Source organism: Streptomyces cinnamoneus (genome assembly GCF_002939475.1).
Classification (GTDB): Bacteria; Actinomycetota; Actinomycetes; order Streptomycetales; family Streptomycetaceae; genus Streptomyces; species Streptomyces cinnamoneus_A.
This window is the reverse complement of the sequence record NZ_PKFQ01000001.1, coordinates 5,902,808-6,018,150: the sequence shown is the minus strand read 5'-3', so window position 1 is coordinate 6,018,150 and position 115,343 is coordinate 5,902,808. Positions and strand designations below refer to the sequence as shown.

At 71.0% G+C, this 115,343-nt stretch carries 76 protein-coding genes, 1 tRNA gene and 2 pseudogenes (2 of these 79 running past the window's edge); 40 read left to right on the top strand and 39 right to left on the bottom strand.

The window, feature by feature from the left end:
* Nucleotides 1-3,937 carry the 5' portion of a type I polyketide synthase gene (locus tag CYQ11_RS26615; protein ID WP_099202843.1) on the bottom strand. The gene continues 2,699 nt to the left of window position 1, outside the view, so the window shows 3,937 of its 6,636 coding nt (coding positions 1-3,937); it begins with the start codon at nucleotides 3,935-3,937; its stop codon lies off the left edge, out of view.
* 62 nt (nucleotides 3,938-3,999) lie between these two features.
* Nucleotides 4,000-16,599, bottom strand: a pseudogene (locus tag CYQ11_RS30510) (type I polyketide synthase); the annotation flags it as partial.
* A gap of 843 nt (nucleotides 16,600-17,442) precedes the next feature.
* Between CYQ11_RS30510 and CYQ11_RS26595 the strand changes: the two are divergent.
* On the top strand, nucleotides 17,443-18,441 hold the full coding sequence (locus CYQ11_RS26595; protein ID WP_099202841.1) for an FkbO/Hyg5 family chorismatase: 999 nt from the start codon (nucleotides 17,443-17,445) through the stop codon (nucleotides 18,439-18,441).
* A gap of 66 nt (nucleotides 18,442-18,507) precedes the next feature.
* On the opposite strand, the gene CYQ11_RS26590 is transcribed toward CYQ11_RS26595, so the two are convergent.
* Complete coding sequence (locus CYQ11_RS26590; RefSeq protein ID WP_099202840.1) at nucleotides 18,508-19,689, bottom strand: 3-deoxy-7-phosphoheptulonate synthase; 1,182 nt, start codon at nucleotides 19,687-19,689, stop codon at nucleotides 18,508-18,510.
* A gap of 451 nt (nucleotides 19,690-20,140) precedes the next feature.
* Entirely contained in the window at nucleotides 20,141-21,562 is a 1,422-nt protein-coding gene (locus CYQ11_RS26585; RefSeq protein ID WP_099202839.1) for an MFS transporter, read from the bottom strand.
* A 692-nt stretch (nucleotides 21,563-22,254) separates the two neighbouring features.
* Here CYQ11_RS26585 and CYQ11_RS26580 point away from each other — a divergent pair.
* Genes CYQ11_RS26580 through CYQ11_RS26550 form a run of 7 tightly spaced genes read left to right on the top strand, consistent with a single transcriptional unit; the run spans nucleotide 22,255 to nucleotide 29,105 of the window.
* Nucleotides 22,255-22,980: a tRNA-dependent cyclodipeptide synthase gene (locus tag CYQ11_RS26580; RefSeq protein WP_099202916.1), complete on the top strand. Its 726-nt coding sequence runs from the start codon at nucleotides 22,255-22,257 to the stop codon at nucleotides 22,978-22,980.
* 2 nt (nucleotides 22,981-22,982) lie between these two features.
* Nucleotides 22,983-23,960 carry a 2OG-Fe(II) oxygenase family protein gene (locus tag CYQ11_RS26575; protein ID WP_099202838.1) on the top strand — a complete coding sequence of 326 codons (978 nt, stop codon included), beginning with the start codon at nucleotides 22,983-22,985 and terminating at the stop codon, nucleotides 23,958-23,960.
* Complete coding sequence (locus CYQ11_RS26570) at nucleotides 23,950-24,867, top strand: 2OG-Fe(II) oxygenase family protein (protein ID WP_099202837.1); 918 nt, start codon at nucleotides 23,950-23,952, stop codon at nucleotides 24,865-24,867. Before CYQ11_RS26575 ends, CYQ11_RS26570 begins: the two co-directional genes overlap by 11 nt.
* The gene (locus tag CYQ11_RS26565) at nucleotides 24,864-26,330 is read left to right on the top strand and encodes a cytochrome P450 (RefSeq protein WP_099202836.1); all 1,467 of its coding nucleotides are present in this window, start codon (nucleotides 24,864-24,866) and stop codon (nucleotides 26,328-26,330) included. Before CYQ11_RS26570 ends, CYQ11_RS26565 begins: the two co-directional genes overlap by 4 nt.
* Nucleotides 26,330-27,274, top strand: coding sequence for a 2OG-Fe(II) oxygenase family protein (locus CYQ11_RS26560; RefSeq protein WP_205041830.1), 945 nt, complete (start codon nucleotides 26,330-26,332; stop codon nucleotides 27,272-27,274). Before CYQ11_RS26565 ends, CYQ11_RS26560 begins: the two co-directional genes overlap by 1 nt.
* 41 nt (nucleotides 27,275-27,315) lie before the next feature.
* On the top strand, nucleotides 27,316-28,206 hold the full coding sequence (locus tag CYQ11_RS26555; RefSeq protein WP_099202835.1) for a 2OG-Fe(II) oxygenase family protein: 891 nt from the start codon (nucleotides 27,316-27,318) through the stop codon (nucleotides 28,204-28,206).
* Complete coding sequence (locus CYQ11_RS26550) at nucleotides 28,203-29,105, top strand: 2OG-Fe(II) oxygenase family protein (RefSeq protein WP_099202834.1); 903 nt, start codon at nucleotides 28,203-28,205, stop codon at nucleotides 29,103-29,105. The genes CYQ11_RS26555 and CYQ11_RS26550 overlap by 4 nt, the downstream gene beginning before the upstream one ends.
* 97 nt (nucleotides 29,106-29,202) lie before the next feature.
* Here the strand turns inward: CYQ11_RS26550 and CYQ11_RS26545 are convergent, their stop codons facing one another.
* From CYQ11_RS26545 to CYQ11_RS26530, 4 genes are all read right to left on the bottom strand, one after another.
* Nucleotides 29,203-30,204: a lytic polysaccharide monooxygenase auxiliary activity family 9 protein gene (locus CYQ11_RS26545; RefSeq protein WP_099202833.1), complete on the bottom strand. Its 1,002-nt coding sequence runs from the start codon at nucleotides 30,202-30,204 to the stop codon at nucleotides 29,203-29,205.
* A gap of 99 nt (nucleotides 30,205-30,303) precedes the next feature.
* Nucleotides 30,304-31,725, bottom strand: a complete 1,422-nt coding sequence (locus tag CYQ11_RS26540) for a glycoside hydrolase family 18 protein (protein ID WP_099202832.1) — start codon at nucleotides 31,723-31,725, stop codon at nucleotides 30,304-30,306.
* Nucleotides 31,726-31,924: 199 nt separating this feature from the next.
* Nucleotides 31,925-33,322 carry a sensor histidine kinase gene (locus CYQ11_RS26535; protein ID WP_099202831.1) on the bottom strand — a complete coding sequence of 466 codons (1,398 nt, stop codon included), beginning with the start codon at nucleotides 33,320-33,322 and terminating at the stop codon, nucleotides 31,925-31,927.
* On the bottom strand, nucleotides 33,319-34,029 hold the full coding sequence (locus CYQ11_RS26530; protein ID WP_181143800.1) for a response regulator transcription factor: 711 nt from the start codon (nucleotides 34,027-34,029) through the stop codon (nucleotides 33,319-33,321). The genes CYQ11_RS26535 and CYQ11_RS26530 overlap by 4 nt, the downstream gene beginning before the upstream one ends.
* A gap of 42 nt (nucleotides 34,030-34,071) precedes the next feature.
* Here CYQ11_RS26530 and CYQ11_RS26525 point away from each other — a divergent pair, with 42 nt between their 5' ends.
* On the top strand, nucleotides 34,072-34,575 hold the full coding sequence (locus tag CYQ11_RS26525; protein ID WP_099202829.1) for a hypothetical protein: 504 nt from the start codon (nucleotides 34,072-34,074) through the stop codon (nucleotides 34,573-34,575).
* 94 nt (nucleotides 34,576-34,669) lie between these two features.
* Here CYQ11_RS26525 and CYQ11_RS26520 read toward each other — a convergent pair whose 3' ends face one another.
* Nucleotides 34,670-38,845: a hypothetical protein gene (locus CYQ11_RS26520; protein WP_099202828.1), complete on the bottom strand. Its 4,176-nt coding sequence runs from the start codon at nucleotides 38,843-38,845 to the stop codon at nucleotides 34,670-34,672.
* A 3-nt stretch (nucleotides 38,846-38,848) separates the two neighbouring features.
* A complete protein-coding gene (locus CYQ11_RS26515) occupies nucleotides 38,849-42,427 on the bottom strand; it encodes a hypothetical protein (protein ID WP_099202827.1) in 3,579 nt (1,192 codons plus the stop codon).
* A 170-nt stretch (nucleotides 42,428-42,597) separates the two neighbouring features.
* Here CYQ11_RS26515 and CYQ11_RS26510 point away from each other — a divergent pair, with 170 nt between their 5' ends.
* Entirely contained in the window at nucleotides 42,598-43,545 is a 948-nt protein-coding gene (locus tag CYQ11_RS26510) for an NAD-dependent epimerase/dehydratase family protein (protein ID WP_099202826.1), read from the top strand.
* A 175-nt stretch (nucleotides 43,546-43,720) separates the two neighbouring features.
* Here CYQ11_RS26510 and CYQ11_RS26505 read toward each other — a convergent pair whose 3' ends face one another.
* Nucleotides 43,721-46,102: an ATP-binding cassette domain-containing protein gene (locus tag CYQ11_RS26505; RefSeq protein ID WP_099202825.1), complete on the bottom strand. Its 2,382-nt coding sequence runs from the start codon at nucleotides 46,100-46,102 to the stop codon at nucleotides 43,721-43,723.
* Nucleotides 46,103-46,318: 216 nt separating this feature from the next.
* Here CYQ11_RS26505 and CYQ11_RS26500 point away from each other — a divergent pair, with 216 nt between their 5' ends.
* From CYQ11_RS26500 to CYQ11_RS29290, 4 genes are all read left to right on the top strand, one after another.
* Nucleotides 46,319-46,774, top strand: a complete 456-nt coding sequence (locus CYQ11_RS26500) for a helix-turn-helix transcriptional regulator (protein WP_240003712.1) — start codon at nucleotides 46,319-46,321, stop codon at nucleotides 46,772-46,774.
* Between the two features lie 10 nt (nucleotides 46,775-46,784).
* Complete coding sequence (locus CYQ11_RS26495) at nucleotides 46,785-47,201, top strand: VOC family protein (RefSeq protein ID WP_099202823.1); 417 nt, start codon at nucleotides 46,785-46,787, stop codon at nucleotides 47,199-47,201.
* 519 nt (nucleotides 47,202-47,720) lie between these two features.
* On the top strand, nucleotides 47,721-48,083 hold the full coding sequence (locus CYQ11_RS26490) for a hypothetical protein (protein ID WP_099202822.1): 363 nt from the start codon (nucleotides 47,721-47,723) through the stop codon (nucleotides 48,081-48,083).
* A gap of 240 nt (nucleotides 48,084-48,323) precedes the next feature.
* Nucleotides 48,324-48,707: a hypothetical protein gene (locus tag CYQ11_RS29290; RefSeq protein WP_146104746.1), complete on the top strand. Its 384-nt coding sequence runs from the start codon at nucleotides 48,324-48,326 to the stop codon at nucleotides 48,705-48,707.
* A gap of 41 nt (nucleotides 48,708-48,748) precedes the next feature.
* Here the strand turns inward: CYQ11_RS29290 and CYQ11_RS26485 are convergent, their stop codons facing one another.
* From CYQ11_RS26485 to CYQ11_RS26470, 4 genes are all read right to left on the bottom strand, one after another.
* The gene (locus tag CYQ11_RS26485; RefSeq protein WP_099202821.1) at nucleotides 48,749-49,264 is read right to left on the bottom strand and encodes an MmcQ/YjbR family DNA-binding protein; all 516 of its coding nucleotides are present in this window, start codon (nucleotides 49,262-49,264) and stop codon (nucleotides 48,749-48,751) included.
* Nucleotides 49,265-49,506: 242 nt separating this feature from the next.
* Entirely contained in the window at nucleotides 49,507-49,881 is a 375-nt protein-coding gene (locus tag CYQ11_RS26480) for an ester cyclase (protein WP_099202820.1), read from the bottom strand.
* Nucleotides 49,882-49,913: 32 nt separating this feature from the next.
* Nucleotides 49,914-50,321 carry a VOC family protein gene (locus tag CYQ11_RS26475; RefSeq protein WP_099202819.1) on the bottom strand — a complete coding sequence of 136 codons (408 nt, stop codon included), beginning with the start codon at nucleotides 50,319-50,321 and terminating at the stop codon, nucleotides 49,914-49,916.
* 160 nt (nucleotides 50,322-50,481) lie between these two features.
* Nucleotides 50,482-50,883, bottom strand: a complete 402-nt coding sequence (locus CYQ11_RS26470) for a VOC family protein (RefSeq protein ID WP_099202818.1) — start codon at nucleotides 50,881-50,883, stop codon at nucleotides 50,482-50,484.
* A gap of 144 nt (nucleotides 50,884-51,027) precedes the next feature.
* On the opposite strand from CYQ11_RS26470, the gene CYQ11_RS26465 reads away from it, so the two are divergent.
* From CYQ11_RS26465 to CYQ11_RS26450, 4 genes are all read left to right on the top strand, one after another.
* Nucleotides 51,028-51,354, top strand: a complete 327-nt coding sequence (locus tag CYQ11_RS26465) for a TfoX/Sxy family protein (RefSeq protein ID WP_099202817.1) — start codon at nucleotides 51,028-51,030, stop codon at nucleotides 51,352-51,354.
* Complete coding sequence (locus CYQ11_RS26460) at nucleotides 51,351-51,581, top strand: hypothetical protein (RefSeq protein ID WP_099202816.1); 231 nt, start codon at nucleotides 51,351-51,353, stop codon at nucleotides 51,579-51,581. Before CYQ11_RS26465 ends, CYQ11_RS26460 begins: the two co-directional genes overlap by 4 nt.
* A 492-nt stretch (nucleotides 51,582-52,073) precedes the next feature.
* Nucleotides 52,074-53,231 (top strand): right-handed parallel beta-helix repeat-containing protein, encoded by a 1,158-nt coding sequence (locus CYQ11_RS26455; RefSeq protein WP_099202815.1) that lies wholly within the window; start codon nucleotides 52,074-52,076, stop codon nucleotides 53,229-53,231.
* A complete protein-coding gene (locus tag CYQ11_RS26450) occupies nucleotides 53,228-54,256 on the top strand; it encodes a methyltransferase (RefSeq protein ID WP_099202814.1) in 1,029 nt (342 codons plus the stop codon). The genes CYQ11_RS26455 and CYQ11_RS26450 overlap by 4 nt, the downstream gene beginning before the upstream one ends.
* A gap of 79 nt (nucleotides 54,257-54,335) precedes the next feature.
* Here the strand turns inward: CYQ11_RS26450 and CYQ11_RS26445 are convergent, their stop codons facing one another.
* From CYQ11_RS26445 to CYQ11_RS26415, 7 genes are all read right to left on the bottom strand, one after another.
* Entirely contained in the window at nucleotides 54,336-54,668 is a 333-nt protein-coding gene (locus tag CYQ11_RS26445) for a TcmI family type II polyketide cyclase (protein ID WP_099202813.1), read from the bottom strand.
* A gap of 24 nt (nucleotides 54,669-54,692) precedes the next feature.
* Complete coding sequence (locus CYQ11_RS26440; RefSeq protein WP_099202812.1) at nucleotides 54,693-55,172, bottom strand: SRPBCC family protein; 480 nt, start codon at nucleotides 55,170-55,172, stop codon at nucleotides 54,693-54,695.
* 1 nt (nucleotide 55,173) lies between these two features.
* Nucleotides 55,174-55,434, bottom strand: a complete 261-nt coding sequence (locus tag CYQ11_RS26435) for an acyl carrier protein (protein WP_099202811.1) — start codon at nucleotides 55,432-55,434, stop codon at nucleotides 55,174-55,176.
* Nucleotides 55,435-55,458: 24 nt separating this feature from the next.
* Nucleotides 55,459-56,706 carry a beta-ketoacyl synthase N-terminal-like domain-containing protein gene (locus CYQ11_RS26430; protein WP_099202810.1) on the bottom strand — a complete coding sequence of 416 codons (1,248 nt, stop codon included), beginning with the start codon at nucleotides 56,704-56,706 and terminating at the stop codon, nucleotides 55,459-55,461.
* Entirely contained in the window at nucleotides 56,703-57,971 is a 1,269-nt protein-coding gene (locus CYQ11_RS26425) for a beta-ketoacyl-[acyl-carrier-protein] synthase family protein (RefSeq protein WP_099202809.1), read from the bottom strand. The genes CYQ11_RS26430 and CYQ11_RS26425 overlap by 4 nt, the downstream gene beginning before the upstream one ends.
* Nucleotides 57,968-58,450 (bottom strand): cupin domain-containing protein, encoded by a 483-nt coding sequence (locus tag CYQ11_RS26420; RefSeq protein ID WP_099202808.1) that lies wholly within the window; start codon nucleotides 58,448-58,450, stop codon nucleotides 57,968-57,970. The genes CYQ11_RS26425 and CYQ11_RS26420 overlap by 4 nt, the downstream gene beginning before the upstream one ends.
* 64 nt (nucleotides 58,451-58,514) lie before the next feature.
* Nucleotides 58,515-59,636 carry a SchA/CurD-like domain-containing protein gene (locus CYQ11_RS26415; RefSeq protein WP_099202807.1) on the bottom strand — a complete coding sequence of 374 codons (1,122 nt, stop codon included), beginning with the start codon at nucleotides 59,634-59,636 and terminating at the stop codon, nucleotides 58,515-58,517.
* Nucleotides 59,637-59,862: 226 nt separating this feature from the next.
* On the opposite strand from CYQ11_RS26415, the gene CYQ11_RS26410 reads away from it, so the two are divergent.
* Nucleotides 59,863-61,539, top strand: a complete 1,677-nt coding sequence (locus tag CYQ11_RS26410; RefSeq protein ID WP_099202806.1) for an FAD-dependent oxidoreductase — start codon at nucleotides 59,863-59,865, stop codon at nucleotides 61,537-61,539.
* 159 nt (nucleotides 61,540-61,698) lie between these two features.
* On the opposite strand, the pseudogene CYQ11_RS30505 reads toward CYQ11_RS26410, so the two are convergent.
* From CYQ11_RS30505 to CYQ11_RS30010, 7 genes and pseudogenes are all read right to left on the bottom strand, one after another.
* A pseudogene (locus CYQ11_RS30505) lies at nucleotides 61,699-62,403 on the bottom strand (IS5/IS1182 family transposase); the annotation flags it as partial.
* 301 nt (nucleotides 62,404-62,704) lie between these two features.
* Nucleotides 62,705-62,866, bottom strand: a complete 162-nt coding sequence (locus CYQ11_RS29875) for a hypothetical protein (RefSeq protein WP_181143797.1) — start codon at nucleotides 62,864-62,866, stop codon at nucleotides 62,705-62,707.
* 26 nt (nucleotides 62,867-62,892) lie between these two features.
* Nucleotides 62,893-63,240, bottom strand: a complete 348-nt coding sequence (locus CYQ11_RS26400; RefSeq protein WP_243469290.1) for a CBS domain-containing protein — start codon at nucleotides 63,238-63,240, stop codon at nucleotides 62,893-62,895.
* A gap of 128 nt (nucleotides 63,241-63,368) precedes the next feature.
* Nucleotides 63,369-64,247 carry a universal stress protein gene (locus tag CYQ11_RS26395; RefSeq protein WP_099202912.1) on the bottom strand — a complete coding sequence of 293 codons (879 nt, stop codon included), beginning with the start codon at nucleotides 64,245-64,247 and terminating at the stop codon, nucleotides 63,369-63,371.
* Nucleotides 64,248-64,361: 114 nt separating this feature from the next.
* Nucleotides 64,362-64,571, bottom strand: coding sequence for a hypothetical protein (locus CYQ11_RS30940; protein WP_398781034.1), 210 nt, complete (start codon nucleotides 64,569-64,571; stop codon nucleotides 64,362-64,364).
* Between the two features lie 1,180 nt (nucleotides 64,572-65,751).
* On the bottom strand, nucleotides 65,752-67,746 hold the full coding sequence (locus CYQ11_RS26385) for a hypothetical protein (protein ID WP_099202805.1): 1,995 nt from the start codon (nucleotides 67,744-67,746) through the stop codon (nucleotides 65,752-65,754).
* A gap of 487 nt (nucleotides 67,747-68,233) precedes the next feature.
* Nucleotides 68,234-70,030, bottom strand: coding sequence for an eCIS core domain-containing protein (locus tag CYQ11_RS30010; RefSeq protein ID WP_420894543.1), 1,797 nt, complete (start codon nucleotides 70,028-70,030; stop codon nucleotides 68,234-68,236).
* A 595-nt stretch (nucleotides 70,031-70,625) separates the two neighbouring features.
* Here CYQ11_RS30010 and CYQ11_RS26375 point away from each other — a divergent pair.
* The 14 genes from CYQ11_RS26375 (at nucleotide 70,626) to CYQ11_RS26300 (ending at nucleotide 91,725) form a co-directional block, all read left to right on the top strand.
* Entirely contained in the window at nucleotides 70,626-71,942 is a 1,317-nt protein-coding gene (locus CYQ11_RS26375) for an NHL repeat-containing protein (protein WP_099202803.1), read from the top strand.
* Between the two features lie 54 nt (nucleotides 71,943-71,996).
* Nucleotides 71,997-73,553, top strand: coding sequence for a hypothetical protein (locus CYQ11_RS26370; protein WP_099202802.1), 1,557 nt, complete (start codon nucleotides 71,997-71,999; stop codon nucleotides 73,551-73,553).
* A 108-nt stretch (nucleotides 73,554-73,661) separates the two neighbouring features.
* Nucleotides 73,662-74,057: a hypothetical protein gene (locus tag CYQ11_RS26365; protein ID WP_099202801.1), complete on the top strand. Its 396-nt coding sequence runs from the start codon at nucleotides 73,662-73,664 to the stop codon at nucleotides 74,055-74,057.
* Complete coding sequence (locus tag CYQ11_RS29870; protein ID WP_181143796.1) at nucleotides 74,054-74,212, top strand: DUF6760 family protein; 159 nt, start codon at nucleotides 74,054-74,056, stop codon at nucleotides 74,210-74,212. The genes CYQ11_RS26365 and CYQ11_RS29870 overlap by 4 nt, the downstream gene beginning before the upstream one ends.
* A 2,312-nt stretch (nucleotides 74,213-76,524) precedes the next feature.
* Nucleotides 76,525-76,956 (top strand): phage tail protein, encoded by a 432-nt coding sequence (locus CYQ11_RS26345; RefSeq protein WP_099202797.1) that lies wholly within the window; start codon nucleotides 76,525-76,527, stop codon nucleotides 76,954-76,956.
* 45 nt (nucleotides 76,957-77,001) lie between these two features.
* Entirely contained in the window at nucleotides 77,002-77,724 is a 723-nt protein-coding gene (locus CYQ11_RS26340; RefSeq protein WP_099202796.1) for a CIS tube protein, read from the top strand.
* Complete coding sequence (locus tag CYQ11_RS26335) at nucleotides 77,721-79,517, top strand: VgrG-related protein (RefSeq protein WP_099202795.1); 1,797 nt, start codon at nucleotides 77,721-77,723, stop codon at nucleotides 79,515-79,517. Before CYQ11_RS26340 ends, CYQ11_RS26335 begins: the two co-directional genes overlap by 4 nt.
* 23 nt (nucleotides 79,518-79,540) lie before the next feature.
* Entirely contained in the window at nucleotides 79,541-79,942 is a 402-nt protein-coding gene (locus CYQ11_RS26330) for a GPW/gp25 family protein (protein ID WP_240003711.1), read from the top strand.
* Complete coding sequence (locus CYQ11_RS26325; protein WP_146104745.1) at nucleotides 79,935-82,109, top strand: baseplate J/gp47 family protein; 2,175 nt, start codon at nucleotides 79,935-79,937, stop codon at nucleotides 82,107-82,109. Before CYQ11_RS26330 ends, CYQ11_RS26325 begins: the two co-directional genes overlap by 8 nt.
* A gap of 16 nt (nucleotides 82,110-82,125) precedes the next feature.
* The gene (locus tag CYQ11_RS26320) at nucleotides 82,126-82,686 is read left to right on the top strand and encodes a phage tail protein (protein ID WP_099202793.1); all 561 of its coding nucleotides are present in this window, start codon (nucleotides 82,126-82,128) and stop codon (nucleotides 82,684-82,686) included.
* Entirely contained in the window at nucleotides 82,683-85,976 is a 3,294-nt protein-coding gene (locus tag CYQ11_RS26315) for a putative baseplate assembly protein (protein ID WP_099202792.1), read from the top strand. Before CYQ11_RS26320 ends, CYQ11_RS26315 begins: the two co-directional genes overlap by 4 nt.
* Complete coding sequence (locus tag CYQ11_RS26310; RefSeq protein ID WP_099202791.1) at nucleotides 85,973-88,933, top strand: beta-propeller fold lactonase family protein; 2,961 nt, start codon at nucleotides 85,973-85,975, stop codon at nucleotides 88,931-88,933. The genes CYQ11_RS26315 and CYQ11_RS26310 overlap by 4 nt, the downstream gene beginning before the upstream one ends.
* 48 nt (nucleotides 88,934-88,981) lie before the next feature.
* Nucleotides 88,982-89,605, top strand: coding sequence for a Pvc16 family protein (locus tag CYQ11_RS26305; RefSeq protein WP_099202790.1), 624 nt, complete (start codon nucleotides 88,982-88,984; stop codon nucleotides 89,603-89,605).
* On the top strand, nucleotides 89,602-91,725 hold the full coding sequence (locus CYQ11_RS26300) for an ATP-binding protein (RefSeq protein ID WP_240003710.1): 2,124 nt from the start codon (nucleotides 89,602-89,604) through the stop codon (nucleotides 91,723-91,725). Before CYQ11_RS26305 ends, CYQ11_RS26300 begins: the two co-directional genes overlap by 4 nt.
* A gap of 48 nt (nucleotides 91,726-91,773) precedes the next feature.
* On the opposite strand, the gene CYQ11_RS26295 is transcribed toward CYQ11_RS26300, so the two are convergent.
* The 5 genes from CYQ11_RS26295 to CYQ11_RS26270 all read right to left on the bottom strand — a co-directional run bounded on the left by CYQ11_RS26295 (nucleotide 91,774) and on the right by CYQ11_RS26270 (nucleotide 97,548).
* The gene (locus CYQ11_RS26295) at nucleotides 91,774-92,193 is read right to left on the bottom strand and encodes a contractile injection system spike tip protein (protein WP_279382116.1); all 420 of its coding nucleotides are present in this window, start codon (nucleotides 92,191-92,193) and stop codon (nucleotides 91,774-91,776) included.
* A gap of 21 nt (nucleotides 92,194-92,214) precedes the next feature.
* Nucleotides 92,215-93,537 (bottom strand): phage tail sheath family protein, encoded by a 1,323-nt coding sequence (locus CYQ11_RS26290; protein WP_099202788.1) that lies wholly within the window; start codon nucleotides 93,535-93,537, stop codon nucleotides 92,215-92,217.
* 35 nt (nucleotides 93,538-93,572) lie between these two features.
* Complete coding sequence (locus CYQ11_RS26285; protein ID WP_099202787.1) at nucleotides 93,573-94,013, bottom strand: phage tail protein; 441 nt, start codon at nucleotides 94,011-94,013, stop codon at nucleotides 93,573-93,575.
* A gap of 26 nt (nucleotides 94,014-94,039) precedes the next feature.
* A complete protein-coding gene (locus CYQ11_RS26280) occupies nucleotides 94,040-95,503 on the bottom strand; it encodes a phage tail sheath family protein (RefSeq protein ID WP_181143795.1) in 1,464 nt (487 codons plus the stop codon).
* An 875-nt stretch (nucleotides 95,504-96,378) separates the two neighbouring features.
* Entirely contained in the window at nucleotides 96,379-97,548 is a 1,170-nt protein-coding gene (locus tag CYQ11_RS26270) for a DUF475 domain-containing protein (RefSeq protein WP_240003709.1), read from the bottom strand.
* Between CYQ11_RS26270 and CYQ11_RS30935 the strand changes: the two genes are divergently transcribed.
* The gene (locus tag CYQ11_RS30935; RefSeq protein WP_107489265.1) at nucleotides 97,537-97,968 is read left to right on the top strand and encodes a lantibiotic dehydratase; all 432 of its coding nucleotides are present in this window, start codon (nucleotides 97,537-97,539) and stop codon (nucleotides 97,966-97,968) included. The genes CYQ11_RS26270 and CYQ11_RS30935 overlap by 12 nt on opposite strands.
* A 624-nt stretch (nucleotides 97,969-98,592) precedes the next feature.
* Here the strand turns inward: CYQ11_RS30935 and CYQ11_RS29865 are convergent.
* On the bottom strand, nucleotides 98,593-99,027 hold the full coding sequence (locus tag CYQ11_RS29865; protein ID WP_099202783.1) for an MFS transporter: 435 nt from the start codon (nucleotides 99,025-99,027) through the stop codon (nucleotides 98,593-98,595).
* A gap of 373 nt (nucleotides 99,028-99,400) precedes the next feature.
* Entirely contained in the window at nucleotides 99,401-99,565 is a 165-nt protein-coding gene (locus CYQ11_RS29860; RefSeq protein WP_181143794.1) for a hypothetical protein, read from the bottom strand.
* A 157-nt stretch (nucleotides 99,566-99,722) separates the two neighbouring features.
* On the opposite strand from CYQ11_RS29860, the gene CYQ11_RS26260 reads away from it, so the two are divergent.
* The 5 genes from CYQ11_RS26260 (at nucleotide 99,723) to CYQ11_RS29280 (ending at nucleotide 108,813) form a co-directional block, all read left to right on the top strand.
* Nucleotides 99,723-100,646: a hypothetical protein gene (locus tag CYQ11_RS26260; RefSeq protein WP_099202782.1), complete on the top strand. Its 924-nt coding sequence runs from the start codon at nucleotides 99,723-99,725 to the stop codon at nucleotides 100,644-100,646.
* A gap of 227 nt (nucleotides 100,647-100,873) precedes the next feature.
* Entirely contained in the window at nucleotides 100,874-101,593 is a 720-nt protein-coding gene (locus tag CYQ11_RS26250) for an alpha/beta hydrolase-fold protein (protein ID WP_341533607.1), read from the top strand.
* Nucleotides 101,594-101,793: 200 nt separating this feature from the next.
* Complete coding sequence (locus CYQ11_RS30710) at nucleotides 101,794-107,970, top strand: ricin-type beta-trefoil lectin domain protein (RefSeq protein ID WP_146104743.1); 6,177 nt, start codon at nucleotides 101,794-101,796, stop codon at nucleotides 107,968-107,970.
* A gap of 1 nt (nucleotide 107,971) precedes the next feature.
* Complete coding sequence (locus tag CYQ11_RS26240; RefSeq protein ID WP_099202780.1) at nucleotides 107,972-108,250, top strand: hypothetical protein; 279 nt, start codon at nucleotides 107,972-107,974, stop codon at nucleotides 108,248-108,250.
* Between the two features lie 152 nt (nucleotides 108,251-108,402).
* Nucleotides 108,403-108,813 carry a restriction system modified-DNA reader domain-containing protein gene (locus CYQ11_RS29280; RefSeq protein WP_146104742.1) on the top strand — a complete coding sequence of 137 codons (411 nt, stop codon included), beginning with the start codon at nucleotides 108,403-108,405 and terminating at the stop codon, nucleotides 108,811-108,813.
* A 399-nt stretch (nucleotides 108,814-109,212) separates the two neighbouring features.
* Here the strand turns inward: CYQ11_RS29280 and CYQ11_RS26230 are convergent.
* Nucleotides 109,213-109,286, bottom strand: a tRNA-Pro gene (locus CYQ11_RS26230).
* A 369-nt stretch (nucleotides 109,287-109,655) separates the two neighbouring features.
* Here CYQ11_RS26230 and CYQ11_RS26225 point away from each other — a divergent pair.
* Nucleotides 109,656-112,991: an amidohydrolase family protein gene (locus CYQ11_RS26225; RefSeq protein ID WP_099202778.1), complete on the top strand. Its 3,336-nt coding sequence runs from the start codon at nucleotides 109,656-109,658 to the stop codon at nucleotides 112,989-112,991.
* Between the two features lie 183 nt (nucleotides 112,992-113,174).
* Here the strand turns inward: CYQ11_RS26225 and CYQ11_RS26220 are convergent, their stop codons facing one another.
* Nucleotides 113,175-114,068 (bottom strand): chitosanase, encoded by an 894-nt coding sequence (locus CYQ11_RS26220; protein WP_099202777.1) that lies wholly within the window; start codon nucleotides 114,066-114,068, stop codon nucleotides 113,175-113,177.
* 166 nt (nucleotides 114,069-114,234) lie between these two features.
* On the bottom strand, nucleotides 114,235-115,343 hold the 3' portion of the coding sequence (locus CYQ11_RS26215) for an MBL fold metallo-hydrolase (protein ID WP_099202776.1). Its footprint extends 97 nt past the window's final position; the window shows 1,109 of its 1,206 coding nt (coding positions 98-1,206); the start codon falls outside the window, past its right edge; its stop codon occupies nucleotides 114,235-114,237.

The window sequence follows — 115,343 nt, the reverse complement described above, 5'->3', positions numbered from 1 at the left end:
TCCGCACGGCCTCGGCGAGCGGAACTCCGGCGTCCGTGGCGGGCGGCGGCGCGAAGACCAGGACCGTCTCGGGGACGGGGACGCCCGCGGCGACGGCGTCGCCCAGGGCGGCCAGGTCGGCGTAGGCCCCGGTGTCCGCGAAGACCTCGGCGGCCTCCTCCGGGACGGCACCCACGATCGCGCGGGACACCGGCCCGCCCTCGGGGGTGCGGAGCGTGGTCCAGTCGACGCGGAACAGGGCGTCGTGGTGGGCGCTCGCGGGGGTGAGCTGGTCGAGGGACACGGTGCGGAGCGTCAGCGCGCCCACGCTGGCGACCGGCTGCCCGTGCTGGTCGGACACCGAGAGGGCGATCCCGTCGCCGTCGGCCGGCGAGAGCCGTACGCGCAGCGCCGAGGCGCCGGCGGCGTGCAGGGTGACCCCGTTCCAGGAGAACGGCAGGCGGGCCTGGCCGCTGTCGGCCTCCGCGCTGAGACCGGCGCCGAAGCCGATCGCGTGCAACGCGGCGTCGAGCAGCGCCGGGTGCAGGCCGTACGCACGGGCGTCAGCCGCCGCCTGTTCCGGCAGAGCCACCTCGGCGAAGACCTCGCTGCCGCGCCGCCACGCACGGCGCAGGCCCTGGAACACCGGGCCGTAACCGTAGCCGCGGTCGCGGAGGTCGTCGTAGCAGCCGTCGACCTCCACGGCCTCGGCGTCCGCCGGGGGCCACGCTTCGGTCTCCGCGACGGGGGCGGGGACGGCGGAGGACAGCAGACCGCTGGCGTGCCGGGTCCACGGCTGGTCGGCCGGGGCGTCGTCGGGACGCGAGTAGAGGTACAGGGCTCGGGACGCCTCGGGGCCGTCCGGGTCCTGGGACTCGTCGGGGCCGTCGACCACCAGCTGCACCTGGACGGCGCCCCGCTCCGGCAGTACGAGCGGCGCCTCCAGGGTCAGCTCCTCGACGGTCGGGAAGCCGATCTGGTCACCCGCGTGGACCGCCAGTTCCAGCAGTCCGGTTCCCGGCAGCAGGACGGCGTCCGCCACGGCGTGGTCCGCGACCCAGGCGTGCGACTGGAGCGAGAGACGGCCGGTGAACAGGTGGCCCCCCGTGTCGGCCAGCCGGACCCCGGCGCCGAGCAGCGGATGCCCGGCAGAACGCATACCGATCGATGCCACGTCGTGCAGCGCGGTGGCGGAGGGACGCGGCCAGTAGCGCTGGCGTTGGAAGGGATACGTCGGCAGATCGACACGACGTGCGCCGGTGCCGGTGAAGACCGTTGCCCAGTCGACATCCACACCACGGACATAGGCCTCTGCGAGTGAGGCAAGCATGCGCTCCTGGCCGCCCTCGCCACGACGCAACGTCCCGATCGTCGTGACAGACCGCTCGGCAGCGTCAGCGGTCTCTTCCACACCCATCAACAGGACCGGGTGAGCGCTGGTCTCGATGAACACATCATGGCCATCAGCCAGAAGCTGCTCGGTGGCCTTGGCGAACTCCACCGTCTGACGAAGATTGCGATACCAATACCCCGCGTCCAACATCGCGGTATCGACCTGCGTTCCCGTGACCGCGGAGTAGAACGGCACCTGACCACTACGCGGCTCAAGCGGCGCCAAAACCTCCAGCAAACGCTCCTCGATCACCTCGACCTGAGCCGAATGCGAGGCATAATCCACCGGCACCATACGCGCCCGCACACCATCAACCTCACACTGCGCGCGCACCGCCTCCAACGCCGCAGGCTCACCCGAGACCACGACCGAGCCCGGACCGTTGACCGCCGCAACCGACACCGCCGAACCATGCGGCTCAAGCCGCTGCACGGCCTCCTCCAACGGCAACGCCAGCGACAACATCCCACCGGCACCCGCCAGATCCAGCAGCAAACGACTGCGCAACGCCACCACACGCGCCGCATCACCCAGCGACAAACCACCCGCCACACACGCCGCAGCGATCTCACCCTGCGAATGACCCACCACCGCAGCAGGCTCCACACCATAAGAGCGCCACACCGCAGCCAGCGACACCATCACCGCAAACAGAACCGGCTGGACCACATCCACCCGCTCCAACAGCGACGCATCACCACTACGCACCACATCCAGCAACGACCAGTCCACAAACGGCTCCAACGCCGCCGCACACTCGCCCATCCGCCCAGCGAACACCGGCGAAGCATCCAACAACCCCGCCGCCATACCCACCCACTGCGAACCCTGACCCGGGAACACAAACACCACACCACCAGGCGAGCCGGCCACACCACGCACGACCTCAACCGTCGAACGGTCAGCGGCAAGCGCGTCGAGCGCGTTGACCAGTTCCTGGCGCCCAGCGCCCAGAACAACCGCACGGTGCTCCAGACCCGCACGGCCGGACACCAGCGAATGACCCGCATCCACCAACCGCAACCCAGGCCGGGAACCCACAAACGAAGCCAACTGCCCCGCCTGCGCCCGCAACGCCTCAGCACTCCGTGCCGAAACCACCCACGGCACCACAGCACCGGAACCGGCGTCAGCGTCAGCGTCGGACTCAGCAGCAGGCTGTGCAGGAGCAACAACGCCTTCGAGGATGACGTGCGCGTTCGTACCGCTCACACCGAATGCCGACACGCCGGCCCGGCGGGGCTCGCCCGTCTCCGGCCACTGCACCGCATCCGTCAGCAACTCGACCGCGCCGGCCGTCCAGTCCACCTTCGACGACGGCTCGTCCACGTGCAGCGTCCGCGGCAAGACTCCATGGCGCATCGCCATGACCATCTTCATCACGCCCGCGACACCGGCAGCGGCCTGCGTGTGACCCAGGTTCGACTTCACCGAACCCAGCCACAGCGGCCGGCCCTCCGCACGACCCTGGCCGTACGTCGCCAGCAGCGCCTGCGCCTCGATCGGGTCGCCCAGCGTCGTACCCGTACCGTGCGCCTCCACCGCATCAACCTGCTCCGGCGCAAGACCAGCACTCTCCAGCGCCTGCCGGATCACCCGCTGCTGCGACGGACCATTCGGCGCCGTCAGACCACTGCTCGCACCGTCCTGGTTCACCGCCGAACCACGCATGACAGCGAGCACCTTGTGCCCGTTGCGCTCGGCGTCCGCCAGCCGCTCCAGGACGAGCATGCCGACGCCCTCGGCCCAGCCCGTGCCGTCTGCGGAGTCGGAGAACGCCTTGCAGCGACCGTCCGCCGCAAGTCCCCGCTGACGGCTGAACTCGACGAACGCGCCCGGCGTGGACATCACGGTGATGCCACCGGCCAGGGCGAGCGTGCACTCTCCGTGCCGCAGCGCCTCGCCCGCCAGGTGCAAGGCCACCAGGGACGACGAGCACGCCGTGTCCACGGTGACCGCAGGACCCTCCAGGCCCAGCGTGTACGAGATGCGGCCGGACAGGGCGCTGGCCGCGTTCCCGGTGCCCAGGTAGCCCTCGGTGTCGTCCTCCGCGTCGGCGAGGAGCCTCATGTAGTCCTGGCCGTTGGTGCCGGCGAAGACACCGGTACGGCTGCCGCGGAGCGACAGGGGCGGGACACCGGCGTGCTCGAGCGCCTCCCACGAGGTCTCCAGCAGCAGACGCTGCTGCGGGTCCATGGCCACGGCCTCACGCGGCGAGATGCCGAAGAAGTCGGCGTCGAACTCCGTGACGCCCTGCAGGAAGCCGCCCTCGCGCACGTAGCTCGTTCCGGAGTTGTCCGGGTCCTCGTCGAAGAGACGGTCGAGGTCCCAGCCGCGGTCGGCCGGGAACTCCGCGATGCCGTCCCCACCCGTGGCCAGGAGCTGCCACAGCTCCTCCGGCGAGGTCACCCCGCCGGGGAAGCGGCAGCTCATGCCGACGATGGCGATCGGCTCGTGCCCACCGTCCTCCAGCTCGGCCAGACGCCGGCGCGTACGGCGCAGGTCGGCCGTCACGCGCTTGAGGTAGTCACGGAGCTTCTCTTCGTTGGGTACCTCGTGGGACACAGCACATCACCTCAGCTGGGAGTTCAGGACGGGGTCGGGTCGGTCGGGTCGGATTCGTCGGTTCAGAAGTCGCCGAGCTCTTCGTCGATGAGCTTGAAGATCTCCTCATCCGTGGCCGATTCGATCCGGCCGTCGTCGTCCTCGTCCGTTGCGCGTACGGTGCCGCGCCATGTCGTCAGGATGTCGTTCAACTTGCCGATGACGGCCGTGCGTTCCTCGTCCGACGCCATGGCGGCAAGGGCCGTCTCGATCTTTCCGAGCCCTGTCAGTGCGGATTCGACCGACACCTCGTCGGTGTTGTCGTCCTCCGGCACGAACTGTGTCCGCAGGTATGCGGCGAGCGCGGCCGGTGTCGGGTAGTCGAAGAGCAGGGTGGCCGGGAAGGCGAGGCCGGTCAGGCGCTGGAGGCCGTTCCGCAGCTCGACCGCGGTCAGCGAGTCGAAGCCCATGTCCATGAAGCCGCGTTCGGGCGTGACGGACTGTGCCGAGGAGTGCCCCAGGACAGTGGCCACGTGATTGCGGACCACGTCCAGCAGTACGCGCTCCCGCCCGCTCTCGCTCAGGCCGGACAGTCGCTGCGCCAGGTCGGCGCCCTGGGTGCCCGCGGTGGAGTCCGCGTCGTCCACCTGCCCGGCTTCCAGCGCCGCACGAGCCTCGGCCAGTTCGTCGAACAGTGCGCTGGGCCGGGCAGCGGTGAAGGACGGGGCGAAGCGCGGCCAGTCCAGGTCGGCGACGGTGACGGCCGTCTCGTCGGCGTCGAGCACCTGTCGCAGTGCCGACAGCGCGAGGTCGGGCGCCATGGCCGACACGCCACTGCGACGCAACCGCTCCTCGACCGCCTTGGCATCCACCGCCATACCACCGTCAGCCCAAGCACCCCAAGCCACCGACGTACCCGGCAGACCCTGCTGACGACGGAACTCCGCCAAGGCATCCAGCACCGCGTTCGCCGCAGCGTAATTGCCCTGCCCCGGGCTACCGGCCGTGCTCGCGAGGGAGGAGAACATCACGAACGCCGACAGGTCGAGATCGCGGGTGAGGTCGTGCAGGGTCAGCGCGGCGTCCGCCTTCGGGCGCAGCACCGTCGCGATCCGATCACCCGTGAGTCCGTCGAGGACACCGTCATCGAGCACACCAGCCGTGTGGAACACCGCGCTCAGCGGCGCATCAGCCGGAACCGACGCCAGAACACGAGACAAAGCCTCACGATCCGCAACATCACACGCGACGACATCGACCTCAGCACCCGACATCGCCAGCTCGTCCCGCAGCTCCACAGCCCCCGGAGCCTCCAGCCCACGACGGCTCAACAACACCAGACGCCCGGCACCCAGACCCACCAACCAACGAGCCACATGCGCACCCAGCGCACCCGTACCACCCGTCACCAACACCGTGCCCGCCGGCACCCACGCACCGGAGACCACACCACTCAACCGCGCCCGCACAAGACGACGAACGAAAGCACCCGACGACCGAACCGCGAACTGATCCTCACCAGCAGCCGCACCAGCCAACACACCACACAACCGGTCCAGAACACCCTCGTCCCACACCACCGGCACATCGACCAGACCACCCCACCGATCAGGATGCTCCAGCCCCACCACACGCCCGACACCCCACACCGCCGAACCACTCACATCAACAAGCCGGTCACCAGAAGCAGCAACCACCGCACCCCGCGTCACCAACCACAACGGAGCCCCCACACCCGCATCACCCAACGCCTGCGTCAGCGTTACGGACGCGCCGACCGTGTCGGCGAGCGACAGCACTCCGGCGATCTGCTCCGAGTCCGCGAGGGCACGCAATGCCTCGGCGAGGGTGTGGCGGTCAGGCGTCCCCTCGAACTCCACGGGCACGACGTGCGCACCGCGCGACTCCAGGCCGGACAGCAACTGGTCGTCGGCAGCGCCGGAGGGCACCACAGCGAGCCACGTACCGCGCAAGGTCTGCGCCGGAAGGTTTCCGACCGGCTTCCAGTCGACGCGGTAGCGCCACGCGTCAACGGTGGACGCGTTGCGGTGCTCGCGCCGCCACGACGACAGGGCGGGCAGGACGCTGCCGAGAGCCTCCTCGTCAGCCACCTTCAGCGTCGAAGCCAAAGCGGAGAGGTCCTCGCTCTCCACGGCCTCCCAGAACGCGATGTCCGTCGCGTCCTCGGCAGTCCGGACGGACTCCGCCTCCGGGACCATCCAGAAGCGCTCGCGGTCGAAGGCGTAGGTGGGGAGGTCGACGCGACGGGCGCCGGTCCCCTCGTAGAACGCGCACCAGTCGACGTCCGTACCGTGGACGTGCAGCGTGGAGAGCGCCGCCAGCAGCGCCTGCTCCTCCGACCGGTCACGACGCAGAGCCGGGACAAGCAGCGCGTCCTCAGAGACACACTCACGCGCCATCGCCGACAGCGTCCCGTCCGGACCCAGCTCCAGGAACCGCGTCACACCCTGGGCGCTCAGAGCCGCGATACCGTCCGCGAAACGGACAGCCTCCCGCACATGACGCACCCAGTACTCCGGCGCACACAGCTCCTCGGCCGTCGCCAGAGCACCCGTCACATTGGAGACGACCGGAATACGCGGCGCGTGGTAGGTGAGGGTCGCCGCGACCTTCCCGAACTCCTCCAGCATCCCGTCCATGTGACCCGAGTGGAACGCATGGCTCACCCGCAGACGCTTGGTCTTCACACCCACCGACGAGAAGCTCTCCGCCACCCGGGTCACCGCGTCCGCATCACCGGAGAGGACCACGGACTCGGGGCCGTTGACCGCGGCCACCCATACGCCGTGGGTGTCGTCGGTCGCCGCCCGCACGTCCGCCTCCGGCGCGGCCACCGACACCATGACGCCCCCCGTCGGCAGCGCCTGCATCAGCAAGGCACGTGCCGCGACCAGCTTCGCGGCGTCGGGGAGGGACAGCACACCGGCCACGTGCGCCGCCGTCAGCTCACCGATCGAATGACCGGCGAGGCAGTCCGGCGTGATCCCCCACGACTCGGCGAGGCGGAACAGCGCGGTCTCCACAGCGAACAGAGCGGGCTGCGTGAAGCCCGTACGGTCCAACACCTCCGCGTCCTCACCGAACACCACCTCACGCAGCGGCCGATCGAGATGACGATCCAGCTCCGCACAGACAGCGTCAAAGGCTTCCGCGAACACCGGGAAACGACCGTACAACTCACGGCCCATCCCCAGACGCTGAGCACCCTGACCGGTGAACAACACCGCCAGGTCACCAGGCCCAGCCACGCCCTCGACCACACCCGGCGCAACAGCACCAGATGCAAGCGCCGACAGCGCAGCCACAGCACCCTCACGGTCAGCCGCGACCACCGCAGCACGGTGCTCCAGCGCCGCCCGCGTCGTGACCAGCGAGAAACCGATGTCCGCCGAGGTCACGCCCGGCGTGGCCTCGACGAACGCAGCCAAGCGGCGTGCCTGGCCACGAAGGGCCTTCTCGCTGCGCGCGGACAGCGTCAACGGGATCAAGCCGTTGTCACTGCCACGGTCATTCCCGTTCTCGGTCTCGTTCCCGGTCTCGGTCCCGCCCTGCTCGTCCATCCCGTCGACAGCCGGAGCGGCCTCAAGGATGACGTGCGCGTTCGTACCGCTGATGCCGAAGGAGGACACACCGGCACGACGGGGCTGCCCCGTCTCCGGCCACTCCACCGCCTCGGTCAACAGCTCGACGCCCCCCGACGCCCAGTCGACGTGCGGCGACGGCTCGTCCACGTGCAGCGTCTTCGGCAGCACACCGTGGCGCATCGCCAGCACCATCTTGATGACGCCCGCCACGCCCGCGGCCGACTGGGTGTGGCCGATGTTGGACTTCACCGAACCCAGCCACAACGGCTGACCCTCGGCGCGCTCCTTGCCGTACGTCGCCAGCAGGGCCTGCGCCTCGATCGGGTCACCCAGAGCCGTACCCGTACCGTGCGCCTCCACCGCATCAACCTGATCCGGCGCAAGACCAGCACTCTCCAGCGCCTGCCGGATCACCCGCTGCTGCGACGGACCATTCGGCGCCGTCAAACCATTCGACGCACCATCCTGATTCACCGCCGAACCACGCACCACCGCCAACACCCGGTGCCCGTTGCGCTCAGCATCCGACAGCCGCTCCAGCAGAAGCATGCCGACGCCCTCGGCAAGCCCCATGCCGTCCGCGGCACTTGAGAACGCCTTGCAGCGGCCGTCCGCCGCCAGGGCTCGCTGACGGCTGAAGCCCGCGAACGGTTCGAGGGTGGGCATGACCACGACGCCTCCGGCGAGCGCCATCTCGCATTCGCCCTGCCGCAGGGACTGCGCCGCCCAGTGCAGCGCCACGAGCGACGACGAGCAGGCCGTGTCGACCGTGACCGCCGGGCCCTCCAGACCGAGGGTGTACGACACGCGGCCGGACAGGACGCTCGCGGCGGTGCCGGTGACGCGGTGGGCCTCCGACCCTTCGGGCGAGTGCTGGAGGTCGCCGCCGTAGTGCTGTGCGGCAGCGCCCACGAAGACGCCGCCACGGGTCCCGCGCAGCGTCAGCGGATCGATGCCGGCGCGCTCGAGTGCCTCCCAGGAGGTCTCCAGCAGCAGACGCTGCTGCGGGTCCATGGCGAGGGCCTCACGCGGGGCGATGCCGAAGAAACCCGCGTCGAACTCGGCCGCGTCGTGCAGGAACCCGCCCTCGCGGACGTAGCTGGTGCCGGGGCGGTCCGGGTCCGGGTCGAAGAAGCCGTCCAGGTTCCAGCCGCGGTCGGCAGGGAAGTGCGAGATCCCGTCACCGCCGGTGGTCAGCAGCTGCCACAGATCCTCGGGCGAGGTGACCCCGCCCGGGTAGCGGCAGCTCATGCCGACGATCACGATCGGGTCGTCGTCCACCGCTGCCCGGACGGCCGGCGTGGCACCCGGCTCGTCCGTGCCCGTCCCGAAGAGCGTGCCGGCGAGGTGCCGGACCAGCGCCTGCGGGGTCGGGTGGTCGAAGATCAGCGTTGCGGGCAGGCGCACACCCATCGCGGTCTGCAAGCGGTTGCGCAGCTCCACCGCGGTGAGCGAGTCGAAGCCGAGCTCGCGGAACGCGCGGTCCTCGGCGATCGCCGACGCCGAGGCGTGCCCGAGCACGGCGGCGGCGTGGGCGCGGATCAGTTCCCCGATCTCGCGGTCCCGTTCCTTCTCCCCCAGCGCTGCGAGGCGTGCCGGCCCGCTCTCGCTGCCCTGCTCCCCGGTACCGGCGCTGACGGCCAGGTCGGAGTTCTCGGCGCGGTCCACGGCCGCCCGTGCCTCGGAGATCCCGTCGAGGAGCGGGCGGGGGCGGGCCATGGTGAAGGCGGGGACGAAGCGGTCCCAGTCGACGTCGGCCACGGCGATGAAGGTCTCGTCGTGGTCGAGCACCTGCTGGAGCGCGGTGAAGGCCAGGTCCGGCTCGATGAAGGGCAGGCCCTGGCGGCGCAGCTGCTCGGGGAGCACCTGGGCACGCTCGGCGCCGCTGTCCCAGATGCCCCACGCCACTGACGTCGCCGTGAGACCGCGGGCGCGACGCCGCTCCGCGAGTGCGTCCAAGTAGGCGTTCGCGGCGGCGTAGGCGGCGTGGTTACCGCTGCCCCAGACGCCCGAGATCGAGGAGAAGAGCACGAAGGCGTCGAGCTCGGAGCCGAAGAGCTCGTCAAGGTACTCGGCGCCCCGGGCCTTGGCGTCGACGACGGCCGCGAATTCGGCCAGGTCGGACTCGTCGAGCGAGGCCAGCTCCGTGTACGCGGCGGCGTGGATCACGGACCGCACGGGGTGCTCGGCGTCCTTGAGCCATCCGGCCAGGGCCACGACGGCGTCCCGGTCCGCCATGTCGCAGGCGACGACGGTGACACGCGTGCCGAGCGCGGTGATCTCCGCCACGAGCTCGTCGGCTCCCGGGGCGTCGGGGCCCCGGCGGCTTGTCAGCACCAGCTGGTCGGCGCCGTTGCGGGCCAGCCAGCGCGCGATGTGCGGCCCCAGCCCACCGGTGGCACCGGTGACCAGGACGGTGCCGCGGGGCCGCCACGTACGGGTGGCGACGGCGTCCCCGAGAGGGGCGCGTACGAGCCGGCGGACGTAGACGCCGGAGGGCCGGACGGCGAGCTGGTCCTCGTCGCCGGACACGCCGAGGACACCGCACAGCCGGTCGAGGACACGCTCGTCGGCGTCCTGCGGAAGGTCGATCAGACCGCCCCAACGCTCCGGGTGCTCCAGCGAGATGACCCGGCCGAGACCCCAGACCTGTGCCTGCCCGGCGTTCGTGAGCGCGTCGGCTCGACCGGTGGAGACCGCCCCCCGGGTCATGAGCCAGAGCGGTGCCTGGATCCCGGCATCACCGAGGGCCTGGGTCAGCACGACCGTGGCGGCGGTGCCCGAGGGAAGACCCGTGTGCAGCGGATGGAAACCGTCGCCCAGCGCGACGAACGACAGGACGCCGGCGATCTGCGTGGAGTCCGCCGTGGTACGAAGCCGGCCGGCCAGCTCGTCGCGCTCGGACGTCTCGTCGAGCACGATGCGGACGATGTTCGTGCCGCGCGCCTCCAGGGCGTTCATCCACAGCTCACCGGAGCCGTCGGAAGGCAGGAGGGCGAGCCAGGTGCCGGAGAGGGTACGCGCCTGGGCACCTGAGATCGGCGTCCAGTCGATGCCGTACCGCCAGTCGTCGACCGTCGACAGGTCCCGGTGCTGCCGCCGCCACGACGAGAGCGCGGGCAGCACCGCGCTGAACGGGTCACCGTCCGCCACGCGCAGCTCCGAGGCCAGCGAGGCGAGGTCCTCGCGTTCGACGGCGTCCCAGAACTTGCTTTCCGCGGCGTTGGCGGGCTGAGCGGTACCGAGGTCGTGGGCGGGCTGGGGGGCGTCGAGCCAGTAGCGCTGGCGCTGGAAGGGATACGTCGGCAGATCGACACGACGCGCGCCGGTGCCGGTGAAGACCGTTGCCCAGTCAACCTCAACCCCATGGACATAAGCCTCGGCGAGTGAGGCAAGCATGCGCTCCTGGCCGCCCTCGCCACGACGCAACGTCCCGATCGTCGTCACAGACCGCTCGGCAGCGTCAGCGGTCTCTTCCACACCCATCAACAGGACCGGGTGAGCGCTGGTCTCGATGAACACATCATGGCCATCAGCCAGAAGCTGCTCGGTGGCCTTGGCGAACTCCACCGTCTGACGAAGATTGCGATACCAATACCCCGCGTCCAACATCGCGGTATCGACCTGCGTTCCCGTGACCGCGGAGTAGAACGGCACCTGACCACTACGCGGCTCAAGCGGCGCCAAAACCTCCAGCAAACGCTCCTCGATCACCTCGACCTGAGCCGAATGCGAGGCATAATCCACCGGCACCATACGCGCCCGCACACCATCAACCTCACACTGCGCGCGCACCGCCTCCAACGCCGCAGGCTCACCCGAGACCACGACCGAGCCCGGACCGTTGACCGCCGCAACCGACACCGCCGAACCATACGGCTCAAGCCGCTGCACGGCCTCCTCCAACGGCAACGCCAGCGACAACATCCCACCGGCACCCGCCAGATCCAGCAGCAAACGACTGCGCAACGCCACCACACGCGCCGCATCACCCAGCGACAAACCACCCGCCACACACGCCGCAGCAATCTCACCCTGCGAATGACCCACCACCGCAGCAGGCTCCACACCATAAGAGCGCCACACCGCAGCCAGCGACACCATCACCGCAAACAGAACCGGCTGGACCACATCCACCCGCTCCAGCAACGACGCATCACCACTACGCACCACATCCAGCAACGACCAGTCCACAAACGGCTCCAACGCCGCCGCACACTCGCCCATCCGCCCAGCGAACACCGGCGAAGCATCCAACAACCCCGCCGCCATACCCACCCACTGCGAACCCTGACCCGGGAACACAAACACCACACCACCAGGCGCGGAAGCCTCACCCCGCACCACACCAGCAGCATCACCCCCGGCAGCCACAGCAGCCAGCAACCCCAGCGCCGCATCACCACTCTCCGCCAACACCACCGAACGGTGACGGAAAACCGACCGCGACACCGCCAGCGACCAGCCCACATCCCCCAGGCCCAGACCCGGAGCAGACCCCACAAACGAAGCCAACTGCCCCGCCTGCGCCCGCAACGCCTCCTCCGTACGACCCGACAACACCCACGGCACCAGGCCCGACGGCTCACTCACCGCATCCTCAGGCTCCGCAGAAGCCGCAGAGCCTTCCAGGATGACGTGAGCATTCGTACCGCTGATCCCGAACGCGGATATGGCCGCACGGCGGGGTTCACCGGTCTCCGGCCACTCCACGGAGTCCGTCAGCAGCTCGACCGCACCTGCCGACCAGTCGACGTGCGGCGACGGCTCGTCGACGTGCAGGGTCCGCGGGAGCACACCATGCCGCATCGCCATCACCATCTTGATGACACCAGCGACACCGGCAGCGGCCTGCGTGTGACCCAGGTTCGACTTCACCGAACCCAGCCACAACGGCTGACCCTCCGCACGACCCTGGCCGTACGTCGCCAGCAGGGCCTGCGCCTCGATCGGGTCGCCCAGCGTCGTACCCGTTCCGTGCGCCTCCACCGCATCCACATCACCCGCGGACAACCGCGCGTTCGCCAGCGCCTGCCGGATCACCCGCTGCTGCGACGGACCATTGGGCGCCGTCAGGCCGTTCGACGCACCATCCTGATTCACCGCCGAACCACGCACCACCGCCAGCACCGGGTGACCGTTGCGACGGGCGTCGGAGAGCCGCTCGACGAGCAGCATGCCCACACCCTCAGCCCAACCCGTACCATCCGCCGCACCAGCAAACGCCTTGCAACGACCATCACCGGACAGACCACGCTGACGGCTGAACTCCACGAACACATCCGGCGTGGACAACACCGTCACACCACCCACGAGCGCCATCGAGCACTCACCCTGACGCAACGACTGCGCCGCCAGATGCAACGCCACCAACGACGACGAACACGCCGTGTCCACCGTCACCGCAGGCCCCTCCAAGCCCAACGTGTACGCCACACGACCCGTGGCCACACTCCCCGCGTTACCGGTTTCGAGGTATCCCTCGATGTCCTCGGGGACGGCGCTGAGGCGGCTGGCGTAGTCGTGGTACATCAAACCGGCGAACACGCCGATCTGCTGGCCGCGCACGGACTGCGGGTCGATGCCCGCCCGCTCGAACGCCTCCCACGACGTCTCCAGCAACAACCGCTGCTGCGGATCCATGGCGAGGGCCTCACGCGGTGAGATCCCGAAGAACTCCGCGTCGAAGTCGGCCGCGTCGTGCAGGAAGCCGCCCTCGCGCGCGTAGCTCGTGCCCGTGTGGTCCGGATCCGGGTGGTAGAGCGCCTCCAGGTCCCAGCCGCGGTCGGTGGGGAACGCCGACACGGCGTCGCCACCGGTGGACACCAGGTTCCACAGGTCTTCGGGGGACGTCACGCCGCCGGGGTAGCGGCAGCCCATGCCCACGATGGCGATCGGCTCGTCGGCAGCCGGCGTGCTGGCGGAACCCTGGTCGGCGGGTTCGTCCGTCGCGCCGGCCAGTGCAGCCCGAAGGTAGCCGATCACGGCGTGGGGGGTCGGGTGGTCGAAGACGAGGGTGGCGGGCAGGGCCAGGCCGGTGGCGTTCACCAGGCGGTTGCGGAGCTCCACGCCGATCAGTGACGTGAAGCCCAGTTCCCGGAAGCTGCGGTGTGCGTCGAACGCGTCGGGGTCGAGGTCGCCGTGCACGGCCGTCACCTCGGTGCGCAGCAGCTCGTGCAGGACGCGTGCCTGCTCGGCGTCGGCACGGTCGGCGAGCCGGTTGCGGAGCTCCGACAGAGTGGCGGCGGCGTCGTCCGCGTCCACGACCGTGGGCATCAGCTCACGGCAGAGGGCCGTCAGCGGGGCCTCGGCTGTTTGCCGCTGGACGGCGGCGAGGTCGATGCGCGCGGGGACGAACAAGGCCTCGTCCGTGGCGAAGGCGACGTCGAGGAGCCCCCGTGCGTCGCGCGGCGCAAGCGTGGCGTATCCGGGAGCCGGGCTGTCGGTGCCCGGGCCGGCCCAGGGGCCCCAGGCGAGCGAGGTGGCGGGCAGGCCGTGCGCGCGGCGGTGGTGTGCCAGGGCGTCGAGGAATCCGGCTGCCGCCGAGCCGCTCGCCGCGGTGCCGGGTGCGGCTGAGAAGAGGACGAATGCCGCGAGGTCGAGGTCCGCCGTCAGCTCGTGCAGGTGGAGGGCGCCGTCCATGTGGGTGCGCAGGACCTCGTCGAGTCGGTCTCGCGGCGTCGCCGTGGCGTCGCCGTCGAGCTGCGCACCGGCAGCGTGGACCACGGCGGTGAGGGGGTGTTCGTCCGGAATCCGGGCGAGGAGGGATTCCAGCTGGGCCCGGTCGGCCACATCGCAGGGGGTGACCGTGACGGTGGCTCCTGCTTCGGTGAGCTGTGCGACGAGCGCGTTCGTGTCTTCGCTCGTGTCGCCGCTCGTGTCGCCGTCGGCCGGGTCGCCGGTCAGGACGAGGTGGCGTACGCCGTGTGCGGTGACGAGCTGACGGGCGGCCAGTCGTCCCGCTTCGCCGCTGCCGCCGGTGATCAGTACGGTGCCCCGTGCGTACCGAGCGGTGGGGCCGCCGGTCATGGTGGCGGGGGCCCGTCGCAGGCGGGGCGCGTGGGCGACGCCCGCGCGGATGGCGAGCTGCGGTTCGTCGTGGGCCGCGGCGGCGGCCACCGTCGTCCGTGACGCCTCGTCGTCGTCCAGGTCGAGCAGCGTCACGCGGCCGGGGTGAGCGGCCTGAACGGTGCTCAAAACGCTTCGCACCGCAGCGCCCGTCAAGTCGGTGACTTCGTCGCCGGGGGCGGCGGAGACGGCGGAGCGGGTGATGACGACCAGTCGGGCGGCGGCGAACCGCTCGTCGTCGAGCCAGGCACGCACCGAGTCCAGGACCGTGAGGGCGGCCGCGCGGACGCCCTGGCCCTCGGCGGCGAGGTCGCCGGGGGTGACGGAGAGGGCGACGACGCGGGGGGCCGGTGCGCCGGCCTCGACGGCGGCGCGGAGGGCGGCCAGGTCCGGGTGGGCGGTGGCGCCGGGTATCAGTGCCTCGGTGCCGGTCTCGGCCCAGGCCGCCGTGTCGGGGGTGCCGGCAGTGGACACGGGGGTCCAGTCGATCCGGTGGAGCGTCTCGTACGAGGCGTCGCCGATCGTGAGCAGCCGTGCGGGGTGCTCCGCCAGGAGATGGCGGATGATCTTTCCGGATCCGGTGCGGGGGATGTCCCGGACGGCGTGGAACTCGGCGGGGATCTTGTAGCTCGCCAGTCGTTCGCGGGCGACGGCGAGGAGGGTTTCGCGGTCGAGGTGCGCCTGGTCGTCCAGGATGAGGTAGGCCACGGGCACTTCGCCCAGGGTGGCGTGGGGCTTGCCCGCGACGGCGGCGTCCGCGACTCCCGGTGCGGCGCGCAGCGCTTCCTCGACCTCGGTGGGGTGGATGTTCTCGCCGCCACGGATGATGAGTTCCTTGATGCGGCCGCTGATGGTCAGGTAGCCGTTCTCGTCGCGTCGGGCCAGGTCCCCGGTGCGGTACCAGCCGTCGCGCACGGCCGTGGCGGTGGCTTCGGGCTGGTTGTGGTAGCCGATCATCAGGCTCGGGCCGCTGACCCAGACCTCGCCCTCGACGCCGACCGCCACCTCGTCGCCCGTCCCGGGGTCGGCCACCTTCACGCCGAGGCCGGGTACGGGCAGCCCGCAGGATCCCGTGACCTTCGCGCCGTCGGGGCGGTTGATGGCGATCATGCCGCACGTCTCGGTGCTGCCGTAGCCGTCGAGGAGGGGCAGCCCGAAGGTGTCCTCGAAGGACCGTGCGAGCGACGGCGCGGTCACCGCTCCGGCGACGAGGCACGCCCGGAGGGCGGGGGCCTCCAGCCCGCCGTCGCGGGCTCCGAGCACCATCTGGTGGTACATCGTCGGCACGCCGGCGAGCAGCGTGAACGGTTCGCTGCGCACGAGGTCCAGCACGTCCTCGGCGGCGAACCCGCCCATGACGCGGGCCGTGGCGCCGGTGGCGGTCACGCCGATGAGGCACAGGATGTGGGCCAGGCTGTGGAACAGGGGCAGCGGCCACAGCACCCGGTCCTGCTCGGACAGTCCCAGGATGGGCGCGTAGCAGGCGGCCACGGACCACAGGCAGCTGCGCTGGGTGGACAGCACGCCCTTCGGCCTTCCGGTGGTGCCGGAGGTGTAGAGCATCCACGCCGGTTCGTCCAGGCCCAGGTCGTCACGGGCCGGGGTGGCGGGGGTGGAGGTGGCCAGGGTCTCGAACGCGAGGGTGCCGGGTGCCTCGTCACCGACCAGCACGACGGTCACGTGCGCGCGCCCGTCGCCCAGGACGCGGGTGACCTGTGCCAGGTGGGCGGTGTCGGTGATGACGGCGCGCGCGCCGCTGTCGTCGAGGACGTGCGCGATCTCGGCTTCGGCGGACAGCGGGTTGACGGGCACTCCGACGTTGGCGGCACGGGTGACGGCGAGGAAGCCCTCGACCACCTCGACGCTGTTGTTGAGGAGCAGCACCACGCGGTCGCCGCGCTGCAGGCCCAGTCCGGAGAGGTGACCGCCGAGACGGGCGGTGCGCCGCTCGAGGTCGCGGTAGCAGACGCTGCGCCGCCCGTCGGCGAAGGCGACCTTGTCACCGCGCTGTTCGGCGTGGCCACGCAGCAGTTCGGGCAACGGCCGGATCAGCTCTGCACGCACGTTGGGTTCCTCTTCCTCGCTTCGAAGTGCCGCGTGCCGGGACCGCCCGGCAGGGCACACCAGCCCATGTCCATGGCCGGTGTGCCACGAGGACGCGCGGCACACCGGGACCCGTAAGTGAGGGTGTCTCAGCCGTCCACGCCGTGCGCAGGATGCGCCGAACGGCAGGTGAATACCGGCAGCATGAGGCCGCGCAGATCGCGCATGCGTAACTCTCCCCCGTACGGCGCTGTTGTCCGCGCCGCAAAAACGAACTAATTTTGGCCATCTTCTTTGGGCGCCGAGAACCCTGTCAAGTTATTCCGGGGTGACGTGAAACGCATGGGGAAGCGCACCCCGAGCGGTCTCGGCGGGTCCGCCCGGTGGCGATGATCACACTCCGTCCGAGTGGCTCGACGAGGGTCGGTGACCGGCCACCGGGTCGGCCCGGGGGCGCCAAGGTCGGCACTGCGGATGGCATTGTCGCTGGTCAGCGCCTAGGGTTCGCCTGGAGGCCGGGCGACCGGGGCCTCGGCGGCGCTCATGGGGCGACGGTCGGTCAGGACCTCTCATGACGCTCCGGGGGTCCGCCGGGGGCCTGGCTTCGGCGGCACGCGCTGGTAGCCTCACCCACCGGGCGTGGAGCACCCGGTGACGTAGTGCCATAAATGTTGCGGGGGGGCACGATCCAGCCAACCGGCGAAACTCTCCTGCCCGCCTCACCGGGCGTCGGCCGCGTCATCGTGCGCCCTTTCCGTATCCTCTCCGACCTTTCTCACGGGCCGCGTTGTGCGGCGCGTTGGAGTTCTCATGCTGCGATGCGAGTACACCCTTCCTGGCCGGACACCCGTGGACCAACCCGGCCGGTTCGTTCTCGGGGAGGTGATTTACGGGCTGGAAGATGCCGCTCCGCTCATCCGGGACGAGATTCCCGTGCTGGGTTCCCACATGGCGGCCGATCCGTCGGAAGTGCGGACGGAACGCTGGACCGTGGACCAGCCGATCCGCGGCACGGGCACCGACAACGGCTTGGTCTATTCCTTTACCGACGACTTCCTGTTCTGCGCCGGGTACATCCCGGAACAGGGCCTTTTCACGGAGGCGACCCGGGAGGCCTACACCGCGGTGTTCGACCTCGTCGAGCGGCTCGGATACCCCAGCATCTTCCGCATGTGGAACCTCATCGGCCGGATCAACGCGGACAACTCCGAAGGCCTTGAGGTCTATCGTGACTTCTGCCGCGGCCGGGCCCAGGCGTTCGAGCTGTACGCCGCGCAGGGCGAGGACATGCCCTCGGCGACCGGCATCGGCTCCCGTGGCCAAGGCGTGGCGTTCTACTTCCTGGCTTCGCGGTCGGCGGCCCGGGTCAACATAGAGAACGCCCGGCAGATACCGGCGTACAACTATCCCGAGCAGTACGGCCCGAAGCCACCCAGCTTTGCACGGGCAACGTACCTGGCGACGGGTGACCAAGGACTGGGAACCGGCGCCCTCTACATCTCGGGAACCGCCGGAATCCTCGGTCACGAGACGGTCCACGCCGACGACCTCGACAAGCAGTGCCGAGTCGCTCTCGAGAACATCGAATACCTCATCAGCCGCCGGAACCTCTCCGGCCACGGCGTTCCGCGAGGGTACGAACTCGCCGACGTGACACAGGTGAAGGTCTACGTCCGGCACCGGGAGGACATGCCTGCCGTCCGCGCGGCATGCGAGGAAGCCTTCCCGAATCCGATGGACATCGCCTACTTCAACGTCGACATATGCCGCTCCGACCTCCTGGTGGAGATCGAGGGCGTCATCGCGTAAGCAGCAGGAGACACGATGGCCTGTCCCTTCCGGGACAGGCCATCCGTCGTACGCGCTTCGGCGTTCCTATCCAGCTGGTGCGTCCGCGGCCGCCCGCGGCATTCCCGGGCACATCTCGGCGACACTGAAGGCCAGTTCCAGGAGCTGCTCACGGAGGAACGCGCTGCCGCCCGTCGGATCCAGGCAGAGGCCACCCGGACGGGTTCCCAGTTCGCGGTGGACTTCGAAGAAGTCCCGCACCTCGCCGCACGCGGCGTCGAGCCGGCCCGCGCTGCGGCACAGTGGATCGCACACCCACACCGGCAGGGCGCCGGACGCGGCGACCTTGCCGATCAGGTCCGGAAGCACATCGCGCACGCTCTCGGCACCCATCCCCGCGAGGAACGTCAGCCGGCCCGGCGCACGGTCCGGGTCGAGGTGCTCAAGCAGGGCCAGCACCTCGTCCGGCGTGGTGGAAGAGCCGATCCGCACGCCGATCGGATTGCTGACGCGCGAGGCGAGTTCGACGGACGCGCTGTCGGACCGATCCACCCACACCATATGGGTCGAGGCCTGATGGACTTCTTCACGGAACGCTCCGTCGTGGGCTTCACCCAGAACGCCGACGGAACGCGGTGCCCCCTCATCGTCCGGTACGGACATCTCGCGGCCGGCGAAGAACTCGGCTCCCCACTGTGCGGCGTTCACACCGCATGCCGCCATGAAGCGCAGCGCACCGCCCATCTCACTGACGATCGGACCGTACCTCCTCCCGCCCCCCGTGGCGACGAAGTCCCTGTTCCACTCGTGGACCAACGCGATGTCGGCGTATCCAGCGCGGAGCAGACCCCGTGCGAGGTTCAACGCCGCGGCCGCGGTGCGGTGTTCACGCGTCTCGAATGCGGAGCTTGCGATCCGGCCGATCCTCACCACCGGAACGGCCATGGCATAGCTCAATACGGACGACATCTGAAGCAGCGTCTTCAACGCAACGTCAATTGCTTCAGTGAACTCAAGAGCAAATTCATCTGCGGAGACTGCGCCCTGGATCAGAAACGCTTCACCACGGGCTACGGCGGCCAGCCGGGAGCGCAACTGGTCGCACTCCGCGGCGAAAACCAGGGGAGGGTGGAAGCCCTGCTCCTTGCCCGCGGCGAGCGCGGCCGGCTCGGACCACCCCGACTGAGGACCCGCCGGAGGACACGGCCACAAGCCGCTCTCCTGGTTCCGGCCGGAATCTGATGGTGAACTGAGGTCGATGGCAGTCATACGGCTACGCGGCGGAAGAAGAACCGCCGCATTCCTTTCTGGTACCGGCCCGTAGAGGTCCCGCGGGAAGCATGTGGGGGCGCTGCAACCTCGAAGGCGTTGTGCAGGTGTCTCGTGCAGGCGGCAGTGCGGGCCACGGAACGACCGGACTTGACCATGAACGAACGCCGAAATCGTGCCGATCCAGCGGAAGTCCGGTGCTCCCCGCTTCGTCAATCCCGCCTGTCGCCATCAGTGTTGCCCACGAGAGGCGATCACGGCCGCTTCGGTGAGAAACACCACTCCGCCTTCTTACCCGTGGCTGATTGCGGAAGTGTGAATTCCGGCGGGTTCTTCCCCGCTCCCTTTCCCGGCTGTGACGGCACGATCGCCTGCGGGGCGCCCGGCAGCACGGCCCCGGCCACCGAGCGCACGCCCGCTTCCCCCTCAGGACGTCGGCACGGCCCGGGGCCTACCTCCGGCCCGTCCGGGCCATCGCCCTCCGCGTCCTCCCCGCCTCCGGCCGCGTCCGGCCGGTGCGGTCCGCCCGCGCGCGGGCCGCGCTCCACACGCCCAGGAGAAGCCCCGCCGCGAGCGCGGCCAGTCCCGTCGCGGTGAGGGCGTGGTCCGCCGCCGCTGACGACGCAGGCCTGCCGTCGGGGTCGGCGACTGCACCGGACAGCGCGACGCCGAGCCCGGCGGCAACGGTGATGACCGTCTTCGTCACCCCCGAGGCCTCCCCGGCCCGTTCGGGCCGGATGACCGCCTGGGTGGCGATGAGGGTCAGGGCGTTGGCCAGGCCGAGCACACCGCCGCACACGGTCATCGTGGCGAGGTGGACGGGCAGGGCCCCGATGGCCGGGGCCGCGCAGAGCATGCCTCCGGCCAGGGCCAGCAGCAGCGCCATGACGTTCACCGCCGCGCCGGGAGTCACCCGGCCGGCCAGCGGACCGGCGACGGCCATCATCGCGGCCGGGGCCAGGAAGGCGACGCCCGCCGCGAACGCCGTGAGGCCCCAGGACCCCTGCAGGGCGAGGGGGACCACGAACAGGAACAGCACGGTCGCCGCGTTCGCCACGGCTCCGGCGACGGTGAGCACGACGAAGGGGCCGTTGCGGAACAGGCCCAGGTTCACCAGGGGGTCGGCGACCCGGCCCTCGTGTCGCACGAAGGCGACGAGCAGCACGGCGGCCGCGGCCAGCACGAGGCCGTCGCGGGGGGATGTCCAGCCCCACACCGGGCCGCGTTCCACGAACACGGCGACGGCCGCGAGGGCCGCCGTGGCGAAGGCCAGCCCCCGCCAGTCGACGGCCGGGGCGGCGGCGGTGTCCCGGCTCCCGGGCGTCCGCGAGGCCCACACCGCCGCGGCGACGGCCAGCGGGACGTTGATCCAGAAGATGACGCGCCAGGACGCCGCCTCGGTCAGCGCCCCGCCGACGAACGGGCCGCAGGCGGTGGCGACGCCTCCCATGCCGAGGGCCCATCCCGTGGCACGGCCGCGCTGGTCAGCCGGGTAGACGTTGGTCAGCAGGGCCAGGCCGACCGGCATGATCAGGGAGGCGCCGGCGCCCTGCGCCACCCGCGCGCCGACGAGCAACGGCAGCGACGGGGCGGTGGCACAGGCCAAGGAGGAGGCGCCGAACAGGGCCAGCCCGACGACCAGCAGCCGGCGGCGTCCCCAGAGGTCGCTCAGGCGGCCGGCGCCGAGCATGAGCGTGCCGGTGGACAGCAGGTACGCGCTGACGGCCCACTGCAGGCTGCCGGTCGAGGCGCCGAGGTCGTGACCGATGCTCGGCAGGGCCAGGTTCAGGGCGAAGGCGTCCAGTTGGATGCAGAACACCCCCAGCGCCACGGCCGCCAGGGCCCGGCGCTGTCCAGGAGGTCCCTTCAGCACAGTCGTCTCACATCCTTCGGGTGGCGGGAGCCACGTCGTCACGGGGGCCGGGCACGGGGCGCGCGGTACGAGCCGTACGGCACCGGGGCCGCTGTGGCCCGGTCGTCCGCGGGCAACGGCGCGTGCTGCCCGGCCGGTTCGGGCAGGCGGTGAGGGGATGAGGTGTCAGAACCTGACGTGAGTGGCCGCCGGATGTGAACCGGGGGCGCCGCAACGGCTCCAGATCCGCGCTCCCCGGGGCGCCGTGGAGAAACGGGTCGCCTTGGTGCGGGGTGCGGCACGAAGCGCTCCTCACGTTAGCCGGTCCGCAGCGCTCGGGCCACCCCCTTCCGGGCGGATCCGGTGCGCCCGCATCCCCTACGGCGGCTTTACTCTCCCCCGTGTCCGGATTGACCGCACAATCCGTCTGACATCGGTTCTCCCCCGACAATCCCTCTTGCTTCCACCTACCGCTCCTCACCTCACCGACCAAGTAGTTTCGGCCTACATCTAAGTTGCGGAGCGGCCGACTCCGCAGGTCATGCAGCGATGCCATCCGGTCCGGTCCGGCTCAAAACAAACCTCGGGCTTGCCCAGCCATCCGGGCTCTTGTTAGCAATTTCATCCTGCATATTCGGTCAGCCATTCGGCCATTGACCCCACCCTCCCCCACGACTAGGCGGGTTGGCTTTATGTCGCTAGAAGCGCAGCTGATGGAGCCTCGGGAAGAACCGGCAAAGCCGGTTTTCGGCAGGCGCTACAAGGCGGAGATAGGATCCGTCTCCCCGACCACGAGCCGCGATACGTTCGAGGATCACGACACCTGTTTCCTCGGAGTGAGCCTGGAGAACAGCAACTTCAAACCGGCCAAGGTCGACGCCATGGCCAAGTGGATCTCCCGGCGGTTCTCCCAGTGCACCGTCCTCATCGGTGACAGCATTCACCGGATCACCCTGGAGTCCACCCGCTCCATGCCGCCGCGGGCGGCCCTCGACGACGCCCTGCGGCTCGGCCGCGAGTTCGTCGAGAGCCGGCAACCGGTCTTCGAGTCCTTCCGCGACCGGACCAAGTTCACCTTCGTGACCTGCTCGGAGGTGCAGAGCTGGGGCCTCTACGGCGACTACCACGAGCGCCTGCGGCAGCACTACGACCAGGACGCCGCCTTCCGCGGCTCGGTCGAGGCGTTCGGCCGCGACTACCACGGCAAACGCTCCGAAGGCGTCAGCGCCCAGGAACTCGACCACCGCATCAGGAAATCCTCCGAGTACTTTCTAGAGGAATTCGCCATCTTCGCCTGCCTCCAGCGGACCGGCAGTCCCGTCATGGTGTATCCCGGATCGTTCAGCACTCTCTCGGAAATAGCTCAGGGAAAACACCCGGGAGCCCCCGAAGAGCTGCGCGACCTCATCGTGGTGTCCCTCCACCTGAAAGGGCGATGACCATGTCCCGTGCACCCGGCAACACGGCCGCACCCGAAATCCGGCGCGGCCGGATCTACCGCGACCTCTACGAGAAGCGCGCGAGCGGGCCCGCGGTCCAGGGCGACGCCCACCTCGAACGCGCCCGTATCCAGGGCGACCGCCTGGAGTTCGCCGGCTCCCGGGCGCGGGAAACCGCCCTCGCCGACGGCGTCTTCCTCCTGGAGATACCCGCGGACATCGACGTCGCGGCCGGCGATGCCTTCTCCCGCCAGTTCCACCTCGGCCCGGACTCCCCTCCCTACGGAAGGTTCCGCGACCTCGGCAGCGAGCATTTCGGGGATCCCCTGCTGGGCTTCCACCAGCGGGTGAACCAGATCGAACAGTTCCTCCTGGAGCGGCGCTTCTGGGCGAGCGACTACCCGCCCGAGATCGCCCGGCTCGGCGAGCAGCTGACCCGGTTGTCGCAGAAGGTCCTCTGCGCGGTGCTCTCCCACGTCGGCGTCCCCGAGCGGGACCGGCGACGCGCCACCGGCGGATGCTCCCGGGCGGCCGGCTCGTACCACCTGACCTTCAACCACTACCGCCCCGAGCACCGGGACGTCGGTCTGAGCTCCCACAAGGACGACGGGTTCCTCACGATCCTGCGCACGACGACCCCGGGGCTGGAGGTCAACCGCAAGGACCGCTGGGAACGGGTCCCCGTCGACCCGGACTGCTTCGTCATCAACTTCGGTCTGTCGATGGAGATTCTCACGGCGCCCACGAAGGCGCCCGTGGCCGCCATCATGCACCGCGTCGCCCGGCAGGGAGGCGACCGTTCCAGCTTCGGGCACTTCAGCTCCAGCGGCTGCGCCCCCGGCATGGACGAAGGCGTCTTCCGCTACCTCCCCGGCAGTGGACTCGACCGCGTCTGCGGCTCCCGGGAACTCATCGACGAGAACGACCACGAGATCTACGCCGGCACCGACGCCCCGGGGGACAAGCGACGTGAGCACTGAGACGCTGCGCCTCCAGAAGGCGCGGGCCACCGAGGAGGGCCTGGCGTTCGAGACGCCCGGCGGCCTGACCCGGGCCCTGCGGGACGGCTGCTTCCTCCTCGCCGTACCGCCCGGCTTCGACACCACGCCCGGAGTGACCCTGTGCCGCGAGTTCTTCCGCCCGGTGGAGCAGGGCGGCGAAAGCACGCGCGCCTACCGGGGCTTCCGGGACCTGGACGGCGTCTACTTCGACCGCGAGCACTTCCAGACCGAACACGTCCTCATCGACGGACCGGGGCGGGAGCGCCACTTCCCGCCGGAGCTCCGGCGCATGGCCGAGCACATGCACGAGCTGGCCCGGCACGTGCTGCGCACGGTCCTGACCGAGCTGGGGGTGGCCCGGGAGCTGTGGAGCGAGGTCACCGGCGGGGCCGTCGACGGCCGCGGCACGGAGTGGTTCGCCGCCAACCACTACCGCTCCGAGCGCGACCGGCTCGGGTGCGCGCCCCACAAGGACACGGGCTTCGTGACCGTCCTCTACATCGAGGAGGGGGGACTGGAGGCGGCGACGGGCGGTTCCTGGACGCCGGTCGATCCCGTACCGGGCTGCTTCGTGGTCAACTTCGGCGGGGCCTTCGAACTGCTCACCTCCGGCCTGGACCGCCCCGTGCGGGCCCTGCTGCACCGGGTCCGGCAGTGCGCGCCGCGGCCGGAGTCCGCCGACCGCTTCTCCTTCGCCGCCTTCGTCAACCCACCGCCGACCGGCGACCTCTACCGCGTCGGTGCCGACGGCACGGCGACGGTGGCCCGGAGCACCGAGGACTTCCTGCGCGACTTCAACGAGCGGACGTGGGGCGACGGCTACGCCGACTTCGGGATCGCCCCTCCGGAGCCGGCCGGCGTCGCGGAAGACGGGGTGAGGGCATGACCGCGCCCGCCCACCCGCCGGCCTGTCCCGTGTCCGGGCGGGCCCCCTTCCCCGGCGTGCTCGCCCACCATCCGGGCCCGAGCCCGCTGGACGGCCACGAGAGCGCCTTCCACGAGGCGACCGTCGTCCGCGGGACACCGGCCTCGGAGTACTTCCGCGCCTCGGGCATCAGCGCGTGCGCCGAGGAGAACGGCGGCCTCTGCACGTTCCGCATGGGCCCGCGCCTGGCCGTGTACCAGATCACCAACGGCCCCCTGCTGGACGACGAGGACCTGGCGCCGTCCACCGACGCCAACCGGGAGCTGTTCGGCGACTTCATGGGCTCCCTGCCCGGCGACCACCCGGACCGGCCGGCCAAACGGGCGGCCGTGGAGACCACCCTGGGCAACGGCAGGTTCGTGGAGGAGCTGGTGCCGCACGTGCGGCGGCACGCCGCCGCGTTCCTCGACCGGGCGGCCGGGCGGGAGGTCCCCCTGGACGAGTTCGCCCTGTCCCTGGTGGCCCAGGTGGACAGCCTCGTGCCCGGCGTGCTGGACCTCACGCAGCGCCCCCTGCCCGACTGGCTGGCCTCGCCGGAGTACGGCGCGGTGGTGCGGGGCTTCTTCGACCTCGCCTCGGACGTGATCACCAACGTCAACCCCGCGGCCATGCGGGAGTTCGACGTCATCGTCCCCTTCGTCCGCGAACTCCTGCGGGCCAACGCGGACGCGATCGCGGCGGCCCCCGCGTCCAACGTGATCCGGCGCTACTTCGCCCTGTGGGACCTGCCGTTCTCCCGGGAGGGCGTGGACGGGCTGGACGCCGCACAGGTCAAGGAACTGGGCACGGTGATCGTGGCCACGTACGACACGACCGCGCTCAGCCTGCTGTGGGCCCTCGCCTACATCGAGACGACGCCCGCCGCGAAGCGGGAGATCGTCGCCGAGGCGCGCGGCGGGCAGCCGAGCGCGTCGCCCTCGCCGCTGGACCTGGCGGTCCTGGAGGCCGTCCGGCTGGGCGGCAGCAACCCCAGCGCGCTCTGGCGCCGGACGACACGGCCCTTCACCCTGCACCACGAGGGCCGTTCGGTCACCGTTCCCCCGGGCACCATGATGTGGCTGGACCGCCGCCAGGCGAACCGGGACCCGGCCGTCTTCCCGCACCCCGAGGGTTTCGACCCACGCAACATCCGGGCGCTGTTCCGGTCCGGCCGCGAGACGGTCTCGTCCCTGATCTCCCGGGGCCGGCACGAGATCAACTCGTTCAGCATGGTGAACGCCACGCGGAACCCGCGCAAATGCCCCGGCCGGCTGTTCTCCGTGCGCGTGCAGTCGGTCCTCCTGGCCGAGCTGTACTCCCGCTACGAGGTCAGCGCGCGAGGCATCGACCTGAGTCTGAAGAGGCACGCCGCCATGCCCCGGCCCGCCCGGCCCGGCACTGTCCTTTTCAACGCCCTGCCCGAGCGCACGAAGGAGCAGAACTGATGGCGTCACCCGATTCCGCCACCCTCCGGGAACCGGTCGTCCTGCCTCCCATGCCCGGTGAGCACGAGGCGCGGGCGGCGTATCCGCCGATCGGGCTGGAGCGCTCCCGCGTCACCGGTGGCCGGCTCGTCTTCGACCGCGACGAGGGCTTCGACCGTGCCCTCGCGCAGGGGTTCTTCCTCGTACGGATCCCCGAGGGCACGGACCCCGCCGCCGGCGACCGCTTCGCGGCCCACTTCCACGAGGAGCGGGCCGGCGGGGACCCGCTGGACGCCTACCGCGGCTACCGCCACGTGCGCGTGCCCGGCGACTACCAGGGCTACTTCGACCGCGAGCACGACCAGTGGGAGAACTTCTACGTCGAGAGGGACAACTGGGACGTGCTGCCATCCGAGGTCGCCCGGGTGGGCCGGGGCATGGCCGGTCTCGGGGTCACGATCCTGCGCGGCGTCCTGGAGCACCTGCGGCTGCCCCGGGAGCACTGGGCGCGCGTCACGGGCGGGCTCACCGAGGACCGCGGCCACCAGATGCTCGCCTTCAACCACTTCCGGTCGCACAAGGGCGTGCGCGGCTCGAAGTTCCACCGGGACTCCGGCTGGGTGACGGTCCTGCGGTCCGTGGACCCGGGTCTGCTCGCCCTCGTCGACGGGCGCCTGTGGGCCGTCGACCCGGAGCCCGGCCACTTCATCGTCAACTTCGGCAGCTCCCTCGAAGTGCTGACCGAACGCCTCGACCGACCGGTGCGGGCCAATGTGCACGGCGTCGTCTCCACGGAACGGGCGCCGGGACAACCGGACCGGACCTCCTACGTCACCTTCCTCGACTCCGACCTCACCGGCACCGTCTACCGGTTCGAGAACGGCACGCCCCGGCCCCTCCAGTCGGTGGCCGAGTTCGCCGGCCAGGAAGTCGGCCGGACCTACGACGACAGCGGTGCGCTCTGAGCCGTTCCGAGGCGGTGCACCCCCCCAGAGAAAGGACTGCGATGACGACGGTCGTCGACAACGAAGGACACCTCCACCTCCCCACGGCGCGGGTCACGGCCGGCAGACTGCTCTTCGACGCGGCCGAGGGGGCGGACCAGGCCCTCGCGCTGGGCGCGTTCTGCCTCGCGGTTCCCGAGGACCTCGACGTCGAGCCGGGGCTGAGGTTCTGCCGCAGCTTCTACGAACCGGCCGAGCCGGGGACGGCCGACCGGTACCGGGGCCACCGCGAGGACGGGCACGCCGACTCCAAGCTCGGCTACGAGGACCGCCCCGACCAGGTCGAGCAGCTCCAGTTGGAGTCCCACCTGTGGAGCCGGTACCTGCCCGAGGAGGTCACCGCCCTCCTGGAGCGGATGAAGGACCTGACCCTGGACGCGCTCTACGGCGTGTTCGACGTGGCGGGCATCCCGGAGCACGACCGCGAGACCGTCACCGGCGGCGCCCGCCAGGACACCGGCCTGTGCTACACCACGGTCAACCACTACCGCGCGGACCTGAGCGACCGGGCGGGCATCGTCGAGCACTCCGACAGCGGGTTCATCACCCTCATCTGCACCGACCAGCCCGGCTACGAGATCCTCCACGAGGGCCGCTGGCGGCCCGTCCGCGAGGAGCCCGGGCACTTCGTGGTGAACCTGGGTGACGCGTTCCGCGTCCTGACGCGGAAGCTCCCCCGGCCGGTGACCGCCGTCTACCACCGCGTTCCCGAACTCCGGCCGGACGGCGCCGCGCACCACCGGTCATCGTTCACGATCTACATGGGGCCGCGGTACGACATGATGCTCCACCAGTACGCCGCGGACGGCACCTTGCACGAGTACCAGGGCTTCCGCGACTTCTCGGTGGAGAAGTCCAAGAAGCTGGGCTACGAGTTCCACTCCCGCATATGAGCACGGCACAGGGATACGGCTGGCAGACGGCCGCACTGCGCGGCGGAGAGCTGGTCTTCAGCACGCCGGGAGGGATCGAGCAGGCCCTCAGGGACGGCTTCTTCCACGTCGAACAACCGGAGGGCCTGGACCTCACGGCCGGGGACCGCTTCGCGCGCGGCTTCTACCTCCCCGGGGAACCGGACTCCACCGACCCGTTCCGCGGCTTCCAGCACTGGACCTCGGAACGGCTCGGCCCCCGCCAGGGCTACTACTGCCGCGACGACGACCAGACCGAGCAGTTCTTCCTGGAGAGCGCCCACTGGGACTCCGTGTACCCGCAGGCGCTGGCGCGGCAGGCGGAAGCCATGCGGTCACTGGCACTCGACGTCCTCAGGGCCGTGCTCGCCCACCTCGAACTGCCCCCGGAGCTGTGGGACGAGGCCACGGGCCGCTGCCTGTCGGCACGGGGCACCTACAACCTCACCTTCAACCACTTCCGTCCGGAAGTCCCCCGGCGCGGCCTGAACGTCCACAAGGACTCCGGCTGGGTGACCGTGCTGCGGTCCACCGACCCCGGCCTCGAAGTCGAGCGTGACGGCGCCTGGCACCCCATCGACCCGAGGCCGGGCACGTTCATCGTGAACTTCGGCTGCGCCATCGAGATCCTCACCCGTGACACGAGAACTCCCGTGGCGGCCGTGGCGCACCGCGTCGTGCAACAGCCCCGGACCGACGAGCGGAAACCCGACAGGTTCTCCTACGCGCTCTTCGTCGACAGCAGCCTGGACGAGGACATCTGCCCGGGCCTCTTCCGCTACGAGCCGGGCACCGGTCTCCGCCTGGAGACGAACTTCGGCACGTTCCTCGACACCATCCTGCACAACACCTACCAAAAGGACACCGCCGGCCTGTACTGAGGCCGGGAGACGCGGATCGGCCGCTCGCGCCTCGACAGCGCGGGCGGCCGATCGCGCGCATGCATCCGCTGGGGCGGCCTCAGCCACGGGGATCCGCTCAGTTCCGGTTCCGTGCGGCGCGGCGGCGGGCGGCCAGGAGGAGGGCCACCGCGCCCACCGCGAGGGTTCCGGCGCCGGCGACGGCCAGCGTCGTGGTGCTGCCCCGGCCGCCGGTCTCGGCGAGCTTCCCGCCTTGTGCCGCAGGGGCGTTGGCGGTGGTCACGCCGGTGGCCCGGGTGCCGGCGTCCTCGGCTGCGGCGGGCGCGGCGTGTCCTTCGCGGGCGTCCTGTCCGTGCGTGCCCGCATGCGCGTCCTTTCCGTCCCCGCCGTGCCCACCGTGGTCGACCGTGGACCTGCCGGCCTCGTCGGTGATCTGCCGGTCGCTGGGGGCGGAGGCGGCGGGCGCCTGGGCCGCCGACGGGCCGGAGCCGCCGAAGTCCACGTCGGAGCAGGTGTAGAAGGCCTCGGGACTGTCCGACCGCTGCCAGATGCTGTAGATCAGGTGACGGCCCGACTTCTTCGGCACGGTGCCCCGGAAGACGTAGCTCCCGTCTTTGAGCGCCGGGTCGGTGACCTTGGCGAACGGCTTCGCCTCCAGGTCCGACCAGGTCAGCGGCTTCTTGGGGTCGTAGCCGTCTTTGGTGACGTAGAGCTCGAACGTGCCGCGGTGCGGGGCCGTGGCCCGGTAGCGGAAGGTGTGGGTGCCGGGAGCCAGCTTGCTGCCGGGCCAGTCGGCGCGCGGCAGGTCCAGTCCCTTGTACTTCTCGCGCCCGGCGCTGCACAGCTTGCCGTCCGGGATGATCCGGCGGTGCCGGCCGGCGGCGTCGCCGATGTTGACCTCGTTCCAGTCGTAGAGCGGCTGGGTGCCGCCGGCCGCGACCATCGCCTTGCAGGCGGCCGAGCGCGGGTGCTCGGGCCCTTCCGCGAAGCAGGCGGACACCCGGCTGACCGGGTCCGTCAGGGAGCCGTGCGCCCCGGCCGGCCCGGCGGTCAGCACGGTGAGCGTGAGGGGTGCGAGGCCGAGCAGGGAGGTCCGTACGGCTTGGTGACGCGTGCGCATGGGGGGGTCCTTCTCCTTGGTGGCGGGGGTGGTGCCCCGCACGCCGGCGCGAGGTGGGGGGTGCCGGCGTGCGGGGCGGTGTGGGGGTGGGTGGGGGGCTCAGGAGGTGGGCTTGGCGAAGGCCTTGCTGAAGGCGGACTCGTCCTGCTGGATCGAGCTGCACGTCGCGGACGCGGAGTTCTGCGGGCCGCCCGGGCACGGCTTGTCGCGGGCCGCGGACCACATGGAGAGCCAGCCGATGCCCTTGGACCGGGCGAACGCCGCCAGCTGCGTCGCGTCCTCGACCTTGAAGACCTCGGTGGCGACGTCGTTGACGCCGATCATCGGGGTGACGGCGACGGCCTTCCACGCCGCCGCGTCGCCCAGCCCCAGGACGCCCTTGATCTGTGCCTGCGTCGCGGTGGCGGCGTCGATCGCGTACTGCCCCATGTCGCCGCTGAAAGAGGAGCCGTAGTCCATCGCCATGATGTTGACCGTGGAGACGGAGACGCCGTTCTTCTTGGCGTTCGCGACCAGGTCGACGCCGGCCTGGGTGAGTCCGGTGGGCATCACCGGCAGGGTGAAGGAGACGTCGAGGCCGGGGTGTTGCTTCTGGAGGCGGGCTATGGCCTGGGCGCGCCGGGTGTTGGCGGCGGTGTCGGGCAGGGCGGCGCCCTCGATGTCGAAGTCGACCTTGGTGAGCGCGTACGCGTCCACGACCTTGCCGTAGGCGGCGGCGAGGTCGTCGGCGGAGGAGCAGGCCAGACCGAGTTCGGACCCGGCGGCGCCGCCGAAGGAGACCCGTACGTCGCCGCCCGCCGCGCGGAGCCTGCCGATCTGGGCGGCGACGGCGTCAGCTCCCAGATCGGTGACGCCTCCCCACTTGGGGACGCAGCCGCCGCCGGAGGTGATGAAGGCGAGGTTGAAGTGCTTCACGCCGGTCTTCTGGGCGGTGGCCAGCAGGTCGTGGGCGGGGTAGAGGGAGGTGTCGACGTAGGGGGCGAAGCCGGCGGTCGCACCGCCGGGCGCCGGGGAGGTGGCGGTCGGCTCCGGCTGGGGCTGCGACGGGCCGACCGTGGGTGCGGTGGGCCGCGGTCCGGGGTGGGTGTCCGTCGAACACTTCGCGCCGTTGATCCGGCAGTTGGCCGGGGTGGCGGCCGCGTCGCCGCCGGAGGCGACGAAGCCGACGGTCACGGACTTGCCGGGGGCGATGGTCCCGTTCCAGCTCTCGGGTTCGACGGTGACGCTCTGACCGCTGACGCTGTGCTTGCCGTTCCACAGGGAGGTGATCTTCGTGCCGGCGGGGAGGTCGAAGGTCAGCTTCCAGCCGGAGAGTTCCTCGCCGGTGTCGTTGGTGACGACGTACTGCCCGGTGTAGCCGCCCGACCACGAGCCGGTCGTGGAGAAGGCCGCGCCGACGGAGGCGGCCTGCGCCGTGCCGGTGAGGGTGAACGCGGCGCCCGTGGCGATCGCCGCGGCGACGCCGGCGCCCACCAGCTTCGCCTTGCGGCTCGGACGGCGGCGGTGTGCGGAGGAACCCATCGCGTGCCTGCCTGTTCTCAGTTGGGGGGTTGGGGGAAGGTACGGGCGGCACGCTAGCGAGAGCGAACAGGGCAAATCGCCGAATCGGGCCCGGAGGGCGGCTTCTTATGGCGCGCTTAAGGAAGCCATCGGTGGCCGTTAATGAGCGGGCCCGAGGCGCGGGCCCGGGACACCGGCGCGCCTCGCCGCGCCACCGGGGTCACTGGCGCGTGCGGCCGCGGCGCACTCGTCGGCGGCCCGTGCGGCGTCTCGGGCCGGTCCCCTCCGCCGAGAGCCATACCCGCACCTCCGCGCCGCCGAGCACCGACCGCCCGATGCGCACGTCGCCGCCCGTCGACTCGGCGACGCGGCGCACGATGTCCAGGCCGAGGCCGGTGGAGCCGGCGCCGCCCGCGCCGTGGCCGCGGCGCAGCGCCGCGCCGGGGTCCGCGATGCCCGGGCCCGCGTCGGAGACGAGCACGATCACGGCGTCCTTGCTGTGGTGCACGTCCACCGCGAAGGCGGTGCCCTCGGGGGTGTGCCGGAAGACGTTGCCGAGCATCGCGTCCAGCGCGGCGGCGAGTTCGCCGCGGGCGACCGGGACGCGTGCCGTCGCGTCGACGCCTGCCAGCCGCACGGTACGGCCCTCGTCCTCGGCGAGCGCGGACCAGAAGCCCATGCGGTCGCGGATGACCTCGCAGGCGTCACAGCCGAGCGTGGGCTGCGGCTTCTGCCGGCGGTCCTCCCGTGCCGCGCGGATCAGCTGGTCGACCTCGTTCTCCAGCTGGGCCACGGCGGTGCGCGTCTGTTCGGCGACCGGGCCGTCACCGAGCGAGGCCGCGTTGAGGCGCAGGACGGTGAGCGGGGTGCGCAGCCGGTGCGAGAGGTCGGCGGCGAGCTCCCGTTCGCTGGTCAGCAGCTGCACGATGTCGTCCGCCATCGAGTTGAAGGCGACGGCCGCGGCGCGGAGTTCGGCGGGTCCGTCCTCGCGCACCCGTACGTCGAGCCGGCCCTCGCCCAGCTGGACGGCGGCCCGGGCGAGCCGTTCGGCCGGGCGCACCAGGCGCAGGCCGAGCCGGTCCGCGGTGGCGACGGAGCCGGCGACGAGGGCCAGTCCCACTCCGGCGAGGACCAGCCAGGAGGTGGTGACGCCGTTGTCGACGGCGTCGTGGGGCACGTAGACCTCGACGACCGCGAACTCGCCGGCGTTGAGGGCGGTCGGCTGGAGGAGGGCGTAGCCGCCGGGCACGGCGGTGATGACGGAGCGGCCGCGGCGGGCGGTCTCCACGTGGCGCGGGTCGGCGCGGGACCGGCCGACGTCGTAGGCCTCGTGTGCCTCGGCGTTCGCGCCGCCGGGCGCCGGGGCGTCGCCGGTGGGCGGCACGTGGACGGCGAGCCGGCCGACTTCGCCGGCCTGCGAGCTGGCGACCGCCCGTTCCAGCTGGGCGCGGTCGGTGGTGATGGCGAGCGCCGGCCGGATCTGGGCGGCCTGCCGCTCGGCGTCGGTGAACGCGCGGTCGCGGGCGAGTTCCTTGACGACCAGTCCCAGCGGGACGGCGAAGGCCAGCACGACCATCACGGTGACCGCGAGCGAGACCTTGACCAGGGCCCATCTCATGCGGCCGGGGGCTCCAGCTTCACCCCGACCCCGCGCAGGGTGTGGAGGTAGCGCGGCCGGGCGGCCGTCTCGCCCAGCTTGCGGCGCAGCCAGGACAGGTGGACGTCGATGGTCTGGTCGTCGCCGTAGGACTGCCGCCAGACCTCGGCGAGGAGTTCCTTGCGCGGGACGACGATGCCGGGGCGGCCGGCCAGGTAGGCAAGGAGGTCGAACTCGCGCCGGGTCAGGTCGAGGGGGGTGCCGTCGAGGTCGGCCTGGCGGCGCAGCGGGTCGACGCACAGTCCGCCGACGCGCAGCACCCGCTCCGGAACCGGCTCCCCCGTGGCGCCGCCGTGCCCGGTCCGGCCGCCCGCGCGGCGCAGCACGGCGGCGATCCGCGCCGTCAAGTGGGCGGCGGAGAAGGGCTTGACCAGGTAGTCGTCGGCGCCGTCGGTGAGCAGCCGGACGATCTCCGCCTCGTCGTCGCGGGCGGTGGCGACGATGACGGGCACGTCGGTGATGCCGCGCAGCATCTTCAGGGCCTGCGCCCCGTCGAGGTCGGGGAGGCCTAGGTCGAGGACGACCACGTCGAAGCCGACCTGGGCGACTTCGCGCAGTGCCTCCAGGGCGGTGCCGACGCTCCGTACGGTGTGGGCGGCCTCGGTCAATTGCCTGATGAGGGCGGAGCGTACGAACGGGTCGTCCTCGACGACGAGCAGTCTGGCCATGGGCGGCACCGTACGCCATACGGGTGAGGCACTATGAGTCGGATGAGGCGAGTGGTGCATGCCCTGGCATGGGTGTTGGCGACGGGCGTCGCGATGGCGGTGTCCTGGTACGGGGTGCGCACGGTGCTGACGGACACGGCGTACGAACCGCCGCGCGCGCTGCCGATCAGTCACACCCCCGCGCGACCGCCCGAGTCCGCTCCCCCGACCACGGCGAGCGTCCGGCCGCCGTCGCCCCCGCCGCCGCCGAGCGCCCCCGCGGCCTCCGCGCGGCCCGCCACGCCGGATCCCTCCCCGCCGGCCTCCCGGGCCCCGTCGGACGGCGGCGGCGTCAGGAGCTACCCCGTCAAGGGCGGCCGGGCGGTCTTCGACATCGGCGAGAAGTCGGCGACGCTCGTCTCGGCGACGCCGGACGAGGGCCGGCAGATGCGGGTGTGGACGCAGACGGCCTGGATCCGGGTCGACTTCGTGGCGGGTACGCAGACGTCGTCGGTGTTCGTCACCTGGAACGGCCACCCGCCGCAGGTCCAGACCGTGGAGAACTGACCGCGCAGGCCCGGCGGTCCGCCCGTCCTCGGCGGCGGCGCCTCGTCCCCCGCCGGGCCGCCGCCGGGGGATCGGCCGACCGCCTGCCACGGCCTCACTCCTGGAGGACGATCCTCCCCAGGGGCGACACCACCAGCGGGAAGTGGTCGGCGTGGATCAGGCGGTGGCCCACCGGCACCGCCGTCCCGCCCGCCGTGACCGTCCCGTCGGCGGTCGCGTCGTCCGTCGCGTACCTCTCGTGCTCCTCCACCCGCAGCCGGTACTCCGACAGGGGCAGCAGCCGCGGGGCCGGCGGGACGAGGTCCGCCGTCCAGACGAATCCCGGGCCCGCCGCCGTGCAGCCGAGCTCCACGGTGGGGCCCGCGTCGGCCCAGTCCAGGTCCCCGCCGCCCACGGGGCGTTGCTCGACCGCCGCCAGGACGCGGCGGCCGGCGGCCACGGCGGCCTGCCCGGTGCCCACCCGTGTGCCCAGGGCGTTGAGGGAGTGGGGGCCGCCGAGCTCCAGGTGGATGGCTCCGGAGCCGGTCGTCCGGGCGGTGACGGTGCGGTCCGGAAGGAGTTGGAGGAAGTCGGACGTCACCGCCTTGGACAGGTGGAGGGGGTCGACCGAGTACGGCTGGTAGCGGGCGAGAGCGAGCCGCAGGTAGGGGAAGTACGCCTGGCCGGCGGTGGGTTGCCCGGCGGTCAGGTCGATGTCGACGTCGCAGAACCACAGGCGCCGCTCGGGATCGTAGGCGGGTTCGAAGGCCGCGACCGACACGGAGGCCTCCTGCCCCCGCACCGCCTCCGCGAGCACCCGGCCGGTCTCGACGTGCGCGGCGTTGGTGAAGTGGGCGGGGGTGAGGCGGGGCAGGGGCGTGGGATCCGCCCAGACGGGGTCGGCGGCGCACCGGCTGACGAGTTCGTCGGGCAGGTCGGTGCCGGGGTCGAGGAGCACGGCGAGGAGTTCGTCGTCCCCCGAGGAGAACCACGGCCGCTGGAGGTGGATCCGGAAGCCCGCGTGGCGACGCGTGCGGGTCACCTGGTGCCGGCTGTGGTCGACGGAGCGTTCCCAGCGGACGGTCGGCACCATGTGGCTGACCACGGGCGGTTCGGGCCGCCGGGAGCTGGGCACCGGCCAGCCCCGTCCCGAGGGGCCCGCGCTGGCCGGGCCGGTGCGGGTGATCAGGTCCGCCCTGTCGGTGATCGCGGGGTGGAAGTACTCGCGGAAGCGTGTGGTCGCGACCGGGGTGTAGGTGACGTTCCGGTGCCGGGTGTCGCGGAATTCGTGCCGCAGGCCGAAGAGGGAGTGCGTGTCGTCCCGGGGGTTGAGGACGAGGCCGCCGACGCGGTCGTGGCGCTCGACGGCCTGCGGGGCGTCCTGGGTGGGGTCGTCGGTGCGCTCGCTCCAGGTGGCGTCGACGTCGACGCGCCCGGAACTGGCGGCGTGCGACCGCAGGGTCCCCGTGAACGGGGTGAAGGTCGCTCCGGCCTCGCGCGGGAACGCGAGCGTCCCGAGCCTCGGTTCCTCCAGCGGCTTCTCCACGGCGTGGACCAGGGTCAGTTCGGTCCACGGGGTGATCATCCAGTTCTCGCCGTCGACGGCGGCAGCGGTCAGCTCGTCCTTCTTCGCCTGCGGCAGCCCCGTCACCGGATCGTTCCACAGCGCGGAGCCGGTGAGCAGCCCCCAGGCGCGCAGCAGCGGCAGGTCCTCGGGGTCGACGCGGCAGCTCATCCGGACGGTGGCGACCGTGGCCTTGGGCAGCCGGACGGTCAGCTCCCGCTCCAGCAGGCTGCTCCAGAAGGGCGGGCCGTCGCCCTCGACGATCTTCAGGCGGAGCGGCTTGGCCTCGGGCCAGGGCCCGGGGAAGTCGTAGGTCTCGTTGGGGGCGCCGCCGGGAAGGCCCCGCAGGGAGACGCCACGGGCCAGGACGTCGGGCAGGTACGGCAGCAGCAGCTGGGACGCGTCGTGGACGACGTACTCGCCGCGTTCGAGCCCGCTGCCCCGGGAGACGGGCAGCTCGGTCAGCGGCACGGTGTCGTGGACGTCGTGCTTGGCCACGTGGATCCGGCCCAGGGCCTTCAGGTCGAAGGTGACGCCGGGGTCCTGCGGGGGGCTGACCTTGGTGTCGAGGTAGCTGCCGGCCTCCCGGGAGGCCGCGGCGAAGAACCGCCGGCGCACGGCGTCCGGCCGGTCGGGGCCGAGGGCGTCGTCGTACATGCCGTGGTGCTCGGCCATCTGCAGCGAGGTCTTGGGCGGACTGACGTGCCGTTCGTCGTGGCCGCGGTAGCGCCGGTCCAGCCGGTCCACGGGCGAGTCGGCCTCGTGGTCGGGGACCTGCGGATTGCGTTGCAGGGCCCAGGCGCCGGCCGACAGGGGGTGCCCTTCGTCGTCGACGGTGCTGCGGATGACCAGCCGCGTCTCCGACTCGCCTTCCAGGAAGGGCCATCTGGGCACGATCACCGGGGGCGGTACGGGCTCCCAGCGGCCGTAGGTCACGGGCGGCCCGGCGGTGCCCTCGGGGGTGGCGGCGTCGGCGTCCGGACCGTTGCCGGCCAGGTCGCACAGGCGGGCGCGCAGCCGGTAGGTGCGCCCGTAGCGCAGGGCGGGCAGCGACCCCGGGACGGGCCGGAAGGCGGTGGCGAGCGGGAAGTGCGGCGAGACCTCGGGGTCGGGGACCTGAGGGCGGTCGCCTCGCCCGAGGGTACGGCCCGGAGGCGGGGCGGCCAGGCTCCAGCCGTGCCAGCCGAACAGGGCGGGGTGGGCGTAGAGCTGCTGGGAGTCGGTCCGGTCGTGGGTGACGGCCGTGGCCTTGACGTGCCCCTCGTCGGGCCGGACTGCCAGCGGCACGGGCGGCTCCCCCGGGCGGCGGACGGCGTGGCTGCCGGTGCGAGCGCACAGCGGGTGCCAGGCGGTGACGGCACCGGTGGCCGTGTCGACCGTGCCGACGTCCACGCGGTAGCCCCGCACCAGGTGGTCGGCGTCCAGCACGGCCGCGTCGGCCGGCTCGCCGGCCGGTCCCACGCCGGCCGAGTGGCGGGCGTCGTCCTCCATCCGGTCGGCCAGCGCCGTGTCCCGGTCGTCGAGGAGTACCGTGAACCCGGCGCCGTGCAGGGCCGGCGGTGCCGTGCCGTCGGGTGCGCCGGAGAGGGCCGGGTCGCTCAGGCTGCGCACGGTCTGGTCGAGGATCCGGGAGAACTCGACGTAGCTCAGGGCCGCGCCGTCGACGTCGAGGTCGGTGACGTGGACGCCCGGACCGCCCAGGCGCAGCATGCGCCGGCCGTGCGGGGCGTCGTCGGCGGCGTACGGCTCGAAGCGCTGCCCGGACGCGAACCGCACGGCGGTCCATGGCCGCAGCTTCGCGTCCTCGTTGAGCGGCTGCTGGGCGGCGGTGAAGACGACGCGGGCCTGCCACTGGTCGGCGAGCCCCGGCGGCGGGTCGAGCAGCACGTCCAGGGCGAGGCCGAAGCGGCGCAGCAGTTCGGGGTAGTCGGCGAGCAGCGCGCAGGCGGTGTGGAAGTCGAGGTCGGCCGGGGTGACGGGCGGCGGGGCGGGGGTGGCGGGGCGGTCGTAGAAGCGGTACGCCTCGGCGAAGTTGAGGACGGGGCTGTGGTCCCGGTACTCCTGACGGGAGCGGACCATGTGGCGGGGGCGGTACGGGTTCTCGGCGGCGTCCGCCGCCCGGCCGCCCGTGCCCTGCGTGATGATGCCGTCCAGCGTGGTGTAGCTGCCGGTCACGGTGCGTCCGAGGGTGCGCACGTCCTCGGTCAGCAGGCCGAGCAGCTCGTCCGGGTGGGGGTGGTCCCAGGTCGCCGGGGGCGGTGCGGCCGCGCCCTGCCCGGAGCCGCCGTCGGGGAAGGCCCTGCGGCGGGCGGTGGCGGTCGCGGCCGTCTCGTACAGTGCCGCGACCCGCTCGTTCACCGCCCGGCCGGGGTAGGAACGCAGCGTGAGCGGGCCGGTCGCGGCGGCGGTGAGCGCGCCGGCGGGGTCGCGCACCGTGCTGTCGGCGCGGAAGAGCTGGGTCCACAGGTCGCTGCTGGCGGGCGGGTAGCGGTCCTGTCGCGGGCTGACCGGCACCTGGGCGCCGGGGCCGCCCGGGCCGGGCGCCCGGAACTCCACGCGCAGCTCGGGGGTGTAGCGGCGCAGGGTGGCCGGCCAGTCCAGGAAGCCGGGGAAGGAGCGGAGCGTGGTGCCGCCGGTCAGGCGGGGGCTGACGAGGACGGTCAGCCGCAGCCGGCCGTCCGCTGCCGGCCCGTCGGGCAGTACGGTCCAGCGGATCGTCTCGGGCATGGGTCAGCTCACTTCCGCGAAGGCGGTGCAGTACTCGTCCACGGGATCGCGCCGCAGGCCCGTCACCGGGTCGGTGTAGGGCGACATCATCTCGGCGAAGGTGGGAGGGCGCGGTGCCTCGGCGGCGAGGGCGGCCGCGGCGGGGCCGGACCCCAGGAACCGCTTCTCGCACTCGATGCTCACCGACTGCGACCAGAAGCCGATGTGCACGCTGACGGTGATGCGGGCCCGGCCGTAGACGGTGCCGCTGTCGACGTCGTAGGACAGTTCGAGGCACAGTTCGACGGAGGCGGAGACGATGCCCAGGACGTCGACCTCGCCACGGGCCCGGAAGTAGCCGGTGAGGCGGCACTCGCCGGTGTCGAGCTCCAGGCGGAAGTAGATGCCCGCCATGACCGACAGGCTTCCGCTGGCCACCCCGAAGTCCATGGAGACCGCGGCGCCGAACTCCAGGGCCGCCTCCAGGACGGCCACGCGCTTGGGGGTGAGGACGATGCCGAAGAACCCGCCGCCGCCCAGCATCGACACGGTGAGCCGGAAGGGCGCCTGGCGGCTGCAGAAGGAGAAGCCGACCTCCAGCGGCCGTCCGATGAACGGCAGGTCGAGGTAGGCGTCCAGGCGGATGTTCTCCAGGCTGAACACGCCGATCGCCAGGTTCGGCAGCGGCATGGCGTAGCGGGCCGTGATGCCGGCCGGGGTGACCTGGATGCCGGGCGGGTCGCTGAAGCCGTCCAGGGGGATGAGCCGGCGCAGCGTCTGGACGAACGACAGCGCGCCGATGAAGGCCACGTCCTCCAGGGCCACGTCGATGTCCGGCTTGCGTCCGGCGCGCTGGGTGACGCGGACGTGCCGGAACGTCAGCCGCATGGCCTTGAAGGGCGGTACGAGGACGAGGTCGAAGTTCTCGAGCGAGCAGCTGACGTCCGCGCCGGGCGGCACGTCGGGGCGCAGTGAGCCGCGCAGGTCGGCGACGAGGGAGAGGCGTCCGTCGGGGTGGGGCGCGAAGAGGGGGTCGGTGGAGGGCCATTGCTGGATGGCGGGGTTCCACTCCAGCCGGGTCTGTACGGTCTGGGGGAGCTTGACGCCCTGGGCGGCCGCCTGGAGGGCGTCGCGCAGGGCCGGTGCCTGCCCCGCGGCGGCGGTCCAGGTGCCGGCCTCCTGCCGCAGGCGGTCGAGCAGGGCGCGCAGTCCCGGGTCGGCGGCGCGGGGCAGGGCGGTGAGCAGGTCGGTCAGGGCGGTGGAGAAGGCGGCGAAGGCGGCGTCGATCTGTTCGAGGGTGACCGGCGGGGCGGCGGGCGGGCCGGGCAGGTGCTGGGAGAGGTAGTCGCCGACGAGCCGGGCCAGGTTCCGGGCGGTCTCGGTGACGCGGCCCGCTGCGGGCGGCAGACCGGTGGAGGTGTTGGCGACGAAGTCGCCGGCGCGTCGCAGGCCGGTGAGGAAGCCGGTGACGGCGTTGACGGTCTCGGTGAGGAAGGCGGGGACGTGCAGGGCGGGCAGTGCCGTCGCGTCCTCGATCTTCTGGACGATGTCGGCGAGGGAGAGGACGCCGAGCAGGTTGACGTCGAGGTTCCTGATGATCTCGGAGGGGTGGAAGAAGTCGCCCGGGTCGAACGTGCCGTCGGCGATCTTGTTGAGCGCTTCGGCGCCCGCCGCGGCACCGGCGACCGGGCCGGTCTTGCGGGACAGCCCGGCCACGTCGAAGCTGGGGGTGAGCAGTCCGCCCGAACGCTCGGCCTGGCCGTGGAAGTCCATGGTGAGGGCGTCGTCGCCGGAGGCCAGGACGTGCAGCAGCACTTCGCCCGGGTTGCCGGTCCGCCCGCCGCTGGTGGCGTGTGCGAAGCCGGAGAGGGCGTAGCGGGGGGCGTAGACCACGGGGACGACGCGGTCGCCGCCGCTGAGGGCGCCGATCGCGGGCAGGGTCGCGTTGGCCCAGCTGAGCTGGGGGAGGAAGGCGGCCTCGCCCGGGGCCGCGTGGCCCGGGTCCGCCAGGGCGGGCGGGGCCGCCACGCTCCAGAAGAGGTCGGCGACTTCCACGCTGGTGTCGTCCGGCTGGACGGAGGGTGCCAGGGCCACGGACTGGCCTTGCAGGGCGGCCCGGGTCAGTTCGAGCTCGTCGTCGGGTGCGACGCCGGCCGCCGCGGTCGGCGGGCGGGACTTGGCGTTGTAGTCGTCGACGATCCGGGCGAGCTGGGCACCGGTGCTCAGCTCCTCCGGCACGAACAGCAGGGGCGTGCGGAACTCCACGACGCGGCCTTCGTGGTCGACCGCCGTGGCCCGGAAGCGGAACGGCGTCTCGGCGGCCGTGCCGGGAAAGAAGGCGGCACCGGTGGGCGGCTCCGGGGCGAGGTCGGGTGTGACCAGGGTGTCCAGGCGGACGCTGGTGAAGGGGAACAGCAGGTTCGTCAGGTCGGCGGTGGGGTCGGTCGTTGACGCGGGCAGTTCCTCGTGCGGGTCGTACGTGCGCGAGCGTTGCCGCACGACGACGAAGAACCGCTGGGACAGGAACGCCGCGCGGGGTGCGGCGAACGTGCGCTCGGTGACCTTGACCAGGGTCGCGCGGTGGCCGAAGGGGCACAGGAAGCCCTCGCGCATGACGCGTACGTAGTGGTCCCGGCCCAGGGTGGCGCGGTGCCGCCAGTCGGACAGGCTGATACCCCGGGGCCGCCGGGGCCACTGCCCGCTGCTGTCCAGCCATCCCCCCGCCGCCGACAGCAGCAGCTGTTCGACGTCGACGGGCTGGGGCGGGCAGGGCTGCCCCTGGGGCGTCAGCAGGCCGTCCCGGGAGGTGAGTTCCACGATTTCCGTACGGTCCTGGGCGGTGAGCGGCAGCCGTGACACCTCCGGCTGGCCGGTGCCCGGGGCGCGGTCCCGGTTCCACACGGCGCGGACGGTCGTGCGGGAGAGCCGGGTGTGCCACAGCTCCACGCGGCCGCCGGAGGCGGGCTCCCCCGCGGCGTCCCGGTGCGACCAGCGGGCCTGCTGTGAGGGGGACAGCAGCAGCCGGTAGGGCAGCTCGACGCCGGTGCGGGGGCTCGCCGGGTCGGCGAAGGGGTCCTGCGGGACGCGCTGCGGGGCGGCGGTGGCCGGCGCCGACGCGGCGGCGCCGTACCGGGCGTCGAGCTGGGCCTGCGCGCTCAGGAGCCGGGCCAGCACGAGGGCCCTGCCCGCGGGGTCGTCCACAGCGGCGGGCAGCTGCCGCGACAGGCCCGGCCGTGGCGCCGGAGCCGGCGGGTCCGCCTCACGCGCCGCGTCGACGACGTGCGGGGGCAGACTCCGCATGGCCTCCAGCAGCCCCGCCTCGGAGTACTCGATCACGTCCTGCGGCCCCACCTCGAAGACCAGGACGGTCCGTCCGGCGACGAGCGAGCCGACCGGGACCTCGCGGGGCTCCCCCTCGGCCACGGCGTGCTCCGTGACGTGCTGAGGCCCCAGGACGACCACCAGGAGCCCCTCCTGCCGGGGATCGGCCCGCACGAGCCGCCGGCCCGCGGAGTGCTCGGCGAACGCCAGGCCGACGAACCGGAAGGTCAGGTCGAGAAGGTCGACGCCGCGCAGGACCCGCACGGTCTCCAGTGTGCTCATGCCGCCCCCGGTTCGCAGATACCTGCCCCGCTACACGCCCACCCTGCGGAACCAGCGTACTCCGGAAAGGACTTATGAGACTGAAATGACCTCATTGGAGTGAATTAGCGGGCGATATCCGCGAGGGACCGGCGATCCGGGACACCGCACCCGCGTATTACTGTGCGCGGATGAGTCTTCACGTCGTCATAGGATTCGGGCCCGCCGGGGCGGCCACCGCCCGGTTGCTGGCCGGACGGGGTCACGCGGTACGCGTGGTCACCACGTCAGGCCGCCCCCCGGAGCCCGGCATCGAGCACATCGCGTTGGACGCGACGGACGGCAAACGCCTGGCCGAGGCGGCGCGGGGCGCGACCGCGATCTTCAGCTGCGCCGCACCGCCCTACCACCGCTGGCCCGGGCAATGGCCGCCGCTGGCCTCGTCGCTCTGCGCGGCCGCCGAGGCGACCGGGGCCGTCCTGGTCATGCTGGGCAACCTCTACGGCTACGGGCCGGTGGACGGTCCCCTGACCGAGGACCTGCCGCTCGCGGCGACCGGCCCCAAGGGGCGGGTGCGCGCCGCCGTCTGGGAGCGGGCGCGGGCCCTGCACGACCAGGGGCGCATCAGGGCGGTCGAGGTGCGGGCCTCGGACTTCTTCGGGCCCGGCGTGACCGACGGCGGGCACCTGGCCGCGCGGGTCGTGCCGCGCCTGCTGCGCGGCAAGCCGGTCTCCACGCTCGGGGACCCGGACGCCCCGCACAGCTGGAGCTACCTCCCCGACGTGGCCGGGGCCCTCGTCGAGGTCGCCGGTGAGGAACGGGCCTGGGGGCGGCCCTGGCACGTCCCCACCGAACCCCCGCGGTCCGTCCGGGAGATGACCGGCCTCCTCGCCGCCCAGGCGGGTACGGGCCCGGTCGCGGTGCGCGGGACGCCGCCTGCCGTGCTGGGCGTGGCGTCGCTCTTCTCCCCGCTGATCCGCGAACTCAAGGAGATCCGCTACCAGTTCGACCGTCCGTTCATCCTTGACGCGAGCGCCTACGCATCGGCGTTCACCCTGCGCGCCACCCCCGTCGACCAGCAGGTCAAGGCGACGGTGGACTGGTGGCGGGAACGCCTGGCCGCCGGCGGCGACAGCTGATCCCGGCGCGGGGCGGACCGCCTCGGCCCTGACGCCGGGCCGCCCGGCCCGCCCCGTCACCGCCGCCCGGAGCCGGCGGACGGCTCGGCGGTGCCCCGCCCGGGCTCCCGCCGACACCGGTCGAGCGGGACGGGCCGGGGCGGACGAGGCCCCCCGGTGGCCGTGAGGGCCTCGGTCAGGCGCCGACGTAGTCCGCGAGGTGCTCGCCGGTCAGGGTGGAGCGGGCGGCGACGAGCTCGGCGGGGGTGCCCTCGAAGACGATCCGGCCGCCGTCGTGACCGGCGCCGGGGCCGAGGTCGATGATCCAGTCGGCGTGCGCCATGACCGCCTGGTGGTGTTCGATGACGATGACCGACTTGCCGGAGTCGACGAGCCGGTCGAGCAGGCCGAGCAGCTGCTGGACGTCGGCGAGGTGGAGACCGGTGGTCGGCTCGTCGAGGATGTAGACGCCGCCCTTGTCGGCCATGTGGGTGGCCAGCTTGAGCCGCTGCCGCTCACCGCCGGACAGTGTGGTGAGCGGCTGGCCGAGGGTGAGGTAGCCGAGCCCGACGTCGGCGAGCCGGCCCAGGATCCGGTGCGCGGCCGGCGTGCGCGCCTCGCCGGCGCCGAAGAACTCCTCGGCCTCGGTCACCGACATCGCCAGCACCTCACTGATGTCCCGGCCGCCGAGGTGGTGGTCCAGCACCGACGCCTGGAAGCGCTTCCCCTCGCACTCCTCGCAGGGGGTGGCGACGCCGGCCATCATCGCCAGGTCGGTGTAGACGACGCCCGCGCCGTTGCACGTGGGGCAGGCGCCTTCGGAGTTGGCGCTGAACAGCGCCGGCTTCACGCCGTTGGCCTTGGCGAACGCCTTGCGGACCGGGTCGAGCAGTCCGGTGTACGTCGCCGGGTTGCTCCGCCGCGACCCGCGGATGGGGCTCTGGTCGACCGACACCACGCCCGCGTCGGCGGAGACCGAGCCGTGGAGGAGCGAACTCTTGCCGGAGCCGGCGACGCCCGTGACCACCGTGAGCACCCCGAGCGGGATGTCCACGTCGACGCCACGCAGGTTGTTCGCGGTCGCGCCGCGGATCCCCAGGGCGCCGGCGGGTTCGCGCACCGTGTCCTTGACCGCGGCCCGGTCGTCGAGATGACGGCCGGTGACGGTGCCGCTGGCCCGCAGCCCCTCGACGGTGCCCTCGAAGCAGACGGAACCGCCCGCCGTGCCGGCGCCGGGGCCGAGGTCGACGACGTGGTCGGCGATCGCGATCACCTCCGGCTTGTGCTCCACGACGAGCACCGTGTTGCCCTTGTCCCGCAGCCGCAGCAGCAGGTTGTTCATCCGCTGGACGTCATGGGGGTGCAGGCCCGAGGTGGGCTCGTCGAAGACGTAGGTGACGTCGGTGAGCGAGGAGCCGAGGTGGCGGATCATCTTGACGCGCTGCGCCTCGCCGCCGGACAGCGTGCCCGCGGGGCGGTCGAGCGCGAGATAGCCGAGGCCGATCTCCACGAACGAGTCGAGGGTCTGCTGCAGCGCGGTGAGCAGCGGCGCGACCGACGGCTCCTTGAGGCCGCGGACCCATTCGGCCAGGTCCCTGATCTCCATCGCGCAGACGTCGGCGATGCTCTTCCGCTTGATCTTCGACGAGCGGGCTCCCTCGGCGAGCCGGGTGCCGCCGCACTCGGGGCAGGTGGTGAACGTGACCGCCCGCTCCACGAACGCCCGGACGTGCGGCTGCATCGCCTCCTTGTCCTTGGCGAGCATCGACTTCTGGACCCGCGGGATCAGCCCCTCGTAGGTCATGTTGATGCCCGCGATCTTCATCCTGGTCGGCTCGCGGTGCAGGAGGTCGTGCAGCTCCTTCTTGGTGAACCGACGGATCGGCTTGTCCGGGTCGAAGAAGCCCGACTCGGCGTAGAGCCGGGAGTTCCAGCCGCCCCCGGTGTAGCCGGGGATCGTGAACGCGCCCTCGTTGATCGACTTGCTGTCGTCGTACAGCTGGGACAGGTCGATGTCGGAGACCGCGCCCCGGCCCTCGCAGCGCGGGCACATGCCGCCGGTGCGCTTGAAGGTCACCTTCTCGGCCTTCTTGGCGCCGCGCTCGACGGTGATCGCGCCGGCCGCGTGCACCGAGGGGACGTTGAAGGCGTACGCGCCGGGCGGGCCGATGTGGGGCTTGCCGAGCCGGCTGAAGAGGATGCGCAGCATCGCGTTGGCGTCGGTGACGGTGCCGACCGTGGAGCGCGGGTCGGCGCCCATCCGCTGCTGGTCGACGGCGATCACGGTGGTCAGCCCGTCGAGGACGTCGGCCTCGGGCCGTGCCAGCGTCGGCATGAAGCCCTGCACGAAGGCGCTGTAGGTTTCGTTGATCAGCCGCTGCGACTCGGCGGCGATGGTGTCGAACACCAGCGAGCTCTTGCCCGAGCCGGAGACCCCGGTGAACACCGTCAGCCGGCGCTTCGGGATCTCGATGCTGACGTCCTTGAGGTTGTTCTCGCGTGCCCCGTGCACGCGGATCAGATCGTGGCTGTCGGCGGCGTGCGGGGCGGGCGGGTGCGTATCCGTCCTCTTGGGCATGCTCTTCGTGTCTCCCTCGGTGGGCGGGGCCGCTTCCGCGGCCTCCGTCGACGTCGCCTGGCTCGGTCCGACCAGTTTCGAACTCTACGACTGGTTCTCTCGCGCCGGCACGGCCCGGGGGCGGCGGCCCGCCGTCCGCCTGACCGGTGGTGGCGGCCCGGGGGCGCGGCGGCGGCCCTCAGGGCGGTGTCGGACGCCCGTGCCATGCTGGAGTGCGTGACGCTTGAGGACCTGGTGAGGCTGCGCCGCGCGCGCGACGTGATGGATCGCGACTACGCGCGGCCGCTGGACGTGCCGGCGCTGGCCGACGTCGCCCTCATGTCGCCCGGGCACTTCTCCCGCAGCTTCCGCGCCGCCTTCGGCGAGACGCCCTACGGCTACCTGATGACGCGCCGTGTCGAGCGGGCCAAGGCGCTGTTGCGGCGGGGCGACCTGAGCGTCACGGAGGTCTGCTTCGAGGTCGGATGCACGTCGCTGGGGTCGTTCAGCTCGCGCTTCACCGAGCTGGTCGGTGAGAGCCCGAGCGCGTACCGGGCCCGCCGCCATGAGACGGGCGCCGCGATCCCCGCGTGCGTGGCCAAGATCCTCACGCGACCGCGCAGGAACGGCGCACCGGTCGGGGCCGGCCGATCGGTCAGGATCGGAGAAGCGGGATCGGCCGTCGCCTCGTAGCGTCGAAGGCATGAACATCAAGCTCTCGCAGTGCTTCATCGCCGTCGACGACCACGACAAGGCCCTCGCCTTCTACCGCGACGTCCTCGGCTTGGAGGTGCGCAACGACGTGGGGTTCGAGGGGATGCGCTGGGTGACCGTCGGGTCGCCCGCGCAGCCGGACGTGGAGATCGTCCTCGAACCGCCGGCCGCCAACCCGAACGCCTCGCCGGCCGACAAGCAGGCGATGGCGGAACTCCTAGCCAAGGGCATGCTGCGCGGCGTGATCTTCTCCACCGAAGACTGCGACGCCACCTTCGAACGGATCCGGGCCGCTGGCGGCGAGGTCCTCCAGGAGCCGATCGACCAGCCCTACGGCGTCCGCGACTGCGCCTTCCGCGACCCGGCCGGCAACATGCTCCGCTTCACCCAGCCCCGTACCGGCTGACCCGTCTCCGAACGCTCGCCCGCGCCCCGGCCCCCGGCCGGGGCGCTTTCCCCCTCCCGGGCAGGGCAGGCCGCAGGCAGGGGTCTGCTCGTCCCGGACAGCATGGGTGGACCTCAGTACGGCCAGGCCGAGTGACCGAGCGGCCCGAAGGCGGGCAGGACGAAATCTCACCCATTCGACTGATTCCCGTACAGCCAGCGGCAAGGAATTCACCCAGACGGACAGGCTGGACAGGTTTAAATGGCGCGTGATGCTGAAGCATGCCGTCGGCCACCACACCTGCCCGACTGCGCATTTGCTGTTCGTCCTCAAGTCCGCACATACGCTGGCGATGCCTGAACCGATCGTTTGACCAAACGGTTGATCGCATCGCTATTCCTTTGATGGCCGCAAGTCCGATCGGGTTCCCTCCTGAACCCGGTCCTTTCAGCACAGCGCGCCCCCTTCATGCACGGTGACATCACCTCTGCGCCCACAACGGCGCTTCCGCTGGCGAGTTCTCGTGAAGGAGCCCTTCGGATGTCTTCGATGCGTAGCCGCCTGGCGGCCCTGGTGCTGGCCGCCGCAGTCGGCGGTACGGTGCTGGGCCTGGCACCGTCAGCCTCCGCCGACGACCACCCGTCAGACGACGGCCTGCGCGACCTGCCGGTGCTGGTGGTCTACCCGGCTCCCGGCAAGATCACCAGGGAACACAAGGTCACCGACACCTACCAGTACGCCCCCTCGGCAGGCTCCTCCGACGACGCCTCCGGCTCCGCCCCGTCGGCCCAGAGCCCCACCTCCCAGCAGGGCGTGGCGTCCAGCCTCAAGGACACCGCCAACAGCGCCGTCCAGTCCGCCACCAGCGGCGCTTCCGGCACCGTCGGCTCGGCACTGACGTAACAGCAGGCGTCGCCCGGCACCGGACCTCGCGCCCGGGACCGGAAGACCGTCTGCCCCTCGCCTTTCCCCACACTCGACCTCGCAGGCGACGCATCCCCTGCCGTTTGCCGAACAGGAGACCTCGTGAACGAATCAACGTCACGTACAGCCCGTGCCGCAAAGCCGCAGCGCCGTCTCCGGGGACGGCTGTCCTCCAGGTACCTCTTCACGGCACTGATGGCCGCGTTGACCCTGGTAGCCGTGACAACAGCACCCGCCTCGGCGAAAACGCAGGACGTCAAGTCGAGCTACGTCCACGCTGGTGGCACCGGCCACTGGAACGTGAAGTTCCGCGGTACCGCGAGCAGCAAAAACGGCACCTACACGCTCAAAGGAGCCCTAGAAGGCGCCTGCTCGAACGCTGTGGGCACAGCACAGCCATGGATGGGCCTCCCATACGGCTCGAGCAGCGAATCATGGAGGATTGCCGAGGCGCAGTGCCTCAGTTCGTCGAAACTTCAGGTCAACGAATCCGGGAAACTCGGCTCTGACGGCAAGTTGTGGGTCCGCGCCGGAGGCTGGGGCGGAGCCTTCGCCGGCTACTGGGGCTGGACGGGCTCCCGAATCCTCTACCTGAACGACTGACGGACAGCACATCGGAGGAGGCGGGGCGGTAGGCCCCACGCCTACCCGGGGCCCGGCTCGGAGAACCCACGAGCCGGACCCCGGTGGTGGACGAGGGACCTGTGCCCGTTCGGACCCGGTCGTCCGCGAACGCTTCGCCCAGACGGCCTCGGGGCCGGCCCGCCCGTCCGGTCCTGTGCGGGAGGCCGGGTCTGATCGCGGTCAAGCCTGTGCAGCCGGTCGCGGGCGGTGCGGGGCAGGCCGTCCACTACGCACTGCCAGGAGTGGCTGATCATTTCGGCGAGTTCCTCGTCGGGGACCGCGCCGTCCAGGTGCACGGTGATCCAGTGCCACCGGGGGCCCTGATACCCGTACCCGGGGCGTACCGCCGGGTACTGCTCGTACAGGTGCAGGGCGAGGGCGGATTCGCACTTCACGCTCAGCCGGTCGGGCTGGGAGGCGTTGGCCGCCGCCAGGGTGGCGAAGATCTTGCCGCCGACCTTGTAGACGGGCCGGTGCGGGCCCCATGGCTCTTCCTCATCGACCTCGGGCAGGCCCAGGGCGCAGGCCCGCGACATCGTCGGGATTCATTCGGTGCTGTCCTTCATGCGGGGGTGGCGATCGGGCAAGCCGCCCGCTGGGAGGCGGCCGGGCGCCGCGGGCCGGTCCCCGGGGCGGGGGCGCCGGACCACGCTTCGAGCCAGGGAATTCCGAAGGTGCCCCGGTCGTGGCCGGTTTCCCGGCCGGCGGCCGCGGTGACGAACGACCGGGCCACAGGCCGGCGGCCACCCGGAACCGCGTCTGTACCTTCAGAGGGAGGTCACTGCCCGCCGAGGTAGTCGGTCTGCGAGGCGATGCGGCCCTCGCGCAGCTGAAGGACGGAGCAGAAGCGGGCGGTGACCGGCTCTCCAGCCGGGGGCAGGCCGGGGTGTACCCCGGCGCTGGTTCCCCCGAAGCCGAATTCGACGGCGATGGCGTCCCCGTCGGCGATGACGCGCTCGATGGTGAACTTCCGGTCGGGAACGGCACCGGCGTACTCGCGCAGGTGGCGCACGAAGGGGTCCCGGCCGGTGAAGGCGAGCCCGAAGGGCCCGCACTCGTAGGTGGTGTCGTCGGTGTACAGCTCGCCGAACCGGTGGAAGTCCTGGTCGTTGTAGGCGTTCGCCCACGCGTGGACGAACGTGTCGCTGTTCATGGCTGTTGTCTTTCGGTTGCCCGGAACCCGGTTCAGGCGTATTTGCCGAGGTCGCTGGCCTGGAAGGCGGCCTGGTCGTTGATGCCGACGACGTAGCCGTCCGGATCGCGGAAGTAGAACATGCGCTGGCCGGTGTGGTCGGTGTCGGTTTCCTTGACGATTTCGGCGTGCCGGGAGATGCGGTCGTGGGCGCCGTCGAAGTCGTCCACGCCCAGGTAGAACATGCCGGCGAAGCCGATGGGGGTGTCGGCCAGGCTGGGCAGCCAGTTCTTCAGGTCGGCGTTGCTGTAGAGCATGGCGCAGAATCCGCCCTGGTAGAGCAGCATGTGGATGTCGTCGCCGGGGCGGGCGGTGCTGGAACCGACGTCGAACCCGAGCTGTTTGTAGAACGCGATGCTAGCCGCGGTGTCCCTGACACTCAGGCAGGGAGCGAACGGCATGAATCCTCCATGGCCGGGGGTGCGGCCTTCACCAGGGTGCGAGCGCGGGTACCGCGCGATTCCTTTCTCCGCCGGTCGGGGCAGGCGTGCACTCCGGGGGCCGCCGTCCTGGTGAGAGCGGCCGCTCTGAGCGGCTGGCGGCTGGCGGCTGGCGGCTGTGTCAGCGGGTGCTGCTGATGCAGAAGGGCTGGCCCGAGGGGTCGAGCAGCACGGTCCAGTGGCCCCCGCCCGGCTGGTGGGCGGGCTTGGTGGCACCCAGTTCCAGGAGTCGCTTCTCCGCCGCCTCGATGTCGTCGAACCTGATGTCCATATGGAAGGGGAGTTCGTCCTGGGGCCAGGTGGGGGCCTTGAACGACGTGGCGGACCAGAAGACGTACATCATGTCGCCGACCCACACGGGGAAGGCGGCCGGGTTGCCGTCCTCGTCCCGGTACGGCTCGGAGACCTGCGCGCCGAGGGCGGCGGCGTAGAACTCCGCGAGCCGGCGTCCGTCCTCGGCCCAGATCGCGTGCGACAGGACCTTGCCGGTCAGGGCGCTGTTGTCGGCATGTGTGTCGCCCATGGCTCTTCTCCTCTGATGGGGGTGTCTGGGGCGGTTTCCGCCCTCCGGAGCCGACCGTAACGAGCCTGTAGGGCGAGGAATGTCCTATATGAATCGTGGTGAGGTTGTGCGGGGGTGCTGTGACGCGTGGGTAGCGTGAGGGCCATGGCGTACGACGAGGTACTGGCGGAACGGGTCCGGGAGCTGCTGGAGGAGACCGACGCGGTCGTCGCGAAGAAGATGTTCGGCGGGCTCGTCTTCACGGTACGGGGCAACACGGCGGTCGGTGTGGTCGGCGACGACCTGCTGGTGCGAGTCACCCCTGACGACACCCCACAGTCCCTCGCCCAGCCCGGCGCACGGCCGTACAAGTTCCGCGGCCGCATCTCGAAGGGGTGGGTTCTGGTGGCAGGGGAGGTCCTCGACGACGACGTCCTGGACGACTGGCTGCACCTGGGCCGGAAAGCCGCTGCCGCGCTTCCGCCGAAGTGAACCCCCTCTACTTCAAACGCAACGTCCCGTCGTCGACGCCGCCCCGTCGGCTCGCCGCGCACCCGGCCGTCGGGCACAACGTCCTCGACCACGGCCTGGGGCTCCGCGCCGACGGCGACGCCTGTAAGAAGCTCGGCGAGGCCGCCGGCAGGGTCCAACCGCAGCCGCTCGCACCCCTCGGCATAGTCGATGCGGGGGCGTTCGGGGGTGAAGTACAGCCGGAGTAGGCCGTCGGCGTCGGCGTCGGCGTCGGCCAGGATGCGGTCGGCGGCGCGCTGGAGGGTGGGGTCGTCGACATGGCCGTGGGTGTGCAGGACGGTGAGGGCGCGAGTGCGGTGTCGTCGGCGTCCAGGGACATCATGCCGAGCGTCTCGTGTGGTGAGGCGAGGAAGGCGTAGAGAGGCCGTCGTGCCCCAGGGAGGCGATCCGGCGCAGAAGGGCTTGGCCGGGTTCGGTGCGGGCGATGGACCGCCCTCATAAGGCCGGCGCCTGGTGATCAGCCCTGCGCGTTCGGGGGGCACGCTGACCGAGTGCCCGGCCGCAGCACGCCGTGGGGCGGCCCACCGGGCCGGCCGCCCCACGGGCGAACCCGCACAGCGGGTCCGTTCACCCGTACGGCGCAGCCAAGGCCGCCGCCCCCGCCGGACCGCTCGGTCGGCCGCTGCCCACCCGGCCGATCAGCGTTGGCGGGCTGGGGCGGGCACTCATAGCTTCGCACTATGGCTACACGACACATCGCGCTCCTGGCGTGCGGTGCGGCGCTCGCCGCCGCCCCGCCGGGGGCGGCCGTACCGTCTACTCATGGTGGGTCGGTGCACCGGGTGCGCCCCGGTCAGTCGATCCAGAAGGCCGTGGACGCGGCGAGGCCCGGCGACACGATCCTTCTCTCACCGGGCACCTACCGCGAGAGCGTCCGCATCAGCACCTCCCGTCTGACGCTCCGGGGGTCGGGGCCCTCCTCCACCGTCCTCGTCCCCGCCGGTGCCACCGGCACCGGCACCGGGCCCTGCGCCGCGGCGGGTCACGGCGTCTGTGTGGCCGGATCGGCCGGGCGGCCCGTGGCGAACGTCAGCGTGCGCTCGCTGACGCTGCGTGGCTTCGCCAAGAACGGGCTGTGGGCCTCGTGGACCGACCGGCTGACGGTTCAGCAGGTCACCGCGGAGAAGAACGGCACCTGGGGCATCGCCCAGGAGCGGTCACTGCGCAGCTCGTTGCTCCAGAACACCGCCCGCAACAACGGGGACGCCGGGCTCTTCCTGTCCAACACCATGGACAAGGAGGAGGGGGCCGCCGACACCAAGGGCACAGTCGTCAGCCACAACCGTGTCTCCGGCAACCGGATCGGCATCACGGTGCGGCGCCTGCGCAACCTGACCGTGGAGCACAACGAGGCGACGGCCAACTGCGCGGCCCTCTTCGTGGTGGGCGACGAGAACTCGCCGCGCGCCGGGGCGATGACCCTGCGCCGCAACAACATCCACGAGAACAACAAGCTGTGCCCGAAGACGCCCCGCCTGCCCTCCCTACAGGGTTCGGGCATCGTCCTCACCGGCGCCGAGCAGACGCTCGTCACGTACAACCGGGTCGTCGGCAACGTGGGGTCCTCGCCACTGTCGGGCGGCATCGTGCTGTTCAAGAGCTTCGTGGGCGCCCACAACGAGCGCAACAAGATCCACGACAACGTGGTGCTGCGCAACGGCACCGCCGACCTCGCCAACCGGGACACCGGCACGGGCAACACCTTCCGCGGCAACACCTGTACCCGCTCCGAGCCCTCGGGCCTGTGCCGGCCGCACCCCGCGTCGCCCGCTTCCTCCGCTTCCGCTCCCCGTCCGCCCACTCACGCGGCACGACAGCAAAGGCAAGGCGAAAGATGACGATCCTCGATCCGGCTCCCCCGCCGCCCATGCGGCTGAGGGAACTCGTCTTCGGCGCGGCGTGCGCCGCCGCCATCCGCGCGGCCGCCCGCCTGGGCGTCGCCGACGCCCTCGGCGACACGCCCATGACCGCGGAGGACCTCGCGGCCGCGGTGGAGACCGAACCGCGGACGCTGCGCCGGCTGCTGCGCGCGCTGTCCTGCCAGGGCGTCTTCAAGGAGGAGCCCGACGGCACCTTCGCCCACACCGAGATGTCCCGGCTGCTGCGCGAGGACGACCCGCGCAGCCTGCGCTACATCGCGCTGTGGTGCACCGAGCCGTGGACCTGGGACGTGTGGCCCCGGCTCGACGAGGCGGTGCGTTCCGGCCGCAACGTCTTCGAGGACGTGTACGACCGGGAGTTCTTCACGTACCTCAACGAGGACGCGCCGGAGTCCGCGTACGTCTTCAACCGGGCGATGACGACGTCGAGCGAGCAGTCGGCGCGGGACGTCGCCGAGCTGCTCGATCTGCGCGGGGTGACGTCGGTCGCGGACATCGGCGGCGGTCAGGGGCACGTCCTGGCGAGTCTGCTGGAGAAACACCCCGGCCTCGACGGCGTGCTGTTCGACCTCCCGGCCGTGGTGGGCAACGCCGACCCCCGCCTGCGGGACGGCGGCGCGCTGGCGTCCCGGGTGCGGATCGTGCCCGGCGACTGCCGCGAGGATCTCCCGGTCCGGGCGGACGTCTACATCATCAAGAACATCTTGGAGTGGGACGACGACAGCACCCGCAGGACGCTGGCCAACATCCGGAAGGTGGCGCGTGCGGGGGCCCGGGTCGTGGTCATCGAGAATCTGGTGGACGACACCCCGTCCATGCGGTTCACGACGGCCATGGACCTGTTGCTGCTGCTCAACGTCGGCGGTGCCAAGCACACCCGGCAGAGCATGGTGGACCGGCTGACCGGCGCCGGCCTGGTCGTCGGCGAGATCCGGCCGGTCAACGCCTACCTCCACGCCTTCGAGTGCACCGTGCCAGCCTGACCCGGGCCGGAACACCCCCGGGCCGCCGGCCCCGCTTTCGCGGGGAGCCGGCGGCCCGGGCGCAGGCCTCGTCTGTCCGTCAGGGCACCGCGCTGCGCTCCCAGCGGTAGAAGCAGTGCGCCATGGCGTCCCGGGGGCCGCGCCAGGTCTCCGGGTCGTACGCGCTGACGTGCGTCGACAGCCGCTCGCTGATGCTGCGGAACTCGGGATGGCCGGCCAGTTCGGCGATGGCGGGCGCCGGATCCCGCTCGGCCTCGATGAGGTGCATGTAGATGTCGTCGAACTGGAAGAGGCTGCGCCGGGTGACCCCGACCAGGTGCGGCAGTTCGCCGCGGTCGGAGTCGGCGAAGACGTCCGCGATCGCCGGTGCCGAACCGGGCGCCATGCGGGCGACGATGAGTGTGTGGTGCATCGGCTGTCCTTCCTGGGGGTGCCGTCAGGCAGGCATGACCGATGCGCTCCGGCGCTCGCCCGCGGCCTGCTCGATGCGGTCCCGGATGAGGGCCATCTGGGTGCGGGAGTTGCGGTTGATGTTGTCCGTCATCCACTCGTCGTCGACGGGGGCGTCGGGTTTCATCGCGAAGTCCTGGACCCAGCGCATCCGAACGCCGCCGGGCAGCTCCGCGTACTCCCACCGGATGTTCATGCGGGCGAACGGCCCGGTCTCGACACGGTGGGCGTTGACGGTCAGCCGCGCGCGGTCCATGGTGCGCTCGGACACCCAGTTCCAGACCTTGCCGTCGGCGTCCGGGTGCATGGTCAGGCGGAAGGTGGTGGTGTCGCCCTTGCGGGAGAGCACCTCGACCGAGGCGTACTCGCTGAACAGCTGCGGCCAGTTCTCGATGTCGTTCGTCATGTCCCAGACGAGATCGAGCGGGGCGTCGATGATGATGCTGTTGTCGGTGTGTCCGGACACGTCACACCCCCGTCTTCAGGGCGTCGTTGACCACGCCGATGAACTCGGCGGGCGTCTTGCAGCGCTCCGCGTCGGTGGGCAACGACACGGCGTACCGGTTCTCCAGCTCGCCGACGATGCCCAGCAGGCCCAGGGAATCGACCCCGAGGGAGGCGAACGGCGTGTCGGGCGCCTGCTCCAGCCGGGCCGGGTCGCCCGTGACGCCGGCCGACTGCTTCATCAGCGCGGCGAGTTCTCCGAAGGTGAGTTCCTTGATGGTCATATACGTTTCTCCTTCCCCGCCCGGTCACCGGGCGGCGTCGCCGTCGCGGCGCACTACCAGCGCCGCGTTGGTTCCCATGAGTCCCCTGCTGAGGACGAGGACCGTGCGCAGCTCGGCGGGCCGAGCGCGAGACATCACCAGGTCGAGGTCGCAGGCGATGTCGAACACGTTGGGGGTGGGCGGCACCAGACCGTGCTCCATGGCGAGCACCGCGGCCGCGGTGTCCAGTACCGAGGCCCCGCAGTAGGCCCGCCCGCTCCCGGTCTTCGGGGCCGTCACGGGCACGCGGCGGGCATGGGCGCCCAGCGCGTCGGCGAGGGCCAGCGCCTCGGCGCGGTCCGCCTCCGGGACGCCCAGGGCGTCGGCGAAGACGGCGTCGACCTCTTCCGGGGCGCAGCCGGCCTCGTCGAGGGCGACCCGGATGGCGTGGGCGAGTCCCTCGCGGGACTCGGTCCAGCGCGAGGCACCGGTGAAGGTGGCGCCGTGGCCGGCCACGACCGCCCGGACGGCCGCTCCGCGGTCGCGGGCGCGCTGCTCGTCCTCCAGGACGAGCATCGCTCCGCCTTCCGCCGGCACGAAACCGCACGCGGCCGACGTGAAGGGGCGATAGGCGCGGTCGGGCTCCTCGACCGTGCTCAGTTCCGGGTAGCCGAGCTGGCACACCATCGAGTACGGGGCGAGCGGTGCCTCGGCGGCGCCGGCGACCACCGTGCCGGTACCCCGGCGGACGGCCCGGGCCGCGTGGGCGAGCGATTCCAGGCCGCCGGCCTCGTCGCCGGCGACCACCGCGCACGGCCCCTTGAAGCCGTGCCGGATGGAGATCTGGCCGGTGCTCGCCGCGTAGAACCAGGCGATGGACTGGTAGGGGCCGACGAACTTCGAGCCCTGGCCCCACAGCTTCTGGAGCTCCCGCTGGCCGAACTCGCCGCCGCCGGACCCGGCGGCGGTGACCACGCCGAAGGAGAAGGGCTCCTCGCCGGCCTCGTGGCCGAGGCCGGCGTCGTCGAGGGCGAGTGCGGCGGCGGCCATGGCGTAGTGGGTGAAGCGGTCGGTCTGGACGAGGAAGCGCTCTTCGATGAGGGCCTGGGCGTCGAACCCCTCGACCTGGCCGGCGACCTTGAGGGGCAGGTGCTCGCACCCCTCGCGGGTGATCCGGTCCAGGACGACCACGCCTTCCCGGACGGACTTCCAGTACGCGTCGGTGCGCAAGCCGTTGGGGGCGATCACGCCGATCCCGGTGACGACCGCGCGCGGGGGGCGCCGTGTGCTCATCGTGTCCTCCCGCCCGTCCGGGTCAGGAGCACGGCGGACTGGAAGCCGCCGAAACCGCTGCCGACGGAGAGCACGTTCCTCAGCTTCCGGGGGCGGGCGATGCGTGGCACGTAGTCCAGGTCGCACTCGGGGTCGGGAGTCTCATAGTTGGCCGTCGGGGGCACCACCTGGTGCTTGAGCGCGAGTACGCAGGCGGCGACCTCAATCGCGCCGATCGCGCCGAGCGAGTGCCCCACCATGGACTTGATGGAGCTCATCGGCGTGTCGTAGGCGTGAGCGCCCAGCGACAGCTTCACGGCGGCGGTCTCGTGCCGGTCGTTCTGCCGTGTGCCGGAGCCGTGCGCGTTGACGTAGTCGATCGCGGTGGGGCCGAGTCCGGCCTGTCCGAGCGCGGTGTCGATGGCGCGGGACATCTCAAGCCCCTCGGTGGTCAGACCGGTCATGTGGTAGGCGTTGCCATAGGTGGCGTAGCCGCTGATCTCGCAGTGGATGTGCGCGTCGCGGGCCCGGGCGTGCTCGTAGTCCTCCAGGACGAGGACCGCCGCGCCTTCGCCCATGACGAAGCCGTTGCGGCGGTTGTCGAAGGGCTTGGAGGCGTGCTCGGGGTCGTCGTTGTCGGGCGACGTCGCCTTGATGGCGTCGAAGCAGGCCATCGTGATCGGCGAAATGGGCGAGTCCGAGGCGCCCGCGATACAGACGTCCGCCCGGCCCTCCTCGATGGTGTGGAAGGCGTAGCCGACCGCGTCGAGGCCGGAGGTGCAGCCGGTGGAGACGGCCTGCACCGGCCCGCGGGCCCCGAACCGTTCGGCCACGACCGAGGCCAGCGTGCTCGGCGAGAAGGCCGTGTGCAGCTGGGGGCCGGCCCGGTGGTGGTCCACGTCCCACCGCCGGCCGCTCTGGCTGACCAGCACATAGTCGTGCTCGAGGCGGGTGGTGCCGCCGACCGCGGTGCCCAGCGAGACGCCGATCCGCCAGGGATCCTCGGCGGCGGTGTCGAGCCCGCAGTCGCGTACGGCTTCCTCGGCGGCGACCACCGCGAACTGGACGTAGCGGTCGGCGCGCTCGGTGAACTCCTGGTCCAGGCCGTGGGCCTGCGGATCGAAGTCGCACTCGGCGGCTATCCGGGAGCGCAGCCCCGCCGGGTCGAACAGCGTGATGCCGCGGGTCGCGGTCCGGCCCTGGACGAGGAGGTCCCAGAAACCCGCCGCTCCGGTGCCGCCCGGGGCGACCACCCCTATGCCGGTGACGGCGACGCGGCGGGTCACTCGAGCGCCCCTGTCCGCCCGGCCGGCTGTCCGGGGGCCTGCCCGGTCATGTGCGGCCCGGTGGCGGCCGGCTCGGAGACGTGCCCGGCCGCGCCGGTGTCCTCCGTGTCGACGTGACCGAGGCTCGGGTGCGGGGCGAGCGGTCCCAGATGGAAGACCATGCGGGCTTCGGTGTCACCGACGTTGCGGAACCGGTGCCGGACCTCGATGGGGATCAGCAGACCCTGGTCGGGCCGCAGGGCGTGCGGCTCGCCGTCCAGGTCGACCTCCAGCGAGCCGGAGACGACGTACACGAACTCCTCGGAGTACGGGTGGTAGTGCTCGCCGATCCGCTCGCCCGGCTGAATGATGGCCAGCCCCATGAAACCGCTGGTGGAGCCGACCGTGGCCGGTGTGAGCATGGCCCGGAGGTCACCTCCGCGCCTGCGGTTGGGCTCCGTGTCGCTCAGGTTCACGATGCGCGGATGCTGCGTGAGCATGTTGATACCTCCGGGTGTGGCGATGACATGCGGGAGGCCGCCGCGGCGGGGCCGCGGCGGCCCGTCAGGCAGCTGCCGACCTGCGGTCGGTGATGGGCAGCATGTCGGCGTGCGACAGGAGTCGGTTGATGTTGCGGTCCGTCGCCAGGGAGCCCTCGACGCCGATGGCGGTGCCGTCGAGGAGACGCTCCAGCTCGGCGGCCGCGCCGGGGCCCTTGAGGCCGAGCGAGGCCGCCGGGTCGAGGTCGACGTCACCGGTGATGTCGATGAGGCGGACCACGATGTCGTCGCGCTGGAAGACGGTGCTGCTGTGCACGGGGCTGTCCGGGGCGGCCGCGGCCGCCTCGCCCTGCCGGGCGAGGAACCTGGCCAGCTCCATTCCGCAGCCCGCCTTGGCCGGGTAGTACAGCGCGTGGCGCCGCAGGCCGGCCGGCTCGGGGCGGTCGGAGATGACGTGGTGCACGGAGGGCAGCGCCGCCCGGGTGAAGAAGAGGCGGGCCGATTCGGGGCTGGTGAGGTCCCGGTCCTGCTCCAGGTAAGGGTTGATGGCCTCCTCGACGGCCCGGACCTCGGGCTGGCGGGCGACATGGCGCAGCGCGGCCAGCAGGTCGCCCTCGACCTCCACGGCCCGGACGACCCGGTTGCCGTGCATGAACAGTGAGGTGCGGCGCAGCCGGGTCTTCTCGTCGACCTGTGCCTCGGGCGACTCGTAGCCGGCGAGCAGTTCCGCGACCTTGGACTCGGAGCCCGGTTTGACGGTGAAGGTGAGGGCGTGGCGGGTGACTCCGTCGCCCACGCGGGCCGTCACCTTCGGGTCCGGGACCGCGTCCGGGGTGAGCGGCCGCCGGCCGCCGGTCTCCCGCAGGATGCTGTAGCGCATCGACCGGGTGTCCCGGACGCAGGCGTGCATCGGCCGGACGGTCTCGACGTGCTCCTCGCTGTTCACCCAGGCGAGGAAGGGCGGAGCGCTCTCCCACTCGCTGGTGATGAGCCACTGCGAGGGGTTCTCGATGGACTGGCACAGCTGGTCGCTGATGTGTCCCGGGACGTCGGCGACCTGCCTGCGCATCACCTCGTAGGCCTCGAGGAACTGCTGCTGGGCTCCTTCGTACAGGTCCAGCAACAGGATCACCCGCAGCCTGGAACCGTCGAAGGCCGACTGCGATACACGTGCCGCGCTGGTCATACGGCGTACCTCTTCTCGTCCTCGAGAGCAGGGAGGGACCGCCGGGCTCGGATGGGCCGGGGTACGTACCGATCGTTGGCGGGGCTCGGGGTCCGCGCGAGTCCCGCGGGGTGGACGGGTGAACCGTGCGGCATTCGGGTGACCCGCGCACACGCGCCGTCCCGGGAAGGGGATGAATCTGCATCCCAACCCCGACGTGCGCCGCAGGCGGCGCTGGAGGCGATCAATGAACCGAAGCGAAGCGGCCGGCGAGGGCGAACACCGCACACCCGTCCTCGTCGTCGGCGGCTCTCTGGTGGGCCTTTCCACCTCGCTCTTCCTGGGGCGTCTCGGTGTGCCCCACACCCTCGTCGAGCGCCACGCGGGCACGTCGACCCATCCGCGGGGACGCGGGAACAACGTGCGCACCATGGAGCTGTTCCGCGTGGCCGGGATCCAGCGGCGCATCGAGGAAGCCGCCTCGGTGCTGGCGGCCAACAGCGGGATCCTGCAGACGCCGGGCCTGGTCGGGGACGCCGGCGAGTGGCTGTTCCGGGAGATCGACCCGGGCGGCGGTCTGGCCCGGTTCAGCCCCGCCCGCTGGTGTCTGTGCAGCCAGAACGATCTCGAACCGGTGCTGCTGACCTGTGCCCGGGAGCTGGGCGGGGACCTGCGCTACTCGACCGAGCTGATGTCGTTCGACCAGGACCCCGAGGGGGTGACCGCGCGGGTGAAGAGCGTCGAGACCGGCGAGCACACCACCATCCGGGCGGACTACCTCGTGGCGGCGGACGGCCCGCGCAGCCCGGTCCGCGAGCGGCTCGGCATCGGGCACACCGGGCCGGGCGACCTGTTCCACAACGTGAGCATCACCTTCGTCTCCCGCGACCTGGCGTCCGTCGTAGGTGACCGGCGCTTCATCATCTGCTACCTCACGAACCCCGAGGCCGACGGGGCGCTGCTGCCGGTGGACAACCGCGAGCGGTGGGTGTTCCACGCGCCCTGGCACCCCGAACGCGGCGAGACCCTCGAGGAGTTCACCGACGAGCGGTGCCGGGAGCACATCCGGCGGGCCGTGGGAGTTGCGGACCTCCATGTGGAGGTCACGGGCCGGGCACCGTGGCACGCGGCGGAGCGGATCGCCGAACGGTTCGCGCACGGACGGGTGTTCCTGGCCGGCGACTCGGCCCACGAGATGCCGCCCACCGGGGCCTTCGGCTCCAACACCGGGATCCAGGACGCGCACAACCTGGCGTGGAAGCTGTCCGCGGTCCTGGGCGGCTGGGCCGGTCCCGGCCTGCTCGACTCCTACGACGCGGAGCGCCGTCCGGTCGCGGAGCAGACGAGCGTCCGCGCCTCGGCACGCTCGGTCGAGCACAGCCACCCCGGGTACGCCCCGGAGCCGGGCGCGGGCGGCGGCCCGGGCGGCAAGAAGGGCATCCTCAACGTGGTCCTCGGCCACCGCTATCCGCACGGCGCGGTCCAGGGCGCCGATCCCACGACGCCGGTCGTGCCCGACGGCCTCCGCCTGACCGGCGAACCGGGCAGCCGGGCGCCGCACCTGTGGCTGAACCGGGCGGGCACCCGGGTGTCCACGCTGGATCTGTACGAGCGCTCCATGGTGCTGCTGAGTTCCGCCGGCACCCACGCCGGATGGCACACGGCGGCCGCGCACGTCGCGCGAGAACTGGGCATGCCCCTCGACTCGTACCGGATCGGCGAGGGCCCCGACGCCGAGCTGTCGCCGGCGGGCGACGAGGACTGGGCGCAGCTGTACGGCGTGACCGCGGACGGCGCGGTCCTGGTACGCCCCGACGGATTCGTGGCGTGGCGCTCGGAAGGAGCGCCGGAGAACCCCGCTTCGGCACTGCGGTCGGCCCTGGTGGCCGTACTCGCCCGGGAGGACGTCCACCGCAGGGCATAAGCCCTTTGCCGCCGGCCGGAGCGACCACAGGGCGCCTGCCGGGCGAGAGCCCGGTCAGGCGCCCTCTTCCGTGCCCCTGGAAGAAGCCGAGTGCGGGCGAGCGCAACCCCGGACGCCACCAGGTGGTCCTCATCGTGGACGGCACCCTGGTTGCCGGCGGCCGGTCACCGGCTCGACGGCGAGGTGGGCCTTGAACCCGTCCTGATAGCGGGAGAGGGTCTTGTGGACGTGCCGGGCATCGGGGTCGACGGTGGAGACCATCCGGTCGTAGGCGGTGCGGCGGGCGATGCGCCACCATCCGTCGGTGCCGTCGGAGTCATCCGCCGGTTCGACGTCCTGTCCTGCCACAGGGCCAGGATGCCCACGGCATCGGCCGCCCGGGGGCCGAGATCCTCCTCGGGCAGGCGGCCCAGCAGGTTGAGGGCGTCGGTGACGAGCGCGTCCACGAGCTGGGTGCGGGCCTCCTCGTCGTTCCAGGCGATGCGGGGTTTGCCCGGGTCGCAGGAGTCATGAGCCCGGCAGAACTCGGCGGCCACCGCACCGGCGCCGGGGACCTCGCGGATCACGCGGCGGATCGCGGCGACCAGCTGGGTGACGGTGTCCTGGGTCGCCGCCGCGTCCTCCAGCACGCCGAATCCAGCGCACGTCGGCGCCTTCCCATGAGCACCCCGGTCGCGGCCACCACCTCGCGCACCGCGTCGAAGATCCGGTCCGGCCGCTGCGAGCGGGCCGGCCGGCGCCGGAAGTACGCCAGCAGGGAAGGATCGAAGGCCCATCGTTCAGGCCGAGCCCGCACGCGGCCTTCCACCGCAAGTCACACGGGCGTCCCGAAGGTGATCGCCATCGGGTCACGCCGTGCATGGCAGCAGCTCGGACGTATCAGCTCGCTGGTCAGGTACGGAGAAGAGTTCAATGTCCCGCCTCCGGACAGGACGGCGTACATCAAATGGGACGGGGCGGCGGCCTTCGGCGTTGAGAGCACCACCAGGGTCGATGCGGTCTGGTGCGTCGTGCCCGCCTGACACGCGCCACGCCGCCGATCTACCGTCCGTGAGCATCACGGTGGGCCGGGGCCCGCTGGACGGCGGGGTTCGCTTCTTACGGGCGCGCTTGGACACAGATGCCCTTTCTTCTTCTCTACGGGATTGACGGGCTGCTACCGGCATCAGGCCGTCTGGGTGACCAGCCGGTCGGCGAGCTTGCACAGGCGGCACACCGTGCAGTCCTCCATGGCGACGGGGTAGCCGTTCCCGAGGGTGTGGAGTGCCTCGCGCAAGCGCTCCACGGCGGGGTCGTAGCCCTCGTACTCCCAGGTCCACTCCCCCATGACCGGCCTCGCTTCCCGCTCCGCGCTCAGGGGGCCGAACGCCGGCGCGGGCGGCTGTCCGCCTGGTCGCGCAGTGCGCTCCAGGAGACGGGCCCGAGGAGGTCCGCCAGGCGCTGGAGGGCATCGGCGAAGAGGTCGTCAATGGCGAGGACGCCGACCAGCCGCCCACCGTCGAGCACCGGCAGACGCCGGATGTCCTCGCGTCGGAACAGCTGATAGGCGACATCCAGATCGTCCGACGCGCTCACCGTGACGACGGGAGTGCTCATCAGGCGGGTAACCGGTTCGTCGGGTCCGGAGGCGCACGCGACACCGCGCATCACGATGTCATGGTCAGTGAGGATACCGCACAGAATGTCGCCCTCGGTGACCATGATGCAGCCGCCTCCTCCGTCATACGCACGGCTGCTTCCGTTGCGGTGACCTGATTGCTCACCGTGACCGGTGGCGTGGTCATCAACGCCGACACTTTCATCGCCGGCCCTCCATCCCGAGCCGTGCCTCAGTCGTGGGGCACCACGGCAACCGGGCACCGGGCATGGTGCACGCACGCCTGTGCGATATTCCCCAGGCGTGGCGCCACCGGCGGGTGATGCTTGCGCCGGCCGATCACCAGAAGATCGGCGTCCTCGGCAGCCCCGAGGACGGCGCGGGCGGGGCTTCCCAGCCGGACCGTGCTGGTCGTCATGACGCCGGGATTGCGCTCGCTCCACGGCTGTACGGCACGGGAGAGTTTCTCCGAGGCCTCTTTGCTGATCTCTCCCGCCACCTCGGGGTCGACACCCCACGGTGCGTAGGCCTGCACCGGCAAGGGGCAGCCATGCACGACGCGCAGGGGCACACCACGCGCCGCGGCCGTCTCGAAGGCGAACCCCAGCACGCTGTCGTACCGGCCATGCAGGCTGGCGCCGACGACCACACCGCCCTCGTCGGTACCGGCGAGCGGTCGAGCCCTGCCGGCCGGCGCCCGTACGAGTACCACTGGCTGTGCGGCTCTGCCCGCCACCTGGAGGCTGATATCGCCCAGGAAGAAGCTCTCCAGGCGTTCCAGGCCCCGTGAACCCAGCACGATCATCGTCGAGCTCACAGCGGCGTTCAGAAGTGCGGCCTCGGGTTCTTCCGCCACGAGGTCCTCGGTGACGGAGAGGTCATGGTGTCGCTCGTACACGGCTGTCGCAGCCGCCCGCACGATGCGCTTCGCCCAGTAGTTCTGATCCTTGTCGGGCGGAAGGCCCGTGGCCGGTTCGCCGGCCAGCAGAACCCACGCGTGCAGGAGGCGCAGTCCCAGCCCACGCCGCTCCGCCTCGTCCGCCGCCCAGAGGGCGGCCGCAAGGCTCTCCGCGGAACCGTCGAGTCCGACGGTGATGGGGGCCGACTCTATGACGGTCACCTCCGTGCGATCGACGTACGCCCCTGCGGGCCCACAGCGCGGCTCGTCTCCTCCAGCCTGAGTCCGGCCCTGCGGAACGGCCACCGGAGCCAGCCAGGCCCTGGATCAGTCCTCGATGACGAGGACACCCGTAACGGGGCGACGCGGCGTAGCCGGGCCGTGCGGTCCGTAGCCGAGGCGCAGGATCATCTGCACCTGGCCGGTGCCGGCGAGGGGGTCGCGCAAGGGCCAGCGCAGGTCGGGCCATTCCAGTGCCTGGGTGGAGAACGAGGTGGCCAGCCCCTTGAGGGTGGCTAGGAGCAGGACGCGCTGCATGGCCTGACCCGCGCGCAGCCAGTGCGGTGGTCGTCGCCGTCCGTGCTGAGCACGGCCAGGTGCGGGATGTCCTCGAAGGGCGTCGTTCCGCGATCGGCCACCGGCTGCCCGCCCGAGAAGTCACACATCGGTGCCCTCCCACCGTGTTTGCGTGGCCCGAAGGCGTACTCCGGAACCCCATCGGTCGCCGTGTCCGCTTCGGCGGAGCCGGTCGCATCCACCGGGCGAGGTCCTGCTCGCTACCCGGGTCGGTGAGGTTGCGTGCTTCGGCTTCCTCGGCCAGTTCCTCCACCCAGCGGGCCTGCCAGGATTCGAGGAAGGACAGCACGGCCCCTTCCCGTTGTGCGGCGTCGATGAGGCCGGTGCGCACGTCCTCCGGAAGCGCCTTTTCGGCGAACGAGTACCGGCTGGTATGCCGCTGGAGGATCGCGGGCTCGAGCAGTCCGAGCCCGATGTCCTCTGCACCGTCTTCGGACGGTGCCGTATGGACGAGGGCCAGCAAGGCCGCGTCCTGCGAATCGGGCAGCAGTGCGACGTCCGCGTGGTAGCCGGCCTTCGCGAGGGCGACGCGAAGCTTGAAGAGAGCGCCTCCCCACCCGATATGCAGGGCCCGGCCGTCGGGGTCAGAGTGCGGCATGCCCCGCTCCGGATCCGCGTACAGGTGGAACGTGCCGCTTTCTCTTGAGTACCGGAAACGCCAGGGTTGTGCGTTGTGCATCGAAGGGGCTGCTGCCGCCTCACCGACCAGCTCCGAGACCCGGGCGTCGTCCAGGCTGGGTGATGCTGTCACCGGGGCCTCCCTTCACACGGGGGCTGGCCGCGCTACCGGCCCTCTCCCCCATCCTCTCCCTCCGGCATCGATGCGGCACGGGGCAAGATGGCCCCTGCCGCCCGGGCGACAGAGCGGAGGCACCCGCCCACAGAACGTGGGCGCAAGCGGCAGGCTGCGCTCGAGAGCGCTGACAATCTCTCCGCCCAGGTCCTGAGGTCAGAGTGCTCGCATCCGAGCGTCATACTCAGCGTGCGGCTCCAGCCCGACGCCTGGTCATGCGGCGCCGCCCGCAGCCTCTTCGCCTGTCGGCATGACTGTCGCCGGTCGAGCCGTCGCCGCCGTCCGCCGCATGTACCGCTCCGGGTCCACCGGACGGGCCGGCGTGACCCCCGCCGTGAGGCGAACCGGCTACAACCCCCCTGCCGAACCCGGCGGGCCCGCGCGCCGGGCTGCCAGTTCCTTGTCCACCTCGCGCAGCAGGAGTGCGAAGTCCACGCGTTCCATATAGAACGGGCCTGCGGCGGCCGCGAGTTCCGGAAGGCGTTCGGCCATACCTTCCAAGATATTGATGTGGACACCACCGAGGCCCTTCGGGTGGTCTCCCTTCACCCGGTCCAACAGAATGCCCATGGCCTGCAGGAGCCGAGCGTTGTTCCCGGAGGCCGCGACCACACGGTCGGCGGCTTCCCCGTACTCCTGGTCGAGCAGGCGGCGGAAGTCGAGGTCGCGGAAGGCCTTCAGGTCGGCTTCGGCGCGGGCGGTACGGTCGGTGTACTCCGGCGACTCGTAGAGGGAGATCAGCCGGGCGTACTCGGCGGAGAGGGCATGCGCCTCGGCCACCTGGCCCGACAGCTGCTCCACCTGCGCCGAAAGGGCGGGATCGGTCTCACGTAAACCCGTCCTCTCCAGCCAGCCCGGTGCGCGCTCCGACAGCTCGGCGCCGAGGACTCCGGCCAGACGGTCCATCCGTTCCTTGAGCGCGTACAGCTCGCCGATGCCCCGCGCGCGGACCATGTTCAGCATCGACCGCGCGTCCGGTTCCCTGCGGACCCGGTCGAGGAGGGCGCTCAGACCGGCGGGGTCGCCGTACCCCTCGACGTCGGCGAGCGCCTCTTGCAGCAGCTTCTCGCACGCGGCGAGTTCGTGGGGCTTGAGTCCTGCCATGTTCGTCGCACTGGGGCCTTGGACGTGATTGAGGAGGGTCTGCAGAACGCCGATCTCCCGGCTGCTGCGCTCGAGCGTTTTCCGCAGCTCCTCGATCTCCGCCAACCGGGCATGAGCTGCCGTGATTTCGGCCTCCTGATGTGCGTGCTTGTCGCGGTAGCGTGCGGGCAGCACCGCATGCGGAAGGACGCGGGACGGGGTGAGTTTTTCCTGCTTATGCCGCAAACGCCCGATTTTGTCTGCCAATTGCGTGCGCTCAGCGTCGAAGTCACGCAGATACGCATCGGCTCCTCCCGCGACAGCGGCCAGTTGGAGACTCCGGAACTCCCGCGCCACCGCCAGTCGATCCGCGTCAAGAGGGTCTTTCCCAGCTGCCAGCCAGCCGATGAGTTCTTCGACGTCCGCGGGTCCGAGACCGAACAGCGTGGCCCGGAAGGCCCGCAAGTCGGCCTGGCGCCGCTGCTCCTCGGTCAGTTCAGGCGCGTCGGCGGGACCGGCGGCCGAGCCCTGCTCGGACGGAGCGCATATCTGGCGCAATTCCCGATCCACCACGTCCATCATCCCCGTGGCCTCCGACCCGAGTTCGCCCGCGATCGTGGCCGCGGTCCGCCCGGCCTGGCGGACCGCTCCGTAGATGTGCGCGGCGGCGTACGAGGCGGCCCAGCGCAGCGCCAGGCGTGTGCACCACTGCGGGAGTGGAACGGCTTCGAGCAGTGCCTGCTGGGCGGCGGAGGGGACCTGGGCCAACGCGCTGCCGACCCATCGGGAGGCTTCCACAAGGGAGGTGGCGGCGCTCTGCGCACCGGCCACCGGGCCCTCGCCGGCGAGAGTGGCCAGCGCGCGGCCCAAGGCGTCGTGCACCGCTTCCTCCGCCGTGGCGGCACCGCCTTGCACCGCCTCGGCGGCCCGGGTGGCCGCTGCGGGGACCTCACGCAGCAGCTCGGCGACGGTCTGCCGGGGCAGCAGGGCGGACAGCTCGTCGGGGAGCGGCAGCAGCTCGGCGACCCGGCGACCGGGCAGTTCCGTGACCCACGCGGCGGCCTGCGTGGCGGCCTGGGACGTCGCGGTGCCGACGTGCTGCACGGAGGCTACCGGGCCTTCGCGGGCGAGGGTCACCAGCGCGCGGCTCAGGGCGCCGTGCACCGCCTCTTCCATCTGCGCGGCGTGGTCCCCGGCCAGCCCGACGGTGTTGTCGAGTCCTTCCGCGACCTGGTTCAGCGCATGGCTGAGCGTCGGCATGCGGTCCGCGCGGGACGGACCCGCCGCTCCCCGGGCTTCCGCCCGGTCACGTGGCGTCGGATCCAGGGGGCGGCTGGGCGGACGGCGGACGTCCTGGGCGTTCGAACGCTGCCGCATCGCGGCGACCGCGGTATTTCCCGCGGAACGCTGGAGGGCCATGATCTGCGCCGGGCTCCCCGGGGACGGGGCACGGCTCGGGAAAGGATCAGAGTCCGCACGGGGAGCGAGTGCTGTCCCTGCCGACTCGGCACCACGCCGGGCCGGAGTCTCACCGGTCTTCCCTTGCACCCGCATCTACCGCTCCTCGTCCGCATGTCGAGACCACATCCCGGCTCCTTCACCACCCGCACAACGATGCCGAAGGAGCACCCCGCCGAACCCGGGGCGGGCGAGGCCGCCGCGGTGCCCGACGTTGCCGGCCGCGGTGTGTGCGGCCGACGAGTTCATCGAATCGCCGGTGGACCCGGTCATTGAGCTCGTGTCGTCGTCAGCCGGGCTCGTACAGCCCGCGTGTGGCGTCGACGTTGCGCTTCATGATTTCGCCGGCGAGGCGATCGACGATCCTGCCGTGCAGCGGATCGAACTCCGCCAGGACCAGCCCGGGAAGCGTGCCGAGGTCCCGGTGGTTGTCGGTCTTGACCGAAAGCCTGATCCTGTCCGGGAACAGGGGCCCGAGGGTCCCCCCGGGGACCACTTCGAACCGGGCCCAGAAGCGGTGGGCATCCGTTCTGGCCCACTTGGCGATCATGTCCTCGTAGGGGATCATCGCGGAGTTGGTGACGTAGGTGCCGGCCACCAGGTTGGTCGCGTCGGTCGACCCGCCGATCTGCGCCCCCTGCACGTGCAGCCATTCCCAGTTCTGTTCGAGTTCGTACGGAGCGCCCAGGAAGCGCTTGGCGTAGGCCACCACTCCGAGAGCGTTCCAACCGTTCATGGCGCTGTCCTGGCCGGCTCCGCGGTCCACGGCGGTCAGGTCCGTGCCCGGCACCCAGCCGGTGTCCGGACGCGGGGCGGTGAGACGGGCGTACTCGGCGTGCAGCGCGCGCCGCGTTGCCTCATCCATATCGGGATCGAAGAACTCGGCGTCACCGAACCGTCGGTTCGCGATGCGAATGCGGTGCGCGGCGGCGCGGACCGTGCCGGCCGTGGAGACGTACATCATCCGCGCCCGGTCTCCCGGGAAGCGGCCTTCGTACTCGAAGAGGTTGGCGCCGTTGTCCTTGTTCCGGAGCAGCGCGTGCCGTTGTTCGTACTGGCGCTCGGAGAGACGCTCGTACCGCACGTCGTCGAAATGACGGGCCGTGTCCTCGTCGATGCCGAGCATGTGCCGGGCCTGGTCATCGGACAGGTCCAGGCCGTACAGACGCCCTTCCGCCCGCGGTGCGCGCGAGCCGCCTGAGCTGTTCCAGATCTGCGGTCCGTGCCTGACGATCGCGGCGACGAGACCGGGCGTGGCCCGTCCCAGGACTTCTTCGCCGACAGGACCGGTCGCTTTGACGATGCTGTCGTAGTGGAAGAGACCACCGAGCTCGTGCCAAAGGTGGCGCCACACGGGGCCCCTCTCCCGGTAGGCGCCCTTGATGAAATCGTCGAGGCCGCTCGACCGGACGTCGCCGGCGAAGCCGACGGCGCCAAGGGCGGCCGTCAGCCTGTCGACGCCGCCGTACTCCGCGAAGAGCAGCCTGCCGTCGGCCTTTTTCACGAAGGCGTACTCGGCGCCCGGGTTGAGCGAGTCCTGGTAGATCCGCTCGTCGTAGTTGGCCAGGTGCATCGCGCGCTGTACGACCGGAGTACTCGCGGGCGGTGCGGGGACGGTGCCGAGAGGCCGCTGCTCCGCCGCTCCCACCGGCGCGCTCATGACCCGTGACGCGTTGGCCTTGGCCTCCCGCTCGAAGCGGTCGTCCGGGTCAGTCACCGCGAACCCGTGACCGGTGTCGGTTCCCGTCACCGGCCCCCTGCGCTGCTGGACGACGTGTGTGAGCTCGTGCGCCAAGGTGGCCTTGTCCGTTCCGTCGCGGCCGATGACGACATGGTTGCCGGCGGTGTAGGCGCGCGCGCCGATCACCATGGCCGAGCGCTGTGCGGCGACGTCGGTATGGACGCGTACGTCGGACAGATCGGCACCGAGCCGTGCTTCCATTGCGCTCCGGGTGGTGCCGTCGAGCGGACGGCCGCCGCTGCACACCACCTCGGGGACGGCGGACTGCTCCCGGGACACCCCGCCCGCTTGCAGCATCCTGAGGACCGCGCCGTTTCCGGCCGCCCGCTGGAGGGCCAGGAGCAACGAGGCTCTCCCCGGGGGCGCCACGGCCGACGCGGGCCCGGCCTGTGCGGGTTCGGGTGAGATCCGCGCCGGGCGCTGCGACCGATTCGATATCGGAACCCAACGGCGCATGGCCCTCCTCCGGACGAGACCACAACAGTGGCCCGCGTCGTCGAGCAGCGTCAAGGACGGGCCATCTCGCCCATACGTCGTTTCTCGCCATCGGGCCGATTCTCCCGCGTGCGGAAACGGTTCTTGAAGGAATTCCGGCCATGCCACAGAGCCGAACAGGCAGCGCGCAGACCTTCTTGACACATACCGGGCAACGGGGGAGGTGAGAGACCTCGCACGGAATGATGCACTCCGAATGCCCTTGTTTGCAGCCGAAATGCCTCTCGGACCCCGGCACCGGCAGCCGCACCGGGTGGGAGCCCGGAGCCTCACCCCACGGTGGCCGGTTCGCCCAGGTGCGGCGGGGAGTGCTGGCGGCATACTCTCAGTCGGTCGAGCGCCGCTCCCGCGTGAGCCATCAATCTGCGGCACCTTTTGCCGGTGCGCACTTCCACGCGCCCTCTGATGAGTTCACGCGTCAACGAAAGTCCGGAGGGGGAGCATCATGGCGGACATCGCCAGTATCCAGGAGTTCAGTCTCAACAAGACGCCGCATTCGGTGGCCGTGGGAAACAAGCGATACTTGTGGATCACCACGAACAGCAGGACCGTCGTCAAGATCAATCCCAATGACCCCAACAGTGCTCAATCGATCGCCACCGGGGAGTACGACCTCACGGCCGGGGTCATGAAGGACCCGGTATCCGAGAACCAACGGATCTGGATGGCGTCGCCCGCCAAGCGGGACCCCATCCTGGTGATGGAGACCTACGGGAATTACCCGGTGACCGCATACCCCCTGGAGCCGGACGCCCAGGCGGAGAGTATCAAGCTCCGGACGACCGACAAGGGCACTCCGAGCAATCCCAACGTCAGCTACAGCCTGCTGTTCGCCGAACCGCAGCACAGCTACGTCGGCATCCTCCCCGTCCCGGCCCAGGGTGGCTCCTACGACAAGATGCCCATCGGCCGGAGCACATGGCTGTGGGATGTGGCCGTCACGACCGCGGACGACAAAAAGACCCACACCTACTGGGCCACGGGCCAGAAGCAGACCACCAGCCCCGTCAGGAACGAGAACGGCCTCTACCGACGCTCCCCCGGGCAGACGGCATGGGAGAGGGTCGAGATTCTCGACAGCCCCGAGCAGAAGCCCTTCTACATCATCGCCGACACCGAGGCGGTCTGGTTCACCGCCACCAACCCCAACCAGGTCGTCCGCTACGACATCACGGAAGGCACCTCTCGTACCGTGTCCCTGGGCGACGCGGTGCCGCAACAGCTGGTGTTCTACACGAACGACAAGGTGTGGGTGGCTTCCAGCAAGGGACTGCACGAGATCGACCGCCATCAGCCGGGTCCGGGTTCCTTGGTGAGCCTCCCCAACGGCGGTGGCGCGAAGGGGCTCTGCGTCGGCACCAACGGGGAACTCTGGTACACGAACCCCACGAACAAGTCCTTCGGCAAGTACTCCGTGCCGCCGCCTCCTTACGGTGGCGCTTCCCTCGCCGGCCGGACCCAGGTGGTGCACCAGGGCAAGTCCGAGCTGCACATGAAGGATCACGTCGAGCATCCGCTCATCGTGGAGTACGTCTCCAACGGCCACCCCGTACCGGGCATTCCGCTCACCTGCCGCATCGAGGCGGACGGGGCGACTTTCGACGACGGGTCCAAGGAACGCGTGATCCTGACCGACCAGCTCGGCCGTGTCGCCGTGCCACCCGTGTCGGCAGGGCTGATCGAGGAAGTGGCGGTCCTGAGCGTCGGCCTGGGCAATACCGAGCCGCACGCGACCACGACTCTGAGGATCACCCAGGGCTAGCGGTCCGGCATCGACACCTGCGGTTCATCCCGCCTCTCCGGAGGGAGCACCAGAATGGCAGCCCCAACGATCCCCCTCGGCAACACCGACGAGTTCCCCATCAACACGGCCGCCGTCGACCTGGCGTGGCAGAGCGACGACCAGAACCTGTGGTTCGTGACGGCGGAGGGCGCGATCGGCCGCTTCGAGCCCCGAAGCCCCTGGAGCAACACCGTCTTCACCCCGGGACCGGGCTTCGCGGGTACCGCGAACTCCCTGGTCGCCTGGCCCGGCCACGGCGTGTGGACCTTCCTCTCGGGGCAGAGCGCGGCCGTCTTCGTCAAGTGCGACAACAACGGCCACTACCAGACCCACCCCCTGGACAGCGGGCGGGAATGCCACTCCATGGTGCTCGCCAAAAGCCGTGAGGGATGGGACCGTATCGTCGCGGTGCTGTCCGACCGGAGCCGGCTGGTTTTCATCAACTCCGGTGGCGTCATGTCGACTTCACTGACCTACCCCGACGGCCTGCACGGAGTGGCCGTATCGGAACGCGAGCCGACCCGGTACTGGCTCAGTTCACCCGGGGGCAGGTCGCTGGTGCGCTACGACGCCCACACCGGCGCCTTCTCCCCCGCCGTCACCATCGGCGTCGAGCCACGGGATCTGGCCGTCACGCCGTCGGGCGACACCGTATGGGTGGCCACCCCGGACAACGAGATCTACAAGTACGGCGTCGGGGACGGTCTGCTCACGCGCGTCGACTCCCCCTGTCCCGCACGCCGCCAGAAGGCGACCGCGGACGGTACCCTCTGGTTCGCCGGCCCCGAGGGCGACGCCATCGGCTACGTCCTGCCGGGAGAGGCGAGGGCTGCCGTGATCTCCACCGGTGACGGCTCGCGGCCCTCGGGGCTGGCCATGTCCGCCGACAGCCGGTTGTGGGCCGCGCTCTCCGGCAGGCAGGCGTTGCGGCGCGTGTCCCGGTACCGGCTGGCCGTCGTGTCCGGGGACGCCCAGTCGACCGTCGTCGGCCGGCGCTTCGCCGACGCCCTCGTGGTCAAGGCCGTCCAGCTGGACGGAACGCCGGTGGCCGGACAGCGGATCGAGTTCTCCGTGGAGGGCGGCTCGGCCGTCTTCGAGAACGACAAACCGGCGGAGACCCGCTACACCGGTACGGAGGGCGAGCAGTTGGGCGCCGCCACGAGCTCGCTGCTCAAGGCGCTCAAGGAAGGCCCCTGCGTCGTCACCGCCCGCTGGACGGAGACCAAGGCCGTCGCCTCCTTCTCCCGGCTGACCGTCACCCCGCCGGTGGGTGCCGCACACCACGTCCGCTATGTCTCGGGTGCCGGACAGACCGTATCCCCGGGGAAGTCCTTCGACGAGCCGATGAAGGTCATCGTGGAGGACAAGGACGGCAGTCCCGTGCCGGGCGCCGAAGTCACCTTCAAGATCCGCGACGAGGGCGCGGCGACGTTCCCCGGCGGAGTGGACACCGCCAAGGTGACCGGCGAAGCCGATGGTTCCGCCACATCCCCCGTGCTGACGGCCGGTGACAAGGCCGACGTGTTCGCCGTACGGGTCTGGGTGGCGAAGACCCCGGTGAGCCTGCTGCTCGAACAGAACATCCAGTGACGGCCGCCTACTGACCGGCCCTCCCGGTTCCCGCCCTCGGGCGGGAACCGGGCTCCGGCGGACACATGCCCGCATCTCTCGGTACAGACGGAGGAACGCGCCCCCACCATGCCCGAGAACGATTCACCGCTGCGCACCGAGTACGACTTCCAACTCCCCCACGGCTATGTGGATGCCGCGGGCACTGTGCACCGCCAGGGCGCCATGCGGCTCGCCACGGCGCGTGACGAGTTGTCGCCCCTGATCGACCAGCGGGTCAGGGAGAACCCCGCCTATCTGGGGGTGATCCTCCTCAGCCTCGTCATCACGCGGCTGGGGACCGTGAGCGAGGTCCACGCGGGCGTGGTGGAGCAGCTCTTCGCCAAGGACCTCGCCTATCTCCAGGACCTCTACCGGCGCATCAACGGCCTGGACTCCAGCCACGGCGCCGTCGCCTGTCCCTCCTGCGGGACCAGCTTCGCCCTGCCCGGGCCGGCCTCGGGCGGCCGCCTGGGGGAAGCATGACGCACCCGGAGCGCCGGCTCCGAGAGGAGAGCGCCTACATCGCCTACCACTTCCACTGGGCGTACAAGGACATCCTCACCCTGCCGCACGCGGAGCGGCGCGCGTGGGTGCGTGAGATCGCACGGATCAACTCCTCCATCAGTGAGGGGCGGTGAGTGGGGTGGGTGTGTTGAAGGGGTTGAACGCGTTGCGCCCTTCCAAGCCGGGACGGTGGCGGCGGGCACGGCGTACGGACCCGGTGCCCGACCGGGCCCCGGCCTCCCCGGCTGCGGGGGCTCCGCCAGGGCCTCCGCCAGGTGCGGACTGGCGTGTCGTCGCGCCCGTCGGGCTGTTGCGCATGCCGGTGCCGCTCCCCTGCGGACTCGGCGCCTTCCGGCAGGACCTCGCGGCCTGGTGCCCGGCGCCGCTCGTCACGGCCGACGGCCGGTTGCTGCCGCGCGGGGTGCCGCTGGCAGTGGAACTGGCCGATCATGGCACTCCTCTGATGGGGTTGGCGGAACTCCCGCCGCTCGCCGGGGCGCTGTCGCGGTCCGAGGAGCCGGGGGAGGGAGTGGAGGTGACGCCTCCGGTCCCGCCCTTACCCGGAACCGGGGACTTCGCCCCCGTTCCCCCGGTGGGCGCGAGGCATGTCGACCGACGATCGGGCGAGCACGGGGTGGGCACCCGGCATGAGGGCGGAGCCGTTGAGGAACCCCGCCTCTCCTCGGGGCAGGGAAGCGGCGCGGACCGACGAGCCCGGAGCGGGCCCGACGACCGGCCCGGCGCCTCGGAGGGTGCGGTACCTCCCGAGCCCCGCACGCCGGGGCCCGCGAGCGACCGAGGGCGTGATCAGGGCCGACGGGCCCTGGGCGAAGCCCACGAAGCCGGTGCCCCGGGGAGCGCGGAGCACGGCCGGCACAAGGCCGCCCGACGGCCCGGCCGTCCTCTGAGCCCTGAGCGCGACGCGGACGACAGAATCCGGAGTGAGCCGTTCGTCACCGGCCCTCCGGCCGGTCCGGTACCCACTGAGGACTCGCGGGGACCAGGCGAGGTCTCCGTGCCGGGGGCGCTCAGGTACCCGGCGCGCGACGGAGACGTCCTCGGCCACCGCGAAGCCCACAACGTGGGCTCACCCGGAGAGCCGGGACGCCATGGGGACCGGGGGGAGCCGGGCGGGTCTTCCGGCTCCCCCCTGCTGCGGAGCTTCGGGCACCGTCACGGCTCTCCGGCCCGGGACGGAGACCTCGGCGTCACCCCTCGACAGGGCCTCCTGCACCGCCACGGTCCGGACGGAGGCGGAGCGGACGGTCACGGGCCGGCCCGTGGCCCGGAAGAGCACCGTGCGCAACCGCACCGGGCCGAAGCACCCAGCACTTCGTGGGCCCCCGGGCACCGCCGAAGCCAACCTGACCGGGGCAGCGCCGACGTCCCTGATCCGCCGGAGGTCCTGGGACACCACCCGGACCGACCGGGCCAAGGCGATCTCCCTGGTCTCCGTTTCCCTTCGAGCGGCAGGCACCGCCGGCACCGATCCGACAAGGGCGCGGCCGACGGCCCCAGCGCGTCAAAGGGTCCGGGGCGCCCTCAGGACCAGCCCAGCCAGGGCGAAGCCCTCGGCTTCGGCCTTCCTTGGAACCTGGGGCACCGCCAGGACCGACCCCACTGCATCGCAGCAGACAACCCCGGTTCCCCAAGGGACCCGGAACACCCCCGAGCCCGGGCAGGACACAGCGAGGTCCCCGGTCCCGGCTCCCCGAGCATCTCCGGCCACGCCGAGCCTCGGGGCGGCCACAGCAGGACCCGGGCGACGTCTCCGCAAAGATCCGGTCGCCCCCCGGGCCGGCAGGACCATGACGCGTTCCCCCTCACGGCGCCGCCGGGCATCCCGGAGCAGCTCGGCGGCCGACGCACCCCCGGCGAACCGCCCGGCCCCAACCCTCCGTGGGGTCCGGGGCGGGGCCACGGTTCGGAGAAGGGGCGGGACCGAGACACCCGCCCCACCACCGGCTCCCTCCCCCCGGCCGGCCCCCGGCACCGGCTCGGCGTCGGGCAGCCGCTCCCCCAGGTACCCGGCACCGCCATGCCGTTCGTCACCCCGCCCCCCGCCGGGAACGAACGGCCGCCCGGCACAGCGGCCGGCGAACCGTCCACCGCGGCCCCCTTCGCATCCGCCCCGGCCCCCACCTCGGCCCCACGGACCGCGCACAGCCCGGCCCCACCGGACGCCGCGGCCGTCGCCCGGGATGTCGCTCAGGAGGTCGCCCGGCGGCACGCCGGGCTCCTGGCCGACGCCGTGGTTCCGGCCCTCGGGTTCTCCCAGCGGACGCGCCGCGCGGCGACGCGGTGGCAGTCGCAGTCACCACCGGCTCCACCGCCGACCCAGGACAACCCCTGGGGTACCTACCCGCCCCGCTGACGCCCCGCCGACGACGCCCCGACGCATCGCCCTCGAAGCAGCCGCACCGCCCGACCCACGGAGTGCTCGCACATGCCGGACCAACCCTTCGCCGTCAGTTCCCACTTCCAGCTCTCCATAGGCCTGCACGCCCTCGGCTCCTTCACGGCCTGTGACGGGCTCGGCTGCACCATGGACGTCGAGGAACGTGTCGAGGGCGGGACGAACGGGCACGTGTGGCAGCTGCCGACGCGGCTGCGCTACACGAACGTGGTCCTCAGCAGGCCGCTGACACAGGAGACCGTGCTCGTCTGGGCCTGGCTGCGGGCACAGGTGATCGAACCGGTGCGGCTCCCCGGGCAGCTCGTCGCCCTCGGCCCGGACCGGCGACCACTGGTGCGGTGGCTCCTCGACGGTGTGCTGCCCGTGCGCTGGAGCGGACCGATGTTCGATGTGGACCAGTCGCAGCCGGCCCGGGAGACCTTGGAGATCACCCACAACGGCTTCCTGGGCATCACCGTCTGACCCCTCCGAACCGTCCCTGCCCGTCCGAACCGTCGAGAGGACCACATGCTGTCCGAGCTCCTGGGAGGCGCGCCGGTACGGGCCGCCCTCGTGATCTACGACCCTCCGACGGGGACCGGCAACGCCCCGGGGCCGGAACGCGGCCGCGTCCGCTTCCACTTCAACCCCGACCGGGTCCAGATCGGCAAGCGGGCCCGCTGGGACCGCAGCCCGGCGCCCTCGAGCGAGGAGGCGCCCCGGGCACAGTTCGTGGGGGCACAGCCGCGCACGCTGACGCTGGAGGTGTTCCTCGACGCGGGTGACTTCCGTTCCAGCGTGCAGGACCAGGTGGAGAAGCTGCTCGACTGCTGCGCCCCGACCGCGCGGAGCGCCACGGCGAAGCCCGCGTCGGCGCCCTGGGTGCGGCTGGAGTGGGGGCGTTCGCACACGACCGCGTTCCTCGCGCTGGTGACGCAGGTCGACGCGGCGTACACCCGGTTCGGGCACGACGGGACACCGCTGCGCGCCACCTGCACCGTCTCCCTGGAGGAGGTGGGCGGCGCGACGCCCCGGCAGAACCCGACGTCGGGCGCCGACGGGCCGGTGGACACCCATCTTGTGGTGGGGGGCGACACCCTGGCCGGACTGGCGTGGCAGGCGTACGGCGATCCGACGAGGTGGCGGGCGATCGCCGAGGCCAACGGCGTCGACGATCCGGCCCGGGTGCCGGTGGGCACGGTGCTGGTCCTGCCGGTCCTGGAGGAGCGCCCCGCGGGAGGCGCCGGATGACGGAGCGGCTCTACGCGGCGGAGCCGGTCGTCGCCTTCGGCTCCCCGTTGCCGGAGCAGTGGGCGGAACGGCTGGTGGAGGCTTCGGTGGAGACGTCGGTGGGGCTGCCGGCCCGCGCGACCTTACGGTTCCGCGATCCCGAACACCGCCTCCTGGCGGCGCTGAGGATCACCGTCGGGGCGCCGGTGACCGTGGCGGTGGCCGCCGCGCGACGCCGTACCCGGGCACCGATCTTCGACGGCGAGGTCACGGCGCTGGAGACCGAGGTGGACGCCGACGGGACGTTCACGACCATACGGGCCATGGACCGGGGGCACCGGCTGGCGCGAGGGCGGCGGGTGGCCGCCTACGTCGAGACCACGGTGGCCGAGGTCGCCCGGGAAGCCGCCTCCCGGCACGGGCTGACGACGGGCCGGGTCGAGGCCGAGCGCACCCGCATCCCGCACGTGGCCCAGCCCAACCTGACCGACTGGGAGCTGCTGAACCACCTCGCCGACCAGCGCGGTCTGCGCCTGACGGTCGAGGGGAACACCCTCCACATGCGCCGCCCGGCCGCCGCCGACGCGGCGCCCGCTCCCGGCACGGGGGCGGACCGGAGCCCGCTCGTCCTGGAGCAGGGGGTGAACCTGCTGGCGCTGCGTGCCACCGTGTCTTCCGAGGGACAGGTCGCCGAGGTGGAGGTCCGGGGCTGGGATCCCGACAGCAAGGCCGCGCTGTCCGTGAAGGCCGGTGCGGGCGACAGCGAACGGCTGCGCCTGGGCGTCACGCCCGCGCAGCTCGGCAAGGCCTTCCCCGGGCCGGCGCCGGAACTTCTCGTGGGCGGCCGGGCCCACACCACCGCACCGCAGGTGGACGTGGCGGCCCACGCGGTCGCGTCGGAGTCGGCGGCCGCGATGGCCATGCTGACCGCCGAGGTCGCGGGCACCCCCGAGCTGGGGGCGGGCGTACCGGTGGCCCTGGCCGGAGTGGGTGAGCCGTTCACCGGCAAGTACACCGTCACTTCCTGCGGTCACGTCTTCGACGGGGACCAGGGCTACCGGAGCGTGGTCCGGGTGGGCCCGCTGCCCCCGCCCGTCGTGCCCTATCCGCCGCCCCTGTGCGCGCCGGGCGTGGCGGTGGGGGTCGTCACGGACATCAAGGAACCGGGGAAGGGCCAGCGCGGTGCCGTACGGCTGCGTCTGCCGTGGCTGTCGCAGGACTACGTGACCGACTGGGTCCGTACCGTCCAGTGGGGCGGGGCCGGTGGCGGCGGCGTCTTCGCTCCGGAAGCCGGGGACGAGGTCCTGGTCGGCTTCGAGCACGGGCGCCTGGACCGGCCGTACGTGCTCGGCGGGCTCTACAACGGCCTCGACGCCCCCACCGACCATGGCCTGCCGCTCGTCGACGCCGGTACCGGCCGGGCCAACAGGAGTTCTCTGGCGTCCCGTTCGGGCGACCGCCTCGAACTGCTCAGTGTGACCGACGGCCCTCAGGGCGTCCGGCTTCTGAGCGGCGACGGCAAGCTCGTCACCCACCTCGACAGGAAGGACACCACCATCGCCTTCGCGGCGGGAGAAGAGGGGAAGACCGTACGGGTCTCGCTCGACGGCCGCGGCGAAGGCACCCTGACCATCGACGCGGGCGAGACAGGCACCCTGATCCTCAAAGCCGGCACGGTGACCGTCACGGCGGCCGGCAGTGGCGGCGGGCAGCTGACGCTGGAGGGCGCCACCGTCACGGTGAAGAGCGGCGGCGAGCTCAAGCTCGAAGGGCAGAAGACCACCATCACCGGCAACACCGTCGACATCAACTGACCTGGCACGGACGGGAGACGACCGTGGACATCATCGGCGCGGGGTGGGCGTTCCCCGCCGTCATCACCGGCACCGGCCGCGTAGGACTGGCGACCGGCAGCGACGACGTGGAGCAGGCCATGCGGATCATCCTGTCCACCGCGCCGGGCGAGCGGCCGATGCGGCCGGAGTTCGGCTGCGGCATCCACGGTCTCGTCTTCGACACGCTCGACGCCACCACCGTCGCCCGCGCCGATGCGGAGGTACGCCGGGCACTCGACCGGTGGGAGCCACGGATCGAGGTCGACGACCTGCTGTACAGCACGGACACCGTGGACATCGGCGTGCTCTACATCGACATCCGCTACCGGCTGCGCGCCACCAACGAACCCCGCAACCTCGTCTTCCCCTTCTACACCCTGCCCGGAGATTCCCCGAGTGAGTGACTTCCCCATGGCCGATCCACCGCCGCCCGAGCGGTCCGCCCTGCCGGAGGCCTTGTCCGACGCGTCCGGAGTTCCCGTTCCCGGCCTGGACGACCTGAGCTTCCAGCCGCTCGTGGACGCCGCCAAGCGTGCCCTGCCGCAGCGCGCGCCCGAGTGGACCGACCACAACGTCTCCGACCCCGGCGTCACCCTGATCGAGGCCTGCGCCGAACGGACCGACCAGCTGCTCTACCGCGTCAACCGCATGACGGACCGTCAGCGCTCCGCCCTGCTGCGCCTCATGGGCATCACGCCGCTCCCCGCCTCACCCGCCCGGATCACCGTCGCGTTCGCGCGCACCGACGCCAGGACCGGGCTCCGGGAGATCCCGGCGGGCACCGAGGTCAGGACCGAGGGCGAGCAGCCGGTCGTCCTGGCGACCACCGCACCGCTCGTCCTCGCCGAGAACCAGTCCACGGGGGTGGTGGCGGCGCTTGAGCAACTCGTCCCGGTCGCCGAGGTGCTGGGCACCTCCGACGGCCGTCCCGGCGGTCGCTTCGCGACGCGCCACCGGCCGTGGCGCCCCGGCACTCCCGTCGCGGAGCCTCCGTTCGGCCCGGGGCTGACGGTCCAGGTCGGGGACTCCGTCTGGCCGGCGGTGCGTACCTTCGCCGAGGCCGGGCGGGGGGACCGGGTCCACTGGTGGGACGACGCCTCGTGCGAGGTCGTCCTCGGCCCTGCGGTCCCCGCCGAGGGCGTGCCCGAGCAGCACGGGGACGTGCCGCCGGAAGGCACGAGGATCAGCGCGGAGTACCACGTGTACCGAGGCCGGAAGGGCAGTCTTCCCATCGGCACACCGCTGACGGTGGTCTCACAGGCCGGGCTGAGCGCCACCGCCGACGGCGTGCTCGCCCCCGCCGAGGACGCGGAGGACTGGCGGCAGGCGCTGGAACGCGCGGGGCTGGGCCTCACCCCGCTGCGCCGCGCGGTCACCGCCGCCGATCACGAGCAGATCATCGGGGAACACGTGGCCGGGCTGGCCCGGGTCCGGGTCACGACGCTCACCCGGCCCACCGACTCACGCGTGCCGATCGCCCTGACGCAACCGCCGCGCCCGTCCGAGATCCTCGCCTGCGCCGTCGCCGCCCGGGAACCGGTGCGGGCCGTGCACTACTTCGCCGACGGCGAATCCATCACCCCTCTCCCGCTGCCCCTGGGAGGGCCGGGCGAGAGCAACGACGACGAGGCGGTGCCCGGGCCCGTCGCGGACGCCAAGTGCCTTGACGCCGTCATCCGCACCGGCGAGGGCGAGCCCAGGCTCTGGTTCTACGGGACCCAGTGCCTTTGGGACGGTGAAGGGGCGTCACCACAGGACATCGGCAGCGCGTTCCCCGACCTGCCGGAGGACTTCTCGTCGCAGCTCGACGCGGTCACCGTCCTCGCCGACCCCGCCTCGGACGACGCGTACGAACTGTTCTTCTTCAAGGGCGAGACCTTCTACCACCGCGCCTACACCTCCACCGACCGGGCCTTCGTGCCGCAGGCGGAGAGCCGGGGGGTGCGGTCGCTGATCTCGGAGGCGTTCCCCGGCCTCTCCCCGCAGTGCCAGGTGTCCCCGGACGCCGTGGTCGTCATCGGCGGTGTCTTCTTCTTCATGAAGGGGACGAGGACCGAGCCCGCCCTCTGGCGTCGTGAGGACGACCCGCTTCATGTCCTCCTGGTGCCGCTCTTCGAGGGAGACCCGGCGCAGGCCCCTCCCGGTGACGCGTTCGACGTCCCCCCGGACGTCCTGGACTCGGTGGTGGGCGTCGTCGAGGCCTCCCGGTTGCTGGGCGAACGGCTGCGGGTGGGCACACCCCGCTACCACCGCTTCGGGATCGCGGCGACCGTACGCCCCTGGAGCAGCGCGGCGGCGGACCAGGAGCGGACCCGGCGGGCGACCGAACGCGCCCTGCGCCGCTTCTTCCACCCCACAGCAGGCGGACCGGACGGGCGGGGCTGGCCATGGGGCCGGCGCGTCCACGCGGGCGACGTCTTCACCGTGCTGGAGGCGGTGCCGGAGGTCCGGGGCACGACCGAGGTGAGCCTGTTCGTCGGCGACGGGGCCGTGCCGTCCGTCGAGGTCTCGGACGGCGGACTGGTCCTCGTGGACGACATGGTCATCAACGTCGACATCACCGAAGGCTGAGGAAAGAGGACCGCGCATGTCCGCGTACGCCGCACGTCCCCTGCCCCTGCCGGCCGTCTACGGGCACGACACGGTCGCGCTCGCCTTCGCGGCCGCGCTCGGCGAGGCCATGGCCCCGGCCGAGGAACGGATCGACGGTCTCGACGCGGTGCTCGACCCCTGGCGTGCACCACCGGCCTTCCTGGACTGGCTGATCCGGATCACCGGCGCCCGGGTGGAGCCGGGCTGGCCGGAGGGCCTGCGGCGCAAGGCCGTCGACCTCGCGCCCCGCCTGGCTGCTCATCGCGGGACGCCGTACGGGCTGCTGCTGGAGGCCCGGGAGATCCACGGCTGGGTGCCGCCCCGCTTCGCGCTCGTCGTCGACGACCCCGGCCGCGTCTTCACCCACGACGACCCGGCACCCCGCGCCGGACGCATGCTCACCGTCACCCTGACCGCCCCGGCCGGGGAGGACCAACGGGCCCTCGAGAGCCGCCTCACGCGCCTGGTCCGGGCGCACTGCCCCGCCCACCTCCCCTTCAAGGTCACGGTCACCCTTGCGCACAAGGCTCCTGACGAGAGGTCACAGCAGGGATGAGTCTGCCGACACCCGAGTACGACCGACGCACCCGCGACGAGGTCGTCGCCGGCGCCGTCGCCGCCGTACGGCGCAAGGTGGGGGCCTGGACCGGTCAGGACCGGACGGACCCCGGCCGGGGCCTGATCGAGACGTGCGCCGACATGGTCATGGGGCTGCGCGACCGGCTCAACCTGGCCCCCGACCAGCGCCGGCTACAGGTGCTGCGGCTCCTGGGCGTGCGCCCGTACCAGCCTGCGCCCGCGCAGACCGAGGTCGTCCTCCAGCTCGCCGCGCCGTCTCCCGAGCCGGTGGTCGTCCCCGCGGGCCAGGAGGTCGCCACACGACCGGTGGGGGAGGCGGAACCGGTTGTCTTCAGCACGCTGACGGAGGCGGTGCTCAACCCCTGTGTCCTCGTCGCCGCCGGGGACTTCGCGGAATCGGGGCGGGCCGACGGCGCCGTCGAGGGCACGCTCACCGCCTTCGGCCCAGGGGCGGGCCGGACCGTCGAGCCGGGCGGCCCCGCCTTCGCCGGGCCGGCCTTCCACCTCAACCTCCCCTACTTCGGCGACTTCCCGCCGCCCGGGGACGCCCTCGCGGACACCGGTCGGGTGAGCACGGACAGCGGCGGCCCCTCGTTATCGTCGTACGCCTTGGTCGTCCTGTCGGTGCCCGTACCGAGCACGCGCGTGACGCTGGACGTGACCATGGGCGCCGGTCCCACGCCCGAGGTGGGCACGGGCGTCACCCGGGGGCACTGGGAAGCATGGCAGGGCACTCACTGGACCGGCTGCCGGGTCGTCACGGACACCGTGGCCGTCCAGGGCCGGCCGGGCAAGGTCACGCTCGATCTTCCCCCCGCCCACGCGCCCGCCCAGCTCCTGCTCCACCGGGCGGTCGGCGAGGGCGGCGACTCCGTGCAGCGCCTGAGGGACGTCGGGCTGATCCGCTACCGCGCCGATGCGGACCGGAGCGCCCTGACCCGGGTCGCGCTCGACCCGGTGCTCGCCGTCTCCGTCCCCGTCGTCCAGGCCGGGCTGGTACGGAACGAGACCCTGGGCACCGCGGCGGGCACCCCCGGCGAACGCCTCCGCTTCGCCCATCCGCCGCTGCCCCGCAGCACCGACCCCCTCGTCGTCGAAGCCGTGCTCGGCGAGCGGACCGCACAGTGGACGTATGTCGCCTCGCTCGCCGGATCGGGCCCCGGAGACCGGCACTTCACCCTGGACCCGCGCACCGGCGAGGCCGTCTTCGCACCCGTCGTGGCCGGTGCCCGGGGACCGCGACAGCACGGCGCGCCCCTGCCGGCCGGAGCGGTCGTACGGATCCGTCGCTATCTGACCGGCGGCGGTGCCCGGGGCAACGTACCCGCCCGCACCATCACCGTGCTGCGCACACCGCTGCCGTACGTCTCTGCCGTGACCAACCCCGCACCGGCGGTCGGCGGCACGGAACGCGAGAGTGCCGCCGCCTGCGCGACGCGCCTGCCCCTGGGCGCCCCGGTGCCGGAGCGGGCGGTCGTCCCCGCCGACTACGAACAGCTCGCGCTGGCCGCGTCGGCGGGCATGGCCCGTATCCACCACGTCGGGGACGCACCCGACGACGCGCTCGATCCGGCACGCAATTATCTGCCGTGGCGGCCCGCCAAGACGGACGTCGTCTTCACCCTGGCGCCCGGCGCGCTGACGGTTCTCAAAGGGATACAGGTCATCGCCCCCACGGAGGACGGCGAGACGGTCTTCACGACGACGGAGGAGGCCACGCGCGTGCCGCCGGACGCGGTGGGCGCGGCACACCTCGGCCTCGTCCCCGGCGTCACCGCCGCCGTCGGGATGTTCGCGGCGGGTGACTACCAGGCGGGTGGTGAGTTCTCCGGGCCTTTCAAGGAAGGCGGCGGGCTGGTCCTGGCGCTGGTGGAGATCAAGAAGCCGCATAATCCGGGTCACCTCACGCTCTGGGTGACGGCGGGAGGCAACCGTGGGCCGGAGGACCGCATCGCGGTGTCCGTGTTCGCTCCGAGAAAGACGGCGCCATGGTGGGACACCGCCGCTCCCCTCGCCTACGCCTCCGCGCCCGCGCAAGAGATCACAGTGGCGGACGGTCCGACGGTCTCCGCCCATCCCGTTTACGTGAGCAAGTCCGAGCGGTGGCAGGCGGCCGTCGCACGCGGCGACCTCGCCCGCACGGCACAGGACGCCGTCGACGGGCGGGGCGCCGGTTTCCCGACCGAGGAGGCCGTCTGCTGGATCGCCGTCCAGATCCTCGACCCGAAAGGCACACCCACCACGACGTACACGGTCTACGCCGACTCCGGGACGACGGACCCCGTTCCCGCCGAGCAGTACGAGGAGCACGACCGGGCACGAGAGCCCTTCTTGTCCACGGGAGAGCCCGGTCAGGTCCACCCCCTGTTGCACTCCCCTGTGTACGGGCAGCTCCCCAAGGTCCGTGTCGGCACAGAGAACTGGCACTCCGTCACGTCCTTCCACGAGTCCCTTGAGGACAGCAAGGACGTGGTCATCAACGCCAGTACGGGCCAGGTCCACTTCGGCCCGAAGGTGACGGGCGGCTCCTCGGAGCCCCGGCAGTACGGCGCCGTTCCGCTGCCCGAGGGCACGCCCATCACCGTGGACGGCCTGTACAAGGCCACGCTCGGCGCGGCGGGCAACGGCATCCCCCCGGGCGGGATCAGCCGGCTGAGGAACCCGGACGACGACCACATCGTCGGCGTGCGTAACGTCACCACCTCACATGACGGCAAGAACGGCTACACCGACACCAGTGGCGGTAGCACCCAGGCCGGCGTGACGCTGATGGTCATCCCCTTCGTGACTGCCGACGAGCGGGGCTGGTTCCCCTTCCACATGCTCACCCCCACCCGCGACGCCAGCGACACCTTGCGCCGTTCCCTGCGCGCCTGCCAGCCGGAGGGCGTTCCGGTGTGGCTGAAGCAGCCCGTCTACCACGGCATCCGTGTCGATGCCCGGATCGTTCCCGCGGACTACCGCACCGCCGAAGAACGCGCCGAGCTCCGCGCCGCGGCGGAACGCGCCCTGTACCGGTACTTCAGCCCCGTCGGCGGCGGCCCGGACGGCACGGGATGGCCGCTGGGGCGCCCGGTGTACGCGGGCGAGGCGTTCCGGGTCCTGGAACAGGTGCCGGGGGTGGGCCGCGTCGCCACGGCCGAACTCGTCCCGGTCGATCTGCTCGACGGCTCGGCGTCGGACCCCGTCCTGAGAATCCACTGCGGGCCCGGCGAGACCGTGTACTCCGTCGAACACCGAGTCACCGTCGCGGAGGTGCCCTCATGAGCGATCGGAACGAGCCCTTGCTGGTGGCCCCGGACTGGGGCGCGGACACTCTGGCCGTCGTGGACCTCACGGCACCGGAGGGTCCCGAGGTCCGTTTCACCCCGGTGGGGAGCAACCCGCGTGCCGTCGCCGTCAGTACGGACGGCACCCGGGCCTATGTCGTGAACCACGACGACGGAACGCTGTCCGTGGTGGACCTCACGGTCCCGGAACACCCGGTTCTGCCTCCGGTCCCAGCCGGAAACGGTCCGTGCGCCGTCGTGGCGGGGCTGGTGGACGACCAGGTCTGTGTGGCGTCGGCGGACGGCAAGGTCGAGGTGTTCGACAAGGAGGGGCAGCGGAGCGGACAGCGCCTGTCGGTCGGTACCGGCCCCTGCGCGCTGGCGGCGGCCCCGGGCGGCGGGGCGCGACGGGTCTGTGTGATCGACGAGACGGACGCCACGGTGACGGTGGTCGACGTGAGTCAGGCGGGCACGCCGTCCGTGAGCGCGGCCGTCTCCGTACCCGGGGTCACCCGGGCGGCCGCGGTGGCGCCGGGAGGACGGTTCGCGTACGTCGCGAGCCAGGGGGCAGGTACGGCCGATGGCCGGGTGACGGTGCTGGACCTGGACGCGGACGGCACGGCGGTGGGTGACCCCGTGCCCGTCGGGGCCGAGCCCCGTGCCCTCGCGATCGGCCCCGCCGGCGACCGCCTGTGCGTGGCGAACTACGGTTCCGCGTCCGTCACCGTCGCCACCGTGCACCCGAACAGCGGGCGGGTCGACACCCCCACCGCTGTTCCGGCCGACGCGCACCCGGTCGCCGTGGCCTTCGCCCCGGACGGCGAAGTGATCCATGTCGTGAGCCAGACCTCGGGCATTCTCACGGCCATCCGCGCGGACACCCTCGACCACACGGCCGTTGAGCTGAAAGGCGTGCCCGCAGGGGTGGTGTTCGGCCCGGACGGCCACCACTCCTATGTCACCGACCAGGCCACCGGACAACTGACCGTCGTGCGGGCCGCCCCGCGCAAGACGGCCTGCATCCCCGCCGGAGAGGGGTCGAAGCCGGTCAACGTCGCCGTCTCCCCGGACGGCACCTGGGCCTACGCGGCCGACTCCGTATCGGAAAATGTCGCGGTGCTGGATCTCAGCGACCTCGCCCCGCTCGCCCCGGTCCCCCTCGGGGCCGCGCACAAGCCGTGGGACGTCGCCATCGCGCCCGACCTGGGATTCGCCTGTGCGACGAGTCCGGAGTCGTCGCATCTTCTGGTCCTCACCCCGGTCCAGGGGAACAAGCTCACCGGGAACGGCGAGGTGACGGTGACCCCCGTCCAACTGGCCCCCGATGCCCTCCCGTACGGGGTGGCCGTCACCCCCGACAGCCGGTACGCGGTGACCGCCGACTCCGGTACGGCGACGGTCTCGCTCGTCGACCCGAAGGGCGGTACGCACACGATCGATGACGATGTCGTGGGCTGCCAACAGCCCACGGGTGCCGCCGTGTCCAGAGACGGCCGGACACTCTACGTGGCCGACTTCGCCTCCACCCCGGACGGGGCGCGGGGCGGGCAGATCGCGATGCTCCAGAGGCCGGAGCAGGGAGAGTGGCAGCGGGAGGAAGTCATCGACGCGACGGCGGGCCAGCTGTCGGGACCGCACGAGTTGGCCCTGTCACCCGACGAACTCCGGCTCTACGTCGCCAACTACGGGAACGGGACCGTCTCGGTCCTCAAACGCGACGTGGTGGGTGATCCGTGGAGTCACGCGATGACGGTGACCAAGTCCCCGACCCCCATGAAGTGGCCCAACGGCCTGGCCCTGTCACCGGATGGAGAGACCCTCTACGTGTCCAACAACACCAACGGCCACGCAACGGTCGAGGTGTTCGACGTCTCCACCACCCCGGCAGCGCATCGGCGAACGATCAAGATCGTCATCAACCCCGACCCTGGGCGCTCCGTCAACGCCGGGCTCGCCCTCTCCCTCGACGGCCACTATCTCTACGCGGTCGACGCCGAGCACTGGAAGCCGGGAACCGGGGCGCTGGGCACGGTGTACGGCATCCAGCTGACAGCAGAAGGCGATCAGATGGAGACCGTCGCCACGGCCCCCCATGCGCACACCGACAGGCCCAGTGCGCTGGTCTGCCGGGACGACCGGACCCTGTACGTCGTCAACCAGGAGAGCCCCGACCCCCGCGAAGCGTGCCTGGCGGTGATCACCCTCGACGCTTCGCGACTCGGCGTCGAGAGCACCGAGCCCCGCCCCCTCGACAAGGACGACCTCCCGCACTCGGCGGCGATCTCCGATGACGGCACCCTCTACGTCGCCAACTTCACCAGCAGGACGGTCACCGTCTTCGGGTCCAAGGTGACGCCCGTACCGGTCGGTGAGCAGGGCGCGTCACAGCCGTGGGACGTGGCCGTCACCGACGACGGCGCCTACGCCTACGTCACCGACCGCACCGCCGATTCCCTGCGGTGCGTCCGTCTCTCCGACCACCAGGTGACCTCTCTGGGCGTGGGCACGGATCCCATGGGCGTGGCCTGCGCCCCGGGCGGCCTGCGTGCCTATGTCGCCAACCACGGGAGCGACAGCATTTCGGTCATCGGCCCCGACGACGCCTCACCGGGCACGCCCAAGATCGTCGCCACCTGGGAGCATCCACGGATCATCAAGCCCGAATCAGTGTCGGTATCCGCGGACGGGGCCTGGCTCTTCGTGACCACCGAGAACAGCGGAGAGCTCCTGATGCTCGACACCCGGACCGGAACGCCGCGTTTCACCATACCGGCCGGCGAACGGCTCACCGGAAGCACACCTCACCCGCAGTCTGCGAAGCACCTGGTGTACCTCGCCGACGAAGCAGGCGCGACCGTATCGGTGGTCGACACCACCACGCTCGCTCCCCTGGACACGACGACACCGCTGGGGTTCGACGTCCGGCAGGCGGTCGGCGTGCCGACGACGAACTGACCGCACCGACTCCACCCACCCATCCGGCGCGCGGACAGAGGCACACAGATGATCGATCTGGTCGACCAGGCATTGAAGTCACGCGTACAGCACGACGTGACATGGCTGCCGCCAGGCATCCCCGTCACCTTCCAGCCGCCCGGACGCGACGGAGCGCTCGGGGAGGCCGTCGGCGCCGAGACGGTCGGCATCTACCTGTACGACCTCCGCGAGGACATGGACCGGCGGCAGACCGGCACCGTCTACCAGTACGACAGAGGAACCATGGGGCTGCCGGACCGGAAGTCGGCGGAGTTCGACCCGCCGCGCTACGCCCGGCTGTCGTATCTCATCGCCGCTTGGGCACCGGACGCCCTCAGCGCCCACCGCATACTCGGAGAACTCTTCGTCGGCTTCGCCAAGAGCCGGGTCTTCCCTGTGCCCCTGCCCCCGGAACTGCAGGAGATGGAGCTGTCCGCTCTCCTCGACGTCGGCCACCCGCCCGCCGAGGACCGTGCTCTGACGGAGCTGTGGAGCGCGGTGGGTCACACGCTCGTCCCCGCCCTGAACGTCACCGTGACCGTTCCCCTGCTGTCCTTCCTCCCGGACGGCTACACCCACTGGGTGACCGGGCCCCCTGTCGTCCGCGAGGTGCTCAAGCCCGGGCCGGGGACGGACGAGGACGCGCGGTGACCGCCACCGCGCGCCCCGGAGCACCCACCGCCACGGCCACGGACTGGCTGCTCGCCCGGCTGGCCGTCATCGAGGCCCGGGTGCGGCGCGCGATCGCTCTCCGTACGGGCCAGGAATCCGTACCCGCGGAGCTCATGGAGCCGCCCTTCGACCCGTTCCAAGGGCTCTGCATCTCCGACGACATGGCCCCGCACCTCCTGGACACGCCGGCCGACCCGCTGATCCCCGCCACCTCGGACGACGCCCTCGCCGCCGCTCTACGCACCCGGGAGGACGCGGCCGCGGCGGCCGGTGCCGCGCCACCCCTGCGCAGTCTCGCCGAGGAGTTCGGGCTGGACGCGCTCGCCCTCGACATGGTGGTGATCGCGCTCGCCCCCGACGTCGACGCCCGGTTCGAGCGCTGCTACGGCTACCTCAGCGACGACATCACCTGCCGCCACGCGACGACCGGCCTGGCCCTCGCTCTCTGCGGCGTCCCGAGCGCCTCGGCGACCGCCCGCCGGGTCTTCGCGGCCGACGCGCCCCTGCGCGCCGGTGGCCTCATGGAGATCCGGGATGTCTCCCGGCCCTTTCTGACCCGGCCCCTACGCGTCCCCGACCGGGTCACCGCGCACCTGCTGGGCGACGACTCCCTGCCGTTCTGTCTGCGTCACCTGCTGGCCCTGCCGGAACGCGGCCGGCCCTTGGGCGAGGGCCCCGTGGCCGAAGCCGTACGGCACCTGACCCGGCTGCTCGCCCACCGCCATCCGGTCCACCTGCGCGACAGCCCGGACGGTGCGGCCGGAGCCGTCGCCGAGGCGGCACTGCGCGCGTACGGACGGCCCGCGCTCCGGCTGGACCTCACAGGTCTCGCCCAGGAAAGGGACCCGGCCGGATTCGTCGGCGCGGCGCTCCTCGAAGCACGACTGCGCGGCCATGGGCTGGTCGTCGGCCCCGTCGATTCCCCCGACGCCCGGCACATACAGGACCTGCTCGCCCCGCTCGACGGCACCCCGGTTCCTCTGGTCCTCACCGGGCGGCAGCCCTGGGACGCCCGTTGGACGGCCGCTCCCCCGGTGCTCGCCGACTGCCCGCCCCTGACGGAGCCGGAACGCACCGCGCTGTGGCGGTACGAACTCGGCGCCCACGCCGGCACCGTGACCGACGAGGCGGTGGCCACCGGCACCCGGTACCGCTTCGGACCCGGCCGGATCCGCGCCGTGGCCGCGGCCGCCGGCCGGCAGGCCGCCGCGCACGGCACCCCCGTCGACGCCTCCGCGGTCCGGGACACGGCCCGCGCGTGGAACGGCGGAGCGCTCGACCGCCTCGCCCGGCCCGTGCGCCCCGCTGTCGACTGGGACGATCTGGTGCTGCCCGAGCGGACGCACGAGCAGCTGCGGGATCTCGCCCGGCGCGTACGCCACCGCGACCGGGTCCTGGGAGAGTGGCGGATGCGGCCGGGCGGGGGGCGCGGGCGTGGTGTCACCGCCCTGTTTAGCGGCGGCTCCGGGACCGGCAAGACCCTGGCGGCGGAGGTCGTGGCCGCCGCGCTCGGTCTCGATCTGTATGTCGTCGACCTCGCCACGGTCGTCGACAAGTACATCGGGGAGACCGAGAAACACCTCGAACGGATCTTCACCGAGGCCGACTCCGTCGACGCCATACTCCTCTTCGACGAGGCCGACGCCGTCTTCGGCAAGCGCACGGCCACCCAGGACGCCCACGACCGCTACGCCAACACGGGGACCTCTTATCTCCTCCAGCGCCTGGAGTCCTTCGACGGTCTGGCCCTGCTGACCACCAATATGCACGCCAACATCGACCAGGCCTTTCTGCGCCGTCTCGACCTCGTCGTCCATTTCCCCGCACCCGACGACGCCCGGCGCCACGCCCTGTGGGACCGCTGTCTGGGCACCGCCGCACCCCGGGCCGACGACATCGACCAGGCCGGCCTGACGGCCCTCGCCTCGGCCTTCGACCTGTCCGGCGGCGCGATCCGCTGCTGCGTCATCACCGCCGCCTACCGGGCCGCCGACGAGGACCGCCCGCTCACCATGGCCGATCTGCTGGCGGCCGTCCGCGAGGAGTACGCCAAACTCGGCCGCTATGTGGACGAGTCCCGCTTCCGCATCGGGGGCTGAGCGTGCCCGAGCCCTTGACCCCTGTGGGGGATCAAGGGCTCGGGCGGGTTAACCGGCCGTCACAGGTCGTACCCGGGGGCAGGTGAGGCTCGCCTTGCCCTGGTACGTGGCCCCTGGGGTGTCCGCGGAGCCGGAGGGGTTGCTCGCCGCGATGTCCACGGTGAAGACCACGTCGAACGGGCCACCGTCGACGACGGCTTCCGTCTCGCCTTGACCCGTCCTGGCGTACGTGGCGCGGTTCGCCGAGGGAACCTTCAACTCGACGCGCAAGGCTCCCGCGATCGGAAAAGCCGGTGTCGAGTAGCCGACGGGCGGGATGACCCACGACTCGATGTCGCCGGGCACACAGGCGACGTGCTGCTCGATCCGAAAGCCTGCCGTTCCCAGCGGCAGGGGGACGGGCGGAGGCGGTGGTGTGAGCACTACGGGAGGATTCACGGTGAGCGTGACCGTATCGCCCTGTCTCACCACGATTTTCTGCACGGCGCCTCAGCCGCCCTGGCCGGGCTGGCCGGCGATCTGCGTGATGGTGAACTGAACGAACTCGGCGGGACGCACGGGCGCGATGCCGATGTCACAGATCACCTGACCGGCGTCGATCGTCGACGAGGTGTTGTTCGTACGATCACAGATCACATAGAACGCCTCGTCGGGCGTACGTCCCAGCAGCGCACCCTGACGCCACTGATCAGTCAGGAAACTGCTGACCGAATGCCGGAGAGTCGCCCAGAGACGCTCGTCGTTGGGCTCGAAGACCGCCCAGGTCGAGGACTGCCGGATGGAATCCGACAGGAACGACACCAGACGACGCACATTGAGGTAACGCCAGTCACGACTCCCGGAGCGCGTACGAGCACCCCACACCAGCAGGCCCCGGCCGGGGAAGCTCCGCAGGCAGTTGACGCCCCTGTCGTTCAGTTCGCCGTTCTGGTCGTCGCTCAGCAGGACGGGTAGGTCGAGCACGCCGCGCAGGTTCTGGTTGGCGGGGGCCTTGAAGACGCCGCGCTCGGCATCCGTACGGGCCCACACACCGGCCAGATGACCGGACGGCGGCACCGTGCGCGGAACGCCGTCCACGCCGGGCACCTTCACCCAGGGGTAGTACAGGGCCGTGAACGCGGCATCCGGGTCCGACGAGTCGAGCCCGTCGACGAACTCCTTGAGTGGCTCGACGAGCAGCTTGGGTGGAGCGTCGACCACCGCCAGACGGTTGCGCTGGGCGGTGCAGTGAGCGACGACCTTGCCGATGAGCGACTTTCCGTTCCGCAACTCCGGGGCCGGCGGGGCCTCGGCGTCGGTGGCCGCGACGGTCATGTCCCAGAGACTGGGCACGGCGACCATGGTCACTTCCGGCACCGTCTCCAGGCCACCGAGTCCGGTGCGCTCCTCCGCGTTTCCGCCGAGGACGGACTCCGCCACGGCCACGTCCGGATTCAGGAAGCCGACGACATAACAGGACGTGCCGCCATTGGCGAAGAACCCGTAGACCGCCTCCGCGAGGGTGAAGCAGCGCTGGAGTACCTGGATCCTCTTGAGGTCCCCTGCCGCCTGCGTTTCCTTCTTCAGGAGAGCCGCCAGCTCCGTCCCCAGTGCCGGAATGCTGTAGCGGTCGGCGAACTCCTGCCAGCCGCGGATCGGCTGGGGGATCCTGCGTTCGTCCGGTGTGAACGGAGGAGTCCCCGTCTCAGTGGGCGTGTCGGTCGGTGTGGTGGTGTACCCGAGGAAGGCCGGGGTGGAGGTGCCCACTCCGACGATCATGCGCACGCCGCTGGACTTCTCCGTGACGTAGACACCCGGAGGCTTCGTCGTCATCGCTGTCGTTCCCCTCTCGGCTGGTGGGCTCCGGGCTATTCGACGGTGATGTCCTCGTAGGTGATCGTCACTTGTTCCGTCGCGTTCCCGGAGTTGGCCGCGCCGAGCTGGGGGCCTTCCCAGCGGGATGCCCAGGCGTTGGAGAGGTGGATGCGGCGGACCGTCTGCTTCTGCGCGTCCTTCAGGGCGATGGTGATGTTCTGCCGGGCGCTGTCGAGATCGGCGTTGACCAGTGTGGCCTTGATCCAGTCGGTGAACGCGGTGCTCTTGTCCATGCCCCGGGTGATCGTGATCTCACCGGTCTTGCGCGCGCCCGGCTGTTTGCGCACGATCAGTTCGCCTGTCGCGGACACCTGCCGAACCTCGACGACGTCCTGTTCCAGGGTCAGTCCGGACACGTCCTGGACGGTCTCGACCTGGAACTTGCCCAGCTCGATGGCGAAGGTGCTGCTGCTGAAGGTGTCACCGGTCAACACGTGCGTAGCCTCCTGGGTTCCGGGCGTCAGCTGTTGGCACCGGGCTGGCCGGCGATCTGGGTGATGGTGAACTGGACGAACTCGGCGGGACGCACTGGAGCGATACCGATGTCACAGATCACCTGACCGGCGTCGATCGTCGACGAGGTGTTGTTCGTACGATCACAGATCACATAGAACGCCTCGTCGGGCGTACGCCCCAGCAACGCACCCTGACGCCACTGATCCGTCAGGAAACTACTCACCGAATGCCGGAGAGTGGCCCACAGACGATCGTCGTTGGGCTCGAACACAGCCCACGTGGAGGACTGACGGATGGAATCCGATAGGAACGACACCAGACGACGCACATTCAGATAGCGCCAGTCACGACTACTGGACCGCGTACGCGCACCCCACACCAACAGGCCCCGGTCGGGGAAGACGCGGAGGCAGTTGACCCCCTTGTCGTTCAGCTCACCGTGGCGCTGGTCGGTGAGCAACGTGGGGAGGGACAGCACGCCGCGCAGGTTCTGGTTGGCGGGGGCCTTGAAGACGCCGCGCTCGGCATCCGTACGGGCCCACACGCCGGCCAGATGGCCGGACGGGACGACGGTGCGCGGGATGCCGTCCACGCCGGGCACATTGACCCAGGGGTAGTACAACGCCGTGAACGCCGCATCCTCTACTTCCGGGCCCGCCAGCTGCCCGAGGAATTCCGGCACACCGGCCGGTGCGGTGTCGGGCGGTGGTTCGAGGAGGGCAAGCCGGTTGCGCATGGTCACGCAGTGGCTGACCACTTGGCCCATGACGGCAGCGCCGGTCTCCGCTGTGGTGCCTTCGCGCCATACGTCCGGGACGGCGACCATGGTCACCTCCGGCACCGTCTTGAGTCCGGCCAGACCCGTGCGTTGGTCGGGGTCGCCGTCGACCTCGCCCGCGAGGGTCTTGCCGGGGTCGAGGCGGAGGACGTAGCAGGATGTTCCTCCGTTGGCGAAGAAACCGTAGACGGCTTCCGGCAGTTGGATTTTCCCGGACTGCTCGAAGTATTCGGCGAAGACGGTCAGCTCTTTCTTACGCCGCTTGAGGCCGGCCAGTTCGTTCCCGGCCGCGATCCAGAGCCCGTACGGCCCGGAAAGGGGTTCCGCTTCCGCAACCTTCTTCGCTGCGGCCTCGGCCGCTGCCCTCTTCTCCGCTCCCACGACTTCGTCGGCCCAGTCGGCAGCCTGCACTTCGGTGAGGACGGTGAATTCCGGCTCGGTGAGGGGGGCGTCGTCGCCCGTGGTGGCCTTCTCCTTGAAGTCCGCCTCCAGGGGCTCGAGCTTCGCTCCGGCCTCCGTAATGGCCCCGGACAGCCTCTCCAGCTCCCGCCTCAGCTCCTCCGCCCCCATCGGGGAGCGGAAGTGAAACGTGTCCACGAACTCGGACCAGCTGTTGATCCGCACCGGCGGCGTGGGCGCCTGTGGGCCGCACACGGTGTAACCGAGGAAGGCGGGGGTGGACGTCCCCACCCCGGTGATTGTCCGGACTCCGCTCGAACGCTCCTTGATGAACACTCCGGGTGCCAACGGACCTGAAACCATGCCCTGTTTGCCCCTCTCATCGGGAATGCGACCCTTCACCCAACCACTCCGACGGAGTACGCGCATGCAAACGAAGGAAGGTACGACAGATGACGTAGCGGAATCCGCCTCGCACGGCTTCGCGGGAGTAGGCGGTGTGCGGTAGACGCGAAGGGAGCATTGGCCGCGGACACGGTGGCGACCGCCAGGATGGCGAACAGTCCGCCGAAGACCAGGGAGAAGAAGCGTCCGGGTCTCCTATCGGACCAGGGCACTGCGGGTGAGACAGACACGGTGTCGGCAGCGCCCGCCACAGCCAGACAGCCGAGCGCCGGCCACAACGACCCTGCCAGACCGAAACAGGCCAGCGCCAGGCCCCAGACGCAGGCTGCGGACAGCGTCGGTGGTCACGGCCCGGGTTGCGTGTGCGGCAGGGAATCCCAGCGGGTGATGAGCAGCCCGGCCATCGCGGGACCGGCAGAACGCGGTCCGCACCCGTGCGCCCTGCCCCTTGGGGCGGAGCCGGGTCGCGTGCGGCGGGTCTCTCAGGCGGAGGCGCGCAGGATGTGTCCTACCCTGAGCGCTCTCTGCCACGTAGCGCGCCACAACTCGCAGCTTCGTCCATGGTCAACTCGATTCACCAGACACAGTCGTCATGGAATCGAGTCTCCCACCGCTTGGAGCGCCGCCCCGGTGGCGTCGTGGCCGCCACCGGGACGTCGGCGGCCCGCCCATCCGGTCAGTCCCCCTCCGTCCTCGGGGGCCGGCGATGCCGCGGGCGGGCGCGGCGCCGACATCCGGCAGCGCGAAGCCGGCGGCCCGGCTCAGATGCCGGAGGAGACCTCGGCCTTCCCGTCGGGCCCCGTGTCCTTTCCCTCGTCTCCCTCGGCCGCGGCCGGCTTGCGGTTGCGCCGGACCGAGGAGAGGAAGGCCCAGGCGATCAGGACGACGCCGACGAGGCCGGTGATGACCTCGTGGATCTCGTACTGGATGGTGACGAGCAGGATCACGGCGAGGGCGCCGATCGCGTAGTGCGCGCCGTGCTCCAGGTAGACGTAGTCGTCGAGGGTGCCCTGGCGGACCAGGTAGACCGTGAGCGAGCGGACGTACATGGCGCCGATGCCGAGGCCGAGGGCCATCAGGACGATGTCGTTGGTGATCGCGAAGGCGCCGATGACGCCGTCGAAGGAGAAGGACGCGTCCAGGACCTCCAGGTAGAGGAACATGAAGAACGCGGCCTTGCCGGCCATCACGACCGCCGAGACCTTCTTGCCGCTCCTCCTGGCCTCTTCCTCGGCCTCGTGCTCGCGCTCCTCCTCTTCCTCGAGCTTGTTCTCGAAGTAGCCGGAGAGGCCGCCGACGATCAGGTAGGTGATCAGGCCCGCGACGCCGGCGATCAGGACGGTCTGTGCCTTGTCCGCATGGATGCCGCCGTGCTGGCGGGCGTGGGTGGCGAAGGTCATCGAGGAGACGAGCAGCACGATGAGCGCGATGCAGACGGAGAGCCTGTCGACCCTGCCGAGCTTGGCGAGCGGACGCTCCAGCCGGCCGAGCCACTTGATCTCCCGGTCCTCGAAGATGAAGTCGAGGAAGATCGTCAACAGGAACATGCCGCCGAAGGCGGCGATCGACGGGTGGGCGTCGGTCACCAGCTGCTGGTACGTGTCCTTGTCGTCGAGCGCGAGCCGTACCGCTTCGACCGGACCGATCCTGGCGCTGATGGCGACGATCACGACCGGGAAGACCAGGCGCATGCCGAAGACCGCGATCAGAACGCCGACGGTGAGGAAGATTTTCTGCCAGAAGGCATTCATCTTCTTCAGGATCCCGGCGTTGACCACGGCGTTGTCGAAGGACACCGAGATCTCGAGGACGGACAGGAACGCCACGACCCCGAAGCCGGCCCACCCCCCGTAGAACACGGCCGCGGCCAGGCCGAGCGCGGTGACCGCGAACGACCAGCCGAATGTTTTCAGAAGCCACTGGCCACCCAATCGTTTTTTACGGGGCTCCCCCGCGCCGTACTTGGCTTTACGAAACACTGGCCTCGAAGCCTGGAGCGATGCCTCGCACCCCTGACGCATACCCCAGGCCAACGGCGCGGAACGCAGCCGGGAGCACCTCGACCGCGGCGACTGGCCCGCCGTCCTCGGCGTCACCCCCTGGCCCCGGGCGGCCGCTCCATCAACCGCTTCCACGACCTGCTGGACGAGGCGAACTCTCGGCCCTGCGGGAGCTCTACGCGGCCACGGCGCGCCGAGGGAGCCCTGCCGGTCGAGCTCAGCCACCTGCCCAGCGCGGGCCGGGCAGCCAACGTCGCCCTCCACCCGGTCGTCCGGCCCTATGAGATCGCCGTCGACGCGGCGCCGTCCGTACCTGCCGACCGCGTGCCGCCGCTGTCCGACCCGCCCTGATCCAGCTGGACGACCCGGCCCAGGGTCCCTGGCCAGACCGGGCCTGATCAGGGGGCTCCCGGAGCCTGGTCCCAGGTGGCCCCCGAGCGCCTGACGCCCATCAGATTGACGTCGCGTCAGAAAAACGCAAAACACCCTCTGACCTGGGATTTCTCCCACATCAGAGGGTATTTCCGCACCGTCGGGACGGCGGGATTTGAACCCACGACCCCTTGACCCCCAGTCAAGTCGATAATCAAACAAAATTGAATAAACCCCCCGAAAGGGGGATTCTTAATGTGGGACATAAGGGGCGGCGTTCGGTGGCCTGTGTGTCGTGTGGTCCCAAACTGGTCCCAGGCATAGTCCAGTTCGACGCACCGCCCGACTTGACCCGTCACCCCGAAAGGCGACACCCCCAAGGCGAGGTCCGGCCCCCCTCCCGCTGCTGCGCTTGCCCTTGCTCTTCACCGACAGGGGCGCGCGTGGAGCCTCTTATTTCGCTTCTCCGCACATCGGGCGGCAGCGTGGATCCGTGGTTGGCCAATGTGTGGCGGGATAGGTGGCCGCTCACCATTCGGGTTCTCTCCGGCCACCGCGGAGGCCGGAGGGAAGGCGACGTGGGCTCCTGCCCCGGGTGGGGGGTCAGTTGTCAGTGAGCGTTTCGCCGTGGCGGAGCCAGGGGCGGGCGAGGGTGATCAGGGCGAGTGCGGCGAGGGCGACGGCGACGAGCATGACGAGGGCCCTGGGGGTGGAGCTGGTTTCGCCGAAGAGGCCGACGAGGGGGGAGGCGAGGGCGCCGAAGAGGAATTGGAGTCCGCCGAGGAGGGCGGAGGCGGCTCCGGGGGCGGTGCGGCCGAGGGCCTGGCCGAGGGTGGTGGCGGCGGGGAAGATCAGTCCGACGCCGAGGAGGGTGACGAAGAGGCTGGCCCAGGTGCCGGCGAGGGTTTCGCCGGCTGTGCCGAGGATGGCCAGCTGGCCGGTCACCCCGAGGCCGCATATGGCGACGCCCGTGGTCAGCATGGTGTTGAGGCTGATCTTCCGGGAGAGCCTGCTGAAGGCGAAGCCCGCGATCAGCATGCCGACGGCGTTGGTGGCGAAGATCAGGGAGTAGGCCGTGGACGAGACACCGTGCAGGTGCTCGAAGACGAAGCTGGACCCGCTGATGTAGGCGAACAGCGCGGCCGAGGTGAGGCCGAGGACGAGGACGTACCCCCATGAACGCGCGCCGACGGCACAGGCCGACCATGGCGCGGAATGTGTTCCCCCGCCCCCGTCATCGGCACCGCCTTCAAGGCCTCGGCGAGTTCGGGGGCGATCCGCTCGTGCGTGTTCTTGGTATTCAAGGCGTTCGCCTCCTCGCGGCTGCAGGCAAGGGCCTTGACGGCGGTCTCCTCGCCGCGGAGATGCCGCGCCCGACAGGCCTGCACGCGGCATCTCCCTGATGCTCAGGTCAGCACGAGGAGACGGACGTGTGGATCACGTGGAGCAGCTCGCGGACCAGCCCGCCGGCCAACGTGGCGGAAGCGGCGTAGAACGCCACCTGCCCGAGGCCCTGGACAAGACGATGGCGGGCACGTCGCCGCTTCTGGACGGGGCGGTGCGTACGGTGGGACATGACGGTCTCCGTTCAGGGGATGAGTCGGCTGCCCCGCACCGCGTGGTCCTGGCAGGGATACGGTGCGGGGCGCGCAGTTTCTGCAGCCCCAAGCCTTATGGCTGACGTCCGCTGAATGCAGCTCCCGAGGCTCGAATCTCGATGTAAGTTCGGCGCCATGGACGGTGATCGAACCACCAAGTGGGGCGAGGGAACTGCGGCCGATCTGGTCGCCGACGCGCACTCTCTGGGCGTGATGAAAGCCAGTCCCAGGATGGTGACCTCCTGGGTCGAGGACGGGATGCTCGCCAGCCCCGAGCCGCGCAAGACCAGCCCCCACGGCAGCGATCCGCGGGTCTTCCCCCCGGAGCAACGGGAGTTGTTCACCAGGCTTCTCGAGGCTCGAGAACGTTCCCCGCTGGGGCGCATTCCTCAACGCTCGCTGATCCGTGTCGTGCTGTACCTGTGGCTGATCGACGACACGATCGTGCACACCCCGCAGGCGCGTCGAGCCTGGCGTACCCACGCGCGCGCCACTGGCCAGACGACCGCCGTCCGGCGCGGCAAGAACGTCCGCGCCATCGTTGAGCAACTCGCCCACCCCTCGGCTACCCTCAAGCAACGGCGCGTCGCCCAGCTCGTCCTCGAGGAAGGCGAGCGGACCGGCCGGATCGACATCGGCAAACTGACCGCGGTCCTCACGGAGCTGTACTCGCCCTGGCCCGTCCAGCCGGGCATGCCGAGGATCGAACGAGCCCTCCCCGGCCCGTTCGGGCCCGTTTCCGTCCAGCACCACATCGCGATGTGGAAAGCCCGCGAGCAAACATTCCGCCGTCTCCGGCACGAGGAAATCGACGAAAACGAGCTCGACCGAGTGCGCGCCGTCTACAGACCGATGTGGGCCGACTACCAGGCCCGTCGGCCCGCCATGGCGACCATCGGCGACGGAGAGTTCGCGGCGTACTTCGCAGAGCCCGACACCATGGAGGGCCGCGCGATCAAGGCGGTCGACGCCTTCGTGGGAACGCTCGCCGGCGAACTCGGGCTGATCGAAGCCGCGGCCCATGCCGCAGAGACGGCACGCCTCAGACTGGCGCGCTGACGACCCCAAGGTCGATCCACCGCACTTCAAGATCAACTCATTTCCTCTTTGACCCGTATCCGGGTCACGCCCCGGTATGACTGAGTCCGAACGCGAGTACATCCGGGAGAAGTCTCTTGAAGGCCAAGCCTCCGCCCGCGAACGCGGACGGCACGGTGGACGCCCCAAGGTCTTCGACGAGGACATGATTGCCTACACCCGCACCCTGCGGGCAGAGCGGCTTCCCCTTGCTGATCGCCCTGCCCGGCGGTCCCGGCCACGACAGCAACTACTGGGCGTTCGGCGCCTTCGGCAAGGACAAGCTCTCGCTTGAGGACAGCATCACCAAGTGGTACCAGCAGGGGAAGAGCAAGCCCTTCCTGCTGGCCATGCCGATCCTCAACCCCGGTCCGGACGACGGCGGCATCTACTGGGACGGCAGCGACATCCCCGGCCAGCCCAAGATGGGCACCTGGCTGACGGAAGACGTCCCGGACCTGATGAAGCAGAACTTCCGCACCCTGAAACCGCGTGACGGCTGGGCCTTCATGGGCTCGTCCACGGGCGGCTTCGTCGGCCTGAAGTCCGTGCTGCAGAAGCCCGACAAGTTCAAGGCCGTCATAGCCTCCGGCCCCGACATCGTGCCCGACTCCCTGCTGTGGAAGGGGCACGAGACGCAGCGGCAGGAGAACAACCCCGAGATCCTGGCCAAGCGGCTGATCGCCGCCAAGGGCCCCCGACGTCTACCTGTCGTTCCAGTACGGGACGAAGGAGAACGCGAAGATGATCAGCGACGTCAAGAAGTTCATCGCGACGTACGCCAACAAAGGCCCGATCCGCACCAAGCTGAACCTTCTGGAAGGCCCTACTCCGTCTTCCTGACGACGAGGATCACTTCACCGCGTTCGCTTGACGAGAAGCCCCGCCCGCACACCGGAAAGGAACGTGCAGACGGGGCTGCTGCGTAAGCGCCCGGCAACACGAGCCACGAACCATCCAGCGGGATCCAGCCAAGACCGGATCGCCGTACTCGTGCATGTCCCAAGCCGACGGCAAGCAGAAATCACGGCCCAGCACATTTAGGCCACTTGTTCGAGTTTGGGCCCGCGGCCACCTGCTTCCGGCAGATGATCTTCCCGTTTCCTACTGAAAGGAGGTGGGGCGAGTCGTGTTCAGATCCGCACGTCGCGCAGTCGTCATCGCCTTGGCAACTGCATTGCTGGCAACTACCACCGGCGGTGCCGATATGGCCCGGGCGAGGCAGATCGGCGATCGAGGAGGCCCGCTCGCGGGGGCCTCTGTTGTGACACGTACAGCCAAGGATCTGCCCAAGCCGCCCAGGGCAATGACCTTGGCGCAGCGCAAGGCGCAGGTGCATGGTTCGCAGGGAAGTTACTCGCCGATGCGCGAGTTCCTCAAGCCGAGGCGCCAGCGGTTACCCGCCGAGCCGGCACCGAAGCCGGACAAGCCGTTGAAGGTTGGGCCCGCCGCCAAGTCCCTCAAGGGTCCGGCCGCGCGTGCCGCAGCGGCTGGAGTGCCCAACCCGGACTGGGTCTCCGCCTACGCGACCGCCTATCCGGGCATGCTGTCGATCGGCGGGCAGGCGAAGTTCTCCTCGGTCTCGGCGTCGGCCGTATCCGGGCTGTGGCTGTATGTCATGGACGAGAACAAGAACCCGGTGCACCAGCAGGAGATCAAGCGCTCGACCGGCGATCCGGAAGGGAAGTATCTGGAGAACGGGGCCTGGTGCTACGGCTGGTGGCCCTCCAATCCATACCCTGCCGACCAGTGCTTCTGGTGGAGTTCCTCCTTGAACGGCGGGCATCTCCAGGACGGCAAGAAGTACTACGCCTGGATCTTTCTGGAGGGGACGGACGGCTCCGGGAGCCCCGGAGGGATGACGTCGCCATTCGTCCAGGCCTTCTACACTCCGGACATTCCTGGGACGCAGGCCGGGCTGTGCCACTGCTACGGGCAGACACGCCGCGCGGACCCGGTGAATACCGCCACCGGGGCGTTTTACGACCGGAACACGGACGCCTCCCTCGTGGGTGTCGGCACTCCGTTCTCAATGGAGCGTACCTATCGTTCCGACTCGGCTGAATCCGGACTGCTGGGCCGAGGCTGGGCAACTTCTTTCGACGCCAAACTGACGATTACCGCCGGGAGTAGTGCCACGCTCCAGGACGCCGACGGCGCCCGGGTGGCGTTCAAAGAGCAAGGGGGAAGCAGCTACGCGACTCCCGCAGGTTCGTCATTGCAGCTCACCAAGTCTGGGACCACGTACATCGTCGCCAGTCCTGACGGCACACGGCGGACGTTCAGCTCCTCAGGTCAGTTGACCTCTGTCGCCAGTGGCGGCGGAGCAGCCCTTACGCTGACCTATTCCTCAGGCCGTCTCGCATCGGTCAAGGACGGGGCAGGACGTTCGGTCCCATTCACCTTGGATGCTTCGGGGCTCCTGACCAGGATGACGCTGCCCGACGGCACGTCGGTCTCCTATGGCTATACCGACGGGCTGCTGACATCCGTGAAGGACCAGGTCGGCAAGACCACTACGTACACTTATGATTCCAACAAGCGGCTATCCACCGCCACCGGACGTGGCGGGGGAAAAGTCGCGAACACGTACGACGCTTCGGGACGCGTCGTCTCCCAGACCGACGGCTCGGGCAAGACGTCGACTTTCACTTGGGACAACAAACGCGAATCCCATATGACGGACCCGAACGGCGGGGTCTGGACCGATGTGTACTCCGGCAACGTACTGCTGGAGAGCATCAACCCGTACGGGGACAAGGTCTCCTACAGCTACGACCGGAATCTGCATCCAGTCTCCATCACGGACCCCTCCGGCAACACGACGGAGATGTCGTACGACACAGCTGGCCGCCTGAGCACACGGAAATCTCCTTCCTCGGTGGGACTGGCTGAGACCTGGACTTACGATGCCCAGGGGAACATCTCCAGCCACACTGACGGCCGCGGCAAGAGGTCGACGTATACCTACGACACGGCCAACCGGGTCACATTCAGCACCGACCCTGCCGGTGGCACGGTCGCGTACACATACACCGATCAAGGAGCCCTTGCGAGCGTCACTACGCCGCGAGGCAAGGCAACGATCTATACCTATGACGCGGCGGGCAACCGCACGTCGGTGACGACTCCGCTAGGCGAGAAGACGACCTTCCGTTACGACGCCGCCGGTCGGGTCACCGCGATGACCGACCCACGTGGCAATGCCGAAGGTGCCGATCCCGCTGCCTTCACCACGACCTACACCTATGACGGGCGTGGCCTCCTCCTCTCGGCAACCGATCCACTGAGGCACACAACCGCCTACGGCTACGACGGTGCCGGTCGTCTCCTCTCCGTGAAGGACCCGGCAGGGCGCATCACCGCGTACGCCTACGACAGTTCCGGCCGCCTCGTGGAAACCACCAACCCTGCGGGCAAGAAGCAGACGCGCGCGTACGACGCCAACGGGAACCTCACCTCGGTCACCGACGCCCTCGGCAATCGGACGACCTACACATACGACAAGGCGAACTGGCTGATCAGCACGGTCTCGCCGCGCGGCAATATCCTCGGGGCCAACGCCGCCGCCTACACCACGAGCTACGGCTACGACGCCAACGGCAACCGTACGAAGGTGACCGACCCCACGGGGGCCGTGACCACCACCGCTTACGACGCGCTGGGCCGCCAGGTCTCGGTCACCAACGCCCTCGGGCAGACCAGTAGCACGACATACGACGCCAATGACAACGTCCTGACATCCACCGACCCTCTCGGCAATGTCACACACCACAGCTACACCGACACGGGGCTGCTGGCGACCTCGACCGACCCGCTGGGCAAAGTGACCTCGTTCGGCTACGACGCCGATGGCCACCGCACGAGGATGATCAGCCCGGAAGGGCGCACGACCACCTGGTCCTACGACGACGACGGCCGCACTGCCACCCAGGTCGATCCCCGCGGCAACGTCAGCGATGCGGAGGCGGCGCAGTTCACCACCTCCTTCGGCTACGACGCCGCAGGCAACCAGACCAAGGTGACCAACCCGCTGGGGAAGTCGACCAGCACGGCTTACGACGCGACGAACCGCGCTGTGTCGACCACGGACGAACTGGGCAGGACGACCAAGACCGATTACGACGACCTCGGGCGCATTGCCGCCGTCACCGGCCCGGACGGCGCGGTCACCCGCTACACATACAACACGGCCGGTGACCTGGCCACACGCAAGGACCCCAACGGCCACACCACCACCTACGAGTACGACGAAACGGGACGGCAGACCTCCGTCACCGACCCGCTCGGCCGCCGGAAGACCTACGGCTACGACGTGGACGGCAACCGGATCACGGTCACCAATGCCCGCGGCGTCACGGCCAGGACCGACTTCGACGCTCGCGGCCTGCCCCGCGGCACCACCTACACCGACAACACTCCGACCGTGACCACGGCCTACGACGCGATCGGGCAGCGACGCTCCATCACCGATGGCAGCGGCACCCGCACCCTTGACTATGACAGTGCCGGACGTCTGACGGCGGTCACACCCAGCACGGGCAAGGCTGTCTTCTCCTACGCCTACGACGACATGGGCCGCATTACCGAGCGAACCAGCGATATCGGAAGTGCCGGCCCGACGGGTGCGGTGGTGGGTGTCAATGGTCTGTGCGTGGACGTGGACAACGGGCAGACGAAGGACGGCACCGTCATTCAGTCCTGGACCTGCGCCGGAGTGCCGGCTCAGCAGTGGACGTACGACGGCGCTCACCTGAAGGCCCTGGGTAAGTGCGCCGCTGCGACCGGTTCCGGCCGGGGTGCGCAGGTGAAGCTTGCCACGTGCTCGAACGATGCTCTTCAGCGCTGGACGTTCCGCGACAACGGCGAGCTGGTCAATGCCGCGGGTGGCAAGTGCATGGAGATCTCGAACGGCACCAACAAGCTGGGCACCCCGATCACGACCTGGGATTGCCTCGCTGCGGCTTGGCACCACTGGACCCTCCCGCGTCCGACGGGTGCGGTGGTGGGTGTCAATGGTCTGTGCGTGGACGTGGACAACGGGCAGACGAAGGACGGCACCGTCATTCAGTCCTGGACCTGCGCCGGAGTGCCGGCTCAGCAGTGGACGTACGACGGCGTTCGTCTGAAGGCTCTGGGTAAGTGCGCCGCTGCGACCAGCTCGAACAAGGGCGCACAAGTCAAACTCGCCACGTGCTCCGACGATGCCCTCCAGCGCTGGACCTTCCGCGACGACGGCACGCTCGTGAATGCCGCGGGTGGCAAATGCATGGAGATTTCAGATGGTACCAACAAGCTGGGCACGCCCATCACCACCTGGGACTGCCTGGACGTCGCTTGGCACCACTGGACTTTGCCCAGGTCAGGGATCGCGAGCAACACCATCCGATACGCCTACGACGGGGATGGCCTGCGAACTTCGGAGACGACAGCCGCGGGAACCATTGCCTACAGCTACGACCAGGATGGTCACCTCACGACGAGCAAGCTCCCCGCTGCCAACAGCTACGTGGAGAAGCGCGCCTACGACAACGCTGGTCATCTCACATCTGTCAGCAACGTCAAGGGGGCCTCTGCGCTCTCGACATGGGCGCAGACGCTCGACGACGCGGGACAGCCGGTCCAGATCGAGGTCACCCGTGCAGGGAAGGCAGCCAGCTACCAGTACTACGACTATGACCCCGCCGGCCGGCTGACCACCGAGTGTTCATCCGTCGCAAAGGCAGACAAGTGCCCGGATCTCTCCGCGGCCACGACCTATAGGTACGACCAGGTAGGCAACCGGCAGTTACAGAACCGAGCAGGCGTCAGCACCACCTACAAGTACGACGACGCCGACCAACTCATCCAGTCGGTCAGCGGTTCAGCAAGCCGTGACTTCACCTACGACGCCGACGGCAACCAGACCGGCGCGGGTGGTGACACCTTCGCTTATGACGCCAACAACCGCCTGATCAAGGCAGTGGCAGGTGGGGCGGCCTACTCCTATGGTTACGACGCCGACGGTAATCGCACGACGGCATCCAAAGACGGTGGTGGACTGCAACGCACCACGGCCTGGGACATCAACAACGCCCTGCCCCTGGCAGCAGCGGACTATGACGGGAACGGCACCTTACAGGCCGAATATCGGTACACTCCGCGCGGCCAGATCCAGGCCGAGGCCACGGGTGGCAACACCTACTACCACCACCGAGACCTGCTCGGCTCCGTCAGTGATCTGACGGACTCCAACGGCAACCTCCAGACCAGCTATACCTACACCGCGTTCGGCGAAGGCACCCAGACAAACGCCGGCGGGAAGCCACCGGCCAACCCCTTCGCTTTCGCGGGTGCATACCGGGAGCCGACGACCAGCGCCGCTGGTTACTACCTCCGGGCCCGTAATTACGACCCGGCTACGGGACGCCTCACCGGCACCGACCCCGCCCCGGCGCCTGTCGGCGAGCCCTATGCCTCGGCTTACCCGTACGCCGCCAACGCGCCGACCAGGTACACCGACCCCACAGGCTGGACCCCTGACGACCCCAACGACGACCACATCAAGTCGTTCAGTGAAGGAGCCAGGGTCTTCGGCAGCGGCTTCGTGGAGGGCCTCAAGCTCCCGTTCAAGTTCGTCGGAGACCTCTTCAACGCTTTGAGAGGGAAGAACGGCGGTACGGGTGGCTTCGTCGACGAGTACCTTCCTGTCCGCCCTGCCTACCGGCTCTACCACGCGGCAGAGATGTTCCGCGACCAGGGCTGCGACGAGCTCCACGACACTTACAGTCGAGCCGCCGATGACTTGGCGATGCAAATCGCGGCCACGGGTCTCGGTGGGCTGCGGGGCTGGAAGAAGGACGCAGTCACTCCGCCGGCAGGCGGACGGTACTACGGAGGCAGGAGCGAGACCCGCTACGGATTGCCGTACTACACGCCGGAACACCTGCCCTCAATGGAACGTATCAACCCAGAGGGCGGGCGAATGAACTGCGGGCTCTGTGCGACGGCCGGCGATGACCTCATGGCAGGCAAGAACCCTAACGCTGTGCCTGGAGCTGATCGCCCCATGCGTCCAGACGAGGTTTCGGCGCTGACCGGACGTCCGTTCGTGCGGAAGGGAGGACTCGACCCCCTCGTAAGGGACGTGCTCAGCTGGGGGCCTGGCGCCCGGGGGATCGTCGGCGCATGGCCGACCAGAGGTATGGGCCACTACTTCAACGTAGTGAACGCCGATGGCAAGGTGGTCTTCTTCGACTTCCAGACAGGGCGGGCAAACCCTGCCGACCAACGGTACAGAAACTACTACCTCATGAGGACCAACTGAGATGCTTGACCGAAAGGAAGCCCAGGAACTAGCCGAGAGGTTCCTGGCTGAGCGGAGCCAGACATGGGGATCCACCAACGTTCGGCTGGATCTGGAGTACTGCTTCATCGAGGGTGACCGATTCATCGCCCCCTACGACACGGTTGAGTTCCTCGACCACGGAGACGAATACAATCGACTCGGGGGCAATATGCCGATCCGTGTCGACCTTAATACGGGAGAGTGCGATTTCATCTCTTGGGAAGAAGCTCATGACTTCATGGACCGCGGTCTTATCTGAGCGTGCATTCCCCTGACAGTATGCGGTGTCCGGCTCCACATGAGCCGGGCACCGCATCTTTCGTTTCCTGTCGGACTCGTCCGGCTCTACCTCGCCAACGTAGACAACGCCGGTGTGGCACTGTACGCCCGTACCGAGATCGAAGACCTCACATGGACGGCTGCCGAGCCCACGACCGCTCAGGAGACGACTCGCCCTCCGAGGGAGGGGCGAGCGGCGGCGTCGCCGAAGGCACGAGCGGCGGATCCGAGCCCCCGGCGGCCGCGGTGGCGAGCCACCGCGTCGACCTGAGCACTCTGGTGGCCGCCCTGCCACCCGAGGCGTTCTCCGCAGGCGGGATCGCGTTGACGGGCCGGGGGAAACGAGGCCCGGCCAGGGCGACCCTGCTGGCGGACGGCAGGATCATGTGCTTCCAGCGGCCCTGGAACACGCCCACGTCCGCGGCGCGGATAGCGGCCGGCGACGACCGGGTGGACGGGTGGACCTTCTGGTCGTTGACGGTGGACGGCACGACCCGGACGCTCTCCGACCTGCGCGACTCCCTAACCACCCAGGACGACTGACGGGCGGCAGCCCCCAGGAGCGAGGCGCGTCTCATCGCCTCCGACCTGTGATCCCTCAGCATGCTCCTGTACATGGCCAACCTGATCCCGCCGCCGGTCCGCTCCGGGACCGTCACCTCCGCCCTCACCCGCATCGCCACAGCCGCTCTCGAGCGAAAGCTGCACTTGACGCTCGGCAAGGCACCACTACTCAGCGGTACCTGCACCCCGACCGCCGGTCGATCCACCTGGCCGGCGCCGCCCTCAGCCGCTACCTCACCGACGGCCGCCGAGAGGCCCCTGGTCCCAAACTGGTCCCAGAGCCCGCGCCCGTTCGGCACCTGCGGCTCGTCCGCTGACGCATATGAAAAGAGCCTCTGACCTGCGGTTTCCCGCTAATCAGAGGCTTCTTTCACCGTGTCGGGACGGCGGGATTTGAACCCACGACCCCTTGACCCCCAGTCAAGTGCGCTACCAAACTGCGCCACGTCCCGGTGCTTGTCCGGCTTGGGTCTTTGGTCCCTCGCCGAGCGCGCATGAGAACAATACCGCACTCCACGCGATGGTCGTGCACGGCTTTCCAGACAGTGGATCTTGGTGGGGGGTCCCACGCCGAGCGGCCGCGCCATGTCGCGCCCCGGCCCTCTCGGGTCCCCTCCCCCATCACCCGTCCGGATGAACAATCCCCCGCCACGGTCGTGATCACTTGCGCACCGCCCCTCCCCCAGGGCCCCGATCGGCGGGCATCGAAGGCCATCCAAGTGACCAGCTCAGTGTTGACCTTCCGGCTGTGCGGCGTGCGACCATCGGGTTTTCGGAAATGAGCTGCTGCCCCGCGCAACTCCCCTGATCCAGGAGGACAGTTGGACACCCCTCTTTCCCGGCGCAGATTCCTTCAGGCGGCCGGCACCGCCGCCGTGGCGGGCGCGGCCGCCGGGTTGCCCGTGGACGCCGTGGCCGCCGTCTCCGAGGGCGGGGGGTCCGGGGCGGGGGCGACCGTCCTGTCCTTCACCGGGGCCACCAACGGGGCCGCCACGCTCTCCCCGGCCGGAGACCGGCTGATCGCGGAGGTGCAGAACGTCCTGTGGTCCGTCCCCCGCGCCGGGGGCGAGGCCCGGGCGATCACCCCCGCCGACCTCGAACCCACCCGGCCCGTCCACTCCCCCGACGGCAGGACCGTCGCGGTGTGCGCCTACCGGGGCGGCGGCTTCCACATCTGGACGCTGCGGCCGGACGGCTCCGGGCTGCGGCAGGTCACGGACGGGCCGTGGGACGACCGCGGGCCGGCCTGGTCGCCCGACGGGACGCGGATCGCCTTCGCCTCCGAGCGCGGCGGCGACCCCGTGGCGGGCAGCCCGTACCGTGTGTGGGTCGTGGACGTGCGCACCGGCGCCCTGACGCAGCTCTCCGGGCTCGCCGGCCAGCAGGGGCCCGACCAGGAGGGGGCCTGGGAGGACTTCGACCCCGTGTGGTCGCCGGACGGCGCCCGCGTGCTGTTCGTGCGCGGCAAAGTCGTGGGGTCCGCGCTCGACGCCCGTGCGGTCGTGTCCGTGCCCGCCGACGGGCGGGGGCCGGTGCGGGTGGAGCACACGGAGAGCGCCGCCGGGCAGGTGATGACCCCGGCGGTGTCGCCCGCCGGGCGACTGGCCTATCTGCGGACGACGGCCGCGCCGGCCGCCTCCTGCACGCTCGTCGTGGACGGCGCCGCGGTCCCGGTCGAGGGCGACCTGGAGCCCGTTCCGCCGCGCTGGGTCTCGCGTGAGGAGCTGCTGCTGACCGTGAGCGGCCAGTTCCACCTCGTCCGCCCCGAGGCCCCGGCGGCGGGCCCCGGCTCCACGGCCCCCGCCATGGCGGTCACGGCCGCCACCGCGGCCGCCACCCGCGTCGCGCCCGCCTCCGCCTCGCTCCCCCACCCCTCCGCCGCCCCGCCGCCCACCCCGCCCACCACCGGCCGGACCGTGGTCTCGGCCGTGATCCCCTTCACCGCCGAGCTGCCGGTGGACCGGCCTCGCTATGAGGTCAAGCGGTACGACTTCGCGACCGAGGGGGTGCGGCGCGTCAGGGCGCTGCACCTGCCGGCGCTCTCGCCCGACGCCCGCCAGGTGGCGTTCGCGGCGCTCAATTCGCTGTGGATCGCCGACGTGTCCGGCGGCGGGGCCCCGCGCCGGGTGGTGACGGCCGACCCCACCCGCTATCTCCTGGCGCCCTCGTGGTCGCGCGACGGCCGGTCCCTGATCTACGCCGACGACCGCGGCGGGCTGCTCGCGGTGCGCCGCCGCGACCTCGCGTCCGGCGAGGAGACGGTCCTGGCGGACGGCGGGCGCGTCCACCCCGCGCTCTCCCCCGACGGCACCCGGCTGGCCTGCCTCGACATGTCCGGGAACCTCGTCGTCCGCGACCTCGCGGCCGGCAAGGACCACGTCCTGGCGGCACCGCTGGGCGCGGGCGGGCTGCCGGGCCGGCCGAGCTGGTCGCCCGACGGCCGTTTCCTCGCCCTGTGCGACCGAAACCGTCTGAACCAGCGGTTCCGCGAGGGCTACAACCTCATCCGGGTCGTCGACGCCGGCACCGGTGCCGCCCGCCTCCACGCCCTCGCCCCGCACGTCTCGCTCTCCGACCGCTACGACTCGGGGCCCGTCTGGTCCCCCGACGGCCGTTCGATGGCCGTGATCAGCGAGTCCGCGCTGTGGCTGCTGCCGGTACGGGCCGACGGCACGCCCGACGGCGAACCCCGCCGGCTCACGGACGAGGCCGCCGACCATCCGTCCTGGTCGGCCGACGGGCGCCGGATCCTCTACCTCTCGGCCGGGCGCCTGTGCCTGCTGGACACGACGGACGGCAGCGCCCGCACCGTCCCGGTCGCGCTCGACTACCGCCGCCCGGCCCCCGCCGACACCGTCGTGCACGCCGGCCGGTTCTGGGACGGCACGGGCGAGGCGGTCCGTGAGGACGTCGACCTCGTCGTGCGCGGCGGGCGGATCGCGGCCGTCGAGCCGCACCGGGCCCGGCGGGCCGCCCGGCAGCGGGTCGACGCCTCGCGGCGCACGGTGATCCCCGGGCTGTGGGACGCCCACACCCACCCCTGGCAGTACACCTACGGCGGCCGGCAGACGGCCCTCCAGCTGGCGTACGGCATCACCACGGCCGTCTCCCTCGGCGGCTTCGCCTACGAGCAGGCCCGCCTCCGCGAGGCCGTGGCGGCCGGCGCGCTGGCCGGGCCCAGGCTGCTGACGGCCGGGGAGTTGCTGGACGGCTCGCGGGTCGCGTACAGCATGGGCCGCGCGCACCGCACGGAGGAGGGGCTGCGCCGTTCGCTGTCCCGGGCGACCGCCCTGGACTGGGACTTCGTCAAGACGTACGTCCGCGCGCCCGGCTGGGTGATGGAGGAGGCGGCGCGCTTCGCCCACGAGCGGCTGGGCGTGCGCACCGGCAGCCATCTGTGCTCTCCCGGCGTCCAGCTGGGCCAGGACCTGACGACCCATCTGCTGGCCACGCAGAGGCTGGAGTTCGGGCACGCCACGTCCGCGACGGGCCGCGCCTACGAGGACCTGACGGAGATCTACACCGCCACGGACTTCCACATGATCGCCACGCTCTTCACCTCCGTGCCCTTGCTGGGCTCGGACCCGGCCCTGGCCGAGGACCCCCGGGTCACGGAGCTGATGCCGCCCTGGGACGTGGCCCTCGTCCGGCAGACGGCCGGGCAGGCGCCCTCGGCCGACCAGCTGACCGCGCTGCGTCGTGAGATCGAGGTCTACCGCAAGGTGCTGTCGGGCGGCGGCCTCGTCGCCCTCGGCACGGACGCCCCGCTGGTGCCCGTCGGTCTCTCCCTGCACATGGGGCTGCGCGCACTGCACCAGCACGGGCTGTCGGCGGCGCAGGCGCTGCGCACCGCGACCCTGCTGCCGGCCCGGGTGTTCGGCGCCGAGCGGGACCTGGGCACGCTGGAGGTGGGCAAGCTGGCCGACGTCACGCTCGTCGACGGCGACCCGTTCAGCGACTTCGACTCGCTCGTGCGGACGTCCGCCGTGCTGCGCGGCGGCTTCCTGTACGAACAGGGCGAGCTGGTCGGCGCGTACAAGCGGGCCGCTGCCCCCGCGATGCGTGAGGACCGCGCGGACCGCACCGACTGGCTGGAGGTGGGCCGGCAGCTGCGCCGGGACTCCTGCTGCGACATGGAGCAGCACCTCCGGCACTGACACGCCTCCGCCCGCGCCCCTCCCCTGCGGGTGCGCGGGCGGACGAACGGCGAGCCGGCGGGGCGTCGGAGCGAACGGCTTCAGCGGGCGGGGCCTGAGAGGCCGGCGGTCAAGGGGACGGCGCCCGCTCGGCGGACGACGGCCGTGGCTCCGGTGGCACAGGGCGGGACGCCCGGCCCCGGCTCACTTGTCGATGCGGTAGGAGTCGCCGTAGACCTTCCACTTCAGCGGCGGCCGGAGGTCGAAGTTGCCGTCGTTGAGGAAGACGCGCTGCTCGGTGTCGACCCGGCTGGTGTCGCTGTGCGCCTCCTCCTTCTTCATGACCTTCTTGCGGGCGTCGAGGAAGGCGTTGAGGTAGGTCTTCTCGTCGCCGCCCTGGGCAGGGGACTTGGCCTTCGCCAGGGCGGCCTTGCGGATGCCGCCGAAGCTGTCGCCGTCGTCGCCGGGGCCGTGCATGACGATCGCGTCGTAGTAGACGAACTGGCCGAGCGTGCGCAGGCCGTCCTTCTTGGCCAGACCGACGGAGGGGTTGAAGTACACGCGGTCGCGCTCGGCCTCCTGCGCGTCCTGGAACGCCTTGTCCTCGGCGGCCTTGTGCCAGGCCGCCTCGAAGGGCTTGCCGAGGCCGGCGTGGGAGTCGGTGCCGTTGACCTTGCGCAGGGCGGGGAGGTACGTGGCCAGCGGGTTGCCCGGCTTGGCCTTCGTGTAGCGCTCGACGAGTTCGAGCATGTCGCCGGTGCGAGAGGTGAAGCCGATGATGCCGCCGGTGTAGCCGCGGCCGTCGTCGTATGGCTCGATGTAGGTGAACTGCTTGCGCCAGTCGAGCGAGGAGTTCTCCGCGCTGGACACCAGCTGCATGGCGATGTCCTTCTCGTGCGGGTCGTCCAGGCCCGCGCCCTGTATACGGGCGGCCGCCGCGAGCGGGGCGGCCCCGGCCGGAACCGCCTGTCCGACGCCGGTGATCGCGAGGGAGGCGGGGAGGGCCAGGGCCATGCCCAGGAGGGCGACGCGTGTGGTCTTCTTCGTGGAACGAGCGGCGACATGAGTCGCGGCGCCCGTCGTGTGGCGAGTGGGCATGCGGATGCTCCATCCCGAATCGGCTGTTAGGAAGGTTTCCTAACCGTCGTCAGGCATTGAAGCGGCCAGTCCACTTGGGTGACAAGAGATGCCGGGGATACGGGACGCGGGAGCGTGCACAAACGAGCCAAACAAGCGAAGAGCGAGGCGAGCCCCCACTCCTGCTTCATGCCTGAAGGACGACGTCGTCCGCGCCGTCTCCCGCACCACCCGCCGTGGCGCCGGCCGTCGGAACGTGCTCCACCGGCTCCCAGCCGCCTTCCGGAGACACCGCGACCGGACGCCACCACAGCTCCAGCGGCAGCCCCGTCTCCGGCTCGAACGGCTGGCCGGGGCGCGGCGCGGCGATGCGCGCGCCCATGCGCCGGGCTGCCGCGACCGTGCCCTCGGCGGGCTCCTCCCAGGAGTGCGGGGCGAGGTTGAAGGTGCCCCAGTGGATCGGCAGCATGACGCCCTCACCGGGACGGCCGCCCTGGAGGTCGACGTGGGCCCGCATGCCCTCGTCGGGCGTCATGTGGATGTCAGGCCAGAACTCGGAGTAGGCGCCGATCTGGATCATCGTGGCGTCGAACGGCCCGTATTGCTCACCGATGGCGGCGAAGCCGGGGAAGTAGCCGGTGTCACCGCTGTGGAAGACACGGTGGCGCGGACCCGCGACCACCCAGGAGGCCCACAGGGTGTGCTGGGTGTTGCGCAGCGCCCGGCCACAGAAGTGCCGGGCGGGGGTGGCGGTGAGGGTGAGGCCGGCGATCTCGGTCGACTCGTGCCAGTCGAGCTCGGTCACGCGGTCCGCCGGCACGCCCCAGTGCTCGAGATGGGCGCCGACGCCCAGCGGGACGACGAAGGCCGTGCCGGTGCGGGCCAGGGCCCGTACGGTCGGCATGTCGAGGTGGTCGTAGTGGTCGTGCGAGATGACGACGGCGTCGAGCCGGCCGGTCTCGGCGAGCGGCACGGGCACCGGGTGCAGCCGCCGGGGGCCCGCGAAGGCGAAGGGCGAACAGCGCTCGGACCACACCGGGTCGAAGAGCACCCGGCCGCCGTCGATCTCGGCCAGGACGCTGGAGTGGCCCATCCAGGTGAGCCGCAGCCCCGAGGCCGCAGGCACGGCCAGGTCGGCGACGGTGGTGGGGTGGACGGGCACGGCGTGCGCGGGGGCCCGCCGGACGCGCTCCTCCTTGCGGAAGTACGTGGGAAGGTACGTCAGCATCGACCCCGAGGGCGTCCGCCGGGTGCCCTCGGGATTGACGAAGGCCCCGTCCGCGAAGTTCGGCGACC

Bases quoted from the DNA above. Each gene is read 5' to 3' on its own strand.
- CYQ11_RS26530 (WP_181143800.1), bottom strand. From the start codon at position 34,029: ATGGCCAGACTGCTCGTCGTCGAGGACGACCCGTTCGTACGCTCCGCC.
- CYQ11_RS26455 (WP_099202815.1), top strand. From the start codon at position 52,074: ATGGCTACACGACACATCGCGCTCCTGGCGTGCGGTGCGGCGCTCGCC.
- CYQ11_RS26375 (WP_099202803.1), top strand. From the start codon at position 70,626: ATGGCGGACATCGCCAGTATCCAGGAGTTCAGTCTCAACAAGACGCCG.
- CYQ11_RS26445 (WP_099202813.1), bottom strand. From the start codon at position 54,668: ATGCACCACACACTCATCGTCGCCCGCATGGCGCCCGGTTCGGCACCG.
- CYQ11_RS26370 (WP_099202802.1), top strand. From the start codon at position 71,997: ATGGCAGCCCCAACGATCCCCCTCGGCAACACCGACGAGTTCCCCATC.
- CYQ11_RS26465 (WP_099202817.1), top strand. From the start codon at position 51,028: ATGGCGTACGACGAGGTACTGGCGGAACGGGTCCGGGAGCTGCTGGAG.
- CYQ11_RS26305 (WP_099202790.1), top strand. From the start codon at position 88,982: ATGATCGATCTGGTCGACCAGGCATTGAAGTCACGCGTACAGCACGAC.
- CYQ11_RS26595 (WP_099202841.1), top strand. From the start codon at position 17,443: ATGCTGCGATGCGAGTACACCCTTCCTGGCCGGACACCCGTGGACCAA.
- CYQ11_RS26540 (WP_099202832.1), bottom strand. From the start codon at position 31,725: ATGGGTTCCTCCGCACACCGCCGCCGTCCGAGCCGCAAGGCGAAGCTG.
- CYQ11_RS26480 (WP_099202820.1), bottom strand. From the start codon at position 49,881: ATGAACAGCGACACGTTCGTCCACGCGTGGGCGAACGCCTACAACGAC.
- CYQ11_RS26510 (WP_099202826.1), top strand. From the start codon at position 42,598: ATGAGTCTTCACGTCGTCATAGGATTCGGGCCCGCCGGGGCGGCCACC.
- CYQ11_RS26535 (WP_099202831.1), bottom strand. From the start codon at position 33,322: ATGAGATGGGCCCTGGTCAAGGTCTCGCTCGCGGTCACCGTGATGGTC.
- CYQ11_RS26560 (WP_205041830.1), top strand. From the start codon at position 26,330: ATGGCGTCACCCGATTCCGCCACCCTCCGGGAACCGGTCGTCCTGCCT.
- CYQ11_RS26420 (WP_099202808.1), bottom strand. From the start codon at position 58,450: ATGCTCACGCAGCATCCGCGCATCGTGAACCTGAGCGACACGGAGCCC.
- CYQ11_RS26320 (WP_099202793.1), top strand. From the start codon at position 82,126: ATGTCCGCGTACGCCGCACGTCCCCTGCCCCTGCCGGCCGTCTACGGG.
- CYQ11_RS26495 (WP_099202823.1), top strand. From the start codon at position 46,785: ATGAACATCAAGCTCTCGCAGTGCTTCATCGCCGTCGACGACCACGAC.
- CYQ11_RS26490 (WP_099202822.1), top strand. From the start codon at position 47,721: ATGTCTTCGATGCGTAGCCGCCTGGCGGCCCTGGTGCTGGCCGCCGCA.
- CYQ11_RS30940 (WP_398781034.1), bottom strand. From the start codon at position 64,571: ATGCAGCGCGTCCTGCTCCTAGCCACCCTCAAGGGGCTGGCCACCTCG.
- CYQ11_RS26545 (WP_099202833.1), bottom strand. From the start codon at position 30,204: ATGCGCACGCGTCACCAAGCCGTACGGACCTCCCTGCTCGGCCTCGCA.
- CYQ11_RS26385 (WP_099202805.1), bottom strand. From the start codon at position 67,746: ATGCCGACGCTCAGCCATGCGCTGAACCAGGTCGCGGAAGGACTCGAC.
- CYQ11_RS26565 (WP_099202836.1), top strand. From the start codon at position 24,864: ATGACCGCGCCCGCCCACCCGCCGGCCTGTCCCGTGTCCGGGCGGGCC.
- CYQ11_RS26525 (WP_099202829.1), top strand. From the start codon at position 34,072: ATGAGGCGAGTGGTGCATGCCCTGGCATGGGTGTTGGCGACGGGCGTC.
- CYQ11_RS26340 (WP_099202796.1), top strand. From the start codon at position 77,002: ATGCTGTCCGAGCTCCTGGGAGGCGCGCCGGTACGGGCCGCCCTCGTG.
- CYQ11_RS26220 (WP_099202777.1), bottom strand. From the start codon at position 114,068: ATGCCCACTCGCCACACGACGGGCGCCGCGACTCATGTCGCCGCTCGT.
- CYQ11_RS26410 (WP_099202806.1), top strand. From the start codon at position 59,863: ATGAACCGAAGCGAAGCGGCCGGCGAGGGCGAACACCGCACACCCGTC.
- CYQ11_RS29280 (WP_146104742.1), top strand. From the start codon at position 108,403: ATGGACGGCTGCCGAGCCCACGACCGCTCAGGAGACGACTCGCCCTCC.
- CYQ11_RS26335 (WP_099202795.1), top strand. From the start codon at position 77,721: ATGACGGAGCGGCTCTACGCGGCGGAGCCGGTCGTCGCCTTCGGCTCC.
- CYQ11_RS26590 (WP_099202840.1), bottom strand. From the start codon at position 19,689: ATGACTGCCATCGACCTCAGTTCACCATCAGATTCCGGCCGGAACCAG.
- CYQ11_RS26515 (WP_099202827.1), bottom strand. From the start codon at position 42,427: ATGAGCACACTGGAGACCGTGCGGGTCCTGCGCGGCGTCGACCTTCTC.
- CYQ11_RS26345 (WP_099202797.1), top strand. From the start codon at position 76,525: ATGCCGGACCAACCCTTCGCCGTCAGTTCCCACTTCCAGCTCTCCATA.
- CYQ11_RS26365 (WP_099202801.1), top strand. From the start codon at position 73,662: ATGCCCGAGAACGATTCACCGCTGCGCACCGAGTACGACTTCCAACTC.
- CYQ11_RS26260 (WP_099202782.1), top strand. From the start codon at position 99,723: ATGGACGGTGATCGAACCACCAAGTGGGGCGAGGGAACTGCGGCCGAT.
- CYQ11_RS29870 (WP_181143796.1), top strand. From the start codon at position 74,054: ATGACGCACCCGGAGCGCCGGCTCCGAGAGGAGAGCGCCTACATCGCC.
- CYQ11_RS26575 (WP_099202838.1), top strand. From the start codon at position 22,983: ATGTCCCGTGCACCCGGCAACACGGCCGCACCCGAAATCCGGCGCGGC.
- CYQ11_RS26450 (WP_099202814.1), top strand. From the start codon at position 53,228: ATGACGATCCTCGATCCGGCTCCCCCGCCGCCCATGCGGCTGAGGGAA.
- CYQ11_RS26555 (WP_099202835.1), top strand. From the start codon at position 27,316: ATGACGACGGTCGTCGACAACGAAGGACACCTCCACCTCCCCACGGCG.
- CYQ11_RS26415 (WP_099202807.1), bottom strand. From the start codon at position 59,636: ATGACCAGCGCGGCACGTGTATCGCAGTCGGCCTTCGACGGTTCCAGG.
- CYQ11_RS26580 (WP_099202916.1), top strand. From the start codon at position 22,255: ATGGAGCCTCGGGAAGAACCGGCAAAGCCGGTTTTCGGCAGGCGCTAC.
- CYQ11_RS29860 (WP_181143794.1), bottom strand. From the start codon at position 99,565: ATGTCCCACCGTACGCACCGCCCCGTCCAGAAGCGGCGACGTGCCCGC.
- CYQ11_RS29875 (WP_181143797.1), bottom strand. From the start codon at position 62,866: ATGGGGGAGTGGACCTGGGAGTACGAGGGCTACGACCCCGCCGTGGAG.
- CYQ11_RS26550 (WP_099202834.1), top strand. From the start codon at position 28,203: ATGAGCACGGCACAGGGATACGGCTGGCAGACGGCCGCACTGCGCGGC.
- CYQ11_RS26470 (WP_099202818.1), bottom strand. From the start codon at position 50,883: ATGGGCGACACACATGCCGACAACAGCGCCCTGACCGGCAAGGTCCTG.
- CYQ11_RS26485 (WP_099202821.1), bottom strand. From the start codon at position 49,264: ATGTCGCGGGCCTGCGCCCTGGGCCTGCCCGAGGTCGATGAGGAAGAG.
- CYQ11_RS26400 (WP_243469290.1), bottom strand. From the start codon at position 63,240: ATGGTCACCGAGGGCGACATTCTGTGCGGTATCCTCACTGACCATGAC.
- CYQ11_RS26290 (WP_099202788.1), bottom strand. From the start codon at position 93,537: ATGACGACGAAGCCTCCGGGTGTCTACGTCACGGAGAAGTCCAGCGGC.
- CYQ11_RS26240 (WP_099202780.1), top strand. From the start codon at position 107,972: ATGCTTGACCGAAAGGAAGCCCAGGAACTAGCCGAGAGGTTCCTGGCT.
- CYQ11_RS26505 (WP_099202825.1), bottom strand. From the start codon at position 46,102: ATGCCCAAGAGGACGGATACGCACCCGCCCGCCCCGCACGCCGCCGAC.
- CYQ11_RS29865 (WP_099202783.1), bottom strand. From the start codon at position 99,027: ATGCTGATCGCGGGCTTCGCCTTCAGCAGGCTCTCCCGGAAGATCAGC.
- CYQ11_RS26310 (WP_099202791.1), top strand. From the start codon at position 85,973: ATGAGCGATCGGAACGAGCCCTTGCTGGTGGCCCCGGACTGGGGCGCG.
- CYQ11_RS26520 (WP_099202828.1), bottom strand. From the start codon at position 38,845: ATGCCCGAGACGATCCGCTGGACCGTACTGCCCGACGGGCCGGCAGCG.
- CYQ11_RS26430 (WP_099202810.1), bottom strand. From the start codon at position 56,706: ATGAGCACACGGCGCCCCCCGCGCGCGGTCGTCACCGGGATCGGCGTG.
- CYQ11_RS26475 (WP_099202819.1), bottom strand. From the start codon at position 50,321: ATGCCGTTCGCTCCCTGCCTGAGTGTCAGGGACACCGCGGCTAGCATC.
- CYQ11_RS26315 (WP_099202792.1), top strand. From the start codon at position 82,683: ATGAGTCTGCCGACACCCGAGTACGACCGACGCACCCGCGACGAGGTC.
- CYQ11_RS26435 (WP_099202811.1), bottom strand. From the start codon at position 55,434: ATGACCATCAAGGAACTCACCTTCGGAGAACTCGCCGCGCTGATGAAG.